The following is a 109,854-nucleotide window of genomic DNA, read 5'->3' on the forward strand; positions in this document are numbered from 1 at the left end:
GGTCAACGCCCACTGCCGCCAGGCGGAGCTCTGCGAGGTCGGCTGTGGGGAGACGCTCCTGCGGGACACCGACCGCCTCTGTGCGTTCGTCTCGGCGGCCGCAGCGGAGGGGGCGGCGGTGAGCGTGAAGGTCCGCACGGCGGTCGACGGCGTCGACCTCGCCGAGACGGCCCGCCGCGTCGACGCGGCCGGTGCGGTCCTCTTCCACGTCGACGCGATGGACTCCGAGGGCGTGATTCGAGACGTGGCCGACGCGGCACCCGACCTCTTCCTTGTCGCCAACAACGGCGTCCGCGACCGTGACACGGTGACGGAGTACCTCGCGTACGGTGCCGACGCCGTAAGCGTCGGCCGCCCGAGCACCGACCCGCGCGTCCTCCAGCGCGTGCGTCGGGCTGTCGACGACTGGTTCGCGACCCGGGAGGGACAGTCCGCCGAACCGACCGACGTCGACCTCCCGACCGCACCGGACGCCGACGCCGGGTGAACGTCACCCGTCGACCGTCCAGTCGTCGACGATGACGCCGTCGACGGCCGCCCGGCGGAGCCGCGGAACGACCGCGGGCGGCGGCGTCCACACGTTCACTGCCAGCCCGGCGTCGTGCGCATCAGCGACCCGCTCGGGCGTGTCGACGACGAGGTCGTACTGCGGGTGGACGGCGACGCAGTCGAGGTCGCGGGCGGTGGCGACGCCGGCGGTCCAGTCGTCCGCGCCGTCGCCGTCGCCGTCACCGGCGAAGAGGAAGGCGCGCGGCAGGTGCGTCTCCGCGAGCGCCGTGGCGTCGAACGACGACACCCAGACCTCGGGGTGGTCGGCGACGGCGGTCTCGACGTCCGCGGCGAGCCCTCGCTCTTTGAGTTCCACGTTCAGTCCCACGTCCGCGGGGAGGGCGTCGACCACGTCGGTGAGTCGGGGAATCGACTGGTCGGAGTCGAGGACGGCGTACGACCGAAGCGTCTCGTAGTCGACCGCCGAAACCGGGCGGTCGAGGCCGGTCAGTCGCTCGAGTGTCGCGTCGTGGACGACGACGAGTTCACCCGAACCACACCGACGAACGTCCACCTCGACGGCGTCGACGTGCGGGAGCGCCCGCTCGATGGCACAGACCGTGTTCTCGGGGCCGCGCGCCGCACAGCCGCGGTGGGCGATGAGTCGCATGGCCGGCAGTCGGCCGGGCGGGTGAAGAGTGCTCCGCTGGACGGAAGAGGAAGCGGAGAGCAGTGACAGAGCGAACCGGGCCTACGGCTCACGGACCGAGCGCGGTTCGTGTGCAGTTCGGGAGAAGCGTTACGCCGAGGCGGCCTGACTGCTGGCCTTCTTACGCGTGATGTAGCCCGCGATGCGGTTGCGGACGCCCTTCGAGTCGACGTTCGTGAGCTTCATGACGCTGTCCTTGTTCGTCTCGAAGTCCGTGTTGAACGCCTGCGGATACCGCTCCAGCAGCAGGTTCCCGAGCTGCTTGACGTACTTGGGTTTGATCGCCATGCCCGTCGATTGCTCGCTGGCGCACAAAAACGATTCGTTACGCGTCGTCGTCGCGGCGGCGCGCGCGCCAGTCGGTCGCCTCGGAGAGGCGTGCGAACGCCTCGTGTTCGCGTGCGCCGCCACACCGTTCGACCACGCGCTCGAAGTACGCGAGGCGGTCGAGGAGCTCCCCGGTGTCGTAGTCGGGGACGTCGAGCCGCGAGGCGGCGACCGTGGCGTCGACGACGGCGTAGAAGCCGCGGTTGATAGTGAACGGGCGCGTCCGCCGGACACCGTTCTCCGCGGGCGTGAGCCGCCAGCGTTCCCACCGCGTTCCACCCTCGCACCCTTCATCGACCGGTTCGGCAGCGACGCGAACCCACGCGTCGGCCGAGTCGAGCACCGGCTCTTCCTCCTCGCGAATCGTGAGCGCCGCGTCGACGAAGTCACGCGCGTCGGCGACGAACTGGACGACGCCCTCGCCCTGTCGGTGGAAGTTCCGACGCGTCCGCGTGTTACCCCACGTCACCGCCTCGAGTGGCTCGTCGTCGCCCGCGCGGACACCGCCATCGGGCGCGTGCAGACCGAGCGCTGCCACGTTCCACAAGCCGTTCGGTCCGAGTGTGGTCACGACCGACTCCGTCACGCCGTCGAGAGCGACGGGCCACGCGGACGGCTCCGCTCTGTCGCCTCCGTCATCGTCCGCCGTCGTCACACCTCCCACCCCCGCTCGAGTGCAACGAACACGGCAGCCGCGGTGAGGTCGGCCGTCGTCCCCGGGTTGATATCGTCGGCGACGAACGCCTCGGCGAGGTCCGTCGCGGCGTCGAGGTCTTCGCCCACCTCGGCCGCCTGCGCCTGCACCTCGCGGGCGATGCGGTCGCCGTGTTGTGTCCTGACCAGGGTGTCCGGTTCCTCGGCGAGGAGTCGGAGGAACGCTCGGGCGACCCGTTCGGTCGCCGTTCCCTCGTCGGTGAGGATTCCCTCGGCCGCGGCGAACGAGCGCGGGAAGCCCGCGACCCACTCGCGGGCGTTCGCGTCGACGGGTGCAGAGCGCTCCATGACGTCCCAGAGCGTCAGTCCCTGCGCGCGCACGACGTCGGTCGCGTCGGCACCGAGGCCCACGTCGGGGAGGTCGATGTCCGGGGGGGCGTCGCCGACGGCGACGTCGACGTGCTCGAACGCGCGATAGAAGTCACAGGCGTCGTCGACGGTCGTCTCCGCACAGCGGTCGCGGACCACGTCGGTCGTCAGCGGTCCGTCCGCGGCCGCTCGGACCAGCGGGACGAGGTTCAACAGACAGCCGAACTGGGTGTTTCCCCCTCGCTGGTGACGCATCCCGTCGACGCTCGCCTCGAACGCTGCACCGAGGGGGTCCCCGTCGGCCGCACGACGGAGGCCCGGTCCGGCACCGACAGCGCCCGCGAGGAAGTGCTCGAACCGGAGGTCCGCGTACTCGCGGTGGCGGTCGACGTTCCCCGGCTTCGGGGTGCCGGCGACCTCGAGGAGGAGCGCGAGCTGGGCGTTGTCTGCCGGGGGGCGCATACCCCCCCTAGTCGGGGGGACGGTAAAGACGCTACGCGTCGGCACGGTGGCTCAGAGCGCACGTCGTGTGCGAGAAATGGGGTCACCCGAGAGAGGGGGAGAGGAACTCGGGTCGACCCTCACGTGATGGAAGTGATGCGAACTACTTCAGCTCACGCACACGCCTCTCACGTTTGAAACAGTTTTTCGAGGTGTCGGGACGGTCCCGGAAACGAGCTATCGCGGTGAGTGCCTCAGAACCGGTCGGTTCGGCTCGCGGCGACCCACGCGTTCGTGGGTGAACCGTCGGGGACGCGCGTGTGGCGGCCCTGAAGCGCGTCGACGCGGCCGGCGAACGACCACTTCTTGCCCTGCCAGGTCTCCTCGGTCTCGGCCGCCGCAGCCGCCGCAGCGACCGCTTGGTCGCGCATGTGCGCCGAGACGACGGCCGCGATGGCCGCCGCCTCGTCCTCACTGGCGTCGTCGGGAATCGAGAGCTCCATGTCAGATGGGGAGGTTGCCGTGTTTCTTCTCGGGCTGGTCGCCGCGCTTCGTCTTCAACATGGTGAGGTCGTCGACCAGTCGGGCCCTGGTCTCGGCCGGTTCGATGACGTCGTCGACGAAGCCTCGGTCGGCGGCGGTGTAGGGGTTGGCGAACTCCTCACGGTACTCGTCGATGAGTTCCTGCCGCCGGGCGTCGGGGTCGTCCGCGGCCTCCAGTTCGCTGCTGTAGAGGATGTTCACCGCGCCCTGCGGTCCCATGACCGCAATCTCGGACGTGGGCCACGCGTAGTTGACGTCGCCCCCGATGTGCTTCGAGGCCATGACGCAGTACGCGCCACCGTAGGCCTTGCGCGTGATGACCGTGAGCAGTGGAACCGTCGCCTCCGAGTAGGCGTACAGTAGCTTCGCCCCGTGGCGGATGATGCCGCGGTGTTCCTGCTCGGTGCCGGGCATGTAGCCGGGGACGTCGACGAAGGTGAGGATGGGGATGTTGAACGCGTCGCAAAAGCGGATGAACCGCGACCCCTTCATCGACGCGTCGACGGTGAGGGTGCCGGCGTTCGACCGCGGCTGGTTCGCCACCACGCCCACCGAATGCCCGTCGAGGCGGCCGAACCCGACGACGATGTTGCGCGCCCACCCCTCGTGAATCTCGAAGAACGAGCCCTCGTCGACGACGCTGTCGATGACCTCGGTCATGTCGTAGGGCTTCTGGGGCTGGTCGGGGACGACGTCGGTGAGTTCGGTCGTCTCGCGCGCCGGGTCGTCCCACGGTTCGACCCGCGGGGGGTCTTCGACGTTGTTCTGCGGGAGGTACGACAGCAGCCGTCGGATGTTGTCGAGCGCCTCCTCCTCGCTCTTGAACGTCTTGTGCGCGACGCCCGTCTTCTGGGCGTGGGTCTTCGCGCCGCCGAGTTCCTCGAAACTGACCTCCTCGCCCGTGACCGTCTTGATGACGTCCGGGCCGGTGATGAACATGTGCGAGGTGTCCTGTACCATGAAGATGAAGTCGGTGATGGCGGGTGAGTACACCGCGCCGCCGGCACACGGCCCCATGATGGACGAGACCTGCGGGACCACGCCGGAGGCCTGCTGGTTGCGGTGGAAGATGTCCGCGAAGCCGGCCAACGACTTCACGCCCTCTTGGATGCGCGCACCGGCGGAGTCGTTCAGGCCGATGATGGGCGCGCCGACCTCCATCGCCTTGTCCATCACCTTACAGATCTTCTGGGCCATCACCTCGCCGAGGGAGCCGCCGAAGACGGTGAAGTCGTGGGCGAAGACGAACACCGTCCGGCCGTCGACCTCGCCGTACCCCGTGACGACGCCGTCGCCGGGGAGTTTCTTCTCTTCCATCCCGAACTTCGACGTCCGGTGGGTCCGGAACTTGTCGAACTCGTTGAACGTCCCGTCGTCGAGGAAGTAGTCGACCCGCTCGCGAGCGGTCATCTTCCCCTTGTCGTGCTGCTTGTCGATGCGGTCTTGGCCGCCGCCGAGCAGCGCACGCTCGCGTTTCTCGCGGAGTTCGTCGATCCGGTCCTCCATCGTCATGTCGGACCACCCAGTGTCATTGGGGGAACGTGAACGACGTGGAGCAAAAGGATTCCGGGATACGCAGGCCTCGTCCGAGGCGTCGACCCGGTCGGTCGCGGGTGGCGCCCGGAGCGCACCGGGAGCGAGGCGCTCGCGGGGGTCAGACGACTGACTTCGACGAGCGCAGTCCGGCGAACGCGACGGCACCGACGCCGACGGCCAGCGCGACGGTGGGCCAGAAGCCGACGCGGGCTTCGAGACCGAGCCCCGTCAGGAGCGTGAAGACGAGGAAGACGGGGAGTACGACCCCGACGGCGTAGAGCCACGGCGTCGCCAGCCGGGAGGCGACGTCGCCCGCACCCGCGCGGAACTCCTCGATGGCGTCTCGTCCCAGCACCCAGCCGACGAACAGGAGGAACGCCGCGAGGCCCGCCGTCAGGAACCGGTCGACGAGCGTCACGGCGAACAGCTGGAAGACGGTCGCGTCGAGCGCGTTGGCCGCGCCCGTGAGCGCGAACACGGCGAGCGAGGCGGCGACGGCGCGACGGCGGTCAAGGCCGAACTCGTCGACCAGGAATGAGACGGGAATCTCCAGCATCGAGATGGACGAGGAGAGGGCGGCCAGCGCGACGACGCCGAAGAAGACTGCCGCGATGAGCGTCCCGGCGGGGAGGCGGGCGAACGCGCCCGCGATGGAGACGAACAGCGCGCCGGGGCCGGGCGAGCCGGGTTCGACGCCGAGCGAGAAGAGGAGGGGGAAGACGACGAGGCCGGCGAGCACGCCGACGAGCGTGTTGAGGACGGCGATAGAGCCGGCGTCGAACGGGAGCGAGCGGTCCTCGCCCAGATAGGAGGCGTAGGTGATCATCGTCCCCGCGCCGAGCGAGAGGGTAAAGAGCGCCTGCCCTGCGGCCGGCCCGAGGATCGAGAAGAAGTTCTCCTCGACGGTGGCGAGGTCGAACGAGAGATAGAAGGCGTAGCCGGCGGTCGCGTCGGGCTGGGTCGCCGCCCAGCCCGCGAGCGCGACGAGGAGGACGAAGATGGCGGGCATCATCACTGTCGTACTGAGTTCGATTCCCTTGCGCACCCCGCCGAGGACGATGGCGGCAGTGAGCCCGAGGAAGACGAGGTGGTACGCCACCGCGTCGACGCCAGTCGAAGCGGCGCCGAAGTACGCTCCCGGCTCCGTCGCGTACGGGAGCGGCCCGCCGGCGACCGCGAGCAGGCTCTCGACGAAGTAGCGGAGAATCCACCCACCGACGACCGAGTAGAACGAGAGGAGGACGAGCGCCGTCACGACCGAGAACCCGCCGACGACCGCCCACCCCTTCGAGCCGGAGAGGTCACGGAGCGCCCCGACGGGGTTCCGCTTCGCGCGTCGGCCGATGACGAACTCGCCCACGAGTCCGGGAACGCCGACGGCGAGGATGACGAGCAGGTACACGAGCAGGAAGGCGCTGCCGCCGTTCTCCGCCGTCACCCACGGGAACCGCCAGATGTTTCCGAGGCCGACGGCACTCCCGACGGCCGCGAGGATGAACCCGATTCGGGTTGCCCACGTCTCACGTGTCATTACCTCACGGTGGCCGAAGCGCGCTCAAATGGGTTACGAACCGAGAATCCCTCACCTGCCGAAGATAACGGTTTTCGGTCGGCGAATCGGGTTTATTGCTGACGCACGGACGGCGAAAACTCGAACACGCTGATGAATCGACACCTGCCGGCAGACAGCCGACTCCCCGCTCTCTCCGCTGGGCGTCTCGGGTCCCTCGAGAGCCGAGCCGACTCGGGTGCCGACATCCGCTGTGGTCGGCAGGCGTGTTCCATCCAGCAGAGACGGCGGACGGTCCGACCGGCTGCGTGTCGAAGCGACCGGTGCGTCACTCCTCGAGGAAGCCGAGCTGCTCGGCGATCTCCCGAGGGTCGTAGTACATCCGTTCTTCCTGCACCTTGCCGTCCGCGATGACGAACTTCGACATCCCCCTGTGCTCGAACGTTCGGCCGGTTGGGGGGAGACCGTTGAACTCCCCTTCGTGCGTGCCGCTTCCCGTCCACTCGGTCATGACCATCTCTGCGTCTTCGAGTGCGGCCTCGACGGTAATCGTGAAGTCGGGGAACGCGGTCCGAAGTTCACGGACGTATGCTTCGAAGGCGTCTCGTCCGTGCACTTCACCGCCGGGGGCGCTTGGCTCGTAGGCCACGAACGAGTCGGAGACCGAGTCTATCTTCGAGTACTCACCGTGCCATAGTGCCAGGTAGTCACTCATGGGCTGTTCGTGTCTGGTCAAGGCGGTTGCTTCCATACGCGGTAACAGATGTGTCCACGTGTCATATAAACAACGTGTGAATCTCGGGAAGTGATAATCACGGTGCTCGGTGGGCGGCCACGATGCGGACGCTGTACTCGGGACGACCGCCGAGAGGTGTCGCGTACGGAGAGGCGACCACTCGTTTCACGCGACAGCGATGCCCTGGTGGTCAGATCGGCGGGACGATAGCGCCGCCGAGGAACAGCGTCTGGAGCCCGAGCGCGAGCGTGCCGAGGACGGCCACGAACACGACGACGCGGACCGTCCAGAGCCAGACCGTGCCGACGCCGACGGCGAGACGGGAGCCGCGGAGGAGTTCCGTGGTCGCCTCCCGACCGAACTGCCAGCCGACGAAGAGCAGGATGCAGAGGACCGACAGCGGGAGCAGGAGCTGGTACGCGAGCGTGTCGAACCAGCCGAGCCACGCAGTCGACAGCGCCGACGGGACGCCGAGCAGGAAGATGGAACCGCCGAGCGCGCCGGCGGCGGGAACGCGCGAGACGGCCGTGTTGTCGACGACGTACGAGACGACGACTTCGAGCAGGCTGATGGCCGACGAGAGCGCGGCGATGAGCACGACGACGAAGAAGGTGGCACCGAGGAGGCGGCCGGCCGGGAGGGTGGCGAACGCGCCGGCGACGGAGATGAACACCGCGCCGGGACCGCTCGTGTTGGGGTCGACCCCCTGGGCGAACAGCAGCGGGAAGACGACGAGGCCGGCGAGCACGCCGACGAGCGTGTTGAGCGCGACGATAGAGCCCGCGTCGGCGACGAGCGAGTCCTCGCCGTCGACGTAGGAGGCGTACGTGACCATCGCGCCCATCCCGAGCGACAGCGAGAAGAACGCCTGCCCCACCGCGAACGGGACGATCTCCGCGAGGTTCGCACGCAGCGTCCCGAAGTCGGGCGAGAGGAAGTACGCGTAGCCGGCGCTCGCGCCGTCGAGGGTGAACGCGTAGGCGGCGAGACCGACGAGGATGACGAGCACCGAGGGGACCATCACCTTCGTCGCGCGCTCGATGCCGTTCTCGACGCCGAAGGCGACGACGCCGACGACGAGCGTCATGAAGACGGCGTGGGCGACGAGCGCGTCGGTGCCGGCGGAGACCGTCGAGAAGAAGCCGGCGGCGTCGCCGAAGTAGCCGCCGGTCGGCGACGCGACGATGTAGCGGATGACCCAGCCGCCGACGACCGAGTAGTACGAGAGGATCCAGAAGCCGATGAACAGGCCGAGCGCGCCGACGAGCTTCCAGCGGCGGCCGCCGAGCGAGCCGAACGCGTCGATGGTGTTCTGTTTCGCCCGCCGGCCGACGACGAACTCGGCGAGGATGGCAGGTAGTCCGATTCCCACGGCGGCAGCGAGGTAGACGACGAGGAACGACGCCCCGCCGAACTCGCCCGTCTTGAAGGGGAACTGCCAGATGTTTCCGAGGCCGACGGCGCTCCCGACGGCCGCGAGGACGAACCCGACCCGCGACGCCCACGTCTCACGTTCTGTCATGAGTCGCGATAGGAGTAGTGGGCCTGATAAGCGCGATGGATTCGACGTGTGTTTCTCTGTAACTATCAGAATGATTTTCCGCACGAAAGTGCCGCGCGGTACCGCACGACACGAGAAGTGTGGGCGACCGTCGCGGTCGACGGCGACGACCCGACCGGGTGCTCAGGCGGTAGTGACGGCGTCGCCGTCGCGGACGACCAGCCCGTACTCCGCGAGGGTCTGGAGGATGCTGAACAGCGAGAGTTTGGGGAGGCCGAGCGCCGCGCCGAGTTCGTCGACGGTCGTCGTGCCCCGGACGAGGAGGTAGAGGTAGACGAGCTTCGCCTGCGGTGAACTGACCGTCTCGGGGAGTGCCATCGGCTCGGCTGTCGGGTAGTCGGGCTGTGGTTCGTCGCCGGGGTCGAGGTGGTGTGACGCCATCATGAGCGGATGTGACGTCCGACAGGTGAATAAAAAGCTATCGTCGTTCCCAGTTCCAGGGAAACACGTCGTTCGAATGACATTCCTCGGAGACGGGACGCGCGTCGCTACGGCGTGATGACGAGCTTGCCGAAGAACGACTCCGCCATCACGTCGACCTGTGCGTCGGCGGCCTCGTCGAGGTCGTACGTCCGTGCGACCTCGATGGCGAGGTCGCCCTCGCCCATGAGATAAGCGACACGCGCGAGCGGCTCCGCCAGTCGCGGCGTGTTGAACATACTCATGAACTGGTAGGAGACGTCTTTGCTGCGGGCGACGCCGTCGTTCGAGAAGCCGACTGCGGGGTCGTTCTCGCCGATACCGACCACCCGCGCGCCCGTCGCGGCGACGTCGGCGTCGAACTGGAGGTAGTCGTCGAGGCGGTGGTCGAGAACGACGTCGACGCCGCCCGTCTCGTCGACGACGCGGTCCGCCAGGTCCTCGCTCGCGTAGTCGAAGACGGCGTCCGCGCCCAGCGCTTCGAGGCGGTCGTGGTACGTCGGTGCGGCCGTCGTGACGACGTGGGCACCGGTCGCCGCGGCGAGCTGGACGGCGGCGTGACCGACACCGCCCGACCCGCCGTGGACGAGGACGGACTCGGCGGGTTCGAGCCCTGCGTGGTCGACGAGGGCCCGCCACGCGGTGACGGCGGCGACGCCCGCACCGCCGGCGGCGACGGGGTCGACGCTCTCGGGGAGGTGTGCGAGGCGGTCCTCGGGGACGGCGGCGTACTCGGCGTACGCGCCGAGGTGGTTCATGCTCAGCCCGGTGCCGACCACGCGGTCGCCAACGGCGTAGTCGTCGACGTACTCCGACACCGCGACCACCTCGCCGGCGACGTCGACGCCGGGAATCATGGGCAGCTGGAACGGTTCGTACGCACCCTCGCGGAAGTAGGTGTCGACGGGGTTGACGCCAGCCCCGGCGACCTCGACGACGACGTCGTGGCCGGTCGCCTTCGGTCTGTCGACCTCGTCTACCTGGAGCACCGATTCGTCGCCGTACTCGTGGAAGCGCACAGCCTGCATACTCGGACGACACGGGTGGAACGGCGATAAAACCGTGAGAAGCGGAAAGCACGTTGTCGAAGGACCTCACTCCACCGGGTGCCGGGTCACGGAAAAACGAGGAGCGCCCAGGGGGGAGAGACGGCTGGGTCAGTCCTCGCGCGATATTTATCACTGACTGACATCAATGTACCGGATGTTATCGCCGAAAATCGTCTCGAAGGAGTACGGCTCACGGCCCGTCACCGCTCACTCCTCGACGAGTTCGTCCTCCAGCGGGTGGGCGTTGGGGTTCTCCACCCGCCTGGAGATGTCGAGGAAGTAGTGTTTGAGGACGTCCCGCCCGATGAGGAGCGGGTGTGACATGTGGCTCCTGTCGACGATGTTTGCGGCGACGGTGTGTTGAGTGCCGCCGATACCGACCACGAGGTCGACGACGGGGCGGGACTGGCTCTTGTCCGCGCTGCCGCTTCGGACCGTCGAGACGGTGTGGATCGGACCGGCACCGATGTCGGCCGCGAGGCTGAGGTCGATGCTCGTCCGCGCGGCCCCGGAGTCGGCCTTGCCGACGACCGTCTGGGTCCCCGCGGTGCCGGAGACGACGACGCGCTCCGTGAGGCCGATGATAGGCGGTTCCTCGAACGTCCTCGGTTCGGGCCGCGGCATGCACGTGGGCGGGGAGTCGTCGAGCGTCGCGGCGAGGTCCTCGACACGGTCGGGGTCGACCTCGACCCCCAGTCGCCGGAGGGCGAGCGCCGCGATGTGCGGGGCTGGACTGATACCCGTCGCCCGATAGAAGCCGCGGAAGCCGGCCGTCGGGTTCACCTCGAGGACGACCCAGCCGTCGTCGCCCTCGATGAGGTCGACGCCGGCGTAGTCGAGGCCGACGACAGCGGACGCCTCGCGGGCGATTTCGACCGCTTCCGGGGGGAGGCGGTCGCTGGCGTCTTCCACCGCGCCGCCGAGGTGGACGTTGGTCCGCCAATCCTCGCCGGCGGCGTAGCGGAACATCGCGCCGACCACCTGGTCGCCGACGACGTACACCCGCGCGTCCCGCGGCCGCTCTCGGTCGCCGACGAGTTCCTGGAGGAACGCGCGGCGCTTGCCGACCTTGGCGGTGAGGACGTCGTCGGTCTCGACCTTCCACGCGCCGCCGCCGTGAGTGCCGATAGCGGTCTTGTAGACGGCCTCGGGTCCGAACTCCCGCCGGTGAGCGTTGAGCGTCGACCCGCTGAGCGCCAACAGCGTCTTCGGGACGGGCACGCCCTCACGCGCCAGCAACGACGCCGTCGCCATCTTGTGTGCGGCCACCGCCGTCGTCTCGGGGGCGTTGAGCATGGGTCGGTGTGCGGCCACCGTCCGGGCGATACCGAGTTCCTCGGTCGGCTGGTCGGTGTTCGAGAGGAGCAGGCGGTTGACGACGATGTCGACGGCGGGTTCGAGTTCGAGGGTGTCGCCGTCGATGCGGACGACGGTGTTCTCCTCGCGGAGCCACGCGGTGTCGTGGCCGAGCGCCTCGACGGCGTTGAGAATCGCCTTCGACTCCTTGCTGTCGTGGAGCGCGAGCACGCCGACGCGGGGTGGTGATGTCATGTGCAAGTCATGAACGCGGGGGGACGAAAGCGTAGCGCCGCGGCAGGGACGTGGTCGGTGAAAACGTCTTTGTCCTCGGGGGAGGTGGATGGGGACATGAGTCTACGTCGCTGGGGGATGTTGTGTTTCGGTGTCGGGGTGTTCGTCGCGAGCGTCGCGGGCGTCGCGACGGGGGTGACGCTCGGCTGTACCGACGTCGCGTGTGACGGCCCCACGACGCTGGCGCTGCGGGGCGTCTCGCTCGCTGGCGTCACGGTGTTCGACGGCTGTAACACCTGTCAACTGAACCCGGCCGTCGTCGTCGGGGCGGCGCTCTCGCTTCTGGGTGTGGTCGTCGGGGGCATCGGCGTCGTCGGCGAGATGCGGGCCGCCGAGTGACGGAACCGAGTCCGCCGAACCGCGTCGCCTCGGATACCGAGACGGTCGGGGCGACAACACAATCCGTCTTCGAGTAAACCCTCGTCCCAGAGGTCACACTCGCCCGAATCGACGGGATTTAAGCGTCGTCATCTCCCGGTCACACACGATGCGACTTCACGAGTACCAGGCGAAGGGTGTCTTCGCCGACGCCGGGATTCCCGTACCGGACTCTCGACTCGCTTCGAGTGTCGACGAGGTGGTTGCGGCGGTCGAAGACATCGGCTTCCCTGCCGCGATCAAGGCGCAGGTGCACGTCGGCGGCCGCGGGAAGGCCGGCGGCATCAAAATCGCCACAGACGTCGAAGAGGCCCGAGAGTACGCCGACGACATCCTCGGGATGGACCTCAAGGGCTATCACGTCGACCGCGTCCTCGTCGAGGCCGGGGTCGACTTCGAGGACGAACTGTACGTCGGTGTGACGATGGACCGCGGCGAGGGGCGGCCCGTCGCGATGGTCTCCGAGAAGGGGGGCGTCGACATCGAGGCCGTCGCCGAGGAGACGCCCGAGGCCATCGCCCGCGAGCACGTCGACCCCGCGTTCGGGATGCACCCGTTCCAGGCCCGGAAGGCGGTGTACGATGCCGGCATCGACCGCGACATCGCACGCCAGGTGTCGAGTATCCTGACGACGCTGTACGACCTCTGGGAGGACACGGACGCCTCCGACGCCGAAATCAATCCGCTGATGGTGACGAGCGAGCGAGAGGTCGTCGCCGCGGACGCCGTCCTCAACGTCGACGACGACGCGCTCTTCCGACACCCCGACCTCGCGGAGATGGAAGACGAGGCCGCCGGCGACGAGCTGGAGGCGAAGGCGAACAAGTACGGCTTCGACTACGTCCGCCTGTCGGGCAACGTCGGTATCATCGGCAACGGTGCGGGCCTCGTCATGACGACGCTCGACCTCGTCGACTACTACGGAGGAGAACCCGCCAACTTCCTCGACATCGGCGGCGGCGCGAAGGCCGAGCGCGTGACGAACGCGCTCGACATGGTGTTTTCGGACCCGAACGTCGACAGCGTGGTGTTCAACATCTTCGGCGGTATCACGCGCGGTGACGAGGTGGCGAAAGGCATCAACGAGGCGCTCGAAGCGTTCGACGAGATTCCGAAACCCGTCGTCGTCCGCCTCGCCGGGACCAACGCCACGGAGGGCATGGAGATTCTGAACACCGAACTCGTACAGGTCGAAGAGACGCTCGAGGACGCGGTCCAGCGGGCAGTGAAGAACGCCGAGGAGGTCAGCCAATGAGCATCCTAGTCGACGACGACACGCGCGTCGTGGTACAGGGCATCACCGGCGGTGAGGGGTCGTTCCACACCGAGCAGATGATGGAGTACGGCACGAACGTCGTGGCGGGCGCGGTGCCCGGCAAGGGCGGCCAGGAAGTGAAGGGCGTCCCCGTCTACGACACCGTCCACGACGCCGTCGCGGAAGAAGACGCCGACGCGTCGGTCGTGTTCGTCCCGCCGGCGTTCGCCGCGGACGCGATGTTCGAGGCGCTCGACACCGATCTGGACCTCGTGGTCGCCATCACCGAGGGCGTCCCGACGCAGGACATGGCGAAGGTCTACCGGCGACTGGGCGAGACCGACACCCACCTCATCGGCCCGAACTGTCCGGGCATCATCACGCCCGGCGAGGCGAAACTGGGCATCCTGCCCGGCAACATCTTCTCCGACGGCAACGTCGGACTGGTCTCGCGGTCGGGCACCCTCACCTACCAGGTCGTCGACAACCTCACCCAGCGCGGTATCGGCCAGACGACGGCCATCGGCATCGGTGGCGACCCCATCATCGGGACGTCGTTCGTCGACGCCCTCGAACTGTTCGAGGCCGACACCGAGACCGAGGCCGTCGTGATGTGCGGCGAAATCGGCGGCGAGGACGAAGAGCAGGCGGCGAAGTTCATCTCCGAGCACATGGACACGCCGGTCGCCGGCTTCATCGCGGGCCGAACCGCACCCCCGGGCAAGCGGATGGGCCACGCCGGCGCCATCGTCAGCGGAAGTGGCACGGGAACGGCCGAATCGAAGATCGACGCGCTCAACGACGCGGGCGCGCCGGTCGGCGACACCCCCGAGGAAGTGGCCGACCACATCGAACGGTTCCTCTCGTAATCGCGGCTGTCACGACTGTCGCGCCCGTCACCACCGCGGGCGCACGCGCTCAGCTGTTGGCCTTCTTGAGCGACGAGAGGCAGTTTCCACAGTAGCCGGCGAAGCCGGGGTTCGGAAGCCCACAGGACGAACAGGTGACGAGGTCCGACTCCGCGGGCCCCGAGACGGCCCCGCCAGTCAGCACGGCCGCAGGGCCCGGGGCTCCGGAGGGTTGCTCGTCGACTCGCTCCATGATGCGGTCCACCAGCGCGTCGTCGCGCATCCGGTCGAGCACGCGGACGAACCCGATGAACAGCAGTGAGGGGGCGACGATGCAGAACGCCGCCACGAGTAGTCTGAAGGCAATACTCAGTTCCATACCACGTGCAAGGAACACACGCGTATGGTCTTGTCGGGTTTTCTCACCGCTGATAGCGGGAGGTAGAGGGTTAAGTAGCGTCGTTCTGGATTTCCTGATAATGCAGGTCCGAGATGTGATGACGGCGGGTTGTGTAACGGTCCCGTCGTCGGCGACGCTGGCCGACTGTGTCACCCGGATGCTCATGGCGGGCACGGGGAGTGTCATCGTCGACGACGATGGGCCACTCGGCATCGTGACCGAGAGCGACGTTCTCAGCGCGGCGCAGGACATCGACGAACCACTGTCGGCGATTCCTGCCCACGTGGCGATGTCACACCCGGTCGAACGCATCGAACCCACGGCGACGGTCAGGAAGGCGGCCGAGCGGATGCAGACCCTCGACATCAAGAAACTGCTCGTCGCCCGCGGGTTCGACCCGGTCGGCGTGGTGACAGTGACCGACCTCGTGTGGCACTTCTCGGACTTCCAGCGCGAGGCCGGCCGACTCGCCCTCAAAGGCAACGCCTGGGAGCACGGCGAGTAGCGGCCGGTGCGAGCGCCGACGCCGGGCGGTTCTCGGACCCTTCTATCTGTCTGTTCGTCTGTCTATCTGTTCGTCTGTCGGCCCGCACCGCCGTCCGAACGCCGCTGCTCGTCGGGTGACGCCGCGCCGGTCCGCGATGGGTCGAGTCGGCAGTTTTTACTCGCCGTTCGGCAACCTCGGGTATGGACCGACTTCGCCGGTCGTTCGACGAAGCGCCGATCATCGAGAAGGAGGGCGGCTACCAGTACGTCGTCCACCCCATCAGCAACGGCGTCCCGATGCTTCGCCCCGAACTCCTCCGTGAGGTCGTCGTCGGTGTCATGCGCGTCGCCGACCTCGAACGGGTCGACAAGATCGTCACGCCGGAGGCGATGGGTATCCACATCTCCACCGCGGTCTCGCTCATGACCGACATCCCCCTCGTCGTCATCCGAAAGCGCCAGTACGGTCTCGCGGGCGAGGTGTCGCTCCACCAGCAGACCGGCTACTCGGAGTCGGAGATGTACATCAACGACGTCGAGGCGGGCGACCGCGTCCTCGTCCTCGACGACCTCCTCTCGACGGGCGGGACGCTCGCCGCGGTGACCGAGGCGCTCACCGACATCGGGGCCGACATCGTCGACACGGTCGTCGTCGTCCGGAAGGCCGACACCGACAGCGAGATGGACGACAGAGAACACGACGTCGTCTCGCTCATCGACATCGAACTCGTCGACGGCGAGGTCGTCGTCCGTGACGAGTACCGCCGTCAGTAAGGGTCGCGGTTCGGCACTCAGTTGTTCGGGACGCTCCCCTCGACGTTGTCGACGTAACTCGACATCTCGCCGAAGAGGGACGCGTCCGAATCGCCCGCGAACGCCGTGTCGGCCCACACGTCGAGGTCGCCGGCCTCGAGGGCCTCACGCTCGGACTGGACGGTGCTCTTGACCTCGTCGGGGACCGCCGGTCCCCACTCGTCGACGTCGACGATACCGTCGGTGAGTCCGCCCCAGTAGGCGTCCGACTCCCACGAACCCTCGTTGACGGCCTGCAGAGTGGGTTCGTAGAACACCTCCCAGTGCCAGATGGGGGAGGTGAGGTAGTTCTCGCCGGCGAACTCGCCCATCGGGGCGTCGTACCCCGTCGCCCAGATGCCCGCGTCGGCCGCCGCGCGGACCGCGGCGGGCGAGTCTTGGTGCTGGGCCATCACGTCGACGCCGCCGTCGATGAGCGCCTGTGCGGCCTCGCGTTCTTTCGGCGGGTCGAACCAGGAGTTGACCCACTGCACCCGGACGGACGCCGACTCGTTCACCGAGGCCGCGCCGGCGGCGTAGGCGTTGATGCCGCGGACGACCTCCGGGATGGGGAACGCCGCGACGTACCCCAGCGAGTCGGCCTCGGTGACCATCCCGGCGGCGACGCCCGCGAGATAGCGCGCCTCGTACATCCGCCCGAAGTACCGCCCCATGTTGTCGGCGGTCTTGTAGCCCGCACAGTGTTCGTACAGCGTGTCGGGGTTCTCTTCGGCGACGGCGAGCATCGGGTCCATGTACTCGAAGGTCCCGCCGAAGACGATGTCGTACCCGTTCATCGTGTACTCGCGGACGACCCGCTCGGCGTCCGCCGGCGCGACGGCTTCCGAGTAGTCGGTCTCGAGCCAGTCGAACCGCTCGGCGGCCGCCTTTCGACCCTCGTTGTGCGCCCACGACCAGCCGAGGTCACCGACCTCGGAGTTGTAGATCCACGCGGCCTTGACCGTCTCCGACCCGCCGCCGGAACCGTCAGCGCCGCTCGAACTCTCGGTGCTGTCCGAACTCCCCGACCCCTCGGAGCCACCAGTGCCTCCAGAACCGCCGGTGCATCCGGCGAGACCCGCGAGACCGGCGGTGCCGGCGACGCCGAGAGATTTCAGTACGCTCCGTCTGTCGACCGCGTGTTTCCGAGCCATGGATATGCGTGTTCGTGTACACCGCGACGGACGCCGCGGCGTTACTGTCGGGAACTCACGCACATAGCTGTATAAATCTGGCCGTTTAGGCGGGCAGTGTTGTACACGTCTGTGTAGGGACGGAACACGAACGTGCATCCTCTCCGATGGCGTCGCGGGCGGCGACGAGCGCGACGGTACGGTCAGCCGGAGCGGCCGAACGCGCCCGAGACCACGCGGAGGTTGCCGCGGAGCCCCCACGAGAACCGCCGGTCGAGGCCGACGAGCAGGACGGCGTACGACGCCCCGCCGACGGCGACCAGGAGGACCAGTTCGACGACGGCGGGGACGCCGGCGACGGACGCACGGACGAGGAGCGTGGTGGCAGCCATGCCGACGCTCGCGGTGAACGGGACGGCCACCTCCGCGGCGAGTCGTCGGGGGCCGACGCCGATGAGTCGGTGCATCAAGAACAGGTCGACCGGGAGCGCCACGAACACGTAGACGCCGGCCACCGCCGCGGCCGTCCCGGTGATACCGAAGGCGGCCGTCGCGGGGACGATGACGAGCGCGAGCGCCACGAGGCGGACGGTCCCGACGCGGGTGACGTAGTCCGGTCGGCCGAGCGCCTTCCATATCTGGTGGAACGCCGCCGTCAGCGAGACGAGCAGGCCGTAGACGGCGAGCAACTGCATCGCACCCGTCGCGGGGAGCCACTGCGGGCCGAGGACGCCCTCGATGAACGCGGGCGCGACGACGACGATGCCGACGGCCATGGGGAACGAGACGACGCTCACCAGCTGCATCGTACGGACGAACGTGCGGCGGAGCGCCGCGTCGTCGCCCTGAAGCTTCGCGTAGGTCGAAAAGAGGACGTTCGAGATGGTCTTCGTGACCTCGGTGGCGGGCGCGCTCGCGGTGCGGAACGCGACCTGGTAGAGCCCGAGCGCCGTCGCGGAGAGGTACCAGCCGACGAAGACGTCGTCACCCTTGCCGAGGAGGAACGCGAGGCCGTTGTTCGCGGTGATCCACTTGCCGTAGCCGAGCATCTCGGTGGCGAGCGCGCGGTCGGGGCGGAGGGCTGGGCGGTACGAGTGGAGGAGGTACGACGCGAGCAGCCGTGTCGCCTCACCCGCGAGGTAGCCGAAGACGAGCGCCCAGACGCTCCTGAACGCGAGTGCGAACGCGAGCGCGACGCCGAAGTCGACGAACGACCCCGAGAAGCGGTAGACGAACTGCCGGTGGAACTGGAGCTCCTTCACGAAGTACAGCGCCGCGGGGTTCCGCAGCCCCGTGATGACCGGGACGAGCGCGATGCCGCGGATGACGTCCGCTGCCCGCGGTTCGCCGAAGACGCCGGCGACGACCGGCGCGACGAGGAAGATGAACGCCCCGAGGGCACAGCCGCGGACGACGCTGAGCGTCCACGCGGTGTCGAGGTAGCGGTCGACGTCCTCGTCGGCGTTGTAGATGAGCGCCTCGTCGAGACCGAGGCGGGTGAGGCGGTTGACCCCGCCGAAGGTGAGCAGTGCGATACCGATGAGCCCGAAGTCGGCGGGGGTGAGGAGGCGTGCGAGGACGACGAGAACGACCAGTTCGAGCCCCCGGGTGCCGAGGTTGAGCCCGAGTTCCCACGCCCCGGAGCGGACGCTCCGGGTCGCGAGGTCGCCCTCGGGGAGTAGAACCGAACGGAGAGTGTGGAGGAGACGGCGCATCGGAGAGTACCGACAGATACGCGAGAACGGGCATTGTTATGAGGGTCGTACCCCCCGGTCCGGGTGGCGGTCGGATACGCACAGACGTGGATAGTGCTCCCGCGAGGGGACCGGTTCCTCCCGGTTCTGCACCTCCTAACGATGCACAGACGTGGATATTCGCGGACCGGATTCGGAAAGAGATAAACCGCCCCGACAGACACGTCCGTGCATGCCGAGGACAGACGAGGACGCACCGTTCCTCGAGATGCGAGGAATCCGGAAGACGTTCCCCGGCGTCGTCGCCAACGACGACGTCGACTTCCGGGTTCGCCGCGGGGAGATACACGGGCTGCTCGGCGAGAACGGGGCCGGGAAGAGCACGCTGATGAAGGTGCTCTACGGGCTCTACCGCCCCGACGCCGGCGAGGTTCGCCTCGACGGCGAGCGGCTCGACCTCGAGTCGCCGGCCGACGCCATCGACGCCGGCATCGGGATGGTCCACCAGCACTTCATGCTCGTTCCACGGCTCTCCGTCGTCGAGAACGTCGTCCTGGGCGAACGCGAGCCTGCGGCGTGGGCACCGGATTCGGGGCCGCTCGGTCGGCTCTCGCGGTGGCTCTCGCTCGGACTCGACGGGCCGCGCCGGGAGGTACGGGCGCTCGCCGACGAGTACGGCATCGCCGTCGACCCCGACGCGAAGGTGTGGGAACTCGACGTCGGCCAGCAACAGCGTGTCGAGATACTGAAGGCGCTCTACCGGGACGTCGACCTCCTCGTGCTCGACGAGCCCACCGCCGTCCTCACGCCGTCGGAGGCACGCGAGGTGTTCGCGACCCTCCGGCGACTCGCCGACGAGGGGCTCTCCGTCGTCTTCATCACCCACAAGCTCGAGGAGGTGATGGCGGTGACCGACCGCGTGACCGTCCTCCGCGACGGACAGCAGATCGAGACGGTCGACACCGACCGCGTGACCCGCGCGGACCTCGCCGAGTCGATGGTCGGCCGGGAGGTGCTCTTCTCGGTGGACCGCGAGTCGCGTCGGCCGGGCGAGGCGGTCCTCTCGACGTCGGACCTCCGAGCCGAGGACGAACGCGGCGTCACGACGCTCGACGGCGTCGACATCGAGGTCAGGGAGAACGAGGTCGTCGGCGTCGCCGGCGTCAGCGGGAACGGCCAGCGCGAACTCGCGGAGTGTCTGGTCGGGCTGCGCGAGCCGACCACGGGAGCGGTCGCGGTCGACGGGGACGACCTCACCGGTGCCGGGCCGAAGGCGTTCATCGACCGCGGGGTCTCGTTCGTCCCCGAGGACCGCCACCGCTACGGTTGTGCGCCCGACCTGAGCGTGATGCACAACGCCGCCGCGAAGGTCTACCGTGGCGAGGAGTTCGGCAACGCCGGGCTCCTCGACCACGGCCGCGTCCGCGCCTACGCGGAGACGCTCGTCGAGGAGTTCGACGTCCGCGGCGTCGGCCAGGTCGACGGGGTCGCCGCCGGCGACCTCTCGGGCGGGAACCTCCAGAAGCTCGTGTTGGGCCGCGAACTCCACCGTGACCCACGCGCCCTCGTCGCCCACCAGCCGACCCGCGGCGTCGACGTCGGTGCCATCGAGTCGATCCGGACGCGCCTTCTCGACCAGCGCGATGCGGGCACCGGCGTCCTCCTCCTCTCCGAAGACCTCGACGAGCTGTTCGACCTCTCCGACAGGCTCTGCGTGCTGTACGAGGGGCGGGTCGTCTTCGAGACGACGCCCGCCGAGACCACCCCCGAAGCGGTCGGCCTGTGGATGACCGGCGGCCCGGACGAGACCGACTCGACCGCGCGGCGGGCCGACGCCACACCGGCGGCCGACGGGGGTGAGCGCTGAATGCGGGTCGAACTCGAAGCGCGGACCGACCAGCCGCGGTGGCTCACCTACGGGACGCCCGTCGTGACCGTCCTCGCCGCGCTCGCCGTCGGTGCCGTGGCGCTCGTCGCCCTCGGCGTGAACCCCATCGACGCCTACGAGACGATGTTCGTCGGAACGCTCACCTCGACGTTCGGCGTGACGGAGACGCTCGTGAAAGCCGTCCCGCTCGTCCTCACCGGACTCGCGGTGTACGTCCCCCTGAAGGCGGGGCTGTGGAACATCGGGGCCGAGGGGCAACTGTACATCGGCGCTGTCGTCGGGACGTGGGTCGGGCTGAACGTCGACGCCGGCTTCCTCGTCCTCGTCCCGCTGGCGCTCTTCGGGGCGGGTCTCGCGGGGGGGCTGTACGGAGCGGTCCCCGGCTATCTCCGCGCGAGATACGGCGTCAACGAGATCATCGTCTCGCTCATGCTCACCTTCGTCGGCGTCCGCGTGGCGAGCTACCTGGTCCGCGGACCGATGCGCGGCGGCGAGGGGAACTTCCCCGTCAGCGCCGTGCTCCCCGACGCCGCGCAGTTGCCCACGCTCGGCGGGACGTCCCTGCACGCGGGCGTGCTGGTCACGCTCGTCCTCGTCGGCGTGGTCGCCGTCGTGGTCTCTCGAACGCGGACCGGCTTCGAGGTCACCTTCGTCGGCTCGAACGCCGACGCGGCCCGCGGGATGGGGATGCACACCGCCCGGCTGTACGTGTTCGTCTTCGCCGTCGGCGGCGCGCTTGCCGGGCTCGCCGGGTCGATGGAGATCATGGGCGTCCAAGAACGGCTCCGCCCCGAGTTCTCCCCGGGCTACGGCTTCACCGCCATCCCAATCGCGCTGCTCGGGCGTAACGGCGCCGTCCGCGTCCTGCTCGCGGGGCTGTTCTTCGCGCTGTTGTTCGTGGGCGGCTCGTCGATGGAGGTCGCCTTCGGCGTCCCCGCGGCGCTCGTCGACGTCGTCCAGGCGCTCGTCGTCCTCTTTCTCATCACCGCGGAGTTCTTCAAACGCTATCGGGTGTCGCTCGTGGTCGGTGAGCCCGTCGTCGGCGGGGGGCCGGAGGTATGATGGGCTTTCTCGCGGGCGTCCTCGACGCCACCGTTCGGGCGGCGACACCGCTCATCCTCGCCTCGTTAGGTGAACTCATCTCCGAGCGCGGCGGCGTCCTCAACCTCGGCGTCGAGGGGATGATGCTCGTCGGCGCGCTGGCCGGGTTCGCCACGACGGTCGTCACGGGCGACCCCTACCTCGGCTTCGCGGTCGGGACGCTCGCCGGCGCGGGTCTCGCGACGGTCCACGCCGTCCTCTGTGTCTCGTTGAAGGCCGACCAGGTCATCAGCGGCGTGATGCTCACCCTGCTGGGCACGGGCCTGACGACCTACTTCGGCCAGTCGTGGGTGTCGAACTCCATCGAGGGGATGCCGCAGGTCCTCCTGCCCGTCGTCGGCCCCCTCCTCGTCGACCTGCCGCTGGTCGGCGAGGCGCTCTTCCGCAACACGCCCACCGACTACCTCGCGGTGGCGCTCGTCCCCGTCGTCTGGTACGTCCTCACGCGGACGAACCTCGGGCTCGAACTCACCGCGGTCGGAGAGGACCCCGAGACCGCGGACACGATGGGTGTCTCGGTCTTCCGGATGCGCTATCTCGCCGTGCTTGTCGGCGGGGCGTTCGCGGGTGCCGCCGGCGCGCACCTCTCGGTCGCCTTCTCGAAGCTGTGGGTGACGGGGATGGTCGCCGGCCGGGGCTGGATCGCCATCGCGCTCGTCATCTTCGCCGGCTGGCGACCGACCCGGGCGTTCGTCGGCGCGTACCTCTTCGGGGGGCTGGAGGCGCTCGCACTCCGCTCGCAGTCGCTCGACGTCTCCGTCGGTGCCGCGTTCCCCGCGGCCGACGGCGTGAACGGTCTGCTCTCGGTGGTGACCCACCCCATCATCATGGAGACGTACCCGTACCTCGTGACGATCCTCGTCCTCGTCGTGACGAGCCGCGGCGCACTCGCGAAGCGGGTGGGTGCGCCGACGGCGCTGTTAGAGCCGTACAGTCGCGAAGCCGACTGAGCGACCGAGCGCCGTTCAGGCCTGTTTCACTTTCGTCGCGAACTTCTCGCGCACCTTCTCGACCTTCGGTGCGGCGTGGAAGGAGCAGTACGCGTCGTTCGGGTTCTTCTCGAAGTAGTCCTGGTGGTACTCCTCGGCCTCGTAGAACGTCTCCAGCGGTTCGAGTTCGGTCACGACGGCGTCGTCGTACTCCTCGTCGAGCGCCTCGATGTACGCGTCCGCCAGGCGCGCCTGCTCGTCGTCGTGCGAGAGGACGATAGAGCGGTACTGACTCCCCACGTCGGGGCCCTGTCGATTGAGCTGAGTCGGGTCGTGGATAGTGAAGAACACCTCCAGGAGTTCCTCGTAGGAGATGACGCTCGGGTCGTATGCGACCTGGACCACCTCCGCGTGGCCCGTCTGTCCCGAGCAGACCGCCTTGTACGTCGGGTTCTCGGTGTCGCCGGCGGCGTATCCCGAGGTGACCTCGCTGACGCCGTCGAGCTCTTTCAGCGCCGCCTCGACACACCAGAAACAGCCGCCGCCGAAGGTGGCGTGGTGGGTTGCCATGGAACGTAGTATGGACTCGGCGCGTAAAGCCTCCGTGGCGTGGGGTCGACGAGAGACCTATGTACGCTGTGGACCTACGTACTGGTAGATGACGACGGCACGCGATTCGAATGCAGCCGCTTCCGACCGCATCCTCGTCGACGTCGACGGCACGCTCGCGTGGCAACTCCCCCGGGCGTGTCAGTATCTCGACGAGGAGTACGGCGTCTCGCTCCAGCCCGAAGCGGTGACGGCGTGGGACTTCCGGATTCCGGGCCACGACGCCCACGACCACATCGGCGACCTCATCTTCGAGGCGTTCCGCCGCGACCCCGCGTGGTACTTCGGGGGGATGGAACCCGTGGCCGGCGCGGCCGACGCGCTCGGCCGTCTGGCCGAAGACCACCGGGTCGCCATCGCGACCCACCGCCCGCCAGAGACACACGCCCACACCCGACGGTGGCTCCGCGACCACGACATCCCGTACGACGAGTTCGTCGAGCGCGTCCCCGAGAACAAGGCCGAACTGGCGGGTCGGGCGCTCGTCGACGACTACCACGGCAACGTCGCGGACGCCCTCGACGCGGGGATGGACGGCCTGCTGTTCAGTCAGCCGTACAGCGACCACGCGGCCTGTGACGGCGCGACGGTCGTCGACTCGTGGGACGACGTGCTCGCCGCCTTCGAGGAGTAACCTCAGCCCGAGCCGTCCGTCGACAGTTCGATTCGGTCGTGAATCGTCCCCTCTCTGGTCCGCAGGTGACGCGGCTCGCGGTCGTGCTTCACCGCGAGCACCTCCGAGACGATGGAGAGGGCGATCTGGTACGGCGAGCCGCCGCCGAGGTCCAGTCCGACCGGCGTGTACAGCCTGTCGAGTTGGGCGTCGGTGAACGTCGTTCCCTCGTCTTCGAAGTCGTCGAGCATCTCTTCGAACCGCTCGTGCGGACCCATCAGGCCGACGTACGGCACCGGGGTGTCGAGGAGCGCCTCGATGGCGAGGCGGTCGTCGACGAAGTTGTGCGTCGCGACGACGACGTAGGTGTTCGCGTCGAAGTCGAACTCGTCCGTCATGCGCGCCGGCGAGGTCGACACCACCTCGCTCGCGGCAGGGAAGCGGTCGGCCTTCGCGGCCGCCCCGCGGAACCCGACGACGGAGACACGGAAATCCGTCTGCGCGCCGAGTTCGGCGATGGGGCCGACGTCGTGGCCGGTCCCGACGACAGCGAGCTTCGAGGGAGCGGTGAGGCCGTCGACGAACACCGTCACCGACTCCCCGCCGAGTTCGACCGTCACGGCGTCGGCCTTCCCGAGTGCGGTCAGTTCCGCAGCGACCTCGCGCACCCGTTCGGCCAGGTCCGCGTCGAACCCGTCTCCGAGGTCGAACGTCTCCGTCTGGGGGTCGTAGTACGCTCTCGCGCCCGCGTGTTCGCCGTCGGTGACGGTCAGGACGCCGATGTCACGCCCCGCCGCGAACGCGTCGACGGCGGGTCGGTACGTCTCGTCGAGCGGTTCGAGCAAGATGTCGATTCGGCCGTTGCAGCCGACGCCGAGTCCCCAGACGTCGTCGTCGGCCTCGGGCATGAGGTCGTAGTGTTCGACGCGCGGTTCCCCGGCGGCGAGGACCTCGCTCGCGAGCCCCTGCACCTCGTCTTCCAGACAGCCCGCGGTGATGTGGCCGACGCCCGCGCCGTCTTCGGGGAGCACCATCTTCGCCCCGGGGCGACGATACGCGCTTCCCTCCACGCGGATGACCGTCGCGAGGACGCCGCGGCGGTCGCTCACCAACAGGTCACGTGCCTGTGTCAGTACCTCCGTCTCGGGGACGCTCCAGTTCGCGTCCGTCTCACTGCTGTCGTTCGTCATAGGTCAGTATTGGGTCGCTCGGTTGGTAACTGTAGCCCCGGAAGCGTCGCGTCGGCCGCGGTGTACACCTTCTGTAACCCCGCATCGTGGAGGGCTGTCCCGCAGTCACCCGCGGCGATGCGCTCGCGAACCCGGTCGACGTCTCGCACTCGCGCCCCCGCGACGAGGTCGACACCGCGGTCGAACAGCGGCGTCGGGAGCAGCGAGGCCGTCGCGCCCACGACGACCACGAGCGGCACCGCCGCCGCAGTCGCCGCCGTCAGGTACACGTCGATGCCACCGTAGACGAGCGTCGACCCGGTGATGAAGCAGACGTCCGCGTCGGCGAACGCCGCGTCGGCCTCCGCGGGCGCGAAGAGCGTCGTCGGGACGCGCTCGGGGAGCGATTCGGGGTCGATGCGTTTGGCGTCGCGTTCGACCACGCGGACGGAGACGTCGCCGAACTTCCTGAACGCGGGGCGGAAGAGGCCGACGGTGGCGACGGTCTCGACGGTGGCGTCCAGCGCCGCCATCGGGTCGCCGACGAGCCACTCGACGTCCGGTTCCGAGAGCGCGTTGAGCGTCGCGAGTCCGACTGCCCGAGCGACGCTCCCCGGAGGCGCGTCCGTCGCCCGTTGCACGAGGTGTTCGACGGAGCCGTCGATTCCCGCCACGTCACCGTCACTGGGTGGTCGGTGAGCGACGCCCGCCAGGTCGCCCTCGTCGGGGTGGCGACACGACACGAGAACCGCGCGGCCGCCGACGGTGACGTGCGGGTCAGTCGCCGCCACAGCGCGCGCCGAGAGCGAATCGCGGACCGCCTCGACGACGGTATCCGTCGACATCTCAACTCGACCCCAGTGCACGGTCTCGGAAGTCGTGTTCGTAGCCGATCGGGCCGTGCGGCCCGTGGCGGTTCACCTGCCGCGCGACCTCCGAGAGGTCTTCGGGGCCGGCGAGCGCGAAGAGTCCGTCGACGTAGGGGAGCGACGCCGCCATCCCGCGGCACGTCGGTTCGTACTTGGCCGAGGCGGCGAGGGGGTTCAGCCAGAGGACCGCCCGGGACCGCCGCGAGAGCCACGTCATTCCCCGCTCAAGGTCGGCGACGTCGCCGACGTCGAGGCCGTCGCTCAGGACCAGCGTGACCGTCCGACGGTCGACGGCGTCGGGCCAGCGCGTGCGCAGTTCGGTCAGGGCGTGACCGATCCGGGTTCCGCCGCCCCACGCGACTTCGGCGTCTTCGAGCGCGGCGACGGGGTTCCCCCGCGACGCCGTGAACACGTCCGTCACCTCGCGGACGTCGGTGTCGAAGAAGAACACACGCACGCCGCGACCGTCGGCGACCAGCGTGTCCAGGAACTGCAGCAGGAAGCCGCGGTCGACCGTGTCGAGCACGGACCGACTCACGTCGACGAGGACGCAGGTGCGGAACGCGGTCGGCGTGCGCTCGCGGGTCGGCAGGGAGACGACGGTCCCGCCCGTGCCGACGCTCGACCGTAACGCGCGCCGCGCGTCGACCTGCCGGCCGCCACCGCCGGTCCAGCGCCGCCCCGAAAGCGTCGCGAGCGCCCGCTCGAACTGGCGGACCGCATCGGCGTCGAGCGGGCGACGCCGCGCCTCCTCGTCCTCGTCGACGTCGGTCCCCGCCCCGCCCGCACTGTACGTCGAGGCGCGACTCCGCTCCCTGTCTCCGTCGGCCTCCGCTGTGTCGGCGTCGTGGTCGACGAGGCGGCGTTCGGTGACGGTCTCGTCGTCCGCGCCGTCCCCGCCGCCACCGCCGGGCGCTTCGCCGGTGCTCGCCGCGGCCGACTCGTCGCCCGCGTCCGCCGCACCGTAGAAAGCGCCGCTGCCGGAGCGGTCACCCACGTCGTCGCTGGTGGCGGTCGCTTCGAGTCCGGTGCGAAGTCGGTACCAGAACTCGGGGAAGTGCGCCTCGAACGTCTCCGAGTCGCGAGCGTCCGTGACGAGCGTCGCGTGGGTGGCCGCGTAGACGCTGTCGCGGTCGCGGAGCCCGACCGCACACAGCGCCTCGGTGGCCGAGAGCGCGGCGTTCGCCGGAATCGAGAGGCCGTTCCGGCGGAGGGTCCGGGCGAACGAAACCACCTCGCCGAGGACGTGGTCGCGGGCGGCGACGAAGTCCGGCGTCTCGTCGAGCGGACTCATGCTCAGCGGTCGGACGTGCCGTCGGCCGACGGTTCGACGGGGCTCTCTGTGCCCGCGGTGGGCGTCTCGTCCCCGTCGGTCGCCTCACGCGCCTCCCGCGCCGCTCGCTCCAGTCGCTCCAGCAGGGTCGAATCCACCCGCTGGACGTCTTCGACCTCCTTGAGGAGGGTTCCGATGGTGCGTTCGATCTCCGCGGCGCTGATGTCGGAGTCGTCGCCGGGGGCCCGCAGCTCGGCCACCGCCCGCGCCCAGTCGAGCGTCTCGGCGACGCCGGGCCGCTTGAGAAACGCGTTCTCGCGGAGTTCGGCGACGATGGCGCACACCTCGGCGGCGACGGTCGCGTCCAGTTGCGGGACCTTCCGCCGGACGATTTCTCGCTCCGTCTCGTAGGAGGGGGCGTCGACGTGGAGGTACAGACACCGCCGCTTGAGCGCGTCCGAGAGTCCGCGCGTGCGGTTGGAGGTGATGATGACGATGGGTGGTGTCTCCGCCGTGACGGTGCCGAACTCGGGGATGGTGACCTGGAAGTCCGAGAGCACCTCCAGGAGGAACGCCTCGAACTCCTCGTCGGCGCGGTCGACCTCGTCGATGAGCAGGACCGGGGGTGCCTCTCCCTCGTGGGTGAGCGCCCGCAGGAGCGGCCGCTCGAACAGGTACTCCTCGGAGAAGACGCCGGCGTCGGCGCTGTCGCCCGACTGCACCGCCAGGAGCTGTTTGGTGTAGTTCCACTCGTAGAGGGTGTTCTCCGCGGCGAGCCCCTCGTAACACTGCAGGCGGATGAGCTCCGTCTCGAAGCTCTCGGCGAGCACCTTCCCGAGTTCGGTCTTGCCCGACCCGGGCTCTCCCTCGATGAGGAGTGGCTTGCCCAGCCGGAGCGAGAGGTAGACCGTCGTCACGAGCGTGTCGTCGGCGACGTAGTCGGCCGCCTCGAACCGCTCGCGGAGGTCGTCCTCGGTCACGGACGAGACGTCGGGCCCGGTCATGGTTCGACACGCTCCAGGAACCGCGCGGGGTCGTCGACGAACGCCTCCTGACAGCCGACGCCGCAGAAGTGGTAGGTCGTCCCCTCGTGGGTGGCGGTCGCCGCCGCCTCGCCGACGACGACGTCCATCCCGCAGACGGGGTCGGTGGCGACCGTCGCGTCCACCTCGCCGTCGTCCTCGTCGCCCGCGTCGCCCGTCTCGCCTCCGACCGCCCCGTTCGCGACGGTGGCCGAGGCGTCGGCGTCGACAGCCGAGGCAGTGCCCTGCGAGACGTCGGCAACCGCACCGTCACGCCGGACGGCGACGAGCTCCGCGAGGACGCTCACACCGACCTCTTCGGGCGTTCGTGCACCGATGTCGAGCCCCGCGGGCGAGGTGACGGCGGCGCGGACCGCGTCGACGTCGCGTCCGGTCCGGTCGGCGACGCGCTCACAGAGTTCGTCCGCGCGGCGGCGGCTGGCGACGAGACCGACGTACGGGACGGCCGAGGCCAGGGCCGCCTCGACGGCGACGTCGTCGGTCGCACCCATCGACGCGGCGACGACCCAGGTCGCCCCGCGGAGTTCCGCGGCGAGGGCGTCGACGTCGTCGGTCGCGGTGTGGGTGGTGTCGGCACCGGGGAGGTCGCTCCCCGCCGGGACGACGGCCGTCACCTCGAACGAGAGTTCGCTCGCGAGGCGAACGACGGCACGCGCGATGGGTGAGTCGCCGACGACGACGAGTCGCGCCGGCGACGTCACCGGCTCGATGAACAGTTCGAGCGTCCCCTGGCTGTGACAGGCCATCGGGAACGCCTCCAGCCCGGGCCTGTCGACCGACGCGGGGTCGGGCGCGATGCCGACGAGCTTCGGCTCGCCCGTCTCCAGCGCCGACCGAGCCTCGCGGATAGCGACCGACTGGGCGCAGGCGACGCCACCGATCCACCCCAGGAGTTCCCCGTCGGGCGTGACGACGGCGCGGTCGCCGACGTGCGCGGACACCGGCGGCTCGCGGCGGACGACGGTCACCCGCGCGAACGGGCGACCCTGTTCGGTGTACTGGCGTGCGACTCTGTCGACGGTCTCCGGGGAGGCGGCGGCGTCCCGCGCGTAGCCGCCCTCGTCCGTTTCGGTCTCTGCGTCGGTGTCGTCTGTCATCTGGTGGCTGGTGGTTGGCGGCTGGTGGTTGGTGGCGTCGATGTGTTCGTCGCGTCGCGGATGTCGGGACCCCCCGACACCCCGGACGCGTTCAGTCGTCGGCGGGCGTCTCGCCGGCGTCGAAGTCGAAGCGTTCGGCCGGGTCGAGTGTCAGTCCCGCCTCGTTCATCACGGACCAGACGCGGTCGGGCGTCATGGGCATGTCGACGTGCTTCACACCCGCGTGCTTCATCGCGTCGACCACTGCGTTGACGATGGCCGGCGGCGACCCCACCGTGGGGGATTCACCGACACCCTTCGCGCCGATGGGGTGGTGTGGCGACGGCGTCACCGTGTAGTCGGTGTCCATGTGGGGAATCTCCATCGACGTCGGGAGGAGGTAGTTCATGAAGTCACCTGCCGTGACGTTGCCGTTGTCGTCGAAGGTGACCTCCTCGAGCATCGCGGTGGCGATGCCCTGTGCGAGGCCGCCGTGAATCTGCCCCTCGATGACCATCGGGTTGATGCGGTTGCCGCAGTCGTCGAGCGCGTAGAACTGCCGGATGTCGACCTCGCCGGTCTCGCGGTCGACCTCGACCACGCAGACGTACGCCCCGAACGGGAACGTCATGTTCGGCGGGTCGTAGTAGTCGACGGCTTCGAGGCCGGGTTCTTCGGTCGCCGGGGAGTTCATGTACGAGGCGGCGGCGACCTCCTTCATCGTCACGGCGCGGTCGGGCGCGCCCTTGACCTGGAACGTTCCGGTGGAGCGGTCCCAGACGACGTCCTCTTCGGCGACCTCGAGTTCGTTCGCGGCGATGTTCTTCGCCTTCTCCCGCACCTTGCGGGCGGCGACGGCCGTCGCGGCCCCGCCGACGGGCGTCGACCGGGACGCGTACGTGCCCAACCCGTAGGGGTCGGTGTCCGTGTCGCCGTGTTCGACGGAGATGTCCGCGACGTCGAGGCCGAGTTCCTCGGCGACGATCTGAGCGAACGTCGTCTCGTGGCCCTGCCCCTGCGTCTGGACGCCGATCCGAACCGTGGCGTTCCCGGTCGGGTGGACGCGAATCTCGGCGGAGTCGAACATCTCGACACCGGCGATGTCACACTGCTTGCCGGGGCCGGCACCGACGATCTCGGTGAACGTCGAGAGGCCGATTCCCAACAACCGGTCGTCGTCCGCGTCGATGCGGCGCTGTTGTTCCTCGCGCAGCCCGTCGTAATCGACGCTCTCGAGCGCTTTGTCCAGCGCGCGCTCGTAGTCGCCCGAATCGTACGTCCACCCGGTCGTCGACTCGTACGGGAACGCCTCCTTCGGGATGAAGTTCTTCCGCCGGAGTTCCGCCGGGTCCATGTCGAGTTCGTCCGCCAGGATGTCGACGAGTCGCTCGATGAGGTAGACCGCCTCCGTGACGCGGAACGAACACCGGTACGCGACACCACCGGGTGCCGTGTTCGTGTACACGGCCTCTAAGCTGCTGTACGCCGCCGGGATGTCGTACGACCCGGTGAATATCTTGAAGAAGCCCGCCGGGAACTTCGACGGCTGTGCCACCGCGTTGTACGCGCCGTGATTAGCGAGGACGTCCACGTCGACGCCCGTGATGACTCCGTCGGACGTGGCCGCGATGCGGCCGGTCATGTCGTAGTCGCGGGCGAAGTGAGTGGTTTGAATGTTCTCCGAGCGCTCTTCCATCCACTTCACCGGCTGGCCGAGAACGTACGACGCCGCCGCGGCGATGACGTAGCCGGGGTAGATGGGCACCTTGTTGCCGAAGCCGCCGCCGACGTCGGGGCTGATGATTCGCACCTTGTGTTCGGGGATGCCCGACACCATCGAGAAGAGGGTCCGGTGGGCGTGGGGGGCCTGCGAGGTGAGGTGAACGGTCATCTTCTCGTTGGCCGTGTCCCAGTCGGCGACACACCCGCACGTCTCGATGGGCGCGGGGTGGATGCGCTGGTAGTTCATGCTCTGTTCGACGGTGACGTCCGCCTCCTCGAACGCCTGCTCCGTCGCCGCCTCGTCGCCCGCCTCCCAGTCGAAGATGTGGTTCGACTCTTGCCCCTCGAGTTCGTCCCGAACGAGGGGTGCGTCGGGTTCGAGCGCCTTCTTCGCGTCGACGACGGCGTCGAGCGTCTCGTAGTCGACCTCGACCTTCTCCGCGCCGTCCTTCGCGATGTAGCGGTCCGTGGCGATGACGGCCGCGACCTCCTGCGACTGGAACTTCACCTTGTCGCTCACGAGGACGTCTTGGGTGTCGTCCATGAGCGTCGGCATCGTCGCCAGGTCGTGCGCGGCGAGGTCCTCGGCCGTGAGGACGGCGACGACGCCGTCGACGTCCAGTGCCCGGTCCTTGTTGATGGAGTTGATACGTGCGTGGGCGTGCGGGCTCCGGACGACCTCACAGTGGAGCATCCCGTCCTTCTTGATGTCGTCGACGTAGTTGCCGTGCCCCGTGATGAAGCGGCGGTCCTCCTTGCGCTTTACCTCCTCGCCCATGCCGCCACGTCCGTGGCCGCACGTCGATTCGGGGTCTGGCCCGCCGTCCTCGTCGTGACGGTACTTCGCGTCGGGTTTCTCGGTCTCGCTGCTCATCGGTCGTCACCTCCGACGTCGACGTCACAGCCACAGCCAGCGCCACAGTCGAACTCGACACCGCCGTCCGCGGCGGCCTCCTGGTCGCCGGGGTGTTCGACGGGCGACTCTGGGGGTTCGCGGTCGTTGAGCACGTCCGCCGCGTACTGGATGGACTTGACGATGTTCTGATAGCCGGTGCAGCGACAGAGGTTGCCGCTGATGTTCTCTCTGATCTCGGCCTCCGTCGGGTCCAAGTTCTTGTCGAGCAGCGCCTTCCCCGCCATGATCATCCCGGGGGTGCAGTAGCCGCACTGGAGGCCGTGCATCTGGTGGAAGCCCTCCTGAATCGGGTGGAGGTCGTCGGAACGACCCATCCCCGCCTCGGGGAGTTTGTCCATGCCCTCGACGGTGGTCATGTCACTGCCGTCCGCCTGGACGGCGAACATGAGACACGACTTGACGGCCTCGCCGTCCTTGTAGACGGTGCAGGCGCCACAGTTGCCCGTGTCGCAGCCGATGTGTGTGCCGGTGAGGTCGAGGTCCTCGCGGATGGCGTGGACCAGGAGCCGCCGGGGCTCGACGCTCAGTTCCCGTTCGGTGCCGTTGACGGTGATGGTGATGTCCTTCTTGCTCATGTTATCTCGCACGCTCCACGGCGGACGCGAGGGCTCTCTGGGTCAGTACCCGGGTCATGTTCTCCTTGTAGTCGGCGCTCCCGTGTTCGTCTGACTCGGGGTGAGCCGTCTCCGCCGCGGCCTCGCCCGCCCGTTTGAACAGGTCACCAGAGGGCGTCTCGTCGACGAGAATCTCCTCGGCGTCCGGGACGCCGATGTTGGTGATGTCGACGGCCGTGAGCGCGACGCCGGCGTCGGTGATGACGCCGTCTTCGAGGACGACGCGGGCGGCGACCCCGACCATCGCGTAGTCGCCGACCTTGCGCTTCAGCTTGTGGTAGGCGCTCCCCTCGTTCTCGGTGGGGACGGGGACGCGAAGCTCCGTGATGAGTTCCGTCTCGTCGAGCATGTTGTCGTACGGGAGGAGGAAGAACTCGTCCGCAGGGATGGTCCGTTCGCCGTCGGGTCCGTTGGCGACGACTTCGCCGTCGTGTGCGAGGAGGACCGTGCCCCAGTCACCCTTCGGGTCGGACTGGGCAACACTGCCGACGACGGTTCCGCGGTTGCGAATCTGCGGGTCCGCGACCAGCGGGGCGGCGTCGAAGAAGCTCCCGTACGTCTCGGCGATGAGGTCGGACTCCTCGATATCGACGTGTCGACAGAGCGCGCCGATGCGGAGGTGCCCGTCCGACTCTTCTAAGAAGTCGAGGTCAGCGATGCGGTTCAGGTCGATGACGGTCTCCGGACGGGCGAGGCGGAAACGCATCATCGGAATGAGGCTCTGTCCGCCCGCGAGGATGGCCGGTTCGTCCAGGCTGCCGAGGAGGCTCACCGCCTCGTCGAGTGTCGTCGGTTCGTGGTGTTCGAATTGGGCTGCTTTCATGATCGGTGTGGTTCAGAGAAGTCCGCTGAGTCGGTCGCGGATGCCGCTCGACTTCTCGCTCTCTTCGAAGCCGGTCATCTGCTTCTGGATGTTCTTGAAGAAGTTCGAGACGATCTTGTCGGCGACGGGGTTCATCACCCGCCCGCCGAGTTGGGCGATGCGCCCGGAGACGTCCGCCTCGGTCCCCCACTTGACGACCGAACCGGTCTCTGTCTCCTGGATGTCCATCCACGACTCCATCTCGAAACTACTGTTCGAGGCGTCGCCGCCGCCCGTCGCGACCATCTTCGGGAACGTGCGCTCCTCGATGGTGACGCGCGTCTCGAATCGCGGCTTGACGCTACCGACGCCGACCTGCATCAGCGCGGCGTAGACACCACCCTCGACGAACGCGCGCTCCGCGACGACGTCCGGGTTCGCGTCCGGGAGTGTCTCGATGTCCTCCTCGGGCTCGTAATCGTCGAAGTTGAAATCGTCGTCTTCGATACGCGTGATGTAGCGACACCCCTTGAGGGCGTCGCGTACTGCGATTGGGTCCGAGAGAACGATCCACGCGTCCTCCGGCGATACACCTTCCAGCTCGAATTCACCACTGAACTCCATTTTTGTACTAGCCCCTATGCGAGTGCTAAGACTCGTGCGAGTGACTCTCACCCAATTGCATAAACGTTACTGAAGAACGGAGGGAACACACGTCGTCTCGGGACTGTGTCGGGGGTGTCTCGCCGACAGAACGTGGAACGAGGCGGGGAAGACACCGGTTCGCCGGGTCAGTCGGCGGCCGAGGGGCCGGCTTTGCGCACGATGACGTGCCCGTCCTCGACGTGCCACTCGACACGGTCACCCTCGCCCACGTCGAGGAAGTTCCGGACCGGCTTGGGGATGGTCGTGAGATTCTTCTCCGAGACCTTGGTGTCCGCTAGCATTCCCATAGAGTTCACCTAGCATTTGCATAGAGAGGGGTCGTATTCAACGTTGTCGTGGCCGCGAACGTCGCCCCCACGTGGTATTATACCACACCCCGCGTAGGGACGAGTCATGGACTGTGCTCCCTTCTTCGACCTCGTCGACGAACTGGTCGGCGACCGCCTCGTCCGTCCCCGGGAGACGCGGGCCGGCGGCCAGTGCGTCGTCGACTTCTTCCACCCGTCGACCGCGGCGCGGCTGGGTGACGACAGCCTCGTGACCGCGTTCAACCGCAGCGGCATCGTGTGGGCACCGCCCGCCCGCCGGCTCGGTATCCAACTCAGGGTCCCCGAGACCGACGAATCGCGCGTGCGAGCGGCGCTGGCGGCGGGCCCGTTCCCGGTCGACCGGACGGACCACCGCGGGGCCTCCGCACCGGACGGCGAGATGGTGATGCTCGTCCACTACGCGATTCGCGAGGCGGACGTCTCTGACGCGGACCTGCGGGCGACGCTCGAGGCTGTCGCGGCCGCAATCGAGCGTCCGACCGGCGCGGACGCGTGACTCGGCACCTCGCTCACCGTCCGCGTGAGAGGATTTAACAACCCCCATCGCCAACCCGAGGGGCGTGACACAGGACACCGACGACGCGCACGAGTCGTCCGAACCGTACGACGTGATGCTGTCCATCCCCGAGGCGGCCCGCCGGGTCCACGCGCTCCGCCGGTCGACGCTCGCGACGCGCCCGACGGAGACGGTCCCGCTCGCCGAGTGCGGCGGTCGCACGCTCGCCACCGACGTCGTCGCCGACGCCGACCAGCCGCCGCACTCGCACGCGACGATGGACGGCTTCGCGTTCGACGCGACCGAGGAGTACCCGCTCCGCCTCCGCGACTCCGCCGTCTTCCCCGAGGACGAGCCGTCCGACATCGGTGAGCGCGAGGCCGTTCGAATCGCGACGGGCGCACCGCTCCCCGCGGGCGCGAACGCGGTCCTCAAACGTGAGGAGGCGACGGTCACCGAAGAAGGGGGTGAGGAGTACCTCGACGGCCCGACGCTCTCACCGTGGACGTACGTCTATCGCCGCGGGAGCAACGTCTCTGCGGGCGAGACCCTCTTCACTGCGGGCGAGCGGCTCTCCGCGAAGGATACAATCCTGCTCCGCGACCTCGGACACGAGTCCGTCGAGGTGCACGAGCGCCTCTCGGTCGCGTTACTCGCGACTGGGACCGAGATACACGAGGGCCGACACACCGACCTCGACTCGCCGATGCTCGCCGCGCTCGTGCGCGCGTGGGGTCACGAGGCGACCTACGAGGGGTCGGTCCCCGACGACTACGAGACGGTCCGGGACCGAGTCAGCGAGTTGGCCGACGGGTACGACGTCGTCGTCACCACCGGCGGGACGAGCGTCGGCAAGAAGGATTACGCCATCCGGGCGCTCGCAGAACTCGGCGACGTGCTGTTCCACCGGGTCCGCATCCGCCCGGGCAAACCAATCGCCGTCGCCGACTTCGGTGACGCCGTCGCCTTCGCCATCCCGGGGAAACCCGTCGGTGCCCACGCCGTCACGACCCTCGTCGCCCGGCCCTTCTTCGTCGGCGAGACGCGGCGGCCGACGGTGACGGCGACGCTCTCGCGCGGGTTCGACATCGGCGTCGAGGGCTTCGACTACGTCGTCCCGGTGACGCTCTCGGGGGACGACGAGGCCCTCCCGCTCGGCCACGTCGACTCGCCCCTCACGGTGTACGACGAGACGTTCGACCCGAGCGTCCTCTCTTCCAGTACGCGGGCGACTCGTGCCGACGGGTTCGTCGTGACCGACAGCGGCATCGAGGCGGGGACGTCGGTCGAGGTCGTCCCCTACGACGTCGTCGAGCGATGAGCGACGCCGGGGAGTCCCGTTCGGAGCGACTGCCGCTCGTCCATCCGCCGGCGGCCGTGGGTGCTGACGAGTGCGCGCCACGTGTGGCCGGCGTCCTCCTCGCTGCGGGGACGAGTTCACGCTTCGGCGACGCGAACAAACTCCTCGCGACCTACGAGGGAACGCCGCTGGTCCGTCACGCGGCCGAGACGCTCGTCGAGGCCGGCCTCGCTCCGCTCGTCGCCGTCGTCGGCTACCAGCGCGACCGGGTGACCGCGGCGCTTTCGGGGCTTCCGTTCACGGTCGTGGAGAACCCCCAGTACGACGAGGGGCAGGCGACGTCGGTCCGGCGGGGAGTCGAGGCGCTCGACCCCGACGTCGACGCCGTCGTGTTCGCGCTCGGTGATATGCCCGCCGTCGCGCCCGAGAGCGTGCGAGCGCTCGTCGACGTCTACCGAACGGAGTCGTGGACCGCGCTCGCGGCCGCCTACGAGGGCGAGCGCGGGAACCCGGTCTTCTTCGACCGCCAGCACTTCGACGCGCTCGCCGGCGTCTCGGGCGACCGGGGTGGCCGGCGAATCCTCACCGCTGGCACAGGGTCGGCGCTGGTCGAGACGGGTGACGCAGGCGTCCGTCGCGACGTCGACACCCGGGCAGACCTCGACCGGTTCGGCTAGTCGTCCGCCGGTCGCACCCACTGGTGGACGCCGTGTCGAGCGAGCTGTTTGACCGCGGCCGGCGACGGCGCCGACCGCTGGAGGCTGGGTCCGACGAGGTACCGGCCCGTGGCGTCGAACTGCGGTCCCTCACGGAGGAGCCCCCGCCTGCACATGGTCTCGAGCACGTCGGCGACGGTTCGCTCGCGCCCCGAGATGAGGTTCGCTTCCTCGACGACGCTCTCGACGTCGACCCACCCCCGGAGGTACGCGAGTCTGATGGCGGCGACCCAGGCGGGTTCGCGGTTTAGTTCTCGACACATGGTTGGCTGGTCCGGTGGCGCACTCGTCCCCACTCGCACCTCGGTTAGCCATCGTTGGGACTCGAACGACATATAAACCGACTGTTCAGGTCAGTATCGCGCTCGCGCGTTCCCGTCGACGCCGCTATCGCCTCACCGAGAGACCGTCCGTCTCGACGTCGAGCCCCCGGTTCGCTGGACGCGTGCTCGGACGCGTTCGGCTGTCACGTCACGCCACCGAACGGAGCCGGAGTCGAATCCGACTTTGGGTTCGAAGGTTCGGGCGTTCTCTCACCGAACGAACGAAAGAGAAACCCCGTTGAATAAGGGGCCCGTACTAGCCAGTAATGAGCCAGCATCGAAGCCAGATCGACATCCAGGGGATGAGCTGTGCGAACTGTTCGCAGAGCATCGCCGACGCCGTCGGTGCCCTCGACGGCGTGTCGGAGGTGAACGTCAACTTCGCCACCGACGAGGGGACCGTCGAGTACGACCCGGCGGTCGTCTCGCTCGGGCGGATCTTCGAAGCCATCGAGGAGGCCGGATACCACCCCGTCACGGAGTCGGTGACGGTCGCCATCACGGATATGTCGTGTGCGAACTGCTCGGAGACGGTGCAGGAGGCACTCGCGGGGACGCCGGGGGTCGTCGACGCGGACGTCAACTACGCGACCGACGAGGCGCAGGTCCGCGTCAATCCGGCGGAGGTGAACCGTTCGACCCTCTACGACGCCATCGAGGACGCGGGCTACACACCCGTCAGGGAGGACGGAGCGGACGGCGACGGTGACGGTGACTCGGGGACCGACGCCCGCGACGCCGCCCGCCAGGCCGAGATTCGGCGTCAGCTGCGCCTGACGCTGTTCGGCGCGGCGCTCGCTACCCCCCTGCTCTTTTTCATCGTCGAGAAGCTCCTGCTGGGTGGGAGCGTCCTCCCCGACCGGGTCTTCGGCGTCGAGTTCGGCTGGGTCCAGTTCCTGCTCGCCACGCCGGTGCAGGTGGTCCTCGGCTGGCCGTTCTACAGGAACTCCTACAAGGCGCTCGTGAAGAACGGCCGCGCCAACATGGACGTCCTCATCGCGCTGGGGTCGACGACGGCGTACCTCTACTCCGTCGCCGTGCTCGGTGGGGCCATCGCCGGGAGCCTCTACTTCGACACGGCGGCGCTCATCCTCGTGTTCATCACGCTCGGCAACTACCTCGAGGCCCGCTCGAAGGGCCAGGCCGGCGAGGCGCTCCGGAAGCTGCTGGAGATGGAGGCCGAGACGGCGACCCTCGTCGATGACGAGGGCAACGAACGCGAGGTCCCACTGGAGGACGTCGCGGTCGGCGACCGGATGAAGGTGCGCCCCGGCGAGCAGATTCCGACGGACGGGGTCGTCGTCGACGGGCAGTCCGCAGTCGACGAGTCGATGGTCACCGGCGAGTCGGTCCCCGTCGAGAAGCGCGAGGGCGACGAGGTCGTCGGCTCGACCATCAACGAGAACGGCGTCCTCGTCGTCGAGGCGACGAAGGTCGGGTCGGACACCGCGCTGCAACAGATCGTCCAGACTGTCAAGGAAGCGCAGTCGCGCCAACCCGACATCCAGAACCTCGCCGACCGCATCTCGGCGTACTTCGTCCCCGCGGTCATCGCGAACGCCCTGCTGTGGGGGCTCGTCTGGTATCTGTTCCCCGCGACGCTCGCCGGCGTCGTCGAGTGGCTCCCGCTGTGGGGGCTGGTCGCGGGCGGCCCTGCCGTCGCCGGCGGGAGCGTCTCGGTCTTCGAGTTCGCCGTCATCGTCTTCGCGTCGGCCGTGCTCATCGCCTGCCCCTGCGCGTTGGGGCTGGCGACGCCGGCGGCGACGATGGTCGGTACCACCCTCGGCGCACAGCACGGCGTCCTGTTCAAAGGCGGTGACGTCCTCGAGCGCGCGAAGGACGTCGACACCGTCGTCTTCGACAAGACGGGGACGCTCACGAAGGGCGAGATGGAGTTGACCGACGTCGTCGCCTTCGACGAGAAGCGCCCGGTCACCGACGGGGGCGCGCTCGCCGAACCCGACCGACTCACCGAGGAGACGGTCCTCCGCCTCGCGGCCAGCGCCGAGCGCGGGAGCGAACACCCGCTCGCCCGGGCGATCGTCGACGGAGCGCGAGCGCGCGGCATCGACGTGCCCGAACCCGACCGCTTCGAGAACGTCCCGGGTCACGGCGTCCGGGCGACCGTCGATGGAGACGAGGTGCTCGTCGGCAACCGGAAGCTACTCCGCGACAACGGCATCGACCCCGACCCCGCGGCGGAGACGATGGAGCGACTCGAAAGGGAGGGGAAGACGGCGATGCTCGTCGGCCGCGTGCCTGCCGACGCGAGCGCGTCCGCTGACGCGAGCGCGGGCGAACTCCTGGGCGTGGTCGCCGACGCCGACACGGTCAAAGAGAGCGCGAAGGAGGCCGTGAGCGCCCTCCGCGAACGCGGCGTGGACGTGATGATGCTCACGGGCGACAACGAGCGGACCGCCCGCGCCGTCGCCGAACGGGTCGGCATCGACCCCGAGAACGTCCGCGCGGGGGTCCTCCCCGAGGACAAGTCCGACGCCGTCGAGGCCATCCAGGCCGAGGGACGCAAGGCGATGATGGTCGGTGACGGCGTCAACGACGCCCCCGCGCTCGCGGTCGCCTACGTCGGCACGGCCATCGGGAGCGGGACCGACGTCGCCATCGAGGCCGCCGACGTCACGCTGATGCGCGACGACCCGCTCGACGTGGTGAAGGCCATTCGAATCTCGGACGCGACGCTCGCGAAGATCAAACAGAACCTCGTGTGGGCGCTCGGGTACAACACGGCGATGATTCCGCTGGCCTCGCTGGGCCTGCTCCAGCCGGTGCTCGCCGCCGGGGCGATGGCCTTCTCGAGCGTGTCGGTGTTGGCGAACAGCCTGCTCTTTCGGCGGTACAGCCCCGAGGAAGACTACGAACTGTTCGGGAAGCTTCGGCGGTAGAGTGGCTCCCCACGATGTCGACTCGTGAGATTCGGGGGCGAATAGATTGAGCTGAGCTAATTACGAGTAGGTGACCAATCAGCTTGGCTTATTTTATCAAACCCAGAAATAGTATTTTAAACAGTTAACGACATTTGAGATAGTAAGTCGTGACTCAGCATCGCGTTCGGATTGTCGCAACTGATGGGGACTATACCCGAACAGTCGCGTTCATTCGTTGTGACCCTGATAACGAATACGTCTATGGAACCTGTGACACAATCAGTGGAGACCCTTCGACCAAAATCACATATCACAATGATGGGTATGTTCATCATAAGCCGTATCGGTCGGGACCTCTGGATGTAAGGCCAATTTGTTATGGGCCGCCAATCAGGGATTTCACCGGGTTCTTCTCCGGGAATATAGTACGCTCTATTCCGAGAACATTGGACGGTCTCCAAACGCCATCGTTTGAAGACGATGACCGACCTATCGACCATATCACATATATAGACACCAGAGGTAGTGATGTCTCTCTGTGCTATCAGTGGATTATGTGTGAGCCAGGATTTCCAGTTGGTGATTTAGTTTCCCGCGCAACTGGACGCGTTGATAAGAACGCACAAGTCAGCTACCATATCTATACGGCGGTCGACCCTTGGGTAGGTGTAATATATGGTCCCGGGTTTCGACCTGAGTTTTTACCTCCGTACTCCAGCGGTTTCCGACCGATGGGTGAAGCAGTTCGAATCCGTGCTGAACGCTCACCATATCCGGAGCCATGCGTAAGCGGGTCACGAGGCTGCGATGGTCCAGATGGGACTGGCCCGCTCTGTGGAGGTTGTAAAAAAAATATACGAGAGGTCGTGACACCTTGTGAGGGTGTGCCCTTCGAAAGATACCTATATATTGCTATTCAGATGTTTTATCGGTTTGAATATTATATAGATAGTGGCATGGGTGGCGGATTCGGAACCACGCCGAGACGTGCTCGCTCACGCCGTTCGCTGCGCGCGACTCGTCTGGTTCGAATCCACCGTCCACCACACAGCCTCGCACGAGTGCGAGAGACACGGAGGTCTCTCGCGGTGTGATGCTCGGCAGAAGTGGGTTGGGGCGGATTCGAACCGCCGGCCTGCTCCGTGTGAAGGAGCCGTCATAACCGGGCTAGACCACCAACCCGTACAGGAGTCGGTATCCGGCCGCGGGACTTAAGGGTTACTTACTCCGCCGGTGGGCGACCGCGATACTGGCCGATGCGCTCGCGCGCCTTTCGCACGGGTTCGGTGTCGACGCGCCGGAACTCGGTCTTCACGCGGTCGAGTCGCGTGCGGGGTTCGTCGCTCTCGTCGTCGGTCTCCTCCCACCCGAACCGTTCGCGCGCGGCCGCCTCGACGGGGGCGAGTTCCTCCGCGAGTCCGATGCGGAGGTGGTCAGTGGCTCGACCCAGGTAGTACCAGGCGTCTCGGAAGTGTTTGTTCATATCTGACCTGACGGGAGCAACAGATATGAACATTGTGGGACGTTCACCGGTGAGTGACTATCCGCACCCCGCGTATCCGGCTGATATCACGGTTCACTGTCGGTTTATGCGCTGAGAACGCGTCCTCTCCCCATGGCACAGAAGAAGGTGCTCGTCACCGGTGCGACGGGTCAACAGGGTGGTGCAGTCGTCGACGCGCTTCGCTCGGACGCAACGGCCGAGTACGAGCTGTACGGGATGACGCGCGATGCCGACAGTGACGCCGCCGCGGCGCTCGCCAAGCGGGGCGTCCAGGTGGTCGAGGCGAACATGAACGACCGCGCGTCGCTCGACGCGGCCGTCGAGGGGATGGACTACGTCTTCCTCGTCACGACGTTCTTCGAGGAGGGCCCCGAGATGGAGACCCGACAGGGCACGCGGATGGTCGACGCCTGTGTCGCCGCCGACGTCGAGTACCTCGTCTACTCGTCGGTCGCGGGGGCGGACCGCGCCCCGCTCGCACACTTCGAGTCCAAGCGAGCGGTCGAGGAGTACATCACCGCCTCGGGGCTCGAGTGGACGTTCGTCCGGCCGGTGTTCTTCATGCAGAACTTCGAGTGGCAGGCGGACGACATCGAGAGGGGAACCCTCGCCATGCCGCTGGCCGAGGACGTCTCACTCGCCGTCGTCGACGTCGCGGACATCGGACGGCTGGTCGCGACGGCGTTCGACGACCCGATCCGGTGGGCGGGCGAGACAGTCGAACTCGCGGGGGACGAACTGACCCTGGAGGGGTTCGCCGCCGCGTTCGCCGACGCACTCGGCCACGACGTCGCCGCGGTTCACCTCGACGTTGACGACTACCGCGCCGACGCCGGTGACGAACTAGCCGACATGTACCAGTGGTTCAACGACCAAGGGTACGACGTCGACGTGCCGGCGCTCTCGGCGCGGACTGGCATCGACTACACCACCTTCGCGGCGTACGTCGACGCCCACTGGGCGTCGCGGCCAGCGCCCGCCTCGGCCTGAGACTCAGGCGAGCGTCCGGTCGACGTACTGGAGTATCTTCTCGCTCTCGGCCATCGTCACGCCGTGGTCGTCGTCGACGAGGACGGGGACGCCGCGCTGTCCGCTCACGCGCTTTACCTCGTTGCGCTCGGAGTGCATCGCCTCGACCCACTCGGTCTCGTAGTCGATGCCTGCCTCGGTGAGCGCGTCGTGGACCGTCTCGCAGAACGGACAGCCGTCGAGTGCGTACAGGGTGAGCGTCATACGAGCCCGTAGCGGCGGGGTGGGCAAGTATGTTAGCCTCGCCGGCGCGTACGGCGGCGTCTCACGCCCGGTAATCGGAACCAACATGTTAAATTACGGCCGCCGATATCTCGACGTATGAGCCTGGAGATGGAACACCACTGTCCGGACTGCGGTGAGGAGCGCACCTTCTGGCGGTCGGCGAGTACCCTGGTGCACCTCGGCGAGAAGGTCAAGTGGCGCTGCTCGGAGTGCGAGTACGGCCTCGTCCGCATCGGCGACATCGACACCTCCGCCGAAGCCTGAGACCGACGCGTCTGACCGACCGAGAGCCCGCCTCCCGAGTCGTACAGGAGAGTAGAGCTCGGACCGTTCGTGAGACGCGCCTGCCGCGCGAGCGGTTCGCGCGGCTCAGTTCTCGTCTTCTTCGAGCGCGTGCCACGACAGCCGTGGGTTCCGCGCGGCACCGACCTGGTCGATACGCCGCGCGCTCGTCCGCGTCGGCGCGTTCGCGAGCGTCTCGTCGTCCTCTTCGATGGCCGCGTTGAACGCCGCGGCGAGGTCGTCCAGCGACGACCGGTTCTCCACCTCCGTGGGTTCGGTGAGCATCGCCTCGGAGACGAGTTCGGGCCACTTCGTCGTCGGCGGGTGGACCCCGTAGTCGAGCATCCGTTTGGCCACCTCGGCGGCGTCGCGGTCTCCGGCGGTCGCCGCGAACTCGTGGTGGAACGGGCCGTAGGGGATGTCGTACGCCAGTTGCGAGGCGAGGTAGTTGGCGTTCAGTACCGCCTTCGCGGAGGCGTCTCTGAGCCCACCATCGCCGAGTCGCGAGATGTACGCGTACGCCTTGACGAGGACGAGCCAGTTGCCCATCGTCCCGTGGACCTTGCCGATGGAGCGTTCGGGGTCGTACAGCTCGAAGCCGCCGTCGGACCTTCGAACGCGGGGCTTCGGGAGGAACTCGGCGAGGTCGGCGACCACGCCCACCGGCCCGGCACCGGGGCCGCCCCCGCCGTGTGGGGTCGCGAACGTCTTGTGGACGTTGTAGTGCATGATGTCGAAGCCCATGTCGCCGGGGCGGGCCCGCCCGAGCAGGGCGTTGAGGTTAGCGCCGTCGTAGTAGAGCAGGCCGCCGGCGTCGTGGACCAGCTCGGCGATGTCGACGATGTCACGTTCGAACAGCCCCAGCGTGTTGGGGTTCGTCAGCATGAGCGCCGCGGTCTCCTCGCTCACGGCCGCCTCCAGGGCGTCGAGGTCGACACGGCCGTCTTCACCCGAGGGGAGTTCGACCACCTCGTAGCCGGCCATCGCGGCCGACGCGAAGTTCGTCCCGTGGGCCGAGGCAGGGATGATGACTTCCGAGCGGTCGTCGTCGTTCGCCTCGTGGTACGCCTTCGCGACGAGGATGCCCGTGAACTCGCCGGCGGCCCCGGCGGGCGGCTGGAGCGTCACGGCGTCCATCCCGCCGATGTCAGCCAGATACTCCTGCAGCCCGTGGAGGACGGCGAGGGTCCCCTGCACCGATTCACCCGAGCGGTCCGGGTGGACCGCCCCGGCGGGCAGCGCCGCGACGTCCTCGGTGAACGAGGGGTTGTACTTCATCGTGCACGACCCGAGCGGATAGGGGCCGGTCTCGACGCCGTAGTTCATCTGCGACAGTCGGGTGTAGTGGCGGGCCAGTTCGGGTTCGGAGAGAGAGGGAAGCGACACCGAATCGCGGGTGAGGTCGTCCGGCAGCGACGACTCCACCGCAGTCTCGGTCTCGTCTTTCTCCGACAGCAAGGGCTCGTACACACCGTCCCGACTGAAGCGCGCCTGGTCGTAGTTCATGCGAGTCCTCCCGTCTCGAGCGTGAACGAGAACGCGGTCGGACGCGTCCGAACGTCGCTCATCTCAGGCGGCCTCCTCGAACGCCGCGACGAGGGCGTCCGCGTGCACGTCGTTCGTCTCCGTGATACAGACCTGAACCTGGTGTTCGCCGACGACGTGGACCGCGAACCCCTTGGCTTCGAGTGTCGAAGCGACCGCCTCGGCGGGCTGGTCGGTGTGGGCGACGAACTCGCGGAAGTGGTGTCGGTCGTAGACGGGTGCCTGGACGCCGACGACCTCGTCGAGTTTCGCGGCGAGGCCGCGGGCGTTCGTCACGCACTGCTCGGCGAGGTCGACCATCCCCTCGGCCCCGAGGGAGGCGACGTGCATCGCCGTCCTGAGCGCGACCCAGGCCTGGTTCGTGCAGATGTTCGACGTGGCGCGCTCCTTGCGGATGTGCTGTTCGCGCGTCTGGAGCGTGAGGGTGAAGGCGCGGTTGTCGGCGGCGTCCTCGCTCGCGCCGACCAGTCGCCCGGGCACCTGTCTGAGGAAGTCGTCTCGGGTGGCGAAGAGGCCGAGTCCCATGCCGTAACTCGTCGGCATCCCGAGGACGTCGGCCGCCCCGACGACGACGTCGGCACCGACCGACGCGGGTTCTTCGAGGAGCGCCAGCGCGAGCAGGTCGGAGCCGAGACAGAACAGCGCGTCGTTGTCGTCGGCGAGGTCACCGATGGTGCCGAGCGACGGCTCGACGACGCCGTGGAGCGTCGGTGACTCCGCGTACACCATGACGGTGTCGTCGTCGACGAGGCTCGCGAGGGCGTCGACGTCGGCCGCCCCGTCGTCCATCGGGTACGTTTCCACCCGGAGCCCGGCACCCTCGACGTAGTTGTCGAGGACGCCAGCCTTCCCTTCGTGGAGGTGGTCGGGGACGAGGACGGTAGACCCGCTCGTCTGCCGGACGCGGCCGGCGAGTCTGGCGGCCTCCGCGAGTGCTGTCGCGGCGTCGTACATCGAGCAGTTCGCGATGGGGAGCCCCGTCAACTCGACGATGAACGACTGGTACTCGAACAGTACCTGCAGGAAGCCCTGGGTGATCTCGGGCTGGTACTGCGTGTACGAGGTGAGAAACTCCGAGCGTCGCGAGAGGTCCGAGACGAGCGAGGGCACGTAGTGGTCGTAGTGGCCTCGCCCGAGGAACTCGACGAGGTCGTCGTTGCGCGACAGCGTGGCGTCGATTTCCGCTCGGACCTCTGCTTCGGATTTCGAACTGATACCGAAGTCACCCTCGAACGCGACGTCGTCGGGGATGTCGAACAGTTCGTCCTCGCTCGCGACGCCGACGACGTCCAGCATGGCCTCGGTCTCGGCGGTCGTGTGTGGTGCGTACGGGCTTCGGCTCATTCGATCTGCTCGCGGTACTCTTCGGGAGAGAGGAGGTCGTCGAACACCGTTTCGTCGTCGACGTCGAGTTCGAGCATCCAGCCGTCACCGAAGGGGTCCTCGTTGACGAGCTCCGGCCGGTCGAACAGCTCCTCGTTGACCGAGACGACCTCGCCCGAGACGGGGGCGTAGAGGTCGGAGACGGCTTTGATGGATTCGATGACGCCGAACGACTCGCCGGCGGTCACCGCGTCGCCCGCTTCGGGGAGCTCGACGAACACCACGTCGCCGAGTTCGTCCTGTGCGAACTCCGTGATGCCGACTCTCACCGGGGCGTCTGTCGTAATCCACTCGTGCGATTCTAGATACCGTTTGTCGTCGGGAACTTCGAACATGATTGTCTTAGCGGTCGATGAAGGGCAGCGAGACGACCCGTGCCCGCTTTCTGTCTCCGCGGACGACGACGTCGACCCGCTGGCCGGGCTCGGCGTGGTCGACGGGGACGTAGCCGAGGGCGATGGCCTTCGAGAGCGTCGGGCTCATCGTCCCGCTGGTGACGTGGCCGACGGTGTCGCCGTCCTCGTTCGTGAGGTCGTAGCCGTGCCGAGCGATGCCGCGGTCGACGAGCTCGATACCGACGAACCGCTCGTCGACGCCCTCCCGGTCGACGCGCTCGAGCGCGTCGCGACCCACGAACTCGGTGTCGAGTTTGACCGTGAAGCCGATGCCGGCCTCGTACGGATTGCGTGGCTCGTCATCAGGGTGGAAGTCCTGCCCGGAGAGCAGAAACCCCATCTCGATACGGAGCGTGTCGCGCGCGCCGAGCCCGCAGGGCGGGCAGGCGTCGTCGTCGACGAAGGCGTCCCACACCGACTCGGCCTCGTCCCAGGGACAGAGCACCTCGAAGCCGGCCTCACCGGTGTAGCCTGTGCGTGCGAGCAGACACGAGACGCCTGCGAGGTCGGCCTCGCGGGCTTCGAACCTGGCCAGCCCGGGTGCGGAACCGAGCACTTCGGTGACGAGGTCGGGCGCGTCGGGGCCCTGGACCGCGAACATGGCCCACTCGTCGGTCACGTTCGTCACCTCGGCGTCGAGGCTCCACTCGTCGCGGTGGTCGACCCAGCGGTCGGACATCTGCGCGTCGTGGCCGGCGTTCGGGATGAAGAGGTACGCGGCGTTCCCCCCTTCGTCCTCGGGAAGCCGGTAGACGACGGTGTCGTCGATGATGGTCCCTTCGGCGGTCGTGATCGTCGAGTACTGCGAGTCACCGGGTTCGAGGGCGGTCACGTCGTTCGACGTGAGTCGCTGCATCAGCGTCGTCGCGTCCGGGCCGGTGACCTCGAGCTCGCTCATGTGCGAGACGTCGAAGATGCCGGCCCGTTCGCGAACGGCGGTGTGCTCGGCTCGAATGGAGTCGAACTCCACGGGCATGTCCCACCCGCCGAACTCGGTGAACGTCGCGTCCCGCTCGGCGTGAACCTCCCGTAGCGGCGGCTTCCGAAGGGCCATACTCGCGCATAGTCGGCAGTCAAGTAATGCTTTGGTATCGCGGTGAGTCACCGACGTGACCGCGTCGGCGTCGCCGGGGAACGACGGGCGGGTGGCGGTCCAACGGGCCTCGAACGTCCCGCTTCGAACCACGGAGCGAAGGGTCGTGCGTCCGCTCGTGTGCGAGGAGATAGATTTATATCAGCACCCGGGGTAAAAACTTACTATGGATATAGTAACTATTTCTGAAAGCGCGGTGGAGGCGGAGACGTGGGCGGAGAGTCGGCGAACGGCAACGTTCGCGGATATGGCGGGCGTCATGCGTCGCGTCTGAAGTCCGGTTTCGCCGCGTGGGTCCGACGAGGGGGTGGACCGAGCAGGTCGGATACGACTGTCTCTCAGCGTCTGCGACGGGACGGAGGATACGATGGGAGGGGCGGCGACCGTTCGTGAACGCGGGGGGAGGCGAGGTCGTTCAGGCGCGGATCGCGGTGGGCTCGGCGGAGCCGGCGACGACGTTCCTTGCCGTCCAGACGTTCGCTCTGACGCCGGCACGCGAGACGGACATCCGTACCTGTGCACCTTCAGTGAGCGAGGCGAGCCGTTCACGCGCCTCGGTGTCGGCGTAGTCGACGACGTGGTACGTCGCGTGGCCGTCCGTCGACTGGACGGTGACCGCACCGTGGTCGTTCATCTGGTCTATCACAATAAACGATTGGGGACTTTCGTCCGCCTCCATCGTACTCATATCAACTTATCTTCGCTCGAACAACATAAAGCTAAAGATATATGTGTCCAAATCACTGCAAAGTGTATTAGGAATACTAGTGTCGGAGGCTCTCACAGTAAGAGGGGGTCGACACTCGGTCGACTTCGGAGGCGCACACCGCGTCGAGACGCTGGAATCAGCACGCCTTTGTTCACGACCGGGGTATCGAGCGCATGAACCTCCTCCAGCGGCTGTTCGCCGAGGACTCCTCTGCCGAGCCGCGAGTCGCGCTGTTCGTCGACGGGCCGAACGTCCTCCGCGACGAGTTCGACGTCGACCTCGACGACGTCCGAGCGGCCGCACGCGAACACGGTCGACTCACCACGACTCGGCTGTACGTCGACGAACACGCGACGCCGGGGCTGATTCAGGCGGCCGAAGCACGCGGGTTCAACGTCGTCGTCACGAGCGGGGACGTCGACGTCAAACTGGCCGTCGACCTCACACGACAGGTCGTCGAGTCGCGGGTGGACGTCGTCGCCATCGTCTCCCGTGATACGGATTTCAAACCGGCGCTCGAGGTGGCGAACGAGTACGGCCTCCGGACCGTCGCGATTGCCCCGGGGACGCACGGACGGTCCGACGCACTCCCGAACGCTGCGACCGAGAGCGTGACCCTCGACGAGTGACCCGACGCTCCCCAGTCGGGGAGAACGGTTATTCGGTTCCGCGTCGCTGAGTCGTGTATGGGACTCGTCGACTCGGTCATCGGTTTCGTGGTGAGCCTGCTCGTCGGGGGATTCGGCATCTACGTCGGCGCACGCTTCGTCGTCGACGAGGCCGACTACGGACACGCCGTCGTCACGGCGCTCATCGGCGCGGTCGTCTGGGCCGTCGTCGGACTCTTCCTCGGATGGATTCCGCTGCTCGGCGTCGTGTTCACGCTCGTCGCCTACGTCGCCGTCGTGAACTGGCGCTATCCCGGCGGGTGGGTCGAGGCTGCGGGTATCGCCCTCGTCGCGTGGGCCGCGTCGCTCGTCACCCTCGCCGTCCTCTCGTTCCTCGGCGTCGGCTCGCTGTCGGCGTTCGGCATCCCGGGCGTCTGAACCAGCCCGACGCCGCGGTCGACGCGGAAGAACGTGCCTTTTGACCCGGCCGTCGAACACCCGGTATGGACCTCGACACGCCGGTGTTGGACAACCACCTCCATCTGGACCCCGAACACGGACAGGGAATCGACGCCGTCGAAGACTTCGCCCGCGTCGGCGGGACGCACCTCCTCGTCGTCAACAAGCCCTCCTGGCACCTCGGCGTGGAGGCCGAGGTCGGTGAGGATTTCCGCGCCGTGTTCGAGACGACGTTGGCGGTCGTCGAGCGGGCGACCGAGGTACTCCCGGGGCGAGCCTGGCCCGTCCTCGGCGTGCACCCTGGGCTCGTCTCTCGGCTGGTCGACGAGCGGGGGTTCGAGCCGGCCGAGGCGCGCGACCTGATGTGCGACGGGCTCGACGTCGCGGCGGAGTACGTGCGAACGGGACGGGCACTGGCGGTGAAGTCGGGACGTCCCCACTACGACGTCTCCGACCCGGTGTGGGAGGCGTCGAACGACGTGCTCCGCCACGCGCTCTCGCTCGGTGCCGACTGCGATTGTGCGGTCCAGCTTCACACCGAATCGACCGAGGACCTGACCGACGTGGCGACGTGGGCCGACGAGTGCGGCCTGCCGCCGGGACAGGTGGTCAAACACTACGCCGGGCCCCGGTTGGTGGGTGTCACGCCGAGCGTCATGAGCGAACCCGATTGGCTCCGGGAGGCGGCCGAGTCGGGAGGGCGGTTCCTCATGGAGACCGACTTCATCGACGACCCCGACCGCCCGGGGGCCGTCCTGGGCCCGAAGACGGTCCCGCGCCGGGTGCGGACGCTCCTCGACGAAGGCTACGACGACGCCGTTCGACGCGCGCACGTGGAGACGCCACGACGGGTGTACGGCATCGACACCGAGGCGACGCTTTCGGACTGATGACAGGGGGCGAACGGACGACACGCGAGACCGCTCCGACGGGCGACGTGTCGTCACGTCGCGGCCCGCCCGCCGGCGCTGTTTTCCACGCCACGGCAGGATGGCCACGGTATCGGATTTGAACCCTCGCCTCACCGCTCGTCGGGCGGGACGAATGAGAGCGTGTCGCACCGAACCGGGGAGAGGAAAGGCCTTTGACTACAGGCAGAGACTGTCTGGTATGACCGAGGTTGAGGAGACCTACTACACCGACGAACGGTGGCAGAACTGGCTATCACGGGTCGCCGAGGAGGACCTAGACCCCGAAAGCGAGGAGTCCGCACGGCTCCTGTTCAACATGCAGGACGACGCGGCCATCGCCGTCGCGAAGGTCCTCTCCGCGTACAAGGACGAGACCATCGACCAGGAGACGGCCCTCGAAGAGCTCCGCGACATCGGCGAAATTGTCCTCTCGGAGGTCGACTTCGAGAGCGAGGAGAAGCTCATGCTCGTCGACGGCGTCCAGATGAGCCTTCGCTGCGTCTTCGCCGCGGGTGAGGAGTACGTCGCCGGCGGCCCCGCTCCCGAGGGGGCCATCCCCGAGCACATCGAAGCGGCCGTCGCCGCCGAGGCGGACGAGGACCTCGACACCGCCTTCGCTCACGTCGTCCAGGCGGGTACGCTCGTCATCGAGGACGACGAGGAACTCGACGTCTCCGTGTTAGAGGACATCGAGTACGGCCTCGTCTCCGACTGGGTCTCCGGACTGGACTCACTGCAGTCGGCGCTCGCTGACCCCGAAGTCATCGAGGAAGAAGACGACGAGTAGGCTCACCGCGGTGCGATGAAGTAGGTCGCCGTCGTGTCGCCCGCCCCGTCCCCGTCGAGGTCGATGAAGACGCTGAGAACGTAGAAGTCCCCTCGCTGTGGCTCGAACGCCGAGCCGCCACCGTTCTGGTTCTCGTAGAACGTCATGACGACGGCTCGGGTCTGTCCCGGACCGAACACGACGCTGGAGTTCTCGAAGTCGCTCCCGGTGTTGAGCGTCAACGCGGGACCCGAGCCGACCGGATCGAACGTGGCGCTTTCGGGGGCGGCGTCTCTGCTGCCGCTCTGTGCGTCGACGCTGTAGAAGCTGAGCTTGACCTTGGTGAGGTTCTTCGACGCGCTCGTGTCGAAGTTCTCGAACTCGACGCGAACCGTGTCGGCCTTCTTGTTGTTGTTGATCGGACTCCCGGCCGCGTCGGCCAGTTCGGCCGACTGTAGCGCGAGGTCGTTCCCGCCCGCGGGATTGATTCCGCCGCCGTCACCGCCCGACCCCTGCCGGACGAGGCGAACGGTCGTCGAGTTGTACGGACTGACGCCCGCGCCGTCGATTGCGGCGGTGACCGTGGCGGTGTCGGTGGCGTCCGCGATGTCGAACGCGACTGTCGCGGTGCCGTCGGCAGCCGTCGTCACCGTCGCGCTGTCGACACTCCCACCGGTGGCGGTGAACGCGACGTCGGCCCCGCCGACGGGGTTGTTGTACCGGTCACGCACCTCGACGGAGAGTTCTCTCGCCCCGACCGTCGGCACCTCGGTCCCGTTCGCGTTCAGCGGGACGAGATACTGCGGCTCGGTGTCGGTGTCGACGCCGGAGTCGCCGGCGTCGTGGACGGCGACTCGCGCGAGCCGGAGTTCGAACGTGTTCGACCCGTCGAGCGTGACGTCGACGCGCGAGCCGTTGACGGCCGTCGCCTCGACGGCGGGGGTCTCCCGGAGCGACGCCGCGGCGCTCGACCGATTCCACGCCACGGCAGCCGCTTCGGTACCGTTTCCGGGCACCGGGACAGTGACGGTCAACGCCGCACCGGCCCGTTCGCGGAGCGTCACCGACCGCGTGGCGACGCTCACCGGTGTGGCCGCGACGGAGGTCGACAGCGACGAGGTGCTGAGGTCCCCCTCGACGGTCACGATGGTGAGGCGGGTCCCGGAGATGAACGTCCCGCTGGAGAGCGCCAGGGGGCCGTTGTCGGTGAGCCGATACGTCCCGGTTCCCGTCACCTCGATGGGTGGGACGTCGACGTTGTTGTACGCGGGCGAAAAGCGGACGCCGCGCGTGCTGTAGTTGTGACCGGTCGCACTCCAGAACCCACGCGCGTTGGTCGGCGCGCCGGAGACGACCTCCGCGCCGGAGACAGTGACGTTCTGTGGCGGTGTCGTCTCGAGTCTGCCCACCGGTGGGCCGGGATTGACGAGAACGGCCCGAGATGGGTAGCGGACGCCCGTCTTGACCGCCTCGGCCTGTTCGTCGCCCCGTGTGCCGGCGGCGAGCACGTCGTTCTGGAGGGTGACGAGGTCCTCCGTGGTCTCGACGTAGCCGTTGAACTCCACGCCCTCGTTCTCCGCGGGCACCACGACCGTCTGGGCGACCGCGAGGCCGAGGACGAGGATTCCGAACAACAGAATCGCGCCGATCTGTATCGACTGTCCACGGTCGTCGCCGAGCATCGGTTGAACAAGAGAGACGCCCCATATAGATGTGCCGCCGCCGATATCAATCGCGAGAGGAGACGGAGGTCGGCTGCGTCACCGGAGGTATGGACCAGATGGGCCACTGATCGGGGGTTGTCCGTGGATTGGTCTGTGATGCGAGCGTTCCGTACCAGTCGTGATAACAGAGAGCCGGAACATAAGTACGAGTTCCGCGTACCGGAGGTGATGAGCGATACCGGAGGCCGCAGAGGGCAAATCGAGGGGGTCGGCGTGGTACTCCTGACCGCCATCGTCATCCTCGGCGTCGGGACGTTCGGCGCGTTCTACCTCGGTACCCTCGACCCGGGCGACAACGCGAGCGCGGACCTCCGCGTGGTGGCGACCAACGACACCACTGACGCGACCGGCGAGGTGACGGTAACGGTGAAACATATGGGGGGTGAACCGGTCGACGACGGGATGGTGCTCCTCCGAGACCGGGACGAGTCGTACCCGTTACCGGACCACTTCGAGGAGGGGACGGAGTGGGAGACGTCGGTCACCGTCGCGCCCGTCGGGAGTCGACTGCACGTCGTCGTCGTCGAGAACGCCACCGAGTCCGTCGTGTTCAACAGCCCTGTGACGGTGCGCGATGGGACGCCGCCAGCGACGCCCGCTTCAACGGCGACGCCCGTGTCGACAACGACGCCCGCATCGACGGCGACGCCGACTGTCGGCGACGGTGGGGACGACAGCGGGGTTCGTGACCCCGGATTCGCCTACCTCGACTACGACGGCGACCGCAGGTACGACAGCGGGACGGAAGACGCGCGAGTCGACCTCGCCGACAACGACAACGGCGACGTCGTCTACACCGCCCCGTCGGACTCCCGAGAGCCGACGCTCGTCGTGCCAGATAGCGTCAGTGGGGGCGAGCTCCGGGCCCGGAACGGGAAGGTCCGGTTGGTGGCCGACAGCGTTGACTTGGACGTGAGTCTGACGTCGACGACGGGTTCGGTCGAGGTCGTCTCTCGGAGCGGAACGACCTACCTCGGCTCGGGCGACTCGCTGTACGGGCGGAACGGTCAGGTGTTGCTCGCCTCCGCCGGCGACGTCCTCGCGGACGGTGTGACGTTCCGGTCCGACACGAGCGAGGTGTCGCTCACGGGGAGCACCGTGTCCCTCAGCGCTGGGACAGTCGACGCCCGGAACGGGCCCGTCACCATCGACGCGAGCGGGGACGTAGACGCGAGCGGCGCGAGCATCGCGTCCGCCACGAGTGCCGTCTCCGTCACCGGAGGTACCGTCGACCTCTCGGGAGCGACCGTGACAGCGGGCAACAACGCGATAACGGTCGCCGGTGACGATGACGTCAACGCCGACGGGGCGACCATCCACTCGGGGACCAGCACGGTCCGAGTCACCGGAACCACTGTACGGTTGAGCGGGGCGACAGTGACGTCGGACAACAGGGACGTGACGATAGACGCGACCGGTGTCGTCGACGCCGACGGAGACACGGTCTTCCGATCGTCCAACACCCTTTCGGTGAGTGGGTCGTCTGTCGACGTGAGCGGGGCGACGCTCGAGAGCACGAACCGGGGAATCACGCTCACGGCGGACGCCGCGGACGTCGACATCCGGAACGCAGAACTCACCACGGCGTCACGGTGGCAAGACGCGATCGCCGACGTTACCGGCGGCGGGACCGTCCTGCTCGACGGATTCAAACTCGACGGAGACAAGCGACTCGACGTCCGCCCCGACAGCGCGTACGAACCCCAGTCGAAGAGGTACAAGAACAAGGTCGAGTGAGCTGATTTCGACACACGACGTAATCGGCATCGACAAACCCATATGCCTCTCCGCAGTAACACGCAGCCATGACACCCGTGGGGATAGACGCCATCGAAATCTGGACTGGCAAACTCCGACTCGACCTGCCGAACACGTTCGCCCCGGTGAAAGGGGACGACCCCGAGAAGTACACGAAGGGCCTCGGCCTGCAGAACTCCTCGATGCCCGACGTCTACGAGGACATCGTGACGATGGGTGCCAACGCCGCGAAACGGCTGATGGAGCGGAAGGGACTCGTCCCGCAGGACATCGGCCGCATCGACGTCGCCACCGAGTCGGCGTTCGACAACTCCAAACCCGTGTCGACGTACATCGCGGGCTGTCTCGAACAGGTGTTCGAGGGCGACTTCCACCACGCCAACAAGGGCGAGCGGAAGTTCGCCTGCGTGGCTGGCACCCAGAGCATCGACGACGCCTACAACTGGATCAAGGCCGGTCGCAACCGCGGTCGGGCGGCGCTCGTCATCGCGACCGACACCGCCCTGTACGCCCGCGGCGACCCCGGTGAGGCGACCCAGGGTGCCGGCGCGGTGGCGATGCTCATCTCCGAGGACCCGAGCGTCGTCGAACTGTCGACCGAACAGGGCTACGGGAGCGCGGACGAGACGGACTTCCTCAAGCCGAACCAGCAGTTCCCCTCGGTCGACGGCAAGCGCTCGATGAAAGTGTATCTCGCGCGCATGCGCGAGGCGCTCGAGGATTACGAGTCGGTGGCCGGACGCACCTACACCGAGGACTTCGCCTACATCCCCTTCCACACGCCGTTCCCCGGGATGGTCCGGAAGGCTGCGCTTCTCGGATACCGCCACATGACGCGCGGGACCGAGATCGAAGACGAACTCGCCGGGGAACTCGGCCGCCAGCCCCGCGAGGAGGACTTCGACTCGTGGGACGACTACGAGGAGGCCATCCGGGGCTACATGGACGGTCTCAAGAGCACCGAACAGTACCGCGACTGGTACGCCCGGACCATCGAGCCGACGCTCACGCTGTCGGGCCAACTCGGCAACTGGTACACCGGCTCGGTCCACCTCGCGCGGACCTCGGCGCTGAAGACGGCCGCCGAGACCGGTCGCGGACTGACGGGCGAGAAGCTCCTCGTCGGGTCGTACGGCTCGGGTGCGCAGGCCGAGATCCACGCCGAAACCGTCCAGGAAGGCTGGAAGGAGGAGGTCGAGGCGCTCACCATCGACGAGCAGATGGCCCGCCGGTACGACCTCTCGTTCGAGGAGTACGAACAAATCCACGACGTCCACAACCACGACAAGGATATCGAAGTCGAGGAGTTCACTCCGCCCGTCGGCGAGTTCGTCTTCGCCGGCTGGGGCCGCATGAACGAGCGAAAGTACGAGTACGTCGAGTAACTCGGAGAAAGGGGAGAACACCAATCCATTCAAATAGGATTTATGTGCGGTTCATATACTCGTTCTCATATTCGATAGTCCGAGGAATGGATTTTTGGGCGGTCACGGGAGAGCACCAGCAGTGCAGCCTCTCACCGGGAGCGTCGTGTCGGCCCCGCTGAAACTCACGAGTGAGAGCCAGCCTCTCGTCTCGGAGCCGACGTGGTGGCCGGCGGCGATGCCCGCGCCGGAGGTCACAGTGGCCATCCTCCTCGGCATGCTCGTCCTCGCAACCGTCGCCGTGGTCCTTATCGTCCGGGTCGTCGTTCCCGGGGGCGTCCGGGTCGTCCGGGTCGTCCGACGGACCTGGGAGCGGGTCACCCCGAAGAGCACGTTCGGGAAGGTGATGACGCTCTTCGCCGTGCTGTTGCTCGTCGCGACCGCGCCAACGCTGGTGACACTCGTCGACGCCAAGGGCGCGCTGGGAGGCGTCGCCGCCGGGACCGGCACCATCGCCGAGATGGACGGCGACACCGTCGAGTTCACCGAAGCGACCACGATGGCGCGCCCTACCCCCGACAGGGACGGTGACCGCCTCCTCGACGGGTGGGAGCGGGCCGGCCGGACGCCCGACGGCGTGCCACTGCCGGATGCGGACCCCGACCGGAAAGACCTCTACGTGCAGGTGTTGTACGGGAGCGGCATCGAGGCGCTGAGCGAGTCCGAACGGACGACGCTTCGGACCATCTGGGCGCGGATGCCCGTCTCGAACCCCGACGGGTCGACCGGTATCACCCTCCACGTCGTCGACGAGCGCCGACTCGACCGAGAGATACGAACGTACGAACCCGACGCCGAACTGGTCCGCGAGCGGTACGACCGCGAGCACCTCAAGCGCGCGACGTGCGTCTACTATCAGACGACGTTCGTCGACCTCACCCACCCACGGCTGAAGGGCCGCGGCGCGCTCGGGGGGTACGTCTCGGTCGTCGACGGGACCGACACCGCTGTCCGCGAGGGCCGGTCGAACCGGGTCGCGTTCCTCACCCACGAACTCCTCCACAACACCGCCGGCCGTGTCGAGGGACGGCCACACACCGAGTCCGGGTGGCTCTCGCCGAACTACGACGGGACGGACGCGACTCTCTCGGCGGCGACCACCGCCGCCCTCGACGACGGCTTCGCACTCGGTGTGTACGAGGAACGTCACCTCTGTGGCGCGTGAGGCCAGGACGACACCGCGCGTGCGTCTTCAAACGACGAAGCGCTGCAGTGGTTTTAGTCGCCGTCGCCCCCAACGTGTCGATGGACGATGTCCGTTCCAACTGGTTCGGACGCGTCGACCGGCGCAGGCGAATCGGAGCACGAACCACCCACCGAGGACCGAGGAGTGGGTGACTCGTCGGGGTCGATCCACGAGCGGGTCGCCGACTGGGCCCGTCACTGGCAGGCGTGGAGCGTCGCGGGCTTCTCGCTCCTCGTCGTCGGCTGGGCGGCGTTCCTCCAGCCACAGACCTCGCCGAAGGGGTACATTCCCATCTTCCTCGGGTTCGCCGCGCTCGCCGTCGGCTACGTCTACCTCGACGAGGAGAGTCAGGTTCGGCTCGCGTCCGGCTGACGACATCCGTCGGGCAGACGGCGCCCTCCGTATCGTCGCGGCGGTCGGGGGTGACTGGGGGCGCGTCGGCAAGACGTTCGTTCCCCGCTCCCCTGTCTTTCCCCAGCGCCGACGCGCCCCCCACTTCACCCGGCCGACGATTCAGCCCTCCGGAACGTCCACGTCGTCCACCGGGTCACGCCGGAGCGTGATGTCGACGGTGAACCCGCCCTCTTCGACGTCGATGTGGGCCGCTTCGAGCCGACACTCGTAGCTCTGGTAGTGGTTCCCCTCCTCGTCGTACTCCGTGTGGACCGCCACGAGGTCGTACGCTTCGAGCGAGTCGAGCCGGCGGTAGACCGTCGGCCGGGAGGCCGAACACCGCTCGGCGAGCTCGTCCGCCGAGAGGCGTTCGACGCTCGTCAGCGCCAGGAGCTCCCGGACGAGTTCGTTTCCGAGCAGGTCGAACACCGTCTCGGCTTCCCAGGCTCTGCTCACGGTCGATACTGACGGCGAGGATACATAAGAATCCGGGCGGGACGTTCACCCGTACGGCGTGCTGTGCGTCGAAGTCCGTGTCGCCGCCTCCGCCGTCCCGCGCTCTGTCTGCGGGGAATCTTCACGGTCTGAAGCGGCCCACAGGGGTTAGGTCAGCCCAGCGCCCGCAGTTCGGCCAGCATCTCGTCGATGTCACGCGTGGAGACGGCGAGTGAGAAACCGTCGATGGTCGCCAACGTCGCCGCGTGTTCCCACAGGCTCTCCTCGCCCAGTCCGTGCAACACCACGGCGTTCGGCGTCGGGTTCACGACACGGAGGGCGACCAGCGGCGACTCCCCGCGGGTGACGTTCGTGAAGACGAGGACCCGGTTGGTGGACTCACCGTACAGTCGGTAGAACTCCTCCGAGGAGAGGCGGGTGATGGCTTCGATGCTGTCGATGACGGTGTGTCCGCTCACCCGGTCGGTCTCGCCGCGGACCACCTCGGTCGCGCCCATCGCGTCGTACACCCGCGAGAGACGGATGGCCGTGGGATACTCTCTGAGGTCCTGGACGATGTCGCTCTCGAACCCCGCGCCGACGACGCGGGCGTACTGTCGGATTCGGGAGCCGCCACGGGCCTCGTCGATGTCGAGGAGGGCGTTCACCATCCGGCTGACGACGCCGATTCCCGGACTCTCTCGCCGGCCGGACTCGTAGTCCGACACGACCGACGAGGAGACGTCGAGCTGGTCGGCGAGCGCCGTCTGGGAGACGTCGAAGTCGGTTCGCCACTTGCGGAGGGTGGCCCCGGGGTCGTCGCTGAGCGTGACCTCGCCGGCGATCCGTCGGGCGAGGTCCGCACGCGGGCCGTCCGTCACGGGCCCTCACCGCCGTCGAGGTCGTGGGCGACTGCGTTCACGTCCGTTCGTCGGCCGACTGCGCACAAAACCGTACCGAAACCTCCCTTCGACGAACGTCGATTCCGCGCCCGAACGCTCAAGCCGTCGCCTCTCTCACTCCCGGTATGCCCTCGACACTCGTCCACGTGGCACTCGGCGGGCTCGTCGGCGCCGCCTTGCTCACCAGTGAGTTCGACGTCCGCGCGGTCGTCGTCGTCGTCGCGGTGACGGCGTTCCCCGACGTCGACGCGCTGGCCGGACTGGTCCTCCCCGGGGCGCACCGTTCGCTGTTTCACAGCTTCCTCTTTCCCGCGGTCGTCTGTGGACTCCTCCTCGCCGACACGCTGCGGGCGAACTCGCTCCTCCGGACGAGATACGGGACGCGAGGGGTGCGGCTCGCCTGGGTGTCGCTCGCCGCGATGGTGTTCGGCGGCATCCTCCCCGACCTCTTCACCAACGGGGTGAACGCCTTCTACCCCGCCGTGGACGCCTTCTACACCGTCGACGGCAAGCTTCTTCTCTCGGACCAGCGCGGCCTCGTCCAGACGTTCGTCGAGGTTCAGCCGCCGGCGCAGGCGGAACCCAGGCCCACGACGCGGACGCTCCACTACAGTACTCCCGTGGACCCGAACCCGGGGAGCGAACCCGAGAACGTCGAGCGGGTCGCCCCCGTGTTCCAGGCCGGCTGGGAACTGATGCTCGTGCTCGTGAGCGGTCTCGTCGTCCCGTTCCGGCTCTGGGACGCGGGACGTCGCTGACCGGGCGAGGCGTCGGGCACTCGGACGGTACGTGACCAGTGAGCGTCGGGACGCTCACCGCAGTGATAAACCGAATACAGCGATAGCAAACCACCGTGACGGGGCGAACGGTGGCAGACAGGAGCCGTCGTCGAGCGCGTCGAACCGTCCGGCGGTCAGTCCGACCGCGCGCCCTCGCCCGTGTCGATGCTCCCGAGTTCGGGTGCCGCGTCTTCGGCCGTGGCGGCTTTGAGCTTCCCGGCGACGACGGTGACGATGTAGATGCCGACCGCGATGAGGACGATGACGCCCCCGGCGGTCGCCTCCGCGTAGTAGGAGACGCCGATGCCGAGGAGGACGGCCAGCTCCGCGAGCACCACGCTCACGAGAATCGACTCGGAGAAGCTCCGCGACACCTGTGCCGCGCCGGCGACCGGAATCACGAGCATCGCGGCGACGAGGATGACGCCCATGATCTGCATCGCGCCGACTACGACCAGGGCGGTCAGCATCACCATGACCCGGTTGTACCAGGTCACGGAGAGCCCCGACACCGCGGCCGCGGTCTCGTCGAACGTGACGTACAGCAGCTGGTTTCGCGTCAGGCCGACCGTCGCGACGATGACGGTGAACAGCACCAGCAAGATGGCGGCGTTCTCCGCCGACACCGTCGAGAGGTTACCGAAGAGGTACTGGTTGATGCCGACGGCCAGCCCGCCCGCGTTGATGCTGATGAGGACCGTCCCGAGCGCGAACCCCGTCGAGAGGACGATGGCCATCGAGACGTCGTTGTACGCGTCGGTCACCTCCGAGATGACCTCGATGAGAAGGGCGGCGAGCATCGCCACGACGACCGCAGACAGGTAGGGAGAGACGCCGAGGTCGAGGACGGCGTTGAGGAACAGGCCGACGGCGACGCCTGCGAAGGCGGTGTGTGCCAGCGCGTCGCCGATGAGCGCGAGCTGTCGGTGGACCAGGAAGGTCCCGATCAGCGGCGCCATCACTCCGATACAGAGCCCGACGAGGACGGCCCGGTGCATGAACTGGTACTGGAGCAGTTCCAGCCCGGTCGCGCCGGCGAGAAAGAACAGTAGCTCCGACCAGAGCGACAGGAGCCAGTACACCGGGGCGAGGACCGGGTCGATGACGCTCCCGCCTTGGAGCGGCACGGCGACAGTCGCGGTCATCGCCCACCCGCCGCGACCGCGGCTGCCGTCCCGAAGGCCCGGGCGAGTGCGTCACTCTCGACGAACGCCTCGGTCGGGCCGTCGAAGAGTATCTCACGGTTGAGACAGACGACTCGGTCGGCGTGGGCGGTCACGGCCCCGAGGTCGTGCTCGATGAGGAGGATGGTGATTCCCTCCGCGTTGAGCGCCGCCAGCAACTCGTAGAACGCCTCGACGGACTCGACGTCCACCCCCACCGTCGGCTCGTCGAGGACGAGCAGGTCGGCTTCACCCGCGAGCGCGCGGGCGATGAACGCCCGCTGACGCTGCCCGCCCGACAGCTGCGTCACCCGACGGTTCGCGAAGGCGCTCATGCCGACCGTCTCGAGCGCGCGGTCGACGATGGCGACGTCCTCGGCCGAGAGGCGGCCGAAGCCGACGTGGGGGAACCGGCCCATCTTCACCACCTCGCGGACGGTGATCGGCATCTCCTTCGAGGCGCTGGCGTGCTGGGCGACGTAGCCGATGCGCGCGCCGTCGTCGAACCGGTGCGACGGCTCGCCGAACAGTCGCGCCGTCCCCTCGTCGGGGGTGAGGAGGCCGAGCAGCAGTTTCATCAGCGTCGACTTCCCCGAGCCGTTCGGGCCTACGATAGCCAGATACTCGCCGGACTCGACACTGAGTGAGACGTCCCGGACGACGGGCGTCGCGGTGTAGCCGAAGCTGACGTCGGCGAGTTCGACGATGGGTCCGGTGCTCACTCGAAGTTCCTCCACTCGCTGTGCCAGCCGTCGGGCCCGACCTCCTCGGGGGACTTGTTCCCGAGGACGACCTCGAACGTCGGCATGTTGATGTTGTACGCGATCTCCTCGTACCCCCAGCCGCGTTCGACCCAGTCCTCGCGGACGCCCGCGTAGGGGGTCACCGGGAAGTACGCCTCCACGGCGGTCTCCGACAGGAGTTGCTTCGCCGGCTTCCGGGTCTCGAAGACGCCCGCACCGATGTACCTGATGTCGTTCTCGTCGATGACGCGCTTTGCCTCGGTGATGTCCGAGGGCGTGACGTCGCCGCTGGCGGCGAGGTTCACCACGAGCGGACGCATCTCGACGCCGTAGCGGACGCCGATGTACTGGAACGCGTTGTGTGCCGCCAACTGGACGACCTTCCGGTCCGCGCGGTCGAAGATGTCCCGATAGTCACTATCGATGCGGTCGAGGACGTCCGTCTTGTACGCCGTGGCGTTCTCGCGGAACGTGGCCTCGTACTCGGGGGCGAGGTCGACGAACCCCTCGGTGATGTTGTCGACCGCCTGTTTCGACCGCTGCGGGTCGAGCCAGAAGTGGGGGTCCTGCCCTCTCCCTGCCCCGACGCCCTCCTCGTCGGGGTCGAGACTGGCCGCGAGGTCGACGAGTTCGACGCCCTCGCGGACGTTGATGAGCTGGGTGTCGATACCGTCGTCCTTCAGCGTCTGGATGGCACGGTCGGCCCACGGCTGGAAGTCCTCGCCGACGTGGACGAACGCGTCCGCCTCGATGATGTCTCGCGTGATGCTGGCGTTCGGCTCCCAGCCGTGACCGTGGAGCCCGGTCGGGACGAGGTTGCGGACCCGGACGGGCGTGTCGGCCGCGACCTTCTGCGCGAAGTCGTAGAAGCTGAAGAAGGACGCGACGACTACCGGGCCGCCCGCGGAGTCACCGGAGCCACCGGAAGCGGTGCTGCCGCCAGAACCCGCGGTCGCGCTCCCACCGAGACAGCCGGCGAGCCCCGTCGTGACGAGTGCCCCGCCCGCCGCGAGGGCCGCTCTGCGTGACCACCGTCGGCTCCTGCACGGTTCCTGCGTGTCGTTCATACCTGCCTTAGACTACTGCCACCCATATAATTTTGTATCCCACACTAGAATTTTAGATAAGTCTAATTCTCTCGCGGAGAGAGGAGCGTTGACGTACCCCCGCCGCGGTACGTCGAGTATGACGGACATCACGGTGCGGCCCTACGACGAGTCGGACGCCGACGACCTCTGGTCGCTGAAGCGCGGCTTCGAACTCGGAATCGGGAGCGAGACCGGCGGCCAGGACAAGGCCGCGACGTACGCGGCGAAGCTCACCGAGGAGTACAGGAAGCGGTGGCTCGCGTGGGTCGAGCGATGTGTCGACGAGGACCCCGACTGCGTCCAACTCGCCGTCCACGAGGACGGGCCGGTCGGCTACGTCTTCGTCCTGCCCGGCTCACTGGCGTTCATCTGGGACGCCGCCGTGCTGAACGAGGTGTACCTCGACCCGCCCGCGCGCGGGACGGGCGTCGCCGACGACCTGATGGACGCAGCGCTCGACTGTGCCCGTTCGCAACCGCTCCCGCTCGACCGGCTGGTGCTCGACGTCGACCGCGAGAACGACCGTGCCCGCGCCTTCTACGACCGCTGGGGCTTCGAGCACTGGGGCGAGATGGTCGCCCGCGAGCTATGAGCTGACCTGCCGACCAGCCACGAGACCGAGGCCGCCGAAGACGAGCGGATAGCAGCCGCCCGCGAGCGCGAGCGCCGGGAGCGACGCCGGCCCGACCGTGGTCTCACCGACTGGGACCGACACAGCCACTGCCGCCGCCGCGACGAACACGAGGTAACCGACGCCGACGGCGAGTTCGCGGCTTCGTTCGAACATCGTGGGCCGCTCGCGGGGGAGACGGTACGTCTCTTGTGGGTGGGCCGGACGCGACGGCGACCGCCGAGTCGATGAGACAGGTTCAAGCGACCCCATCCCCGACGGGCGGACGATGCTGTTGCGAGACGCCCGCCTCCTGTCGAGTACCTACGACCGCACGGGCGACCTTCGAGTCGTCGACGGACGCATCGACGCGGTCGGTGACCTCACTCCACGCGCCGACGAGCGCTGTGTCGACCTCGACGGGCGGACGCTCATGCCTGGACTCGTCGACGCCCACGTCCACTTCTCCCTCTCGGCGGAGACGACGATCGAGTCCGTGCTCGGGATGTCGGAGGCCGAACTGGCGCTCGTCGAGGCGCGGAACGCGCGGAAGACGCTCGAATCGGGCGTCACCGCCGTCCGGGCGATGGGTGCGAGCGGCGTCGACCTCCACCTCAAGCGGGCGGTCGAGCGCGGCGACGTTCCCGGGCCGCGGATGGTCGCGAACAGTCGCTCGATCACCATCACGGGCGGCCACGGCCACCACCTGGGGAGAGAGATCGACGGCCCCGTCGACGCTCGAACGGCGGTGCGCGAGCAGGTCAAAGCCGGCGCGGACTTCATCAAGTTCATGACCACTGGCGGGGTGACCACACCCGGAACCGACCCCGACACGGTCGCGCTCACCGACGACGAACTCGACGCGCTCGTCGACGAGACCCATCGCCACGGCCTCCACGCCGCGACGCACGTCCACGGGGCCGAGGGAGCGAAGGCGGCCGCGCTGGCGGGCGTCGACACCATCGAACACGGGACGTTCCTCGACGAGGAGGCCATCGAACTGCTCGTCTCCCGGGAGGTCACGCTGGTCCCGACGCTCTCGGCACCGTACTACATCGTCCGCAACGTCGAGTGGGCGACACCCGACACCGCCCGGAAGACCGAACACATCTACGAGCGACACATCGAGTCGTTCGCCCGGGCCGTCGAGGCCGGCGTAACCATCGCCGGCGGGACGGACGCCGGGACCCCGTTCAACGACCACGGTGCCAACGCGGCGGAGGTGACGTTCATGCTCGAACACGGGCTGTCGCCTCGTGGGGCGATCACGGCCATGACCGAGACCGCGGCGCGAACGGTCGGCCTCGACGACTGCGGCACGCTGCGAGAAGGGGCCCACGCGGACCTGCTCGTCGTCAACGGCGACCCGCTCGAGGACTCGACCCGGCTGAACGACCCGGAGGCGGTGCTCCGCGGCGGTGAACTGGTCTCTGGGTTCCTGCCGGGTGCGGACTGACCCGTGTCACGAGGTGGGGCACCGCGGGGTCACGCTGTCCGGGTCGGTTCTGCGCAGTCTCAGACGCTCGTTGCTTCCTTGCGTCCGGACACCTCTGTCGTCACCAACCGGAAGAAGCGGAAGGTCAGTTCACGGGGGTGACGCTCGAACACGTCGACGAGCGGGATGTGGATACGCCGCATCGCCTGCACCACGTCCGAGTCGATGGCCGCCTCGGTGACCTCCTCGAGTCGACCGGCCGCGACGACGCTCTGCCACCCTGCGTCGGTCTGGTCGTAGACGACCAGCGAGACGGGGCGATTCTCGGAGACGACACCGTCTTTCTCGCTGTCCGTGTCGAACGCGAGTCGAAGGTAGAACCCGTCGTCCTCGGCGTCGTACCCGTACGACACCGGGAGCGAGTACGGCGGTTCGCCCTCGTCCGTCGCGAACGAGACGACACCGGTCCCGCCGGTACCGAGGAACTCCATCCGTTCGTCGTCGTTCATCTGCACCGACCGAGTGCTATCCATACGACAGGTAGGAGGCCGGCGGTGAAAAGCGATACGCCGACACACCGACGGCGGCGCGGCTACGTCTGTTTGTGTCCCGTGAGGTCTTCGGGCGCGAGCCGGAACAGCTCGAAGTCGAGTTCGCGGGCGGGCCGGTCGAACACGGTGAAGAACGGGATGTTGATCCGGCGGATAGCCTCGACGATGCTCGAGTCGATGGCCGCCTCGCCGGTCTCACGGAGCCGTCCCCGCGCGATGACGCTCCGCCACCCCTCGTCGGTCTCCTCGCTCACGACGAGCGAGACCGTTCGGCTCGGTCCGATATACTCGCGCTTTCGACTCTCGTCGTGGAACGCGAGCCGCAGGTAGAACGTTCCGTCCTCCCGGTCGTAGCCGTACGACACCGGAATCGCGTACGATTCGTCGTCCTTCGCGAGCGCGAGTACCCCCGTTCCCTCGTCGCCGAGGAACGTGTTCACCTCTCTCGCGTCCATTGGTTCTGCGTTGGACATACCATCCGAACGACACCACGTGGTATAAGTTCACGCCTCTCGGTGGCTCGCGTCCGCCCGACCGATTCGAAACAGACGGTGCCCCCGACGCGCCGACTCAGCGCGAGTCACCGTTTCGTATCGCGGCATGAGATATATCGGTCGCCGACCGCGGCCGGCCGAACGGACGGGTTCGCGCTCTCGACGGGCGCTGGCGTGTATAAACGTGAGTTCGTGCGCGCGAGTACGGTACGCGTTCCGACGGACGGCCAGAGACGCCGCTCGCGACTGACGGCGACGCCCGTCCGGGCAGCGTTACGTTTCGGCGAGTTCGACGCCGCGAATCTCGAACCGTGCGCCACCGTCGTGTCCTTCGGTCGCACGAACGTCCCACCGGTGTGCGTCGGCGACCTGCTCGACGATGGCGAGACCGAAGCCGGTCCCCTCGCGGCTCGTCGAGTAGCCGACGTCGAACACCGCCTCGCGGTCGTCCGCCGGAATCCCGGGACCGTCGTCCTCGACGTAGAACCCGTCGTCGAGCGCGCCGACCGTGACCGACACGGACGAGCCACCGTGTTCAACGCCGTCAGCGGCCTCTGGCCGGTTGCTCGTCGAGCCGTGGTCGACCGCGTTCCGAAAGAGGTTCTCCAGTAGCTGCTGCAGTCGACTCCGGTCGGCCCGGATCACACCGTCGGTCGCAGTCCGAACCGTCGCGTTCCCCGTCTCGACGTTCGCCCAGCCGCGCTCGCTCACCGTCGACAGCGTGACCGGTTCGAGCTCACCCACCTCGGCGCCGTCGTGTGCCAGCGTCAGCAGGTCCTCGATGAGGACGCGCATCCGGTCGTGCGCGCGAGCGACGCTCGCGAGGTGCTCGCTGTCGTCCGTCTCACGGGCGAGTTCGAGTCGTCCCTCGGCGACGTTCAGCGGGTTGCGGAGGTCGTGTGAGACCACCGAGGCGAACTCCTCCAGCCGCTCGTTGGTCCGCCTGAGGCTCTGTTCACGCGTCTTGCGCGCGGTAGCGTCGTGATACACCCACAGGTGGCCCGCGCCGTCGGAGAGTTCGATCGGTTCGTAGCTCCGTGCGAAGGTCCGTCCGTCGCGGAGTTCGAACTCGTCGTCGCGTTGCGACTCCTGTGCGCTCACCAGTCGGTTGGTCCGCTCGACGAACCCCGCCGGGTCGACGAACATCTCGCTGACCTGCTCGGCCATGCGTTCGCAGTCGGCCCCGATGACCTCCGCTGGCGTCCCGAGCAGGTCGAACAGCTCGAACATCCGGTCGTTGACGGCCAGGACGTTGCGCGCGGCGTCCTCGGCGAGCACGCCGACGGGGAGCGTCTCGAACAGCGTCGACAGCAGGACGCTCGTCTGTTCGAGTTCCCGTTTCCGCTCCTCGCGGTCGGTGATATCCGTGATGAAGCCCTCCAGGACCCGTTCCCCGTCCGCGGCTGTCACCGCACGTCCTCGCTCCCACATCCACCTGACGCTCCCGTCTCTCGCGATGGCCCGGTAGGTGACCTCGAAGGGCTCACCCGTGTCGAGGGCCTCCTGGACGGCCTCCCACATCACGTCCTCGTCGTCGGGGTGGAGGACGTCTACCCCCCAGACCACGTCGCCGTCTGCCAGTTCGGACGCGGAGTACCCGACGAGTTCCGCACACTCCCCACGGACGTACTCCATCGGCCAACCCGGTTCGTTGCGGCATCGGTAGACGATGCCCGGGAGGTTGCTGATGAGCGTCTGCAACTGCCGGCTGGATTCACGCTTCTCGGAGACGTCACGCAGGACGCCGATGAACCGACGCGCGTCGTTCCGCTCGAACTCGCTGAACGAGACCGAGAGGGGAATCTCGTGGCCGTCGCGGTGTCGGCCCGCGCGCTCGAGAGCCTTCCAGTCGGCCGTCCTCTCGTCCGTCTCCAGCGGCCGGACTGGCCTGTCGTGGCGGCTGGACGGCAGCAGCGTCGTCAGTGACTGCCCGACGAGGGCTGTGGGGGCGTAACCGAAGACGTCCTCGGCGGCGGCGTTCGCGAACCGGATAGTGCCTGCGCTGTCGACGGTGACGATGACGTCGGACGAGTTCGACGTGATCGCTTCGAGCCGAGCACGGGTGCGTTCGGCCTCCTGTTCCGCCCACCAGCGCTCGACGACGTTCCCGATTCGGTTCGCCAGCACGGTGTACTGGTCCGTGCCGGTCCCCTTCTGCAGGTAGTCGGTCACCCCGGCGGAGATGGCCTCGCTCGCGATTTCCTCGCTCCCCTTGCCGGTGAAGAGGATGAACGGGAGGTCGGGGGACTCCGCACGGACGGCGTCGAGAAACGCGAGTCCGTCCTGCTCGGGCATCTCGTAGTCGGAGACGACGCAGTCGAAATCGCTCGCGGCGAGCGAGTCCAGCCCGGCGCTGACGCTCGTGGCCGTGTCGACCGCGAACCGGTCGTCTGCACGCTCGAGGAACGCGGCAGCCATCGCGGCGAACTCCGGGTCGTCGTCGACGTGGAGGACGCGCACGGTGTCACGCGACGGCGACATGGCCGTCTTCTCCGTCGCTCGGTGTTCGACACGACCGTACGACCGAGGAACGGGGACGACGCGACGTGCTCATCCTCGTCGCCTCCGCTTCCAGGTTCGGTTACGTTCCATACGACTTCTACTGCGACCCGACGAAGCAACATCTGAAAAACATATCCATAGAGTATCACCTGTGATACCAGAGCCGTGCGCCGAGACGAGGAGGTCCGAGTCGAGCCGTGCGGCGGAACGCCGACAGCGGCGAGCAGGGATGTCTCGGTCGACGCCGAACGTCGTCTATCACCTCCGAGACTGCCGGAGCGCTGATTTCGAGATGGAGCGCGCCCCGGTCCCGAGACCGGGTAGTCCGCCCCCTCCCGGTTAATTCCCCGCCGTCGGGGGCCCGACGCACCCGGAACCTCAGTCCTGAAACTCTCCGGCCGGGTCGACCCCCGCAAGTGCGTCGCCGAGTGGGCAGGGTCGTCGACGCCGGGGTCGGAGCCGACGTGTCCTGCAGATGTACGGTCTGCGCGATGGGCAGGAGGACCCGGATTCAATGTCGGGGACATGGTAGACTGGACGGAGCAGTCAGTACCTGTATGCCCATATCGTAGGCATCTCAGGAGCCAGTAGCCCAAAGAGTGAGGCGGCTTCGGTCCGAGGAGCCAACGAGGAGAGAATGAGGCGAAGGGAGTGCCTCTCAGGAGCGACGACCGCTCTCACTCTCGGACTGGCAGGCTGCACCGAAACTGGGGAACAGTGTCACTCGGGACATCACGGCCCGCCGAAAGGGGTTGAGGTGACCAGTCACGCGACGGGGGAGCGAACGGTTTCGATAGCGTCCGACGACGTCGAGAGCGAGTCCTCGGAGCCCGTCTTCTCTCGGCGCACGACGATACGCCCGGGTGAGGAACAGAGGTTTCCGAACGTGGCAACCGACCCGGGAAGATATCGCGTCGTCGTCGAAACAGACTCACTCTCCGGCGAGTGGACCGAGACGACCGAGCGGTGTGGTATCTGGTTACTGCTTGTGGACCTCTACGACGAGCGAATAGAGGTGAGACAGCCGGGTTCGATGTGAGTGTGGACGAGTGACGGCTACAGGTACTCGATAGAGTCGTCGTCGGAGAACCGCTCCTGCAGGTGCGCATCGACGGCTTTCACCACATCGCCGATTTGACGTCCCTGCTGCCGAACGAAGACGATTCCGGCGTGGTCGAGTCCTTCCCCTTCGACGAGTGAGAGGAAGTCGTCGTCGAACGTCAGGCGAACCCAGTCGCGTTCGACGGCGTACGTCAGTTGGTCCCGGTCGGGGTCGCCCAGCGTCCCCTCCTCTCTGGCCGTGTGAACCGTCCACCCGCGGCGACGGAGTCCATCCGCGACTGGAATTCAGATACTCTCGTCACAGTAGACCGGTCTCGTCATGCGGATGCGGGTTCAGAAGAACTGGACCGGAAGTCGTCGATGTGGTCGTAGTAGTACGCGAGTGCTCTGTGGACGTCCGCGAGCGTGAGGTCCGGATAGAGCTGTGTGATTTCGTCCGGTTCGTAGCCGCTGTGCTCGTACGCGACGGCGATGTCTTTCACACGGATACCCGTTCCCTCGACAGTCGGCGCACCGTTACTGTGTGCGCTGTCCCGGACGATTCCCATACGAGAGGGATAGTATCGATGGCGACTTGAAACGTGAGGGTGAGAGAGCCCAGACTCGTGAAACCGACGGCCTACTGTCCCTCGACGGCGGTCACGTCAGCACCGTTAATACCGTCGCCCGACAACGCCGGAACAGACGCAGATGCACGGTCTGAGCGATGGGCAGGAGGACCCGGATTCAATGGCAGGAACATGGTAGACTGGACGGAGAAGTATCGCCCGACGACGCTGTCGGAGGTGCGCGGCAACGACAGCGCTCGCGACGAGTTCGAGAAGTGGGCCGACACGTGGGACGACCATCGGGAGGCGGTCGTGTTACACGGGAGTCCGGGCGTCGGAAAGACGAGCGCCGCGCACGCGCTGGCCGCCGACAAGGGCTGGGAGACGATGGAGTTGAACGCGTCGGACCAGCGGACGGCGGACGTCATCGAACGGTTCGCCGGCCGCGCGGCGATGAACACGACCCTCGCGGGCGCGGTCGACGCCGAGTCACGCGGACAGCGTGACCGCGGCCGCCAACTCGTCATCCTCGACGAGGCGGACAACATCCACTATCAGAAGGATTACGGCGGGAAGCAGGCGGTCACGAAGCTCCTGAAGGAGGCGAACCAGCCTATCGTCCTCATCGCCAACGAGTACTACGATATGTCCCGCGGGATGCGGAACGCCTGCCAGGAGGTCGAGTTCCGCGACGTCTCCGCGCGGTCCATCGTGCCGGTCCTCCGCGACATCTGCCGGCGTGAGGGTGTCGAGTTCGAAGCCGAGGCGCTCAAGCGCATCGCCGAGGCGAACGACGGCGACCTCCGCTCGGCCGTGAGAGACCTCCAGAGCTCCGTCGGCGGGAAATCGTCGCTCTCGGTCGACGACGTGACCTCCGGGGGGAGAGACCGCACCGTCGGAATCTTCGGCTTTCTCGACAGCGTCCTCAAAGAGGAGGCGTCGGCGGAGGCGGCGCTGCGAACGGCGTACGACACCGACGAGACACCCGACGACCTCACAGCGTGGGTCGAGGACAAGGTGTCGCTGGTGTACGAGGACGGAGAACTCGCCCGCGCGTACGAGCATCTCGCGAACGCCGACCGGTGGCTGGGACGCACCTACGCGACGCAGAACTACCGCTACTGGCGGTACGTGACCGACAACGTCGCCGCGGGGGTGGCCGCCTCGCGCGACAGGACTCGCGGCGGCTGGACCCGGTACGGCGGGGCACCGTGGCGGTCGACGAAGAACGCGACCCGCGACGCGGTCACGTCGCGCATCGCCGAGTCGTCCGGCGCGAGCATCGCCACGGCGCGCCGGGAGATTCTCCCCTTCTTGCAGGCGATGACCCACCACTGCAAGCCCCGTGAGCTGACGGTCGCGATGACGGCGTGGTACGACTTCGACACCGAACACGTCGCGTACGTGACGGGGAGCGGCGAGTCGACGAACAAGGTCCAGTCCATCGTCGAGGACGCGAGAGAACGCCGCGAGGAACTGGTCGAGGCGCACGCGGACGAGGCGTTCGCGCCCGAGACGCTCGACGGAGACGACGCGGCCCAGGCCGACGCGGACGAGGGCGACGAGCGCGCCGCCGAATCGACGACCGCTCTCGACGACCTCGACGACGAGGGCGAAGACGACACCGGCGACGACGGTGAGCGTGATGACGGCCAGTCGGGCCTCTTCGACTTCACGTAGGCCGAGACAGCCAGGACCGCGTGAGCGGCACGCTTGAGGCGTTTCCCGCGTTCTCGCTCTCCGGACGTGGCCGTTCAGCGAACCGGACGGACCATTTATTTACGCTGGTCGTTTACAACGAACAAGATTCATGAACGAGGGGGGCTTCCTCTGGGGGACCGCGACGGAGCGGGCGGAGCCGCAGGTCAACGTACTCGTCGCCGACGACGACGACGCGATGCGACAGACGACGGTCAAACTGCTCGAGGCCACGCTCACGAACGCCGCGGTCCGCGGCTTCCCCTCCGCGCAGGGCGTGCTCGACGCCCTGACCGACGAGACGCCCGTCGACTGTATCGTCTCGGACTACGAGATGCCCGAGATGAGTGGGCTGGAGCTGCTCGAAGCGGTCCGCGAGTCCGAACCCGACGTGCCGTTCATCATCTACACGGGCCACGGGAACGAGGACGTCGCGAGCGACGCGATTTCGGCGGGCGTCACCGACTACGTCCGCAAGTCGGTGACCGGCGGCCATCAGATACTCGCCAACCGCATCGAGTCGGCCGTCGCACGACGCCGCGCGGAGGTCGAGCGGGAACTCCAGGCGCTGGCGATGTCGACGGTCGAAGAGGGCATCGCCGTCATCGACAGCGAGGGACGGTTCGTCGAGGTGAACCGCGCGTACGCGGAGACGTACGGCTACGACAGGGACGAACTCGTCGGGGAGTCCTGGGAGCGGGTCAACCCGCCCGAGGAGAACGAACGGATGCACCTCCAGATCCTCCCTGCGCTCGAAGAGGAAGGGACCTGGCACGGCGAGTCCGTCGGCCTCCGAAAGGACGGGTCGACGTTCGTGAAGTCGAAGTCGCTGACGAAGCTCCAGACCGACGGATTCGTCTGTGCGGTGCGGGACGTGACCGAACAGCGCAACGCCGAGAACGCGCTCCGCGAGCAGAACGAACGCCTCAGAGAGTTCGCTCGACTCGTCTCACACGACCTCCGCAACCCGCTGAACGTCGCGGAGGGATATCTCTCCATCGTCGAGGAGTCCGTCGGCGAGGGACTCGAAGACGACGTCGAGCGGATTCGGAACGCCCACGACCGGATGCGTCGGCTCATCGACGACATGCTCCGACTCGCCCGCGAGGGACGGCTCGTCGACAACCCACAGCCGGTGGCGCTCACGGCGGTGGTCGAGACTGCGGCGCTCACCGTCGGCCTCGGGAACGAAGGGTCGTACGTCGTCGAAGCGGACCTCCCGGCGGTGTTAGCCGACGAAGAACGGCTGAACGCGCTGTTCGAGAACCTCTTCGGCAACGCAATCGAACACGCCGGGCCCGACCCGACGGTCCGTATCGGCTCGCTGACCGACGACTACGGCGACTGTGGGTTCTACGTCGAGGACGACGGTCCGGGCGTCCCACAGAGCCGGCACGTCAAGGTGTTCGAGTCGGGGTTCACCACGAACCGCTCGGGGACCGGCTTCGGCCTCGCCATCGTCAAGCGCATCGCGAACGCGCACGGCTGGACCGTCTCCATCCGGGACGGCCACGACGGAGGCGCACGGTTCGAGTTCCGCGGGGTCGACGTCGTCGACGACGCGTGTGAGACGGACGAGACCGAGACGGACGAGACCGAGACGGAAGAGACCGAGGCGGACACGGACGCCGTCGCCGACGGCGGCGACGGCACGGACGAGAGCGCGTGAGCGGCCTGCGGCCTCGCCCCCGGTGATTTTACCCCCGGCCGCGAACGGCCGGTATGCGCGCCGCTGTCCTCACCGAGTACGGAGAGCCGTTGTCGATTCGCTCCCTCGACGCCCCGAGTCCGACGCCGGAGGGCGTCGTCGTCAGGGTCGAGGCGTGCGGCATCTGTCGGAGCGACTGGCACGCCTGGCAGGGCCACGGTGAGTGGGCCGACGACCGGGTCCCGCGGGGGCAGGTCCTCGGACACGAACCCGCAGGGACGGTCGTCGAGGTGGGCGACCAAGTCCGCCGTTACGAGGTGGGTGACCGGGTCGCGGTCCCGTTCAACCTCGGCGACGGTTCCTGCTCGCGCTGTCTCTCCGGCCACGGGAATCGCTGTGCCGACGGGCACGCACTCGGGTTCGAGTCGGCGGCCCCCGGCGCGTTCGCCGAGCGAGTCCACGTTCCCCGCGCCGACTACAACCTGCTCGCGCTCCCCGACGGAGTCGACCCGGTCGACGTCGCGGCGCTCGGCTGTCGGTTCATGACTGCGTATCACGCGCTGGCTCACCGGGTGTCGCTCCCGCCGGGGTCGTGGGTCGCGGTCCACGGCTGTGGGGGCGTCGGCCTCTCCGCGCTCTCGGTCGCCAGCGCGGCCGGCCACCGGACGGTCGCCGTCGACGTCCGAGACGAGGCGCTCGCGCTCGCGGCCGAAGTGGGTGCCACCGTCACCGTCGACGCCTCCAGGGCCGACGCTGTCGACGAGATACGGGCGGTGACAGACGGCGGAGCGGACGTCTCACTCGACGCGCTCGGTCGCGCAGAGACCTGTCGGAACTCCGTCCGTTCGGTTCGGCCCGGCGGCACACACGTCCAGGTCGGCCTCACCACGGACGCGGAACGAGGCGAGGTGTCGCTACCGACGGACTGGATGACCCGCTGGGAGGTGTCGTTCGTCGGGTCGCGCGGGATGCCGCCGACGCGGTACGACGAACTGTTCGGCCTCGTCGAGAGCGGTGCCGTCACCCCCGAGGCGCTCGTCACCCGCGAAGTCTCGCTCGGCGAGGTCTCTGAGCGGTTGGCAGCCATGACCGACTACGGGACAGTCGGCGTCGAGGTCGTCACCGAGTTCTAAGCTGTGCGACGGATGATGTCGAACGCAGCAGAGTCAGTGGAAAAACCGAGTCGGCGGGTCGCCGAGTGAGCGACCACGTCTCGCGCTCTATCCGGCGCCGGCACCGTGTGCGAGGGCGGCCGCGGTCCACCAGTTCATGAAGCCGTTGCGGCGGGTGGTCGTCGAGTCGGTACGGGTCTGGGTCTGGGACTTGATCTGGTTCATCGTAATCCTCGTCTGAACGGATGCCGCTGGAGGAGATAAAACTTATCAATTTTCTTAACAATAGCTGTTGTAACAGACGTCTCATCCAGTCATAGTGTTTGTTGTGACTGTTTGCCGCTGGTTCGTCGTCCCGTTCCGGCGAACCAGCGGCATTGACTCACAACAAACACTATCAGCACGTCAATCCCGTTCGATGCGTTCGACGACGACCCAGTCCGCGCTCACGTCCTCGGCGAGTGCGTTCTCGCCACCGACGGTCACCGTGCCGTGTTCGGTGTCGAGGATGAGCGTCGCCTGTGCGGCCAGTTGGACGAGAGAAGGGGCGTCGGTTCCGTCGCCATCGCCGTCGTGACCGACGTAATCGACGTCGACGACGGTGCCGGAGACGCTTCGGTGTCGTCCGGTCTGGACGCTGTACCCCTCGACGCGGACGTGGACCGTAGCGCCGTCGTGGACGAGTGTTTCGAGGTAGCGGACGGCGTCGGTTATCGTGACGAACGGAATCGGCGGGGTATCCTGTGGGTCGGCGTGGACCGGTTCGTACACCTCCCAGCAACTGGTGAGGAAGAACCAGTGGAAGACGAACGCCGTCGCGCGGTCGTCGACGAGGACGCCGTACTCGTCTATCGACCGGCCCTTCGGGGAGAAACTCACGCGCTGGCGGTCGGTGAGGACGAGAAACGGTTTCGGGAAACTGAGCCGACGCACCTCGGTACAGACGCCCTCGAACGCCTCGGCGGCGGGGACGGTTTCGTCAGCGGGAGCGTACAACGACACCTGGACGTAGACGCCGCGGTCGTACGCCGATTCGAGCACGTCACGCATCTCTCGGTACTGGTCGACCGAGACCACGGCCTGGACGTGTCGCTCGGCCCGCTCGATGTCGCGCACTGCCTGTCCGAAGACCGTGTCGAACTGCGTGACGAGCGTGACGTCGCTCTCGCGGGCCGCGGGCGTTCGATACCGGTCTTCGATTTCGTCGAGCGCGGATTCGAGTCGGGTGAGTCGCTCGCGGAGCGGTCGGAGTTCGCTTGGCTCGACCGCCTCCGCGTAGAGGCGGTCCTGTTCGTACGTCGTGACGTAGCCTGCCGCTTCGAGGTCGCGGAGGACGTCGTAGATGCGTGGACGAGGGACGCCACTCGTCTCGGCGAGGTCGCCGGCCGACACTGACCCGGCCGAGAGCAGCGTGACGTACGCCTCCGCCTGGTACGGTGAGAGCCCCGCCTCTTCGAGTATCGCGGTGAGTTCGTCGCGCTCCATACGGAGTGGTCACTGCAAGAGCACGTATGCGTACCGCCGGTCGAACGTGTCGAAAACGGAGACTCAGCGGACGGTGAGCGTCTCGCCGCAGTCGGGACAGACGAGTCGACGGTGGCCGTCGCCGTGCTCGACGTGCCACTCGTCGGTGGATGCCTCACGGCCACAGGGACAGAACAGGACCGTCTTCGGTCGGTCGGCTGCGGACGCGGAGGTGGAGGGCGAACGGCGACAGTGACTGGTCCGAGTGGGGGGACGTTCGAGGGTCGGTGCTGATGTCATCATCGGAGGGGAGCGGAGCCGCCGGTATAAGCCTTCTTGCTCGGCTCTCAAACCTGAATACAAGTTCGGGACAGACTACAGCATCCGCGAGAGGAACTGCTTCGCCCGCTCGGTCTCGGGGTCCTCGAAGAACTTCTCGGGCGGCGCGGTCTCGACGATTTTCCCGTCGGCCATCAGGACGATACGGTCGCCCACTTCGCGGGCGAAGCCCATCTCGTGGGTGACGACCATCATCGTCATCCCCTCCGCTGCGAGGTCGCGCATGACACCGAGCACCTCGCCGACGAGTTCGGGGTCGAGCGCGCTCGTCACCTCGTCGAACAGCATCACCCGCGGGTCCATCGCGAGCGCACGGGCGATGGCGACGCGCTGTTGCTGGCCGCCGGAGAGCTGGTTCGGGTACGACGCCTTCTGGTTGCCGAGGCCGACCCGGTCGAGAAGTCGGTCGGCCCGCTCACGGGCGGTGGTTTTGTCGACCCCGCGGACCTTCCTTGGCGCGAGCGTGACGTTCTCGAGCGCCGTCTTGTGCGGGAAGAGGTTGAACGACTGGAACACCATGCCGATGCGCTGCCGGAGGCGGTCGATGTCGGCGTCGGGTGCGGAGATGGACTGTCCCTCCAGCCGAATCTCTCCGCCCTGTATCTCCTCTAATCGGTTCGCACACCGGAGCAAGGTGGACTTGCCCGACCCCGAAGGGCCGATGACGACGGTGACGTCGCCCTCGTCGATGTCGAGCGAGACGTCTTTGAGGACGTGCGTCTCGCCGAAGTACTTGTCCACCGAGTCGAACTCCAAGAGCACGCCGGGAGAGCTCATCGGCCGTCACCTCCCCAGTCAGAGCGGTCTTCGAGGGAGCTGACGACGTACCCCAGCGGGAGGGTGATGCCGAGATACGCGACCGCCGTCAGCACGATGGGCGTCCACGGGTCGAACGTGGCGCTGTTGACACTCCGAAAGACGCTGATTATCTCCGGGACGGCGATGACCGTGAGGAGTGAGGTGTCCTTCACCAGGATGACCTGGTCGTTGCCGATGGCGGCCAGCGCGTTGCGCCACGCCTGCGGCAGGACGACCTCACGCATCCCCTGGGTGTACGACATCCCGAGCGAGCGGGCCGCCTCCAGTTGGCCGTCGGGGACGGCACCGATGCCGCCCCGGATGGCCTCACCGGTGTACGCGGCGTGGTTGAGTGTCAACGCGATGATCGCCGCCGGGAGCTCCCAGTTCTGGATGGGGAACGTCCCCGTCCACAGCGCCGGGATGCCGAAGTAGACGATGATGATCTGGAAGAGCAGCGGCGTCCCCCGGAAGAACTGGACGTACCCCTTCGCGACTGTGCCGGTCGGGAAGGTGTCCGAAACGCGCATGAAGCCGACGAACACGCCCGCGAACACCGACAGGACGCTCCCCGCGACGAATATCTGGAGCACGAGGAGGTACGCGTCGACGAACCGGGGGAAGATGGTCACCAGCAGGTCGAAGCTCACCTTCGCGTAGACGATGTACCCGATGAGCCCGACCACGACGAGCGTGAAGACGCTCGACACCGCGATTCCGGCGTACTTCAGCGTGCGGTCGTTGATCGCCGACTCGTCGACCCGGTCTTCGGCCGGGCGCGAGTCGGTCGGGTATGATTCAGCCATTGATACTGTGTGATAGTATGACGTGAAAAAGTGCAGTGCTTCCGATGTCAGCCGGCGAAGTAGCTGGAGTAGATCTCCTCGTACGTGCCGTTCTCGCGGATGGCTGCGAGCGCCTCGTTGACCCGCTCGCGGAAGGCTTCGTCGTCCTCACGGAAGGCGATGCCGTAGTTCTCCACGGTGAGGGTGAGGTACGGCGGCGCGTTTTCGCCCTGGTCGGCCGCGGCACCCTCGCCCTCGACGAAGCGGACGCCGTCTTGGTTCTGGACGAACTCGCCGTTGACGGTGTTGTCGTTGATGACGGCGTCGACCTGTCCGTTCATGAGCGCGTCGAACGCGCCCGTGATCTGGTCGTACTCCTTCAGCTGGAGGTCGCCGTCGAACTCCGTCTGCAGTTGCTCGGCCGCGCCGAGGCCGGTCGTCCCCTTCTGGACGCCGACGGCGATTCCGCGCAGGTCCTCTCGCGACGTGATGTCGGAGTCCTCGCGGACGATGATGGTCTGGTACGCCGTGAAGTACGGGTCCGAGAAGTCGACCTCCTGGTCGCGCTCCTCGTTGATGGTCATCGCCGACATGATGACGCGGAAGTTCCCGTTGTTCAGCGAGGGGATGATGGTGTCGAAGGAGGTCTTCTTGAACTCGTAGCTGACGCCGAGTTGCTCCTCGAAGATGGCCTGGGCGATCTCGACGTCGAACCCCTTCAGCTCGCCCGCAGCCGTCTCGTACTCGAACGGCCGGTAGGGGATGTCCGAGCCGATGACGACGTTCGAGGGGACGACCGACTCCGCCGTCTCCGCGGCGGTCTCCTCGCCGCCGTCACTTCCACCGGACTCGGTCCCGCTGGCTGCGGCGTCGCCGCTCTCGCCGCTGCTGTCTCCACCGCTACTCTCGGAGCCACTGCCGTTGCCACTGCCACTGCCGCCGGTACAGCCGGCGAGGCCGACGCCGGCGACCGCAGCGGAACTGATTTTCAGATACTCACGTCGATCCATGTTCAACCGCAAGCGACGGCACACATTTAACACTTATTAGACGCGGTTGGATGCCTCTCACGGGAGTAATCCGCGGTCGGACTGTACAATCGACTAGTTATCCGGCGAAAAGCGGGGCCTTCAGTCGCCCGAGACGCCCCGGGACTCCTGTCGGACGGGGGTGTCCTGACGGCGGAGTGCCCAGACGACGGCACCGACGAGGAGGCTGACGAGGACGAACAACACGGTGTTGGTCGCCCGCCACGCGGGCGTGTAGAAGACGAGGTCACGTCCGAGCAAGAGCGCGCCGAACGTCGCCCCGAGCGCGGCGACGATGGGAACTCGAAGCCGAGACGCGGGTGTCTCGCCGAGCCACACGGTCGCCGCGACCAGCGCCGCGAAGAGCGCGAGCGACACGCCGTAGAACCCGGCCTGTGCGGCGGGCGAGTACGACACCGCGGTGAAGACCCGCGAGAGGACGACGGAGACCGGGACGAGTCCCAGGGCGACGATGCTCGCGAGGCGGGCCCGGTCGAGCGCCGGTCGGGTCCACGTCGTCGAGTAGGCCCGGAGCGTCGTCAGCACCAGCGCCGTGAAGATGGTGAGCGCGACGACCAGGTGTGCACCCTGCGTCGACGGCGCGTAGCCGCCGGGGATGAGGCCGTTCAGCGTGACGGTGACAGCGCCGATCGACACCTGCAGGGGGAGGAGGACGACGGCCAGGATGGCGGTCGTCTTCGTCTTCAGGTCGTCACCCGAGAACGCCCAGAGGGCGGTCCCGAGGATGAAGAAGCCGGCGACCATCGCGACGAGGCGGTGGAACCACTCGATGAACGAGGGAATCGTCTGTGGGAGGAGGCCGTTGTCACACAGCGGCCACTGCGCGGAACAGGCCAGTCCCGAACCTGTCGCGGCGGTGTAGACGCCGAGCATCATGAGCGACAACACGAGGCCCGTGGTGAACGCCGCAAACCGCCGGAACGACAGCCACGAGGGGCGATACTGGCTCATCATACGAGGGTCGGGACCGTTCGTACTTATGCCTGACTCTGTGTCTCGCCGGGGGAGAACGCACCCTGACCTGCAGCGGACCGCCCGATTCATTACACGCGGGTCACGACCCGTGGCCATGACGACCGAGGCCGACCGCGACACCAAACTCCGACGACTCGACGAGTACCTGCGGGCGAACGACTGCGAAGCCGTCTGGTTCGCACAGCCGGCCTCGTTCGCCTGGCTCACCGGTGGCGGCGACAACGTCGTCGACCGGGCGGCCTCCCAGGGCGTCGGGGCCGTCGGCTACGACGGCGGCGACCTGCGCGTCGTGACCGACGACATCGAGGCGGCTCGGCTCGCCGAGGAGGAACTCCCCGACGACGTCGAGGTGGAGTCGTACGAGTGGTTCTCGGGGTCGCTCGCGGACGCCCTGGCGGCGCGGTCGCCGACGCCCGCGGCCGCCGACGTCCCGGTCGCCGGCTTCGAGACGGTCGACCCCACGCCGCTGCGACAGCCACTGACCGACGCCGATATCGACACCTATCGAGCGCTCGGTCACGAGGCCGCCACGGCGGTCGAGCGCGTCTGCCGCGAACTCGAACCCGACGACACCGAGCGGGAGGTCGCGACGGCGCTCCGCGTCGCCCTCGGTGCGAGGGGAATCGAATCGCCCGTCGCCCTCGTCGGCGGGGCCGAGCGCGCGACGCAGTACCGCCACTACACCCCGACCGAGGCGCGGCTGGGCGACTACGCGCTTGTCTCGGTCACCGCCGAGCGCGACGGCCTCCACGCGAGTTTTACCCGGACCGTCGCGTTCGACCCGCCCGAGTGGATGATGGACCGTCACACCGCCGCGGCTCGCGTGGAGACGTCCGCGCTCAAGGCGACGCAGGTCGCCGCCACGAGCAACGGCCGCGCCGGGAACGTCTTCGCCGACGTCCAGGACGCCTACGCCGAGGTCGGCTGGGACGGCGAGTGGCGCAACCACCACCAGGGCGGCGCGGCGGGCTTCGCGGGTCGTGAGTGGATTGCCGCGCCCAACCACGAGGCACGAGTGTACGCACCGATGGCGTACGCGTGGAACCCGACGGTGCAGGGCGCAAAGAGCGAGGACACGGTCCTCGTCACCGAGGACGGGTTCGAGACGCTGACGGAGACGGGCGAGTGGCCGACGCTTGAAGTCGACTCGGCCTGGGGCACCACGAGTCTCGAACGACACGACGTCCTCTGGGAGTGAGCGTTCGACGGTCGTCGAAGTGCAAAATCGACAGACAGGAGTATCTATTTACGTATCGGGGTTAACGTCCGCGTCATGGGATTAGACGACGATTCACGGGAGTATCACCGGCAAGAACCACCGGGGAAAATCGAGATTGCGACGACCAAACCGACCAACACGCAGCGTGACCTCTCGCTCGCGTACTCGCCGGGTGTCGCGGCTCCGTGTCTCGACATCGACGCCGACGCGAACCGAGCGTACGAGTACACGGCGAAGGGGAACCTCGTCGGCGTCATCTCGAACGGCTCGGCCGTGCTCGGGCTGGGCGACATCGGTGCACAGGCGTCGAAACCCGTCATGGAGGGGAAGGGCGTCCTGTTCAAGCGCTTCGCCGACATCGACGTGTTCGACGTCGAACTGGACCTGTCGGACCCCGAGGATATGGTCAACGCGGTGTCGGCGATGGAGCCGACGTTCGGCGGCATCAACCTCGAGGACATCAAGGCCCCCGAGTGTTTCGAGATCGAGCGCCGCCTCAGAGAGGAGATGTCCATTCCCGTGTTCCACGACGACCAGCACGGCACCGCAATCATCTCGGGTGCCGCGCTGGTGAACGCGGCGGAACTCGTCGACAAGGAGCTCTCGGACCTCGACATCGTCTTCTCCGGTGCGGGAGCGTCGGCCATCGCGACCGCCCGGTTCTACGAGTCGCTCGGGGCGAGCCACGAGAACATCCTGATGTGCGACTCGACGGGTATCATCACCACCGCGCGGGCGGACGACGTCAACGAGTTCAAGCGCGAGTACGCACAGGACGTCCCCGACGGTGACCTCGCGGACGCCCTGGAGGGTGCGGACGTCTTCGTCGGGCTCTCCGTGGGCGGCATCGTCTCCCAGGAGATGGTCCAGTCGATGGCGGACAACCCCGTCGTGTTCGCGATGGCGAACCCCGACCCCGAGATCACCTACGAGGACGCCAAGGACGCGAGGGACGACACCGTCATCATGGCGACCGGTCGCTCGGACTACCCCAACCAGGTGAACAACGTGCTCGGGTTCCCGTTCATCTTCCGTGGCGCACTCGACGTGAGAGCGACGGAGATCAACGAGGAGATGAAGCTCGCGGCCGCCCGCGCGCTGGCAGAGCTTGCTCGCCAAGACGTGCCCGACGCGGTCGTCAAGGCGTACGGCGACGAGCCGCTGCAGTTCGGCCCCGAGTACGTCATCCCCAAGCCGCTGGACCCGCGGGTGCTGTTCGAGGTCGCACCGGCGGTCGCCGAGGCGGCCATCGAATCCGGCGCGGCGCGGACCGAACTGGACAAACAGCAGTACGTCGAACGGCTGGAGGCGCGCCTCGGCAAGTCCCGCGAGATGATGCGCGTCGTCCTCAACAAGGCGAAGTCCGACCCGAAGGTCGTCGCCCTCGCGGAGGGGACCGACGAGAAGATGATCCGGGCGGCTTACCAGCTGGAAGAGCAGGGCATCGCCCGGCCGGTTCTCATCGGCCGCGAGGAGCGTATCCAGCGGACGGCACAGCGGCTCGGTCTGGAGTTCGAGCCGGCCGTCGCCGACCCGCGGAGCGGTGACTGGGAGCACTACGCGGACCGGCTGTACGACCTCCGCCAGCGCAAGGGACTCACGCGGTCGGAGGCGGGCGAGCTCATCCGCCGTGACAGCAACTACTTCGCGAGCGTGATGGTCGAAGAAGGCGACGCCGACGCGATGCTGACCGGTCTGACCCACCACTACCCCTCGGCGCTCCGCCCACCGCTGCAGGTCATCGGGACCGCCGAGGACGCCGACTACGCCGCCGGGGTGTACATGCTCACCTTCCGCAACCGGGTCATCTTCGCCGCCGACACGACGGTGAACCTCGACCCGACGGCGGAGGTCCTCGCGGAGATCACGAAGCACACCGCCGAGTTGGCCCGACGGTTCAACGTCGAACCGAGCGCCGCGTTGCTGTCGTACTCGAACTTCGGCTCCGTCGACAACGAGGGGACCCGCAAGCCGCGTGACGCCGTGCAGATGCTCCACGACGACCCCGAGGTCGACTTCCCGGTCGACGGGGAGATGCAGGCCGACACCGCCGTCGTCGAAGACATCCTGGAGGCGACGTACGACTTCGCCGAACTCGACGACCCGGCGAACGTCCTCGTCTTCCCCAACCTGGAGGCGGGCAACATCGGCTACAAGCTCCTCCAGCGCCTCGGCGGCGCGGAGGCCATCGGCCCGATGCTCGTCGGCATGGCGAAGCCGGTCCACGTCCTCCAGCGCGGCGACGAGGTGAAAGACATCGTCAACCTCGCGGGTGTGGCCGTCGTCGACGCACAGGGCGAGTAGTCGCGCGTCGGTCCCGGTTCTGCCGGGCGAAACCGAGCGCTGCGCGGAGAGGGCGCGACGACCCAGTCGCCTGCCCCGCCGCGTAAATATCGTTGTTTTGAAACGTTTTTGGAGAGAACAGCCGCGCATGACCGACGGGCTTCTCGAGCGGTTCGACCGGACTCGTGTGGCGTGGTGGGGCGTCGTCGCCGTCCTCGGCGTCGTGTTGGCGGTGTTCGTCCTCTCGTTCGTCGGTACGGTCGTCCTCGGCGTGTTCGTCTACTACGGCGTCCGCCCGCTTCACCGCCGCGTTCACGCCCGTATCGGGCATCGTGGCGGGGCGGCCACGCTAACGATGCTGTTCGTAGTCCTCCCCGCGGTTGCGCTGGTCGGCTACACGGGCGTCGTCGCCGTCCGCGAGTTCGTCCTCGTCGCGGGGCCGGGGGTGACCGACGCCGTGCTCACCCGGCTCCCCGGCGACCCACAGCGCATCGGTGTCGTGCTCCGGTCGCCGGCCGGGGTGCTGGCGGAACTCGAGCAACCCGCACGGCTCCGCGCCCAGGTACGACCCGTCGTCTCGGCGCTGGAGGCCGCGGGCACCGGCCTGCTCCACCTGACACTCGCGCTCGCGCTGGCGTTCTTCCTCCTGCGCGACGGACCGCAGTTGACCGCCTGGTTCCGCAGCGAACTGGTCACGGCCGGCGGCGTCGCCGACGCCTACGCCACGGCCGTCGACGCCGACCTGGAGACGGTCTACGTCGGGAACGTCATCACGGTGCTCGCGGTGACCGTCGCGGCCGTCGTCGTCTACAACGGGTTCGGACTGGTCGCACCCGCACCGCTCCGACTGCCGGTCCCGACGCTGCTTGCGTTGTTGACCGGGCTGGCGACGTTCGTGCCGCTCGTCGTCGGGAAACTCGTCTACGTCCCCGTAACCGGGTATCTGCTCTGGCTCGCAACGCGGGCGACGGGTGGGGTGGAACTGCTCCCGTGGGTCGGCGGCTTCCTCGGCTGTTGTTTCGTCGTCCTCGACGTCGTCCCGCAGACGTTCGTCCGTCCGTACGTCTCGGGACAGACGCTCCACTCGGGGCTCGTGCTCTTCGCGTACGTCTTCGGCGCGGCGCTGTTCGGCTGGTACGGGCTGTTCCTCGGGCCGCTCGTCGCCGTGTTCGTCGTCCAGGCGGCGGCCATCGTGCTCCCCGAACTCGTCCGCGGGAACGCCCTGACGACGGCGGCGACGACCTCGGTCGGTACCGACCCGGAGGCCGCCCAGCCCGACGACGTGGCGTGTCAGACGTGTGAAGACGAGTGAACCGGAGAGCCGGGGTGAACCGAAGAGACGACGACACGGTCCGCGGAGGGCGGCGAGGGGCCGCCGAGTGTCACCGCGACACGTCGACCACCTGCAGGTCGTCGCCGACCGTGAGCGAGAGCGTGTCGTCGCCGGCCGAGAAGGTAAAACACGCCTCGAACGGTGCTGTCGAGCGGACCTCCTCCTCGTAGGTCATGTGGACGCGGTCGACGGCCGCGATGGACGCGCGAGCGGGCGCAACCGGGTCGAGGCCGCGTTCGGTGAGGAACGCCAGAAGGGCCGTATTCGCGACGAGTTTCAGGACGAACGGCCCGTGGAGGTCGTTGATACAGTTCGGACAGTCCGCGTGGAACTGGACGGCGTGGCGGTTCCCACACGCCGCACAGACGTCCGCTGCGGCGTGGTCCTCGCAGACGGTCACCGACTCGTCGAGCGCGGCCGAACACCGCGAACAGACCCCGCTGGCCTCCGAGAGGAACTCGAGGTTGGCCCAGGTCCACGCGGCCTCGTACACCTCCGCGGCCGTCCGCCCGTGGACGCCTGCGGGGGGCAGCGGCAGGCTTCCGAGGTACCCTTCGGCGGGCGCGTCGGAGACACTGGTCGGCGGGTGGTCTCGACCGGGACAGTCGGTACAGTACTTCAGGACCCGGTCCTGACGGTAGCTCACCTCGATAGGCGCGCCGCAGTAGTGACACCGCTGGTCGATTCGCGTGCGTTCGACCACAGGTGCGTCGGTCACGGCTCCTGAGAGGACGGCCTCCACCACCCGCCGGCCCGCCTGCCGGAGCTCGTAGCCGGCGTCCGTCTTGCCGACGAAGTGGCCCACCAGTTCCCCGAGATGGTAGTTGAACCGCCCCGAGTCGTCGACGTCGACCCGGTCGAACAGCGCCGAGAACGCGAGTGGGCCGTCGGCCGCGCCGAGCGCCTGGAGGATGTTCAGCCGCGTCTCGTTCCCGAGCGTGGCGAACGCCTCGTCGGGTGAGGGTGTCGACCGCTCCCGGTCCGCTGCCGTCATGGGGCGACAGTGTCGGCCCCAACGGTTTCAAGATTCCCCCCGCGCCGAGGACGCGCCGAACCCTGCCGACGTCGACGGGCCGGACTCGGCCGGCCACGTTACGCGCCCCCGGGGTCGACTCCGCAGGGTGGCGAGTGGGAGCCGTCGTCAGCGCGCTCCCGACGGCAGGGCGCGACCGACACACTGCAGGGATGTCTTGATGTCTCTCATCGCCGTCGGCGTAGCTGATGCTCGCGCTCTCGCTCTCGCTGACGGTCGTCTTCGTCGTCTTCGGTATCGTCGTCCTCGGTGGGTTCGTCACCGGGGTCAACGGCTTCGGCTACTCCGTCATCGGGACGGGACTGCTCGCACTCGTCGTCGAACCGCGGGTGGCCGTCGTCGTGATGATTCTCCCGATTCTCGCAGCGAACGTCTCGCTCGTCCGCGAACTCGACCGGGCGGGGCTGAAGCGCTGTGCGAAGCGCTTCTGGCCGTTCGTCGCGGCGGCGCTCGTCGGAACCATCGTCGGCATGAGCGTCCTGTCGCGCGTGCCGAGAGGGCCGCTGACGCTCGCACTCGGCCTCTTCGTCTTCGGATATCTCGCGTTGACCCAAGACCGCGTCCCACTGCCCGGCGAGGGGTGGGTCCGAACCCGCGTCTCCGACACCGTCGGGGTGAAACTCCTCCTCGGCCTCGTCTCGGGGCTGGTCTTCGGCGCGTCGAACGTCGGCGTGCAGGTCGTCGCCTATCTGAAGAGCCTCGACCTCGACCACGCGACGTTCGTGGGCGTCGTCGCGATGGTCTTCCTCGGCATCTCGTCCGTCAGGGTCGTCGCCGCCGGCGTGCTGGGGCTGTACGAAGGTGGCGGACTGCTGGCGCTCTCGGCCGTCGCTGCCGTGCCGGGGCTCGCCGGCGTCTCACTGGGCAAGCGTGTCCGCCCGCGACTCGCCCGGCGGACGCGGCGGACCGGGATGTTCCTCCTGCTCGCGGTCATCGGCGTCCGCCTCGTGACGAACGGTCTCGGACTCTGAGGGGTCAGTCGCTCCCGACACCACCAGTCCGGTCGAACCGCGACGGCGGGGGATACTGTGGGTCGGCCGCGTCTGCCGTCCGACCCGGTGCGTTCGGGAGCACACACCGGTCGGGCTGGCGGTTGACGTGTGCGTACTCCGCAGGCGCGTTCGCGAGCGGGTGTGCGGGGTTGTCGCGGGAGTCGATGCGGGCGGCGCGGAGTTCGCCGAAGCCGGCGATGCGCGCTTGAATCCCGCGCCAGTGGTGTTCGCTCCCGACGGGAATCGACGGCTTCCGACCGGGCTGCCAGCCGGGCTGTCGCGTCTCGAGCACGGTGTTGTTGACGTTGCCCGCGAGGTCGTCGTGGTCGACGAGGACGCCGACGAGGGCGTCCGGCGGGGCGCGAGCGGCGAGGACGTCGAGTCCCAGGTGGAGTGCACGGTACTCGGCGACGTTGTTGTCGGGAGGCGTATCGGGGAGCGCGATTCGAGCGACGCGTGTCCCGTCACGGGTCTCGATGACGGCGCCGAGACCGCCGCCGTCCGGTCGATAAGAGCCGTCGGTGGCGACGTAGAAGTGGCGGTGGTGTGTGCGCGGCGGATGCGCGATGTGCGGCGTCGGGGAGTCGTCGAACAGGTCCCGGAGCGTTTGACGGCCGTGAACGGCCATACCACGACTTGGCAAGCGGACTACTTAAACGTACGCCAGCGAACGGGCGTCCACAGCGCACCGCCGTCTCGCCGTTCGGACGTGCGTACAGGGGAACGGCACGCCTACCCATAGCATATATACCGGGCCTGCGCAAAAGGACGGGCATGACTGGAGACGACCGAGTGGACAGGCGAGCGTTTCTGAAACTCACCGGGGGCGCGGCGGCGACGGCGGCGCTCGCCGGGTGCAGCGGGACCGGTGGCTCCGAGGGCGACGGTGAGTCCACCGAGGAACCGACCGAGAGCGGTGGTGAATCCACCGAGATGTCGACCGAGGCTCCCGAAGAGGGTGGGAGCGAGTCGATGGGTGACTTCCCGGTCACCATCGTCCAGGGGACCATGCCGTCCGGGCTGGACCCCCACGACCACCGCGAGACCCCGACGGACGTCGTGATGCTCCACGCGTACGAGGGCGTCCTCACCCGCACCGCCGACGGGACCATCACCGAGTCGCTCGCGACGGGGTACGAACGGGTCGACGGTGAGAACACGGTCACGTTCGAGATTCGCGAGGACGTGTCGTTCCACAACGGCGACGCACTCACGCCCGAGGACGTCGCGTACAGTATCAACCGAATCGTGCAGGAGGACGTCGGGTTCGCCAGCCCCCAGCGCGACCAACTCGCGGGAGTCACGGGCGCAGAGGCCACCGGCGAGACGACTGTCACCGTCTCGAACGACGGGCTCAACCCGATCGTCTTCTCCGAGTTCGCCACCTACTGCGACGTCGTACAGCAGCGCTGGGTCGAAGAGCGCTCGAAGGCCGAGGTCGGCCAAGACATGAACGGCACCGGCCCGTTCCAGCTCGCCTCGTACACCGAAGACGAGGAGGTCGTCTTCGAACCGTTCGACGGCTACTGGGGCGACGCGGTCGAGGTGACTGAGCTGACCTTCCGCGCCGCGAGCGAGGCCGGGACCCGCGTGAACCAGCTCCTCCAGGGCGAAGCCGACGTCGTCGTGAACGTCCCGCCCCAGGAGGTCCAGCGGGTCAACGACAACGCCGACACGCGAATCGCCGCGGCACCGAGCACGCGCATCATCTACAACGCGATGCGTTACGACGTCGAGCCGTTCTCATCGCAGGCGTTCCGCCAGGCGATGAACTACGCCGTTGACCTGGACAGCATCGTCGAGAACGTCCTCGGCGGGTTCGGCTCGCCCACCGGACAGCCCACCCTCGAAGGGTTCGTCGGACACAACCCCGACGTCGACCCCTACGCGTACGACCCCGACGAGGCCGAGCGCCTCGTCGAAGAGAGCGGCTTCGCCGGCGCGGAGATCGAACTCAACACGCCCGTCGGCCGCTACCTGAAGGACCTCGAAATCGCCCAGGCCGTCGCGGGCTTCATCGACGAGCTCCCGAACGTCTCGGCCACCGTGCGCCAGCGCGACTTCGGGTCGCTCGTCGACGAACTGCTCACGGGGAACATCGAGGACAAGCCGCCGTGGTACCTCATCGGCTGGGGCGAGGCAACCTTCGACGGCGGCCTCGTCATGACGGCGCTCCTCACGAGCGACGGCGCGCTCAGTTCGTGGAGCAACGAGGAGTTCGACACCCTGCTTTCGGACGCCGGCAACCAGGCCGGAGACACCCGCGAGGCCACACTCCAGGAGGCGAACGCCCTCGCACACGACCAGGCACCGTGGATCTTCTTGAACCGCCAGTTCAGCGTCTACGGCGTCTCCGAACGCGTCGCGTGGGAGCCCCGCAGCGACGAGCGTATCGACGCGTCGGCGATGAGCCCGAACTGAGCTAGGGGAAGCGATGTCGCTGGCCAGATTCCTCGTCAAGCGTGCTCTCCAGGGCGTCCTCGTCGTCTGGGGCGTGGTGACCGTCGTGTTCGGCCTCCGGTTCATCTCGCCGGGCGACCCCGCGAACGTCCTCCTCCCGCCGGACGTCGACCCCGAGGTGCGGAGACAGGTCGTCGCCGAACTCGGGCTCAACAAGCCCCTGTACGTGCAGTATTTCGACTTCGTCGCCGGCGTCCCCGTGGGAGACCTGGGGCTCTCGCTCGTGACGCGGACGCCCGTGACCGGGCGGGTCCTCTCGAAGGTGCCGGCGACGCTCGAACTGGCCGTCGCCGCGACGGTCGTCGCCATCGTCATCGCCATCCCCCTCGGCGTGGTGAGCGCGACGCGACGGCACGAACCCGCCGACTACGGCGCGACGCTCTTCTCGCTGCTCGGCATCTCGACGCCGAACTTCTGGCTCGGCGTGATGCTCATCATCGTCCTCGCCGTACAGTTCGACCTCTTCCCGACGAGTCAACGACCCATCGGACTCGACGGGGTCGTCGGCCTCCTCGTCGCCGGACAGGTCGCGGCGGCCGTCGACGGCCTGCTGACGTGGCTCTGGCACATCACGCTCCCAGCCATCACCCTCGGCACGTACTTCACGGCGCTCATCACGCGCCTGACGAGGAGCGGTATGCTCGACGAACTCGGGAAGACGTACGTCCGGGCCGCCCGGGCGAAGGGGCTGCCCGAGACGCTCACGCGCTACCGACACGCGCTCCGGAACACGCTCATCCCCGTCGTCACCGTCGTCGGCCTCCAGTTGGGGACGCTCATCGGCGGGGCGGTCATCACCGAGGCCGTCTTCGCGTGGCCCGGGTTGGGGACGCTCATCATCAACGCCATCAACGCCCGCGACTGGCCCGTCCTGCAGGGCTCGCTCATCATCGTCGCCGTCGGGTTCGTCCTCGTGAACATCCTCGTCGACACGCTCTACGCGTACGTCAACCCACAGGTGGCGTTCGACTGATGCTCGCTGATATCCTCTCGCGACTCCGCGGAGCGCTCTCGGCCGCGCTGTCGCCTCGCACGGTCAGAAGCCTCAAGCGGGGACTCCGGCGGAACACGCTGGCGAAGGTCGGTATCGTCGTCGTCGTCGTCGTCCTCGCGGTGGCGACGCTGGCACCGCTCATCGCCCCCTACAACCCCGGGTCGCAGAACCTCGAGGAGGCGCGCAACCCGCCGCTCGGCTTCTCGACGACGACGACCCAGGAGGTGACCGTCACCGAGAACGGCAGCGTCGTCATCGAGAACGGTCAGGTCGTCACCGAGACGCGGACCGTGTCGAACAACGCGACGCTCGCCCACCCGCTCGGGACTGATGGGAACGGCCGCGACATCCTCTCGCGGCTCGTCTACGGCGCGCGGACGTCGATGCTCGTCGGCGTCTTCGGGACCACCCTCGCCGCCCTCGTCGGGGTCACCGTCGGCCTGACGGCCGGCTACGCGCGTGGCCGGGTCGACGACGCGCTGATGCGCGCGGCGGACGTCATGCTCGCGTTCCCCTCGCTGGTGCTGGCCATCGCCCTCGTCGGCGTCTGGGGGCAGGCACAGGTGCGGTTCCCCGACCCACTGGTGGTGTCCGGCGTCGAGGAGGCGTGGCGGAGCGCCGTCGGTCTCCCCTCGGCGGGGTCGATGCCGACGACGGTCGTCCTCCCCGGAACCGTCGTCGTCGTCGTCGCCCTCGTCAACTGGGTCTGGTTCGCCCGGGTCGCCCGCGGGGAGGCGCTCGCGCTCAGAGAAGAGGCGTACGTCAAGGCCGCCCGGGCGGTCGGTGCGTCCGACGCCAGAATCGTGTTCAAGCACGTGCTGCCGAACGCCATCACGCCCATCCTCGTCCTCGCGACCATCCAGGTGGCGGCCATCATCCTCTTAGAGAGCGCGCTCTCCTTCCTGGGCTTCTCGGGCGCGAACGTCTCGTGGGGCTTCGACATCGCGCTCGGTCGGCAGTACCAGTCGACGGCGTGGTGGATCTCGACGATGCCCGGTCTCGCCATCGTCGTCACCGTCATCGGCCTCAACCTCGTGGGTGACTGGCTCCGCGACGCACTCGACCCCGGTATCGAAGGGGAGGGTGGCGTATGAGCCGACGAGATATCCTCCGGGTCCGCGACCTCCGGACCCGATTCTTCACCGAGGAGGGGCAGGTCAACGCCGTCGAAGGCGTGAGCTTCGACGTCCGCGACGGCGAGGTGTTCGGCATCGTCGGCGAGTCCGGGTCGGGGAAGTCGGTCACGGCGCTCTCCGTCCTGGACCTCATCGAGTCGCCCGGTCGAATCACGGGGGGCGAGGTGTGGTATCGAAACGAGGAACTGGCCGAGGAGTTCCGCGACTCGACGCCCGACGCCGTCGACGGCGACTTCGTCGACCTGCGTCGGCTCCCGGAGGGCGTCCGCCGGTCGCTCCGCGGCCCCGCGTTCTCGATGGTGTTCCAGGACCCGATGTCGTCGTTCAACCCCTCCATCACGGTGGGGACACAGATCGCCGAGGCGGTCGAGGTCCAGCGCCGCGCCCGCGCCAACCCCCGACGGACCCGGTCGCGCACGCAGGGGTATGGGCTCGGGAGCTACATCCGCGACACGCTCTTGCCCTCTCGGGACTACGTCTCCGAGGCGAGTCGGGCGCGGGCGGCCGAGTTGCTCGAACAGGTCGGCATCCCCGACCCCGAAGAGCGCGCCGAGGAGTACCCACACCAGTTCTCGGGCGGGATGCTCCAGCGAGCGATGGTCGCTCAGGCGCTCGCCGGCGAACCGGACGTCCTCGTCGCGGACGAACCGACGACGGCGCTCGACGTGACCATCCAGGCGCAGATTCTGAACCTGCTCAGAGACCTCCAAGAAGAGCGCGGGATGAGCGTCGTGATGATCACCCACGACCTCGGCGTCATCGCGCGGATGTGCGACCGGGTCGGCGTGATGTACGCCGGGGAAATCGTCGAGCGGGGCACCCTCGAGGACGTCTTCGAACGACCGGTCCACCCGTACACGCAGGGCCTGTTGGGGTCGATTCCGGACCTCCAGAACCCGTCGTCTCGCCTCCAGCCCATCGAGGGGAACGTTCCCTCCCTGCTCGACGCCGAGATGGGAGACCGCTGTTACTTCGCCGACCGGTGTCCGAAGGCGATGGACGCGTGTCTCCACCGCGTCGAGGAGCGCCCGGTCGACGGCGAACACGCGGTCCGCTGTGTGCTCGCCGACCGGGAGTTCGACCGGACGACGGCGCTCGCCGACGACCACTTCGACGAGACGGAGCGCGAACCGGAGGAGGGGGTGCGCGCAGATGACTGACGAAGGCGATGGCGGCGACGCACGACCGCTCGTCGAGGTGCGGGAGCTGAAGAAGTACTACTTCGAGGGTGACACGCTCCTCGACCGCCTGCTGGGGAACGAGACACGGAGCGTCAAGGCCGTCGACGGGGTGAGCTTCGACATCCGCGAGGGGGAGACGCTCGGCCTCGTCGGCGAGTCGGGCTGTGGGAAGTCCACGACCGGCGAGACGGTGCTCAGGCTCAGAGACGCCACCGACGGCGACGTCCGCTTCGACGGCGAGTCGGTGTACGGGCTCGCGGGGGACGCGCTCGCGGCGTTCCGTCGCCGGGCACAGATCGTCTTCCAGGACCCCTTCTCGAGCCTCGACCCGCGGATGACTGTCGGCGAAATCATCGCCGAACCCCTCGTCGTCCACGACCTGCCCGAAGACCCCGGTGAGCAGAGCAGACGGGCGTGGCGGCGCGAGCGCGCCAGCGACCTGCTCGAACGCGTGGGGCTCTCCGCCGCGCAACTCGACCGATATCCACACGAGTTCTCCGGCGGACAGCGTCAGCGGATCGGTATCGCCCGTGCGCTGGCGCTCGACCCCGACTTCATCGTCCTCGACGAACCCGTCTCGGCGCTCGACGTGAGCGTGCAGGCACAGGTGTTGAACCTCCTCTCGGACCTGCAGGACGAGTTCGGCCTCACGTATCTGTTCATCGCCCACGACCTGAGCGTGGTCCGGCACCTGTGTGACCGCGTGGCCGTCATGTACCTCGGGAACGTGGTCGAACTCGGTCCCACGGACGAGATATTCGAGTCACCGGCCCACCCGTACACGCAGGCGCTGCTCGAGAGCGTCCCGCGCGCGAGCGTCGAAGAGCAGGGACGATACGTCGACGCGCTCCCCGGCGACGTCCCCTCCCCCCGGAACCCGCCGTCCGGCTGTCGGTTCCGAACGCGGTGTCCGGCGGTGATTCCCCCCTCAGACGTCGACATCGATCAAGAGGCGTACCGCGCCGTGATGGACCTCCGCGACGCACTCGAACGGGGCGACCTCGTCGCCGAGTCGGTGTGGGAGCGCATCGACGCCGACCGCGACGACGAAGGCGCGTTCGTCGACGCGGTCTGGGAGACGTTCCTCAACGGACAGCGCCTCTCGGGAGCGAACAGACGCGTCGTCGAGGACGCGCTGACGGCACTCGCCGGCGCGGAGCGGGCGGCAGCGACAGAGACCCTCCGCGAGCGGTTCGGGAGTGTCTGTGAGGTGGACCAGCCCGAACGGGGGCCCGGCGAACACGCCACTGCGTGCCATCTCGTCGTCGATGCGGGGGTGCCAGGCTCCGAGGGGGAACGGGACGCGAACTGAAAGACACTTCTACCGCCGACGAGTGCAGTCTGTGTGACCCGCTATCGGAACCTCGCGCTGTTCTTGTTCCTCGCTGCCGTCTGGGGGTCCGCGTTCATGGCCATCAAGGCCGGTCTCGCGTACTTTCCGCCCGTGTTGTTCGCCGCCGTCCGGTACGACATCGCTGGCGTCATCATGCTGGCGTACGCGTTCTACGCGGTCGACGACCCGTTCCCACGAGGGCGGACGCAGTGGGCCGTCGTCGCCGTCGGCTCGCTGTTGCTCATCGCGGGCTACCACGCGCTCCTGTTCGTCGGTGAGACCGACCCGGCCGTCACGTCGGCGGCCGCGGCCGTCATCGTCTCGCTGAGCCCCGTCTTGACGACCGGGTTCGCCCGCCTCTTTCTCCCCGGGGAGCGGCTGACGACGGTCGGCGTCGCCGGACTCGTGCTCGGCCTCGTCGGCGTCGTCGTCCTCACGCAACCCGACCCGAGCGACCTCCTCGGTGACGGCGCGGTGGCGAAACTGCTCGTGTTCGCGGCAGCGGCGGCGTTCGCGCTCGGGTCGGTCCTCACCCGCCGGCTGGACAGTGACATCAGTATCGAGACGATGGAGGCGTGGTCGATGGTCGGCGGCGCGCTCGTCCTCCACCTCGTCAGCGTCGGCCTCGGCGAATCGTTCGCCTCGGTCGTCTGGACGACGGAGTCGATTGCGGCGCTCGTGTATCTCTCCGTCGCGGCCTCCGCGGTCGGCTTCCTCGTGTACTTCGACCTGCTCGACCGGCTCGGCCCCATCGAAATCAACCTCGTCTCCTACGTCGCCCCGGTGTTCGCGGCGCTCTCCGGGTGGGTGTTCCTCGCGGAGCTCCCGACAGTCTACACCGTCGTCGGATTCGCGCTCATCTTCGCCGGGTTCGTCCTGGTCAAACACCGCACCATCCGCGACGAACTGCCCCGGCTGCGACGGCGCGGACGCACCCTCCTGAGTGACGACTGAGGCCCGTCTCGTCGCCGTTCAGTCGGTGTCGTCACCGACCGTGGCCCGCCTCGGCCTCGGCGACCCGCCCAACGAGCGTCCAGCCGTCGTCGGTCAGCCGTCCCGCGAGGACGGCCGTGTTGTCCTCGTTCGTCGTGAACCGGTACTGTCCGTCGTCGTCGACGCGTCGCCCTTCTGCCTGGAACTCCTGTTGAAAGAATTCGGCGCTCGAGAGCTCGAACACGCCCGCCGTGTCGTCGTCGAACACGAGTCGGAGTGGGTCCGGCGTGACGTTGTACATCCGCTTTGCGACCCGGCTGAGCTCGGCCATGCTCTGCGCTCACGCGGCCGGGGCACAAAAGCGACACGAGTTGGCCGACTGCACCGGTACCAGAACATGTTGCCGACACCTTTCGATATAATAAATCCTGTACTTCTGGTACGAATAAAAAAGTTAGAAGTATCGATAAAACGTTAAACCGGTGTAGCATAGACGCTGAACAGTCTGTCATCCAGCGACGGACGCGCTGAAACGAACTGAAGCCTCGGGCGGTTATATGTGGGCGTCCCTCCAGTGGGTAAACGAGGTCGCACCCCAATGTCTAACTCGTCGCCCTCGGTCCCCCACGAACGTGCCTCCCGCATCCGGGAGGTGGTACAGTCAGAGTCCCTCCAACACGGCGCCCGACTGGTCGCTGCTCCCCTCCGGTTCGTCGGCTTCTGGGCTGCCGTCGCCCTGCCGTTCCTCTACGTCCCGCTGCTCTTCGGTGGACTCGAAGGGTCGGAGACGCTCGCGTTCGGGGTCTTACTGGCCGCGAACGCGCTCGCGCTCGTCGTCGGTCACGGCCACGCGCAGTAACCGCAGCCGATCGAAAGCGGAACTTCCATTACGACCCCTTCCCGAGAGTGGATATGGCACTGAATCTCAGCAAGCAGGGACTCGTCGGCGTCGTCCTCATGCTGGTCGGTGCGCTCGCGTTCTTACCTGGCCTGGCACCGAGCTCGGGGCAGGTCGCGACGATCGCACTGCTGCCGGCGGCGCTCCTCTTGACATACGGCACCTACCTCGTCGGCACCGACGGCGGCGGCCGCCCGGTCTGAGCTGTCGACACCGCGCGTCGGCTCGTTCTCCGACATCATCCACCCGGCGAGCGATACGCTCGGCCCGTTCCGTCCTGACCGACGACGCGAGTCGAAGGCCCGAGGCTGTGTGAGACGATGCCGATGCGAGAAAGGGCGCCGACCGAAGACGGGTCGGCGCATCGGGGCGTCGGTGGGCCCCGTGAACTGGGTTGCGTGCCTGTTGGATTCAATCGAGACACCAGTAATAAGTACTACTCCTCGTGTCTCGATTCCGATAATGCGAGCGGGGGTGTGATGGCCGTCACCGGCGGTGAAGCTCGCCGTCGCGTTCTTCGAGCACCCCACGGTCGACCGTGCGCTGGATGACCTGCGACGCCTCCGCCGTGCTGAGGTCGTACGCGCTCTGTGCGATCGCCTCGGCCTCGCCGCGCGGGATGGGGAACTCACGGTTGCGGAGAAACCGGAGCAGCTTGTGGTACACCCTGTCGAGGTTCGCCGCCGCCGGCTCGTTCTCGTCGTCTCCGTTCGAGTCTGCGGCCGTGTGATCGGTGCCAGACGCGGCCGTCTGCTCGTGAGCCGGGGTCGTCTCGTCGACCGACATCTCTCCTTCGTCCGCCGCCGTCTGCCCGTCCGATTCCGTTCCGTCGGCCGGCACTGTCCCGTCACCGGGTGCGTCGGCGTCAGCGTCGCCGTCCGTCGTGTCGGCAACGGCAGTCGGGGTGGAGCGGTCGTCCGACCCGTCGTCGGCCGCCGGCGTCGCGGGCTGGGAGAACGTGACCTCGGGCTGGTTCGTCGGTTCCTCGTGCGCGGGCGACTGCTCGTCCGGCGCGTCGACCGCTCGCCCCCGCTCGCGCTCGTGAGCCGTCCCGGGGTCGCGGACGGCCGCAGGCTCGGCACCGTCGACGAGCGGCGCGAGCACGGTCTCGAGTTTGGTGTGACACCGGTCGCAGAGAATCACCTGTCGGGGCGCGTCCCCGTCGCCGCGCAGGGCCGAGGGGAGCGCGTCGTACGCCGAGAGCGCACCCGTCGTCCCGCAGAAGTAACACGACCGCAGTTGGACCATACGCCGGCAACGGCCACCAGCGTGCTAAACGTTTCGCCCGACGGTATCGTTTCTGATATTCTCACACCAATAGCTTTACTCCGGGACTCCGAGGTCAGACACAGTACTGTCCGGCAGCCACTGTGGCCTCCGAAGAAGCCCCGAGCCACCCACACAGATGAGCGAGACACCCGCGGCCGGCGACGACACGGACGGGGAGCAGCCCCAGTCAGCGGACGCGTCGCTCCGCCAGCTGTTGTCGACGGCGGACACGACGCTCCTCGCGGCCGTCGTCGAGCGTTTCTGGGATGACCGTGGCTACCGGACGACACGGACAACGCGTGGCAGCCACCGGTTCGTGCTGGTGCGCGACCCCGCAGGGGAGCCGGTCCACGTCGTGTGGCTCGACCCGACGGCGGCAGCGACGCCAGCGCACGTCGCCCGACTCGACAGCATGGCCGCCTCGTTCGGCGACGCCGAGGCGACGCTCGCGACTGGACGGGGCTACGACGAGGCGGTCTACGCGGCCGCCGACGAACACGGCATCGAGTGTCTCGCCGACGAACAGCTGGTGACGCTCGTCACCCGGGCGGAGCTCCGTGAGGTGGTCCAGGCTCATACGGCGTCGATGCGGCAGAACGCCGTCGCCGACGGCGGTGCCACGGGCTCGTCCGCGTTCGAGCTCGAACCGCCGGCGGACCACCCGCTGGCGGTCAGAGCGGGTCTCGTCCTCGGGGGGACGGTGCTGAGCCTCATGGCGGTGTGGGGCGGCGCCGCGGAGATAACGGCCCGCTTACAGGCGTGTACCGGGGGTTGTACGCTCCTCTGGGGAGCGAGTTTCCTGCCGCTCCTCGTGATGCTGGCAGGGAGCTTCGCCGTCGCCGTCGGCGTGTTCGACTGAGACCACGCCGACGCGTCCCGGTTCAGGGTTTGTGCGTGAACAGGAGGACCTGGTCGTCGTGGGCCGTCGTACAGAGGTCGAGCGGCATGCTGAGTTCGAGACTGTTGAACTCGTCCTCGCAGACGACGAGGTCGTCGAAGGGCTCCCCACAGGCGGGACAGGTGATACTGACTGTGTTCCGGTAGCGCCGGATGCCGCCGGCGGTCTCTTGGACCGTCAGCGACGAGAGCATCTCGTCGAAGTCTTCCATACTCGGGGACAGACCCGGGATGACATAAACCTCCGGGGCGAGACGCGCCGCCTCGGACGCAACCTCGGCTCAGGGCTCGCCAGTCACCCACGACTCGTCGCCGAACGCCGGCGGGAGCGGCTTGCGGTTCGTCGTCGAGAACTGCATGGGAGCGCCGGCGCTGGCGCGGGAGGTGCTGTCGTCGGTGCGGTGGGCGAGGTCGGTGCGGTCTGTCGTCGAGGTGGCGTCGGTCGCGTAGGGTGTCGTGCTCATTCGTTGGGGGGGTCGAAACGGGACGGTCGGATGACGATGCTCTGACGGGGGAAGAATCAGGCGCGTACGCGTACTTCGAGCATCGTCGTTCGCTCAGACAACTTTCACGAACTATCATAAAAGTTGTGTGGGCTGTGGTGTCACGGGACTAGTCGTTGACGATGGGGCACGTCCCCGGGAGACGACACAGACACGAGTGCAACAACGTAGCACAACCGCCGACACGTTTTTATCCGCGACTCGTCCACCTTGGAACTGCCTCCCCACACACTGTGTCTTGATGGGTCGCGTATCGCGTGGGAGGTCACGAGAACCGCCGGTGGGCCGTCGAGAGGCGGCCATCGGTGCGTCACGTGTCGACTGCGACGACGGAGCCGACAGTCGCCGAGGCTCACCGCCACGTCGAGTCCGCTTCGTTCGGGAGGTAACAGATAAGTCGGTCCCGGGAGTGCTCCAAATGACCCCTGATGTCCCCGAGAACCAGTTCCAGCGCGGTAGCGGCGGCCCTGACGGCGCTCGTGTTGCTGTCCGGCCTCGCTGTGGTCGCCCCGACGACCGCCGCCCAGTCTACCTCCGTCGTCGTGACGAACGCGACGCACACGCCCACCACACCGGCCGTCGGCGACACCTTCGAGGTCCGTGCGACCATCCGGAACCAGGCGGGGGCCGCGGGGCCGTTCACCGTCAACGAGGTCGCCGTGGAGGTCCCCGGCCGCGGTCCGTCGGGATGGACGAGAGCGACTGACCTCGGCGTCTTGTCGCCCGACACGTCGATGGAAGTCGGCCTGCCCGCGACCGTCGACGAGCCCGGCTGGCACCAGCTCCGCGTGTACGTCTACGGCCAGACTGCGACCGGCCGTGCCGTCCGCGTGACCTACCCCGTCACCGTGCAGGTCGTCGAACAGCAGCGACCGCAGCTCGACGCCGACTTCGACGACGGCGTCGTCGGTACCGATTCGACGGTCGCGCTCACGGTGGCGAACGGCCTCGCGACCTCCATCCGCAACGTCCAGGTGGAGCTGTTGGGCGAACACGTACGAATCGACCGCCAGCGGCGCGTCCAGTCGGCGCTCGAGAGCGAGGCGGAGGCGAACTACACGTTCGAGGTGACACCCACGCGAGCCGGTACCCAGACGCTCACCGCGCGGCTCACGTACACCGACGGGAGCGGGGAGCGCCGAACCACGGCGCAGACGTTCCGCTACACCGTCGAGCGCATGGACCGGAACGTCCGACTCGACGTGGCGTCGGTCAGGGGCGAGGAGCCCGGCGTCGAGGTCACCGTCGTCAACCTCGGCAACGCCCGCGTGGAGGACGTCGCGGTCACCGGCGAGAGCGGGGACGCGGCGCTCTCGACGGCGCTCGTCGACGAGGTGCCACCGCGCGCCACCGAGACCGTCCGGCTGAACGTGACAAACCTCGCCGGAGTGGCCCCCGAACTCACCGTCCGCGCGGAGTACGAGGTTGCCGGCGAGCAGTACGAAGCGATGCGGACCGTCAGCGGCGTGTTCGTCCCTGGGCAGGTCGACCTCACCGGCATCGAGGTCACGGAGACGGACGGCGGGACGGTGCGAATCGCCGGGACGGCGAGCAACGTCGGGACGACCCGCGTCCAGGCCGTCACTGTGCGCGTCCGCGCGGGGGACGCGGTGAGCCCGGCCAGCCCCGGCGCGGAGTACTTCGTCGGTGCCATCGACGCCAGCGACTTCGCGTCGTTCACGGTGAACGCTCAGGTCGACGGGGAGAACGAGACGACGATTCCGCTCGAAGTGACGTACCTCGTCGACGGCGAGGAGCGGACGCGGACCGTCGAGGCGGCGTACGACCCGCCAGAGACGCCCGACCGACGCGGTACCGGGTTCCCGTTGGTCGGCGTGGGTGTCGTTCTCGCCGTCGCCGTCGCGGGTGTGTTCCTGTGGAGGCGTCGCCGTGCTGCTTGAAGCCCGTGACGTCACCCGGCGGTACGACGTCGGAGCCGAGGTCGTGACCGCGCTCGCTCACGTGGACTTCGTCGTCGAGTCCGGTGAGTTCGTCGCGGTCGTCGGACCGTCGGGGTCCGGCAAGTCCACGCTGTTGAACGTCCTCGGCCTCCTCGACACGCCCAGCGAGGGCACCGTCCTCGTCGACGCGGTCGACACCAGCACGCTCACCGACACCGAGCGCACCGGCCTCAGACGTGAGACGATCGGCTTCATCTTCCAGAGCTTCTACCTCATCCCGACGCTGACCGCCCGCGAGAACGTCGCCCTGCCGCGGCTGTTCGTCGGCTCGGCTGCCGAACGCAACCGTCGTGCGGTCGACCTGCTCTCCCGCTTCGGCCTCGGCGAGCGGACGGAGCACCGACCGCCACAGCTGAGCGGCGGACAGCAACAGCGCGTCGCCATCGCCCGCGCGCTCATCAACGACCCCGGTGTCCTCCTGGCCGACGAACCGACGGGCAACCTCGACCAGGCGACGGGGAGACAGATTCTTCGAGAGTTCCAGGCGATCACCGACGAGGGCGTCAGCGTCGTCGCCGTCACCCACGACAGGCTCGTGACCGACCACGCCGACCGCGTCGTCGAACTCGTCGACGGACGGCTCGGGGAGTCCTCGCGGGAGACCCAGCATGTCTCGTGAGGCGTCCAGCGAGGACGCGCCGCCGGGGGCGACGTTCGCCGACCGCTTCCCCGTCCTCTCGCTGGCGGGGCGCAACCTCACGCGGACGAAAACCCGTTCGCTGCTCGCCGCGCTCGGCATCGCCATCGGCGTCATCGCCATCGCCTCGCTCGGGATGTTCGGCTCGGCGTTCCAGCGGTCACAGATGGAGAACATCGGGACCATCGGGAACGACCTCGCGGTCGTCCCGGGTGAGGACCTCGACCGGCTCAACTTCACCGAGACGCAGTTGCGCGAGATACAGCGGGCGGCGCAACCGGCCGAGACCATCGCCGTCAAACGCGACAGCAGGGAGGTGGTCTATCGTGGGGAAGCCCAGAACCGAACGGTGTACGGCTTCGCCGACCCGGCGTCGCTGTACGACGTCCGGCAGGGGTACATCCCCCGCGAATGGCGAAGCGGCGCAGTCGTCGGGAACCAGCTCGCGGCCGACGAGGGCATCCGTGCCGGCGAGGCGCTGACCGTCGACGGCCAGACGTACCGCGTGGTCGCCGTCCTCGACGAGACAGGGCAGGCGGCCATCATCGACGCGGACAACGCCGTCCTCCTCCCGCCCGAACGCTTCGACGAGGACACGTACTCGCAGGTGGTGGTGCTGGCGGCGTCCACGGCCGAGGCGAACCAGACCGCGATGAACATCCGTGCCAGCATGAACGACCGGCAAGAGCGGGTTCGGATCTTCGAGTTCGGCCAGCTCGCCGAGCAGATCGACCAGCTGTTCGTCCAGTTGAACCTCTTTCTCGTCGGCATCGGCGCGGTGTCGCTCGTGGTCGCCGGGACGAGCATCCTCAACGTGATGCTCATGTCGACCGTCGAGCGCCGCGAGGAGATTGGCGTCCTCCGGGCGGTGGGCTTCGAGAAGCGCGCGGTGTTACGCATCCTCCTGACCGAGGCGGGCATGCTCGGTCTCATCGGCGGCACCATCGGAGTCGTCGTGAGCCTCCTCGTGGGGATGGGCGTCAACAACCTGTTCCTCGGCGACCCGTTGGCGTTCGACGCGCTCGGCCTGTTCTACCTCACGGCCGCCTTCGCCTTCGGCGTCGGGTCGAGCCTGGTCAGCGGCGCGTATCCGGCGTGGAAAGCGGCGACGCTCGACCCCGTGCAGGCGCTTCGCGGGAACTGACGTCTCGGGTCCGTCGCCCGCTCACGGCAATTCCGTGTAGACTCGTCACTCACGACCGTTCGGTCTCGTCTGAGAAGTGGCCGGGGCGGGCTCCGAACCCGCGATCTCCGCATGGCCCAGGTCCGAGGCTCGGCAGGCCCCGTAGGCTGACGGAGGCTTCCAAGGCGGTACCGCACCGAATCTCAGAACCCTATGAGTGCGGCGCTATGTCCAGCTAAGCCACCCGGCCTCACTCTGCCGTAATGCGGTCCTGCCCTTCAACCTTCCTATCCGTCACGGGTGAGACGTTCGACACCACGGCCCGTGGCCGCCCGTTCGGGCGGCCGCACGCGGGTGAACGGTGAACGAGGATCGACGAAGAGACGTATCTTCCCGGTCGCCGAAGCGTCCGCCGACCGAGCGATGGTGAGCACCGAACGACGCACGACCCCCAGCGGGGGATGTGACCTCTGAGGCTCCGTCGGCGTCTCTCTCGGCCGGGCCTGGCTCTGGTGGTCCCCGTCGTCCTCTCGGGAGAGAGCGTCGGGACGGTTCCGAACGTCGTCGGCTTCTCCGTCGGCGCGGTGAGTCCCGCGCTCGGAGACGTGGTCATGATACGACAGACGCGTGGGAGGCGCGGACTCGTGGAACTGTGGGACCGTCTCGGGAACCCCGTCGTGTCGCCCACCGTGGTACGCAGTGGTCCGCTTACTGTCCCATACACACTCACAAACGTATCACATCTGAGACGTTCATCCGCGGATTTATGCTGGACGCCCGGGACGTGAGAGCCATGACCTACCCGGACGTCGTCCAGTCGGCGCTCGGCGACGAGTCGGTCGCCGCGCGCGTCCCGCTCGGCGACGATGCCCTGTTCGTCACGCCGACGCGGACGCTCGTCTACCGCGCCGACTCGCTCCTCTCGGACGAGTCGGTCGAGGAGTTCCCCCACGGTGCCGAACGCATCGGCGTCTCCACGAAGCGTCGAAAGACGACCGTCTCGCTCGACTACGGACTCGACGGCGAGCGCTCGTTCACCGTTCCGGCGAAGCTACTCGACCGGGCCTTACACCCGGTGCTGGCGGGCACGCTCAACGCCTCCGGCGTCACCGACCCCGGCGAGACCGTCACGGAGACGTTCCGCTTCTCCGAACTCACGCTGGTCGTCACGAGCGACCGAATCGTGAAACACGTCGGCAGCGCGGTGTGGGACGAGGACTTCGAGGAGTTCCACTTCGCGGACGTCACCGACCTCGTCGTCGAAGCGGGCAACGTCGCGACGACGCTCGTCCTCACCCACGACGGGCGACAGCAGCGGCTCAAAGCGCCGAACGAGCGGGCGCGAGAGGTCCGTGAGCGACTCACCGACGCCCTGCTCGACTACCACGGCGTCGACAGTCTCGACACCCTCCGCGAGCGGTTCGCCGCCGAGGAGGAGGAGTCGCCTTCGGCCACGATGTCGTTCGGCGAGGGGCCGACACCGCTCTCGGCGAACCCGAGCGAACTCACCGACCGCTCGAAGGACGCGGCCCGGAGCGACGAGGACGCGAGCGACGCCGACCGTGGCACCGAGGCCACCGGAAACGCGGAGAGAACCGCCGTGGCGGCCGAGACGGAGGACGCGGCCTCGGCGTCGGCGGGCGAGTCGACGGAGCCACATTCGGCCCCGGGCGGTTCCGACGACGCCACCGGCATCGACACCATCGGTGCGGGCGGCCTCCTCGGCCCGGTCGACACCGACACCGACACCGACAGTGACAGTGACACTGACACCGCTCACTCCGAGTCGGCGGCCGTCACGCCCGACGAGGGCGCACGCGACGACGACGTCGCGGCACTCGTCGCCGAGGTGGAGGCGCTGCGAGAGACCGTCGAGGCCCAGAACGAGCGACTCGCTCGGCAGGAGGAACTCCTCGAACGGCTCATCGCCGAACTCCGCGAGCGGCTCTGAGTCACTCGCGTCCGAGCACCTTCCGAACGCACGAGGAGCCGAACGGCCCGAGTTCGCCGGACTCGAACTGGACGAAGTGGCCCGTCGAGAGCCCCGCTCCACAGCGGCGACACTCGAACTCACCCTCTCGGACCGTGACCTGACTCTCGAAGCGGACGAACGTCCCGCCCCGTCTCGTCTGCACCCGCGCACCGTCGCGCTCGATGACCCCGCGTATCTCGGCCGTGTCGAGGATCTCTCGGGTGAGCGAGGGGTCCGTCGTCACCGTCTCGATGCGGTCGACAACGTCCGCAAGCGCCAGTTCGTCGGTCTCGAGGTGCGCGAGCAGGTCGAGGGCGAGTTCCACGCGCGCTGTACGCTCGGTCACGTCCGGAGGTTTCTCCGTCGGCCGAATAAGCGTTCCGCGCTCGGAGGAGCGAGCACAAGACGTATGCCCTGCCGTCCGAGACACCACGTGTATGCGCCGGTCACGGCTCCTCCTCGGGTTCGCGCTCCTCTGCGTGCTCGCCGCGGCCCTCCTCGTCGCCCCCGACCGCGCGCTGTGGTGGCTCGAGTGGGTCGCGGCCGACCCGCTCCGCTTCGGACTCGTCCTCTTCGTCCTCTCCCTCGTCAGACCCGTCGTCGCCTGGCCGACGACGCTCCTCGCCGTCGGGGCCGGCTACGGCTACGGCCTCGTCGGCATCCCCTACGCGCTCGCGCTCATCACCCTCACGAGCGTCCCGCCGTTCCTCGTCGCCCGGTGGTTCGGTCGGGAGTCACGGGTCGCCGTCGCGGGCGAACGCGTCGTCCGCGAGGCCGGCGACCTCCGGAGCGTGGTCGCCTCGCGGCTCCTCCCGGCCCCCTCCGACGTCGTCTCCGTCGCCGCGGGCGTCTCCGGCGTCTCGCTGTCGACGTTCGCGGTGGGGACGGCCATCGGCGAACTCCCGTGGGCCGTCGTCGGCGTCCTCGCGGGGTCGTCGCTCGACTCGCTCTCGCACGCCTCGCTCGGGGCAGTGGACTGGCGACTCGTCGCGGCGTGTGGCCTCGCGGCGGTGTTGCTCCTCGCCGGGCCGGTGTATCGCGTGGTCGCCGGGCGCGACCCCGCGCCGGTGGGCCTCGACGCCGAGTGACGCCGCACGGCCCCGAGAGGTGGTCCGGCAGACGGGCCGCCGAGGACGTCACCGCCGGAGGGACCAGAGAACCACCGCGAGGAGCGAGAGCGCGACGACGTCGCCAGTCAGGTCCGCGACGCCCACGAGCAAGAGCAGCGAGGCGTGCACGACACCAGCACGTTCGAGTCGTGACCATCCACCCCTCCCGACCATACCACCGGTACCCGCTCGAACCGCCGAACCGTTCTGCCCGGTGGCCGACGACGTCGACGGTTACTCTAACAGCGACTCGCCCGTCATCGCCGCCGGCTGGTCGACGCCGACGAGTTCGAGGAGGGTGGGCGCGAGGTCACAGAGCGACCCGTCTTCGTGCAGCGAGCGCCCGCCAGCGGTGCCGTCCGGGGCGAGGTAGACGAGCGGAACCGGGTTGGTCGTGTGCGCCGTGTGGGGCGCGTCGGGCGTGCCCATGTCGTCGGCGTTGCCGTGGTCGGCCGTGACGAGGACGTGCCCGCCCGCGCGCTCGACGGCCGCGACGAGCCGTCCGAGCTGTTCGTCGACGGCTTCGACGGCCGCGACGGCGGCTTCGAAGTCGCCCGTGTGGCCCACCATGTCTGGGTTCGCGTAGTTCAACACGAGTACGTCGGGGTCGTCGGATTCGATGAGGTCGATGGCCGTGTCGGTCACCTCCTCGGCGCTCATCTCCGGTCGCTGGTCGTAGGTCGGGACGTCCGGCGACTGGATGATCCGTCGGACCTCGCCTTCGAACTCCACCTCGCGGCCGCCGTTGAGGAAGTAGGTGACGTGGGCGTACTTCTCGGACTCGGCGAGGCGGAGTTGCGTCTTGCCCGCCTCCGAGAGCACCTCACCCAGGGTGTCCGCGGGTTCGTTCGGCGGGAACGCCACGGGGAAGTCGAACGTCTGGTCGTACTCGGTCATCGTGACGAGTTCGATTTGAGGAGGATGCGTGTCGAACTCCCAGACGGGGTCGACGTCGGCGAGCATCCGCACCAACTGGCGTGCGCGGTCCGGACGGAAGTTGAAGAAGACCACCGCGTCGCCGTCTTCGAGTGCGGGGCCACCCTCGACGAGCGTCGGTTCGACGAACTCGTCGGTGTCGCCGCGGTCGTACGACGCCTCGACGGCCTCGACCGCCGTCGTCGCCGTGTGGTCGGCCTCGCGCTCGACGATGGCGTCGTACGCGCGCTTCGTCCGCTCCCAGTTCTGGTCGCGGTCCATCGCGTAGTACCGCCCCGAGACGGTGGCGACGTCGCCCGTCCCGCGGTCTGCGACGTGCGCTTCGAGGTCGGCGAGGTAGCTCCGTCCGCCGTGGGGGTCGGTGTCACGGCCGTCCATGAACGCGTGGGTGACGGCTTCGATTCCTCTCTCGGCAGCGATGTCGATGAGCGCGTGGAGGTGTCCCTGCTCTGAGTGGACGCCCCCGTCGGAGACGAGCCCCATGAAGTGGACGCTGCCGCCCGTCTCCGCGGCGTGGTCGAACGCCGACGTGAGCGCGTCGTTCTCCGCGAACGACCCCGCGGCGATGGCGTCCTCGATGCGGGTGTACGCCTGCTTCACCACGCGACCGGCCCCGATGTTGAGGTGACCGACCTCGCTGTTGCCCATCTGTCCCTCGGGGAGGCCGACCCGCCGTCCGGAGACGTCGAGCGTCGTGTACGCGCCGGCGTCGGCGAAGCGGTCGAAGTTGGGTGTCGACGCCGCCTTCACCGCGTCGCGTCTGTCGTGGTCGCCGAGCCCCCAGCCGTCGAGGATAACGAGCGCTGCCTGCATGTCCGAGTGCTCACGACCGAGGCGTAATTACGTGTCGTTTGTCCGAGCCGAGCGCCAGAACGGCCGCTCGGCGAAAGCCAACAGAGACTTGAGGCCGGCCGCCAAGTCCGGGGCAACCGATGTCCTCCAACCCCGACGACTCCGCAGCCGACGACGACCCGGGCGGTGACGACGTCGACACCACGGCGGGCCTTCCCGTGAGCCGCCGCGCGCTCCTCGCCGGTACCGCTGTCGCCGGTGCGGGCGTCGCCGGCGCGATTACGCTCGGTGGTGACGGCCGGGCCACGGACGACGACCCGGCGACGGATTCGACCGCGACGACGACCCCGCGAGCGACCCCCATCGCCGACGCCGACGAGGCTCGCCGACTGGCCGAAAGGTTCGCCCCGACGCTGTACTTCGGGCGACGCGAACGGTGGTTCCCGACGGACCCGCGCCCCTACGCCTCCGAGCGGGACGGCCAGACGGTCGTCGACGGCTTCGACGCGCTCGACGGTTACACGGCCGCGAAAAGCGAGGACACGCCGGCGCCCGACCCGACGGTGTTCTATCACGTGCTGGAGTACACCGACCGCCTCGCCGTCGTGCAGTACTGGATCTACTCGGCGTTCGACCAGTTCTCCGTCAACTTCCACTGGCACGACTGGGAACTCCTCCAGACGTTCGTCGACCGCACGTCCGGCGACCCCGTCCTCTACGCGGCGAGCGCACACTCTCGGCAGGTCCCGAACAACGAGTTCCTCGACCCCGAGGCGGTTCCAGCCATCATCAGCGAGGTCGGCTCGCACTCCTCGGCGCTGGGGATGAACGCGCGCCGCGACACGTTCCAGCGCCTCCCGGTCGACGGCCTCGTCGCCGACGTGACCAACGGCGTCGTCGCCATCGCCTCGGGCGAGGAGGGCCTCCCGCTCGCGTACGGACTCCCGCGCGACGAGGGGTTCCGCCTCCCGTACGTCGTCCCCGAACTCGACGGCGCGCCGCTCACCGACCACCCCGACCTGCCGAACGTCTCTGCCGAGGACCTCGTCCCCGAAGACGTCACGGTCGGTTCGTTCGCCGACCTCGCGACGCCGCCGACGGGCCTCCCTCCGCGAGAACTCGGGGCGACGTTCGAACCGGAGTCGCGACGGGAGACACCGGCCGACGAACACTACGCGCTCGTCCCGACCGCCGAGGTCGAGGACATCGCCGCATTCACCGGGCCGCAGTTGAGCTTCGAGTTCGCCGTCCCGGGGTTCGTCGAGGACGCCCTCGCGTCGCACATCACGTCGACATCGACGCCGTGGACGCAGCCGCGGTATCGTGACCCGCTCGCGGACGTGACCGACGCGGCCCACCGCGAGGCCATCCAGGAGCGATACGGTGTCGACGGCGGCGATCGAGGGGAGACCATCGTCGGTCGCCTCGCCGAACTCCGGCCGAGCGACGACGTCGACGTCGGCGTGACACTCACCGCGCCGCCGGTCGAGGCCGTGGCGCGACTGGCGTCGGACCCGACCGCCGTCCCGACGTTCGGCGGCGTCGCCGCCTTCGTCGACGTCGAACCGGGCGACCACACGCTCACGGTCAACGGACCGGGGTACGCGCCGTACGCCCAGCGGGTGGCGGTCGGCGGCGAGGCGGCTACGGGTGAGGGGACGACGACAGAAACGAGGACGGTCACGCCGACCGAGACTGCGACGGATGCACCCACCGAGACGACGAGCGACGGCACCGTCCGGGTCGGTGCCGACGGGCGAATCGGGCTGGTTCCGGCCGCGGACGCGGTGAAACTCAAGGTCGACGCGACCGACCGCGGCGGTGCCCGTCGTGTTCGCGTCGACGACGACGTCGCCGGCCGCGTGTTCGACGCGCCGCCGGTCGAGGCCGACGGGCGCGGGGCCGTCTACGTCCACCGCGCGGGTGGGTACACCGTGGAAGTGACCGACGAGCGGGGGGAGACGAGCGTCGAGCGCGTCAACCCCGGGCCGAACCAGAACGCCGCGGCGGTCGCGAAGGCGCGGACGGGCGTCTCCGGCATCACCCGGTTCCTCGTGGACTTCCTGACGGAGACCCGCGAGACCGTCGAACGACTGCTCGAACGTGGTGCCGACGGCAGTGCGAGTGGAAGCGACGACGAGCGGGGAACCGACGACTCGGCGGCGAGTGGTGGGGCCACGGCGACGCCGGACCCGACGTCGGCGACCATCGAACTCGACGTCGTCTCCGACGAGGAGAGAGACGACGGCGAAGGCGACGAGGAGCAGTCGACGGAGACGCCGACGGCTACTCCAACACCGACGCCCGCGTCCGAACCAACCGAGACATCGACGGCCACACCGACCCCGGCACCGGAAGCGACGCCCGACCGCGTCTATCAGCCGGTGACGACCCGCGAGAACCTCCGCCAGTTGCTCACGAAGGCCGTCTCGCGCGCCGAGGCGGCGAACGAGGCGGCGCTCGCGGGCGACGAGACGAGGACCGCCGAGGAACTCCGTGCCCTCAGGAGCGTGCTCGCACGGCTGTCGTCGCTCGCCGAGGGCGGTGGTGCCCCACAGCCGGCCGCGCGCATCGCTGCCCGGCGCGCGGGGACGGCCGACAGACGGGCCGAGCGCGCGCTGGACACGCTGACATAACGCGGGACGGAGAGCGGCACGGTTTTTTCCGCCCGGTCCGAGGGTCGACCCGATGGACGGCCTCTCCGACCTCGTCCCCGAACGCTACGTCCAGGAGTACCTGGGAAACGGTCCCAGTCTCGTCACCTTCCTCGCGCTCAACGCCAGCGCCTTCCTCGTGGGCGTGAGCTTCTACGTCCACTCCGAGCCCTCCCTCGTCGACCTGCCGACCTTCCTCTACCCGCTCTTCGGTGACTCGCCGACGGCGCTCGCGCTGGCGACGCTCTCGTTCGTCACGCTGCTTTCGAACCTGGGCCGGCCGGTCCGGGAGGCCCCGGTCAACCGCCCGCTCGCGTACCTCCACACCCTCGCGTTCGTCTGGCTCGTCAAGTACGGCCTGTGGACCGCCGTCGCG

The 109,854-nt window shown here is 68.0% G+C and carries 112 protein-coding genes and 2 tRNA genes (2 of these 114 running past the window's edge); 51 read left to right on the forward strand and 63 right to left on the reverse strand.

Annotated elements, in window-relative coordinates; translation table 11 throughout:
• Positions 1–487: the 3' portion of a tRNA-dihydrouridine synthase gene (locus E6N53_RS10310; protein WP_142859029.1), read on the forward strand. Its footprint begins 323 nt before the window's first position; 487 of the gene's 810 nt are visible here — the last part of the coding sequence; its start codon lies beyond the left edge, outside the window; the stop codon is at positions 485–487.
• Between the two features lie 3 nt (positions 488–490).
• Here E6N53_RS10310 and E6N53_RS10315 read toward each other — a convergent pair whose 3' ends face one another.
• The 12 genes from E6N53_RS10315 to E6N53_RS10370 all read right to left on the reverse strand — a co-directional run bounded on the left by E6N53_RS10315 (position 491) and on the right by E6N53_RS10370 (position 11,895).
• Positions 491–1,159: a glycerophosphodiester phosphodiesterase gene (locus tag E6N53_RS10315; RefSeq protein ID WP_142859031.1), complete on the reverse strand. Its 669-nt coding sequence runs from the start codon at positions 1,157–1,159 to the stop codon at positions 491–493.
• Positions 1,160–1,288: 129 nt separating this feature from the next.
• The gene (locus E6N53_RS10320) at positions 1,289–1,486 is read right to left on the reverse strand and encodes a 30S ribosomal protein S17e (protein ID WP_136590266.1); all 198 of its coding nucleotides are present in this window, start codon (positions 1,484–1,486) and stop codon (positions 1,289–1,291) included.
• Between the two features lie 37 nt (positions 1,487–1,523).
• On the reverse strand, positions 1,524–2,180 hold the full coding sequence (locus E6N53_RS10325) for a DUF447 domain-containing protein (protein ID WP_142859033.1): 657 nt from the start codon (positions 2,178–2,180) through the stop codon (positions 1,524–1,526).
• Positions 2,177–3,010, reverse strand: coding sequence for a triphosphoribosyl-dephospho-CoA synthase (locus E6N53_RS10330; protein WP_142859035.1), 834 nt, complete (start codon positions 3,008–3,010; stop codon positions 2,177–2,179). Before E6N53_RS10330 ends, E6N53_RS10325 begins: the two co-directional genes overlap by 4 nt.
• Before the next feature lie 233 nt (positions 3,011–3,243).
• The gene (locus tag E6N53_RS10335) at positions 3,244–3,492 is read right to left on the reverse strand and encodes a DUF8022 family protein (RefSeq protein ID WP_142859037.1); all 249 of its coding nucleotides are present in this window, start codon (positions 3,490–3,492) and stop codon (positions 3,244–3,246) included.
• A gap of 1 nt (position 3,493) precedes the next feature.
• The gene (locus E6N53_RS10340; protein ID WP_136590471.1) at positions 3,494–5,038 is read right to left on the reverse strand and encodes an acyl-CoA carboxylase subunit beta; all 1,545 of its coding nucleotides are present in this window, start codon (positions 5,036–5,038) and stop codon (positions 3,494–3,496) included.
• Positions 5,039–5,186: 148 nt separating this feature from the next.
• Complete coding sequence (locus tag E6N53_RS10345) at positions 5,187–6,599, reverse strand: sodium-dependent transporter (protein ID WP_142859039.1); 1,413 nt, start codon at positions 6,597–6,599, stop codon at positions 5,187–5,189.
• A 307-nt stretch (positions 6,600–6,906) separates the two neighbouring features.
• On the reverse strand, positions 6,907–7,329 hold the full coding sequence (locus E6N53_RS10350) for an ester cyclase (protein ID WP_142859041.1): 423 nt from the start codon (positions 7,327–7,329) through the stop codon (positions 6,907–6,909).
• Positions 7,330–7,504: 175 nt separating this feature from the next.
• The gene (locus E6N53_RS10355) at positions 7,505–8,836 is read right to left on the reverse strand and encodes a sodium-dependent transporter (RefSeq protein WP_136601749.1); all 1,332 of its coding nucleotides are present in this window, start codon (positions 8,834–8,836) and stop codon (positions 7,505–7,507) included.
• A 162-nt stretch (positions 8,837–8,998) separates the two neighbouring features.
• Positions 8,999–9,259, reverse strand: coding sequence for a helix-turn-helix domain-containing protein (locus tag E6N53_RS10360; protein WP_394344749.1), 261 nt, complete (start codon positions 9,257–9,259; stop codon positions 8,999–9,001).
• A 104-nt stretch (positions 9,260–9,363) separates the two neighbouring features.
• Positions 9,364–10,323 carry an NADPH:quinone reductase gene (locus E6N53_RS10365; RefSeq protein ID WP_142859043.1) on the reverse strand — a complete coding sequence of 320 codons (960 nt, stop codon included), beginning with the start codon at positions 10,321–10,323 and terminating at the stop codon, positions 9,364–9,366.
• A 228-nt stretch (positions 10,324–10,551) separates the two neighbouring features.
• Positions 10,552–11,895: a RimK family alpha-L-glutamate ligase gene (locus E6N53_RS10370; protein ID WP_201741117.1), complete on the reverse strand. Its 1,344-nt coding sequence runs from the start codon at positions 11,893–11,895 to the stop codon at positions 10,552–10,554.
• 96 nt (positions 11,896–11,991) lie between these two features.
• Between E6N53_RS10370 and E6N53_RS10375 the strand changes: the two genes are divergently transcribed.
• The 3 genes from E6N53_RS10375 to sucD all read left to right on the forward strand — a co-directional run bounded on the left by E6N53_RS10375 (position 11,992) and on the right by sucD (position 14,436).
• Positions 11,992–12,273: a hypothetical protein gene (locus E6N53_RS10375; protein WP_142859048.1), complete on the forward strand. Its 282-nt coding sequence runs from the start codon at positions 11,992–11,994 to the stop codon at positions 12,271–12,273.
• 148 nt (positions 12,274–12,421) lie between these two features.
• Positions 12,422–13,567 (forward strand): ADP-forming succinate--CoA ligase subunit beta, encoded by a 1,146-nt coding sequence (gene sucC, locus E6N53_RS10380; RefSeq protein ID WP_142859051.1) that lies wholly within the window; start codon positions 12,422–12,424, stop codon positions 13,565–13,567.
• A complete protein-coding gene (gene sucD, locus E6N53_RS10385; RefSeq protein WP_142859053.1) occupies positions 13,564–14,436 on the forward strand; it encodes a succinate--CoA ligase subunit alpha in 873 nt (290 codons plus the stop codon). Before sucC ends, sucD begins: the two co-directional genes overlap by 4 nt.
• Before the next feature lie 49 nt (positions 14,437–14,485).
• Here the strand turns inward: sucD and E6N53_RS10390 are convergent, their stop codons facing one another.
• A complete protein-coding gene (locus E6N53_RS10390) occupies positions 14,486–14,794 on the reverse strand; it encodes a zinc ribbon domain-containing protein (protein ID WP_136590278.1) in 309 nt (102 codons plus the stop codon).
• Positions 14,795–14,894: 100 nt separating this feature from the next.
• Between E6N53_RS10390 and E6N53_RS10395 the strand changes: the two genes are divergently transcribed.
• Both E6N53_RS10395 and hpt read left to right on the forward strand, forming a co-directional pair.
• The gene (locus tag E6N53_RS10395) at positions 14,895–15,320 is read left to right on the forward strand and encodes a CBS domain-containing protein (RefSeq protein WP_236639648.1); all 426 of its coding nucleotides are present in this window, start codon (positions 14,895–14,897) and stop codon (positions 15,318–15,320) included.
• Between the two features lie 182 nt (positions 15,321–15,502).
• A complete protein-coding gene (hpt, locus tag E6N53_RS10400) occupies positions 15,503–16,075 on the forward strand; it encodes a hypoxanthine/guanine phosphoribosyltransferase (RefSeq protein ID WP_136590279.1) in 573 nt (190 codons plus the stop codon).
• A gap of 17 nt (positions 16,076–16,092) precedes the next feature.
• Here hpt and E6N53_RS10405 read toward each other — a convergent pair whose 3' ends face one another.
• Both E6N53_RS10405 and E6N53_RS10410 read right to left on the reverse strand, forming a co-directional pair.
• On the reverse strand, positions 16,093–17,247 hold the full coding sequence (locus E6N53_RS10405) for a BMP family ABC transporter substrate-binding protein (RefSeq protein WP_142859056.1): 1,155 nt from the start codon (positions 17,245–17,247) through the stop codon (positions 16,093–16,095).
• 182 nt (positions 17,248–17,429) lie between these two features.
• Entirely contained in the window at positions 17,430–18,941 is a 1,512-nt protein-coding gene (locus E6N53_RS10410; protein ID WP_136590281.1) for a lipopolysaccharide biosynthesis protein, read from the reverse strand.
• Between the two features lie 211 nt (positions 18,942–19,152).
• Between E6N53_RS10410 and E6N53_RS10415 the strand changes: the two genes are divergently transcribed.
• From E6N53_RS10415 to E6N53_RS10425, 3 genes are read left to right on the forward strand one after another with little or no spacing between them, the layout of a single operon-like run.
• Positions 19,153–20,787, forward strand: a complete 1,635-nt coding sequence (locus E6N53_RS10415; protein WP_236642333.1) for an ABC transporter ATP-binding protein — start codon at positions 19,153–19,155, stop codon at positions 20,785–20,787.
• Entirely contained in the window at positions 20,788–21,870 is a 1,083-nt protein-coding gene (locus E6N53_RS10420; protein ID WP_142859059.1) for an ABC transporter permease, read from the forward strand.
• Positions 21,867–22,859 carry an ABC transporter permease gene (locus tag E6N53_RS10425; protein WP_136590283.1) on the forward strand — a complete coding sequence of 331 codons (993 nt, stop codon included), beginning with the start codon at positions 21,867–21,869 and terminating at the stop codon, positions 22,857–22,859. Before E6N53_RS10420 ends, E6N53_RS10425 begins: the two co-directional genes overlap by 4 nt.
• Positions 22,860–22,874: 15 nt before the next feature.
• Here the strand turns inward: E6N53_RS10425 and msrA are convergent, their stop codons facing one another.
• Positions 22,875–23,408, reverse strand: coding sequence for a peptide-methionine (S)-S-oxide reductase MsrA (msrA, locus tag E6N53_RS10430; RefSeq protein WP_142859061.1), 534 nt, complete (start codon positions 23,406–23,408; stop codon positions 22,875–22,877).
• 88 nt (positions 23,409–23,496) lie between these two features.
• Here msrA and E6N53_RS10435 point away from each other — a divergent pair, with 88 nt between their 5' ends.
• A complete protein-coding gene (locus tag E6N53_RS10435; RefSeq protein ID WP_136590285.1) occupies positions 23,497–24,081 on the forward strand; it encodes a 5' nucleotidase, NT5C type in 585 nt (194 codons plus the stop codon).
• 2 nt (positions 24,082–24,083) lie between these two features.
• On the opposite strand, the gene E6N53_RS10440 is transcribed toward E6N53_RS10435, so the two are convergent.
• The 10 genes from E6N53_RS10440 to E6N53_RS10485 all read right to left on the reverse strand — a co-directional run bounded on the left by E6N53_RS10440 (position 24,084) and on the right by E6N53_RS10485 (position 34,497).
• Positions 24,084–25,250: an XdhC family protein gene (locus E6N53_RS10440; protein ID WP_142859063.1), complete on the reverse strand. Its 1,167-nt coding sequence runs from the start codon at positions 25,248–25,250 to the stop codon at positions 24,084–24,086.
• On the reverse strand, positions 25,247–26,074 hold the full coding sequence (locus E6N53_RS10445) for a Rossmann-like domain-containing protein (RefSeq protein WP_142859065.1): 828 nt from the start codon (positions 26,072–26,074) through the stop codon (positions 25,247–25,249). Before E6N53_RS10445 ends, E6N53_RS10440 begins: the two co-directional genes overlap by 4 nt.
• A gap of 1 nt (position 26,075) precedes the next feature.
• Positions 26,076–27,392, reverse strand: a complete 1,317-nt coding sequence (locus E6N53_RS10450) for a VWA domain-containing protein (RefSeq protein ID WP_142859067.1) — start codon at positions 27,390–27,392, stop codon at positions 26,076–26,078.
• A gap of 2 nt (positions 27,393–27,394) precedes the next feature.
• Positions 27,395–28,375, reverse strand: coding sequence for an AAA family ATPase (locus E6N53_RS10455; RefSeq protein ID WP_142859069.1), 981 nt, complete (start codon positions 28,373–28,375; stop codon positions 27,395–27,397).
• Positions 28,372–29,511, reverse strand: a complete 1,140-nt coding sequence (locus tag E6N53_RS10460) for an XdhC family protein (protein ID WP_142859071.1) — start codon at positions 29,509–29,511, stop codon at positions 28,372–28,374. The genes E6N53_RS10455 and E6N53_RS10460 overlap by 4 nt, the downstream gene beginning before the upstream one ends.
• Before the next feature lie 91 nt (positions 29,512–29,602).
• Complete coding sequence (locus E6N53_RS10465) at positions 29,603–32,086, reverse strand: aerobic carbon-monoxide dehydrogenase large subunit (protein WP_142859073.1); 2,484 nt, start codon at positions 32,084–32,086, stop codon at positions 29,603–29,605.
• The gene (locus tag E6N53_RS10470; protein WP_142859075.1) at positions 32,083–32,703 is read right to left on the reverse strand and encodes a (2Fe-2S)-binding protein; all 621 of its coding nucleotides are present in this window, start codon (positions 32,701–32,703) and stop codon (positions 32,083–32,085) included. Before E6N53_RS10470 ends, E6N53_RS10465 begins: the two co-directional genes overlap by 4 nt.
• A gap of 1 nt (position 32,704) precedes the next feature.
• Positions 32,705–33,565 carry an FAD binding domain-containing protein gene (locus E6N53_RS10475; protein ID WP_142859077.1) on the reverse strand — a complete coding sequence of 287 codons (861 nt, stop codon included), beginning with the start codon at positions 33,563–33,565 and terminating at the stop codon, positions 32,705–32,707.
• A gap of 12 nt (positions 33,566–33,577) precedes the next feature.
• Positions 33,578–34,168 (reverse strand): SRPBCC family protein, encoded by a 591-nt coding sequence (locus E6N53_RS10480; RefSeq protein ID WP_142859079.1) that lies wholly within the window; start codon positions 34,166–34,168, stop codon positions 33,578–33,580.
• A 167-nt stretch (positions 34,169–34,335) separates the two neighbouring features.
• On the reverse strand, positions 34,336–34,497 hold the full coding sequence (locus tag E6N53_RS10485) for an AbrB/MazE/SpoVT family DNA-binding domain-containing protein (RefSeq protein ID WP_136601732.1): 162 nt from the start codon (positions 34,495–34,497) through the stop codon (positions 34,336–34,338).
• A gap of 106 nt (positions 34,498–34,603) precedes the next feature.
• Between E6N53_RS10485 and E6N53_RS10490 the strand changes: the two genes are divergently transcribed.
• The 3 genes from E6N53_RS10490 (at position 34,604) to E6N53_RS10500 (ending at position 37,012) form a co-directional block, all read left to right on the forward strand.
• Positions 34,604–35,035, forward strand: coding sequence for a hypothetical protein (locus tag E6N53_RS10490; RefSeq protein ID WP_142859081.1), 432 nt, complete (start codon positions 34,604–34,606; stop codon positions 35,033–35,035).
• A 115-nt stretch (positions 35,036–35,150) separates the two neighbouring features.
• Positions 35,151–36,356, forward strand: a complete 1,206-nt coding sequence (locus E6N53_RS10495; RefSeq protein ID WP_142859640.1) for a molybdopterin molybdotransferase MoeA — start codon at positions 35,151–35,153, stop codon at positions 36,354–36,356.
• On the forward strand, positions 36,353–37,012 hold the full coding sequence (locus E6N53_RS10500; RefSeq protein WP_142859083.1) for a nucleotidyltransferase family protein: 660 nt from the start codon (positions 36,353–36,355) through the stop codon (positions 37,010–37,012). The genes E6N53_RS10495 and E6N53_RS10500 overlap by 4 nt, the downstream gene beginning before the upstream one ends.
• Here E6N53_RS10500 and E6N53_RS10505 read toward each other — a convergent pair.
• Positions 37,009–37,314 carry a hypothetical protein gene (locus E6N53_RS10505; protein WP_136590298.1) on the reverse strand — a complete coding sequence of 102 codons (306 nt, stop codon included), beginning with the start codon at positions 37,312–37,314 and terminating at the stop codon, positions 37,009–37,011. The two genes, E6N53_RS10500 and E6N53_RS10505, sit on opposite strands and share 4 nt — an antisense overlap.
• Positions 37,315–37,640: 326 nt before the next feature.
• Here E6N53_RS10505 and E6N53_RS10510 point away from each other — a divergent pair, with 326 nt between their 5' ends.
• Entirely contained in the window at positions 37,641–40,274 is a 2,634-nt protein-coding gene (locus tag E6N53_RS10510) for a heavy metal translocating P-type ATPase (protein ID WP_142859085.1), read from the forward strand.
• A 1,089-nt stretch (positions 40,275–41,363) separates the two neighbouring features.
• Here E6N53_RS10510 and E6N53_RS10515 read toward each other — a convergent pair.
• Positions 41,364–41,438, reverse strand: a tRNA-Val gene (locus tag E6N53_RS10515).
• A 40-nt stretch (positions 41,439–41,478) separates the two neighbouring features.
• Positions 41,479–41,739: a DUF7553 family protein gene (locus E6N53_RS10520; protein WP_136590302.1), complete on the reverse strand. Its 261-nt coding sequence runs from the start codon at positions 41,737–41,739 to the stop codon at positions 41,479–41,481.
• 132 nt (positions 41,740–41,871) lie between these two features.
• Between E6N53_RS10520 and E6N53_RS10525 the strand changes: the two genes are divergently transcribed.
• Positions 41,872–42,750: an NmrA/HSCARG family protein gene (locus tag E6N53_RS10525; RefSeq protein WP_142859087.1), complete on the forward strand. Its 879-nt coding sequence runs from the start codon at positions 41,872–41,874 to the stop codon at positions 42,748–42,750.
• A 3-nt stretch (positions 42,751–42,753) separates the two neighbouring features.
• On the opposite strand, the gene E6N53_RS10530 is transcribed toward E6N53_RS10525, so the two are convergent.
• Positions 42,754–42,993 carry a glutaredoxin family protein gene (locus tag E6N53_RS10530; RefSeq protein ID WP_142859089.1) on the reverse strand — a complete coding sequence of 80 codons (240 nt, stop codon included), beginning with the start codon at positions 42,991–42,993 and terminating at the stop codon, positions 42,754–42,756.
• Positions 42,994–43,110: 117 nt separating this feature from the next.
• Here E6N53_RS10530 and E6N53_RS21030 point away from each other — a divergent pair, with 117 nt between their 5' ends.
• Complete coding sequence (locus E6N53_RS21030; RefSeq protein ID WP_201740173.1) at positions 43,111–43,278, forward strand: DUF7838 family putative zinc beta-ribbon protein; 168 nt, start codon at positions 43,111–43,113, stop codon at positions 43,276–43,278.
• A gap of 105 nt (positions 43,279–43,383) precedes the next feature.
• On the opposite strand, the gene gcvPB is transcribed toward E6N53_RS21030, so the two are convergent.
• The 5 genes from gcvPB to E6N53_RS10555 all read right to left on the reverse strand — a co-directional run bounded on the left by gcvPB (position 43,384) and on the right by E6N53_RS10555 (position 48,400).
• Entirely contained in the window at positions 43,384–44,802 is a 1,419-nt protein-coding gene (gene gcvPB / locus E6N53_RS10535) for an aminomethyl-transferring glycine dehydrogenase subunit GcvPB (RefSeq protein ID WP_136590305.1), read from the reverse strand.
• Positions 44,803–44,865: 63 nt separating this feature from the next.
• Positions 44,866–46,185: an aminomethyl-transferring glycine dehydrogenase subunit GcvPA gene (gene gcvPA / locus E6N53_RS10540; protein ID WP_142859091.1), complete on the reverse strand. Its 1,320-nt coding sequence runs from the start codon at positions 46,183–46,185 to the stop codon at positions 44,866–44,868.
• Positions 46,182–46,559 (reverse strand): glycine cleavage system protein GcvH, encoded by a 378-nt coding sequence (gcvH, locus tag E6N53_RS10545; RefSeq protein ID WP_136590307.1) that lies wholly within the window; start codon positions 46,557–46,559, stop codon positions 46,182–46,184. Before gcvH ends, gcvPA begins: the two co-directional genes overlap by 4 nt.
• A gap of 7 nt (positions 46,560–46,566) precedes the next feature.
• Positions 46,567–47,673 carry a glycine cleavage system aminomethyltransferase GcvT gene (gene gcvT / locus E6N53_RS10550; protein ID WP_142859094.1) on the reverse strand — a complete coding sequence of 369 codons (1,107 nt, stop codon included), beginning with the start codon at positions 47,671–47,673 and terminating at the stop codon, positions 46,567–46,569.
• A gap of 454 nt (positions 47,674–48,127) precedes the next feature.
• Positions 48,128–48,400, reverse strand: coding sequence for a DUF7999 family protein (locus E6N53_RS10555; RefSeq protein WP_236639645.1), 273 nt, complete (start codon positions 48,398–48,400; stop codon positions 48,128–48,130).
• Between the two features lie 194 nt (positions 48,401–48,594).
• Here E6N53_RS10555 and E6N53_RS10560 point away from each other — a divergent pair, with 194 nt between their 5' ends.
• The 4 genes from E6N53_RS10560 (at position 48,595) to E6N53_RS10575 (ending at position 51,186) form a co-directional block, all read left to right on the forward strand.
• Positions 48,595–49,050 carry an NYN domain-containing protein gene (locus tag E6N53_RS10560; protein WP_136590309.1) on the forward strand — a complete coding sequence of 152 codons (456 nt, stop codon included), beginning with the start codon at positions 48,595–48,597 and terminating at the stop codon, positions 49,048–49,050.
• Between the two features lie 57 nt (positions 49,051–49,107).
• Positions 49,108–49,467: a hypothetical protein gene (locus E6N53_RS10565; protein ID WP_136590310.1), complete on the forward strand. Its 360-nt coding sequence runs from the start codon at positions 49,108–49,110 to the stop codon at positions 49,465–49,467.
• A gap of 65 nt (positions 49,468–49,532) precedes the next feature.
• The gene (locus E6N53_RS10570) at positions 49,533–50,378 is read left to right on the forward strand and encodes a TatD family hydrolase (RefSeq protein WP_142859096.1); all 846 of its coding nucleotides are present in this window, start codon (positions 49,533–49,535) and stop codon (positions 50,376–50,378) included.
• A 220-nt stretch (positions 50,379–50,598) separates the two neighbouring features.
• Positions 50,599–51,186, forward strand: coding sequence for a DUF2150 family protein (locus E6N53_RS10575; protein WP_136590312.1), 588 nt, complete (start codon positions 50,599–50,601; stop codon positions 51,184–51,186).
• A gap of 2 nt (positions 51,187–51,188) precedes the next feature.
• Here the strand turns inward: E6N53_RS10575 and E6N53_RS10580 are convergent, their stop codons facing one another.
• Positions 51,189–52,847: an Ig-like domain-containing protein gene (locus E6N53_RS10580; protein WP_142859097.1), complete on the reverse strand. Its 1,659-nt coding sequence runs from the start codon at positions 52,845–52,847 to the stop codon at positions 51,189–51,191.
• A gap of 210 nt (positions 52,848–53,057) precedes the next feature.
• On the opposite strand from E6N53_RS10580, the gene E6N53_RS10585 reads away from it, so the two are divergent.
• The 4 genes from E6N53_RS10585 (at position 53,058) to E6N53_RS10600 (ending at position 57,629) form a co-directional block, all read left to right on the forward strand.
• Complete coding sequence (locus E6N53_RS10585) at positions 53,058–54,626, forward strand: type IV pilin N-terminal domain-containing protein (RefSeq protein ID WP_161596543.1); 1,569 nt, start codon at positions 53,058–53,060, stop codon at positions 54,624–54,626.
• A 68-nt stretch (positions 54,627–54,694) separates the two neighbouring features.
• Positions 54,695–56,032 (forward strand): hydroxymethylglutaryl-CoA synthase, encoded by a 1,338-nt coding sequence (gene hmgB / locus E6N53_RS10590; protein ID WP_142859100.1) that lies wholly within the window; start codon positions 54,695–54,697, stop codon positions 56,030–56,032.
• Positions 56,033–56,153: 121 nt separating this feature from the next.
• On the forward strand, positions 56,154–57,236 hold the full coding sequence (locus tag E6N53_RS10595) for a hypothetical protein (protein WP_142859103.1): 1,083 nt from the start codon (positions 56,154–56,156) through the stop codon (positions 57,234–57,236).
• An 87-nt stretch (positions 57,237–57,323) separates the two neighbouring features.
• Entirely contained in the window at positions 57,324–57,629 is a 306-nt protein-coding gene (locus E6N53_RS10600; protein ID WP_142859105.1) for a hypothetical protein, read from the forward strand.
• 141 nt (positions 57,630–57,770) lie between these two features.
• Here the strand turns inward: E6N53_RS10600 and E6N53_RS10605 are convergent, their stop codons facing one another.
• Both E6N53_RS10605 and E6N53_RS10610 read right to left on the reverse strand, forming a co-directional pair.
• Positions 57,771–58,106, reverse strand: a complete 336-nt coding sequence (locus tag E6N53_RS10605) for an ArsR/SmtB family transcription factor (protein WP_142859108.1) — start codon at positions 58,104–58,106, stop codon at positions 57,771–57,773.
• 152 nt (positions 58,107–58,258) lie between these two features.
• Entirely contained in the window at positions 58,259–58,966 is a 708-nt protein-coding gene (locus tag E6N53_RS10610; RefSeq protein ID WP_142859110.1) for a helix-turn-helix domain-containing protein, read from the reverse strand.
• 146 nt (positions 58,967–59,112) lie between these two features.
• Here E6N53_RS10610 and E6N53_RS10615 point away from each other — a divergent pair, with 146 nt between their 5' ends.
• Complete coding sequence (locus tag E6N53_RS10615; RefSeq protein ID WP_142859112.1) at positions 59,113–59,745, forward strand: metal-dependent hydrolase; 633 nt, start codon at positions 59,113–59,115, stop codon at positions 59,743–59,745.
• A 155-nt stretch (positions 59,746–59,900) separates the two neighbouring features.
• Here the strand turns inward: E6N53_RS10615 and E6N53_RS10620 are convergent, their stop codons facing one another.
• Genes E6N53_RS10620 through E6N53_RS10630 form a run of 3 tightly spaced genes read right to left on the reverse strand, consistent with a single transcriptional unit; the run spans position 59,901 to position 62,739 of the window.
• The gene (locus tag E6N53_RS10620; RefSeq protein WP_136590321.1) at positions 59,901–60,911 is read right to left on the reverse strand and encodes a metal ABC transporter permease; all 1,011 of its coding nucleotides are present in this window, start codon (positions 60,909–60,911) and stop codon (positions 59,901–59,903) included.
• On the reverse strand, positions 60,908–61,678 hold the full coding sequence (locus E6N53_RS10625; protein ID WP_142859114.1) for a metal ABC transporter ATP-binding protein: 771 nt from the start codon (positions 61,676–61,678) through the stop codon (positions 60,908–60,910). Before E6N53_RS10625 ends, E6N53_RS10620 begins: the two co-directional genes overlap by 4 nt.
• Positions 61,648–62,739: a metal ABC transporter substrate-binding protein gene (locus tag E6N53_RS10630; RefSeq protein ID WP_136601713.1), complete on the reverse strand. Its 1,092-nt coding sequence runs from the start codon at positions 62,737–62,739 to the stop codon at positions 61,648–61,650. The genes E6N53_RS10625 and E6N53_RS10630 overlap by 31 nt, the downstream gene beginning before the upstream one ends.
• Before the next feature lie 127 nt (positions 62,740–62,866).
• On the opposite strand from E6N53_RS10630, the gene E6N53_RS10635 reads away from it, so the two are divergent.
• Positions 62,867–63,352, forward strand: a complete 486-nt coding sequence (locus E6N53_RS10635) for a GNAT family N-acetyltransferase (protein WP_136590477.1) — start codon at positions 62,867–62,869, stop codon at positions 63,350–63,352.
• Here the strand turns inward: E6N53_RS10635 and E6N53_RS10640 are convergent.
• On the reverse strand, positions 63,347–63,547 hold the full coding sequence (locus E6N53_RS10640) for a DUF7978 family protein (RefSeq protein WP_142859116.1): 201 nt from the start codon (positions 63,545–63,547) through the stop codon (positions 63,347–63,349). The two genes, E6N53_RS10635 and E6N53_RS10640, sit on opposite strands and share 6 nt — an antisense overlap.
• Positions 63,548–63,659: 112 nt before the next feature.
• On the opposite strand from E6N53_RS10640, the gene E6N53_RS10645 reads away from it, so the two are divergent.
• Positions 63,660–64,826, forward strand: coding sequence for a metal-dependent hydrolase family protein (locus E6N53_RS10645; protein ID WP_142859118.1), 1,167 nt, complete (start codon positions 63,660–63,662; stop codon positions 64,824–64,826).
• A gap of 59 nt (positions 64,827–64,885) precedes the next feature.
• On the opposite strand, the gene E6N53_RS10650 is transcribed toward E6N53_RS10645, so the two are convergent.
• The 3 genes from E6N53_RS10650 to E6N53_RS10660 all read right to left on the reverse strand — a co-directional run bounded on the left by E6N53_RS10650 (position 64,886) and on the right by E6N53_RS10660 (position 68,331).
• Positions 64,886–65,338: a pyridoxamine 5'-phosphate oxidase family protein gene (locus E6N53_RS10650; protein WP_142859120.1), complete on the reverse strand. Its 453-nt coding sequence runs from the start codon at positions 65,336–65,338 to the stop codon at positions 64,886–64,888.
• A 59-nt stretch (positions 65,339–65,397) separates the two neighbouring features.
• Positions 65,398–65,829, reverse strand: coding sequence for a pyridoxamine 5'-phosphate oxidase family protein (locus tag E6N53_RS10655; RefSeq protein ID WP_136601711.1), 432 nt, complete (start codon positions 65,827–65,829; stop codon positions 65,398–65,400).
• 294 nt (positions 65,830–66,123) lie between these two features.
• On the reverse strand, positions 66,124–68,331 hold the full coding sequence (locus E6N53_RS10660; protein WP_142859122.1) for a PAS domain S-box protein: 2,208 nt from the start codon (positions 68,329–68,331) through the stop codon (positions 66,124–66,126).
• Between the two features lie 778 nt (positions 68,332–69,109).
• Between E6N53_RS10660 and E6N53_RS10665 the strand changes: the two genes are divergently transcribed.
• A complete protein-coding gene (locus tag E6N53_RS10665) occupies positions 69,110–69,391 on the forward strand; it encodes an Ig-like domain-containing protein (protein WP_142859124.1) in 282 nt (93 codons plus the stop codon).
• Positions 69,392–69,408: 17 nt separating this feature from the next.
• Here the strand turns inward: E6N53_RS10665 and E6N53_RS21625 are convergent, their stop codons facing one another.
• Together E6N53_RS21625 and E6N53_RS10670 are read right to left on the reverse strand one after the other, a co-directional pair.
• Positions 69,409–69,699, reverse strand: a complete 291-nt coding sequence (locus tag E6N53_RS21625) for a DUF5615 family PIN-like protein (RefSeq protein WP_161596556.1) — start codon at positions 69,697–69,699, stop codon at positions 69,409–69,411.
• Between the two features lie 32 nt (positions 69,700–69,731).
• The gene (locus E6N53_RS10670) at positions 69,732–69,962 is read right to left on the reverse strand and encodes a DUF433 domain-containing protein (RefSeq protein WP_142859126.1); all 231 of its coding nucleotides are present in this window, start codon (positions 69,960–69,962) and stop codon (positions 69,732–69,734) included.
• 192 nt (positions 69,963–70,154) lie between these two features.
• On the opposite strand from E6N53_RS10670, the gene E6N53_RS10675 reads away from it, so the two are divergent.
• The 3 genes from E6N53_RS10675 (at position 70,155) to E6N53_RS10685 (ending at position 74,441) form a co-directional block, all read left to right on the forward strand.
• Entirely contained in the window at positions 70,155–71,642 is a 1,488-nt protein-coding gene (locus E6N53_RS10675) for a replication factor C large subunit (protein ID WP_142859128.1), read from the forward strand.
• 130 nt (positions 71,643–71,772) lie between these two features.
• The gene (locus E6N53_RS10680) at positions 71,773–73,329 is read left to right on the forward strand and encodes a sensor histidine kinase (RefSeq protein WP_142859131.1); all 1,557 of its coding nucleotides are present in this window, start codon (positions 71,773–71,775) and stop codon (positions 73,327–73,329) included.
• 53 nt (positions 73,330–73,382) lie between these two features.
• On the forward strand, positions 73,383–74,441 hold the full coding sequence (locus E6N53_RS10685) for a zinc-dependent alcohol dehydrogenase family protein (protein ID WP_142859134.1): 1,059 nt from the start codon (positions 73,383–73,385) through the stop codon (positions 74,439–74,441).
• A 384-nt stretch (positions 74,442–74,825) separates the two neighbouring features.
• Here the strand turns inward: E6N53_RS10685 and E6N53_RS10690 are convergent, their stop codons facing one another.
• From E6N53_RS10690 to E6N53_RS10715, 6 genes are all read right to left on the reverse strand, one after another.
• Positions 74,826–75,905: a TrmB family transcriptional regulator gene (locus E6N53_RS10690; RefSeq protein WP_142859136.1), complete on the reverse strand. Its 1,080-nt coding sequence runs from the start codon at positions 75,903–75,905 to the stop codon at positions 74,826–74,828.
• Between the two features lie 63 nt (positions 75,906–75,968).
• A complete protein-coding gene (locus E6N53_RS10695; RefSeq protein ID WP_142859139.1) occupies positions 75,969–76,184 on the reverse strand; it encodes a DUF8106 domain-containing protein in 216 nt (71 codons plus the stop codon).
• Between the two features lie 75 nt (positions 76,185–76,259).
• Positions 76,260–77,000: an amino acid ABC transporter ATP-binding protein gene (locus E6N53_RS10700; protein ID WP_142859141.1), complete on the reverse strand. Its 741-nt coding sequence runs from the start codon at positions 76,998–77,000 to the stop codon at positions 76,260–76,262.
• Positions 76,997–77,827 (reverse strand): amino acid ABC transporter permease, encoded by an 831-nt coding sequence (locus E6N53_RS10705; protein WP_142859143.1) that lies wholly within the window; start codon positions 77,825–77,827, stop codon positions 76,997–76,999. The genes E6N53_RS10700 and E6N53_RS10705 overlap by 4 nt, the downstream gene beginning before the upstream one ends.
• A 47-nt stretch (positions 77,828–77,874) precedes the next feature.
• On the reverse strand, positions 77,875–78,816 hold the full coding sequence (locus tag E6N53_RS10710) for a basic amino acid ABC transporter substrate-binding protein (protein WP_142859145.1): 942 nt from the start codon (positions 78,814–78,816) through the stop codon (positions 77,875–77,877).
• 120 nt (positions 78,817–78,936) lie between these two features.
• Positions 78,937–79,806: a COX15/CtaA family protein gene (locus E6N53_RS10715; RefSeq protein ID WP_236639644.1), complete on the reverse strand. Its 870-nt coding sequence runs from the start codon at positions 79,804–79,806 to the stop codon at positions 78,937–78,939.
• A gap of 118 nt (positions 79,807–79,924) precedes the next feature.
• Between E6N53_RS10715 and E6N53_RS10720 the strand changes: the two genes are divergently transcribed.
• From E6N53_RS10720 to E6N53_RS10730, 3 genes are all read left to right on the forward strand, one after another.
• Positions 79,925–81,028: a M24 family metallopeptidase gene (locus tag E6N53_RS10720; protein ID WP_142859147.1), complete on the forward strand. Its 1,104-nt coding sequence runs from the start codon at positions 79,925–79,927 to the stop codon at positions 81,026–81,028.
• 75 nt (positions 81,029–81,103) lie between these two features.
• On the forward strand, positions 81,104–83,353 hold the full coding sequence (locus tag E6N53_RS10725; protein WP_142859150.1) for an NADP-dependent malic enzyme: 2,250 nt from the start codon (positions 81,104–81,106) through the stop codon (positions 83,351–83,353).
• A 127-nt stretch (positions 83,354–83,480) separates the two neighbouring features.
• Positions 83,481–84,644: an AI-2E family transporter gene (locus E6N53_RS10730; RefSeq protein WP_142859152.1), complete on the forward strand. Its 1,164-nt coding sequence runs from the start codon at positions 83,481–83,483 to the stop codon at positions 84,642–84,644.
• A 70-nt stretch (positions 84,645–84,714) separates the two neighbouring features.
• Here the strand turns inward: E6N53_RS10730 and E6N53_RS10735 are convergent, their stop codons facing one another.
• Positions 84,715–85,659 carry a winged helix-turn-helix domain-containing protein gene (locus tag E6N53_RS10735; protein ID WP_142859154.1) on the reverse strand — a complete coding sequence of 315 codons (945 nt, stop codon included), beginning with the start codon at positions 85,657–85,659 and terminating at the stop codon, positions 84,715–84,717.
• A 227-nt stretch (positions 85,660–85,886) separates the two neighbouring features.
• Here E6N53_RS10735 and E6N53_RS10740 point away from each other — a divergent pair, with 227 nt between their 5' ends.
• Positions 85,887–86,669 (forward strand): TSUP family transporter, encoded by a 783-nt coding sequence (locus E6N53_RS10740; RefSeq protein ID WP_142859157.1) that lies wholly within the window; start codon positions 85,887–85,889, stop codon positions 86,667–86,669.
• Between the two features lie 4 nt (positions 86,670–86,673).
• On the opposite strand, the gene E6N53_RS10745 is transcribed toward E6N53_RS10740, so the two are convergent.
• The gene (locus tag E6N53_RS10745; protein ID WP_142859159.1) at positions 86,674–87,318 is read right to left on the reverse strand and encodes a ribonuclease H family protein; all 645 of its coding nucleotides are present in this window, start codon (positions 87,316–87,318) and stop codon (positions 86,674–86,676) included.
• Positions 87,319–87,464: 146 nt separating this feature from the next.
• On the opposite strand from E6N53_RS10745, the gene E6N53_RS10750 reads away from it, so the two are divergent.
• From E6N53_RS10750 to E6N53_RS10775, 6 genes are read left to right on the forward strand one after another with little or no spacing between them, the layout of a single operon-like run.
• Entirely contained in the window at positions 87,465–89,111 is a 1,647-nt protein-coding gene (locus E6N53_RS10750) for an ABC transporter substrate-binding protein (RefSeq protein ID WP_142859161.1), read from the forward strand.
• A 13-nt stretch (positions 89,112–89,124) separates the two neighbouring features.
• The gene (locus tag E6N53_RS10755) at positions 89,125–90,123 is read left to right on the forward strand and encodes an ABC transporter permease (protein WP_136590344.1); all 999 of its coding nucleotides are present in this window, start codon (positions 89,125–89,127) and stop codon (positions 90,121–90,123) included.
• Entirely contained in the window at positions 90,123–91,238 is a 1,116-nt protein-coding gene (locus tag E6N53_RS10760) for an ABC transporter permease (protein ID WP_136590345.1), read from the forward strand. The genes E6N53_RS10755 and E6N53_RS10760 overlap by 1 nt, the downstream gene beginning before the upstream one ends.
• On the forward strand, positions 91,235–92,440 hold the full coding sequence (locus tag E6N53_RS10765; protein ID WP_142859163.1) for an ABC transporter ATP-binding protein: 1,206 nt from the start codon (positions 91,235–91,237) through the stop codon (positions 92,438–92,440). Before E6N53_RS10760 ends, E6N53_RS10765 begins: the two co-directional genes overlap by 4 nt.
• Complete coding sequence (locus tag E6N53_RS10770; RefSeq protein ID WP_142859165.1) at positions 92,433–93,773, forward strand: ABC transporter ATP-binding protein; 1,341 nt, start codon at positions 92,433–92,435, stop codon at positions 93,771–93,773. Before E6N53_RS10765 ends, E6N53_RS10770 begins: the two co-directional genes overlap by 8 nt.
• Before the next feature lie 33 nt (positions 93,774–93,806).
• On the forward strand, positions 93,807–94,748 hold the full coding sequence (locus E6N53_RS10775) for a DMT family transporter (protein WP_142859168.1): 942 nt from the start codon (positions 93,807–93,809) through the stop codon (positions 94,746–94,748).
• A gap of 31 nt (positions 94,749–94,779) precedes the next feature.
• On the opposite strand, the gene E6N53_RS10780 is transcribed toward E6N53_RS10775, so the two are convergent.
• Positions 94,780–95,058, reverse strand: coding sequence for a DUF8072 family protein (locus E6N53_RS10780; RefSeq protein WP_142859171.1), 279 nt, complete (start codon positions 95,056–95,058; stop codon positions 94,780–94,782).
• 267 nt (positions 95,059–95,325) lie between these two features.
• Between E6N53_RS10780 and E6N53_RS10785 the strand changes: the two genes are divergently transcribed.
• Entirely contained in the window at positions 95,326–95,586 is a 261-nt protein-coding gene (locus tag E6N53_RS10785; protein WP_142859173.1) for a DUF8028 family protein, read from the forward strand.
• A gap of 53 nt (positions 95,587–95,639) precedes the next feature.
• Positions 95,640–95,828, forward strand: a complete 189-nt coding sequence (locus tag E6N53_RS10790) for a DUF8178 family membrane protein (RefSeq protein ID WP_142859175.1) — start codon at positions 95,640–95,642, stop codon at positions 95,826–95,828.
• A gap of 283 nt (positions 95,829–96,111) precedes the next feature.
• On the opposite strand, the gene E6N53_RS10795 is transcribed toward E6N53_RS10790, so the two are convergent.
• Complete coding sequence (locus E6N53_RS10795; RefSeq protein ID WP_142859178.1) at positions 96,112–96,873, reverse strand: hypothetical protein; 762 nt, start codon at positions 96,871–96,873, stop codon at positions 96,112–96,114.
• Positions 96,874–97,030: 157 nt separating this feature from the next.
• Here E6N53_RS10795 and E6N53_RS10800 point away from each other — a divergent pair, with 157 nt between their 5' ends.
• Positions 97,031–97,753, forward strand: a complete 723-nt coding sequence (locus E6N53_RS10800; RefSeq protein ID WP_142859181.1) for a hypothetical protein — start codon at positions 97,031–97,033, stop codon at positions 97,751–97,753.
• Between the two features lie 22 nt (positions 97,754–97,775).
• On the opposite strand, the gene E6N53_RS10805 is transcribed toward E6N53_RS10800, so the two are convergent.
• Positions 97,776–98,003: a DUF7385 family protein gene (locus E6N53_RS10805; protein WP_136590354.1), complete on the reverse strand. Its 228-nt coding sequence runs from the start codon at positions 98,001–98,003 to the stop codon at positions 97,776–97,778.
• A gap of 69 nt (positions 98,004–98,072) precedes the next feature.
• Entirely contained in the window at positions 98,073–98,255 is a 183-nt protein-coding gene (locus tag E6N53_RS10810) for a hypothetical protein (RefSeq protein WP_136590355.1), read from the reverse strand.
• A gap of 467 nt (positions 98,256–98,722) precedes the next feature.
• Between E6N53_RS10810 and E6N53_RS10815 the strand changes: the two genes are divergently transcribed.
• From E6N53_RS10815 to E6N53_RS10825, 3 genes are read left to right on the forward strand one after another with little or no spacing between them, the layout of a single operon-like run.
• On the forward strand, positions 98,723–100,195 hold the full coding sequence (locus tag E6N53_RS10815; protein WP_142859183.1) for a COG1361 family protein: 1,473 nt from the start codon (positions 98,723–98,725) through the stop codon (positions 100,193–100,195).
• Complete coding sequence (locus E6N53_RS10820) at positions 100,185–100,874, forward strand: ABC transporter ATP-binding protein (protein ID WP_136601692.1); 690 nt, start codon at positions 100,185–100,187, stop codon at positions 100,872–100,874. The genes E6N53_RS10815 and E6N53_RS10820 overlap by 11 nt, the downstream gene beginning before the upstream one ends.
• A complete protein-coding gene (locus E6N53_RS10825) occupies positions 100,864–102,036 on the forward strand; it encodes an ABC transporter permease (protein WP_136590358.1) in 1,173 nt (390 codons plus the stop codon). Before E6N53_RS10820 ends, E6N53_RS10825 begins: the two co-directional genes overlap by 11 nt.
• Before the next feature lie 77 nt (positions 102,037–102,113).
• On the opposite strand, the gene E6N53_RS10830 is transcribed toward E6N53_RS10825, so the two are convergent.
• Positions 102,114–102,265: transfer RNA gene (locus E6N53_RS10830), tRNA-Met, on the reverse strand.
• A 543-nt stretch (positions 102,266–102,808) separates the two neighbouring features.
• On the opposite strand from E6N53_RS10830, the gene E6N53_RS10835 reads away from it, so the two are divergent.
• Positions 102,809–103,966: a DUF7115 domain-containing protein gene (locus E6N53_RS10835; RefSeq protein ID WP_142859185.1), complete on the forward strand. Its 1,158-nt coding sequence runs from the start codon at positions 102,809–102,811 to the stop codon at positions 103,964–103,966.
• Between the two features lies 1 nt (position 103,967).
• On the opposite strand, the gene E6N53_RS10840 is transcribed toward E6N53_RS10835, so the two are convergent.
• A complete protein-coding gene (locus E6N53_RS10840; RefSeq protein WP_142859187.1) occupies positions 103,968–104,333 on the reverse strand; it encodes a DUF5830 family protein in 366 nt (121 codons plus the stop codon).
• A gap of 91 nt (positions 104,334–104,424) precedes the next feature.
• Between E6N53_RS10840 and E6N53_RS10845 the strand changes: the two genes are divergently transcribed.
• Complete coding sequence (locus E6N53_RS10845; protein ID WP_136590361.1) at positions 104,425–105,075, forward strand: TVP38/TMEM64 family protein; 651 nt, start codon at positions 104,425–104,427, stop codon at positions 105,073–105,075.
• Between the two features lie 48 nt (positions 105,076–105,123).
• Here the strand turns inward: E6N53_RS10845 and E6N53_RS20725 are convergent, their stop codons facing one another.
• Together E6N53_RS20725 and gpmI are read right to left on the reverse strand one after the other, a co-directional pair.
• Positions 105,124–105,270 carry a hypothetical protein gene (locus tag E6N53_RS20725; protein WP_161596544.1) on the reverse strand — a complete coding sequence of 49 codons (147 nt, stop codon included), beginning with the start codon at positions 105,268–105,270 and terminating at the stop codon, positions 105,124–105,126.
• A gap of 60 nt (positions 105,271–105,330) precedes the next feature.
• On the reverse strand, positions 105,331–106,845 hold the full coding sequence (gpmI, locus tag E6N53_RS10850; RefSeq protein WP_142859189.1) for a 2,3-bisphosphoglycerate-independent phosphoglycerate mutase: 1,515 nt from the start codon (positions 106,843–106,845) through the stop codon (positions 105,331–105,333).
• Positions 106,846–106,964: 119 nt separating this feature from the next.
• Here gpmI and E6N53_RS10855 point away from each other — a divergent pair, with 119 nt between their 5' ends.
• Positions 106,965–109,460: a hypothetical protein gene (locus tag E6N53_RS10855; protein ID WP_142859191.1), complete on the forward strand. Its 2,496-nt coding sequence runs from the start codon at positions 106,965–106,967 to the stop codon at positions 109,458–109,460.
• A gap of 52 nt (positions 109,461–109,512) precedes the next feature.
• Positions 109,513–109,854: the 5' portion of a DUF1405 domain-containing protein gene (locus E6N53_RS10860; protein ID WP_142859193.1), read on the forward strand. The gene runs 312 nt beyond the window's last position; 342 of the gene's 654 nt are visible here — the first part of the coding sequence; it begins with the start codon at positions 109,513–109,515; the stop codon falls past the right edge of the window.

Source organism: Salinigranum halophilum, assembly GCF_007004735.1.
In the GTDB taxonomy this organism is placed as follows: domain Archaea; phylum Halobacteriota; class Halobacteria; order Halobacteriales; family Haloferacaceae; genus Salinigranum; species Salinigranum halophilum.

What these genes read in the sequence shown, in the direction of transcription:
- E6N53_RS10320 (WP_136590266.1), bottom strand. Translation starts at nt 1,486, where the DNA reads ATGGCGATCAAACCCAAGTACGTCAAGCAGCTCGGGAACCTGCTGCTG.
- E6N53_RS10600 (WP_142859105.1), top strand. Translation starts at nt 57,324, where the DNA reads ATGTCCGTTCCAACTGGTTCGGACGCGTCGACCGGCGCAGGCGAATCG.
- E6N53_RS10670 (WP_142859126.1), bottom strand. Translation starts at nt 69,962, where the DNA reads ATGGGAATCGTCCGGGACAGCGCACACAGTAACGGTGCGCCGACTGTC.
- E6N53_RS10345 (WP_142859039.1), bottom strand. Translation starts at nt 6,599, where the DNA reads ATGACACGTGAGACGTGGGCAACCCGAATCGGGTTCATCCTCGCGGCC.
- E6N53_RS10800 (WP_142859181.1), top strand. Translation starts at nt 97,031, where the DNA reads ATGAGCGAGACACCCGCGGCCGGCGACGACACGGACGGGGAGCAGCCC.
- E6N53_RS10615 (WP_142859112.1), top strand. Translation starts at nt 59,113, where the DNA reads ATGCCCTCGACACTCGTCCACGTGGCACTCGGCGGGCTCGTCGGCGCC.
- gcvT (WP_142859094.1), bottom strand. Translation starts at nt 47,673, where the DNA reads ATGGCCCTTCGGAAGCCGCCGCTACGGGAGGTTCACGCCGAGCGGGAC.
- E6N53_RS10835 (WP_142859185.1), top strand. Translation starts at nt 102,809, where the DNA reads ATGACCTACCCGGACGTCGTCCAGTCGGCGCTCGGCGACGAGTCGGTC.
- E6N53_RS21030 (WP_201740173.1), top strand. Translation starts at nt 43,111, where the DNA reads ATGAGCCTGGAGATGGAACACCACTGTCCGGACTGCGGTGAGGAGCGC.
- E6N53_RS10315 (WP_142859031.1), bottom strand. Translation starts at nt 1,159, where the DNA reads ATGCGACTCATCGCCCACCGCGGCTGTGCGGCGCGCGGCCCCGAGAAC.
- E6N53_RS10410 (WP_136590281.1), bottom strand. Translation starts at nt 18,941, where the DNA reads ATGCGCCGTCTCCTCCACACTCTCCGTTCGGTTCTACTCCCCGAGGGC.
- E6N53_RS10415 (WP_236642333.1), top strand. Translation starts at nt 19,153, where the DNA reads ATGCCGAGGACAGACGAGGACGCACCGTTCCTCGAGATGCGAGGAATC.
- E6N53_RS10495 (WP_142859640.1), top strand. Translation starts at nt 35,151, where the DNA reads ATGCTGTCCATCCCCGAGGCGGCCCGCCGGGTCCACGCGCTCCGCCGG.
- E6N53_RS10420 (WP_142859059.1), top strand. Translation starts at nt 20,788, where the DNA reads ATGCGGGTCGAACTCGAAGCGCGGACCGACCAGCCGCGGTGGCTCACC.
- E6N53_RS10585 (WP_161596543.1), top strand. Translation starts at nt 53,058, where the DNA reads ATGAGCGATACCGGAGGCCGCAGAGGGCAAATCGAGGGGGTCGGCGTG.
- E6N53_RS10360 (WP_394344749.1), bottom strand. Translation starts at nt 9,259, where the DNA reads ATGATGGCGTCACACCACCTCGACCCCGGCGACGAACCACAGCCCGAC.
- E6N53_RS10510 (WP_142859085.1), top strand. Translation starts at nt 37,641, where the DNA reads ATGAGCCAGCATCGAAGCCAGATCGACATCCAGGGGATGAGCTGTGCG.
- E6N53_RS10575 (WP_136590312.1), top strand. Translation starts at nt 50,599, where the DNA reads ATGACCGAGGTTGAGGAGACCTACTACACCGACGAACGGTGGCAGAAC.
- E6N53_RS10450 (WP_142859067.1), bottom strand. Translation starts at nt 27,392, where the DNA reads ATGAGTCCGCTCGACGAGACGCCGGACTTCGTCGCCGCCCGCGACCAC.
- E6N53_RS10810 (WP_136590355.1), bottom strand. Translation starts at nt 98,255, where the DNA reads ATGAGCACGACACCCTACGCGACCGACGCCACCTCGACGACAGACCGC.
- gcvPA (WP_142859091.1), bottom strand. Translation starts at nt 46,185, where the DNA reads ATGAGCCGAAGCCCGTACGCACCACACACGACCGCCGAGACCGAGGCC.
- E6N53_RS10570 (WP_142859096.1), top strand. Translation starts at nt 49,533, where the DNA reads ATGGACCTCGACACGCCGGTGTTGGACAACCACCTCCATCTGGACCCC.
- E6N53_RS10395 (WP_236639648.1), top strand. Translation starts at nt 14,895, where the DNA reads ATGCAGGTCCGAGATGTGATGACGGCGGGTTGTGTAACGGTCCCGTCG.
- E6N53_RS10770 (WP_142859165.1), top strand. Translation starts at nt 92,433, where the DNA reads ATGACTGACGAAGGCGATGGCGGCGACGCACGACCGCTCGTCGAGGTG.
- E6N53_RS10335 (WP_142859037.1), bottom strand. Translation starts at nt 3,492, where the DNA reads ATGGAGCTCTCGATTCCCGACGACGCCAGTGAGGACGAGGCGGCGGCC.
- E6N53_RS10645 (WP_142859118.1), top strand. Translation starts at nt 63,660, where the DNA reads ATGCTGTTGCGAGACGCCCGCCTCCTGTCGAGTACCTACGACCGCACG.
- E6N53_RS10355 (WP_136601749.1), bottom strand. Translation starts at nt 8,836, where the DNA reads ATGACAGAACGTGAGACGTGGGCGTCGCGGGTCGGGTTCGTCCTCGCG.
- E6N53_RS10480 (WP_142859079.1), bottom strand. Translation starts at nt 34,168, where the DNA reads ATGGAGTTCAGTGGTGAATTCGAGCTGGAAGGTGTATCGCCGGAGGAC.
- gcvPB (WP_136590305.1), bottom strand. Translation starts at nt 44,802, where the DNA reads ATGAACTACGACCAGGCGCGCTTCAGTCGGGACGGTGTGTACGAGCCC.
- E6N53_RS10580 (WP_142859097.1), bottom strand. Translation starts at nt 52,847, where the DNA reads ATGCTCGGCGACGACCGTGGACAGTCGATACAGATCGGCGCGATTCTG.
- sucD (WP_142859053.1), top strand. Translation starts at nt 13,564, where the DNA reads ATGAGCATCCTAGTCGACGACGACACGCGCGTCGTGGTACAGGGCATC.
- E6N53_RS10390 (WP_136590278.1), bottom strand. Translation starts at nt 14,794, where the DNA reads ATGGAACTGAGTATTGCCTTCAGACTACTCGTGGCGGCGTTCTGCATC.
- E6N53_RS10795 (WP_142859178.1), bottom strand. Translation starts at nt 96,873, where the DNA reads ATGGTCCAACTGCGGTCGTGTTACTTCTGCGGGACGACGGGTGCGCTC.
- E6N53_RS10530 (WP_142859089.1), bottom strand. Translation starts at nt 42,993, where the DNA reads ATGACGCTCACCCTGTACGCACTCGACGGCTGTCCGTTCTGCGAGACG.
- E6N53_RS10765 (WP_142859163.1), top strand. Translation starts at nt 91,235, where the DNA reads ATGAGCCGACGAGATATCCTCCGGGTCCGCGACCTCCGGACCCGATTC.
- E6N53_RS10700 (WP_142859141.1), bottom strand. Translation starts at nt 77,000, where the DNA reads ATGAGCTCTCCCGGCGTGCTCTTGGAGTTCGACTCGGTGGACAAGTAC.
- hmgB (WP_142859100.1), top strand. Translation starts at nt 54,695, where the DNA reads ATGACACCCGTGGGGATAGACGCCATCGAAATCTGGACTGGCAAACTC.
- E6N53_RS10845 (WP_136590361.1), top strand. Translation starts at nt 104,425, where the DNA reads ATGCGCCGGTCACGGCTCCTCCTCGGGTTCGCGCTCCTCTGCGTGCTC.
- E6N53_RS10760 (WP_136590345.1), top strand. Translation starts at nt 90,123, where the DNA reads ATGCTCGCTGATATCCTCTCGCGACTCCGCGGAGCGCTCTCGGCCGCG.
- E6N53_RS10455 (WP_142859069.1), bottom strand. Translation starts at nt 28,375, where the DNA reads ATGACCGGGCCCGACGTCTCGTCCGTGACCGAGGACGACCTCCGCGAG.
- E6N53_RS10690 (WP_142859136.1), bottom strand. Translation starts at nt 75,905, where the DNA reads ATGGAGCGCGACGAACTCACCGCGATACTCGAAGAGGCGGGGCTCTCA.
- E6N53_RS10755 (WP_136590344.1), top strand. Translation starts at nt 89,125, where the DNA reads ATGTCGCTGGCCAGATTCCTCGTCAAGCGTGCTCTCCAGGGCGTCCTC.
- E6N53_RS10350 (WP_142859041.1), bottom strand. Translation starts at nt 7,329, where the DNA reads ATGGAAGCAACCGCCTTGACCAGACACGAACAGCCCATGAGTGACTAC.
- E6N53_RS10520 (WP_136590302.1), bottom strand. Translation starts at nt 41,739, where the DNA reads ATGAACAAACACTTCCGAGACGCCTGGTACTACCTGGGTCGAGCCACT.
- E6N53_RS10735 (WP_142859154.1), bottom strand. Translation starts at nt 85,659, where the DNA reads ATGACGGCAGCGGACCGGGAGCGGTCGACACCCTCACCCGACGAGGCG.
- E6N53_RS10370 (WP_201741117.1), bottom strand. Translation starts at nt 11,895, where the DNA reads ATGACATCACCACCCCGCGTCGGCGTGCTCGCGCTCCACGACAGCAAG.
- E6N53_RS10715 (WP_236639644.1), bottom strand. Translation starts at nt 79,806, where the DNA reads ATGAGCCAGTATCGCCCCTCGTGGCTGTCGTTCCGGCGGTTTGCGGCG.
- E6N53_RS10815 (WP_142859183.1), top strand. Translation starts at nt 98,723, where the DNA reads ATGTCCCCGAGAACCAGTTCCAGCGCGGTAGCGGCGGCCCTGACGGCG.
- gcvH (WP_136590307.1), bottom strand. Translation starts at nt 46,559, where the DNA reads ATGTTCGAAGTTCCCGACGACAAACGGTATCTAGAATCGCACGAGTGG.
- E6N53_RS10375 (WP_142859048.1), top strand. Translation starts at nt 11,992, where the DNA reads ATGAGTCTACGTCGCTGGGGGATGTTGTGTTTCGGTGTCGGGGTGTTC.
- E6N53_RS10785 (WP_142859173.1), top strand. Translation starts at nt 95,326, where the DNA reads ATGTCTAACTCGTCGCCCTCGGTCCCCCACGAACGTGCCTCCCGCATC.
- E6N53_RS10475 (WP_142859077.1), bottom strand. Translation starts at nt 33,565, where the DNA reads ATGAAAGCAGCCCAATTCGAACACCACGAACCGACGACACTCGACGAG.
- E6N53_RS10620 (WP_136590321.1), bottom strand. Translation starts at nt 60,911, where the DNA reads ATGACCGCGACTGTCGCCGTGCCGCTCCAAGGCGGGAGCGTCATCGAC.
- sucC (WP_142859051.1), top strand. Translation starts at nt 12,422, where the DNA reads ATGCGACTTCACGAGTACCAGGCGAAGGGTGTCTTCGCCGACGCCGGG.
- E6N53_RS10780 (WP_142859171.1), bottom strand. Translation starts at nt 95,058, where the DNA reads ATGGCCGAGCTCAGCCGGGTCGCAAAGCGGATGTACAACGTCACGCCG.
- E6N53_RS10650 (WP_142859120.1), bottom strand. Translation starts at nt 65,338, where the DNA reads ATGGATAGCACTCGGTCGGTGCAGATGAACGACGACGAACGGATGGAG.
- E6N53_RS10485 (WP_136601732.1), bottom strand. Translation starts at nt 34,497, where the DNA reads ATGGGAATGCTAGCGGACACCAAGGTCTCGGAGAAGAATCTCACGACC.
- E6N53_RS10405 (WP_142859056.1), bottom strand. Translation starts at nt 17,247, where the DNA reads ATGGCTCGGAAACACGCGGTCGACAGACGGAGCGTACTGAAATCTCTC.
- E6N53_RS10445 (WP_142859065.1), bottom strand. Translation starts at nt 26,074, where the DNA reads ATGTCGACGGATACCGTCGTCGAGGCGGTCCGCGATTCGCTCTCGGCG.
- E6N53_RS20725 (WP_161596544.1), bottom strand. Translation starts at nt 105,270, where the DNA reads ATGGTCGGGAGGGGTGGATGGTCACGACTCGAACGTGCTGGTGTCGTG.
- E6N53_RS10555 (WP_236639645.1), bottom strand. Translation starts at nt 48,400, where the DNA reads ATGAGTACGATGGAGGCGGACGAAAGTCCCCAATCGTTTATTGTGATA.
- E6N53_RS10740 (WP_142859157.1), top strand. Translation starts at nt 85,887, where the DNA reads ATGCTCGCGCTCTCGCTCTCGCTGACGGTCGTCTTCGTCGTCTTCGGT.
- E6N53_RS10855 (WP_142859191.1), top strand. Translation starts at nt 106,965, where the DNA reads ATGTCCTCCAACCCCGACGACTCCGCAGCCGACGACGACCCGGGCGGT.
- E6N53_RS10365 (WP_142859043.1), bottom strand. Translation starts at nt 10,323, where the DNA reads ATGCAGGCTGTGCGCTTCCACGAGTACGGCGACGAATCGGTGCTCCAG.
- E6N53_RS10440 (WP_142859063.1), bottom strand. Translation starts at nt 25,250, where the DNA reads ATGACGAACGACAGCAGTGAGACGGACGCGAACTGGAGCGTCCCCGAG.
- E6N53_RS10565 (WP_136590310.1), top strand. Translation starts at nt 49,108, where the DNA reads ATGGGACTCGTCGACTCGGTCATCGGTTTCGTGGTGAGCCTGCTCGTC.
- E6N53_RS10720 (WP_142859147.1), top strand. Translation starts at nt 79,925, where the DNA reads ATGACGACCGAGGCCGACCGCGACACCAAACTCCGACGACTCGACGAG.
- E6N53_RS10330 (WP_142859035.1), bottom strand. Translation starts at nt 3,010, where the DNA reads ATGCGCCCCCCGGCAGACAACGCCCAGCTCGCGCTCCTCCTCGAGGTC.
- E6N53_RS10695 (WP_142859139.1), bottom strand. Translation starts at nt 76,184, where the DNA reads ATGACATCAGCACCGACCCTCGAACGTCCCCCCACTCGGACCAGTCAC.
- E6N53_RS10825 (WP_136590358.1), top strand. Translation starts at nt 100,864, where the DNA reads ATGTCTCGTGAGGCGTCCAGCGAGGACGCGCCGCCGGGGGCGACGTTC.
- E6N53_RS10435 (WP_136590285.1), top strand. Translation starts at nt 23,497, where the DNA reads ATGACGACGGCACGCGATTCGAATGCAGCCGCTTCCGACCGCATCCTC.
- E6N53_RS10805 (WP_136590354.1), bottom strand. Translation starts at nt 98,003, where the DNA reads ATGGAAGACTTCGACGAGATGCTCTCGTCGCTGACGGTCCAAGAGACC.
- E6N53_RS10705 (WP_142859143.1), bottom strand. Translation starts at nt 77,827, where the DNA reads ATGGCTGAATCATACCCGACCGACTCGCGCCCGGCCGAAGACCGGGTC.
- E6N53_RS10500 (WP_142859083.1), top strand. Translation starts at nt 36,353, where the DNA reads ATGAGCGACGCCGGGGAGTCCCGTTCGGAGCGACTGCCGCTCGTCCAT.
- E6N53_RS10490 (WP_142859081.1), top strand. Translation starts at nt 34,604, where the DNA reads ATGGACTGTGCTCCCTTCTTCGACCTCGTCGACGAACTGGTCGGCGAC.
- hpt (WP_136590279.1), top strand. Translation starts at nt 15,503, where the DNA reads ATGGACCGACTTCGCCGGTCGTTCGACGAAGCGCCGATCATCGAGAAG.
- E6N53_RS10460 (WP_142859071.1), bottom strand. Translation starts at nt 29,511, where the DNA reads ATGACAGACGACACCGACGCAGAGACCGAAACGGACGAGGGCGGCTAC.
- E6N53_RS10790 (WP_142859175.1), top strand. Translation starts at nt 95,640, where the DNA reads ATGGCACTGAATCTCAGCAAGCAGGGACTCGTCGGCGTCGTCCTCATG.
- E6N53_RS10525 (WP_142859087.1), top strand. Translation starts at nt 41,872, where the DNA reads ATGGCACAGAAGAAGGTGCTCGTCACCGGTGCGACGGGTCAACAGGGT.
- gpmI (WP_142859189.1), bottom strand. Translation starts at nt 106,845, where the DNA reads ATGCAGGCAGCGCTCGTTATCCTCGACGGCTGGGGGCTCGGCGACCAC.
- E6N53_RS10630 (WP_136601713.1), bottom strand. Translation starts at nt 62,739, where the DNA reads ATGAACGACACGCAGGAACCGTGCAGGAGCCGACGGTGGTCACGCAGA.
- E6N53_RS10750 (WP_142859161.1), top strand. Translation starts at nt 87,465, where the DNA reads ATGACTGGAGACGACCGAGTGGACAGGCGAGCGTTTCTGAAACTCACC.
- E6N53_RS10505 (WP_136590298.1), bottom strand. Translation starts at nt 37,314, where the DNA reads ATGTGTCGAGAACTAAACCGCGAACCCGCCTGGGTCGCCGCCATCAGA.
- E6N53_RS10725 (WP_142859150.1), top strand. Translation starts at nt 81,104, where the DNA reads ATGGGATTAGACGACGATTCACGGGAGTATCACCGGCAAGAACCACCG.
- E6N53_RS10745 (WP_142859159.1), bottom strand. Translation starts at nt 87,318, where the DNA reads ATGGCCGTTCACGGCCGTCAAACGCTCCGGGACCTGTTCGACGACTCC.
- E6N53_RS10655 (WP_136601711.1), bottom strand. Translation starts at nt 65,829, where the DNA reads ATGTCCAACGCAGAACCAATGGACGCGAGAGAGGTGAACACGTTCCTC.
- E6N53_RS10680 (WP_142859131.1), top strand. Translation starts at nt 71,773, where the DNA reads ATGAACGAGGGGGGCTTCCTCTGGGGGACCGCGACGGAGCGGGCGGAG.
- E6N53_RS10465 (WP_142859073.1), bottom strand. Translation starts at nt 32,086, where the DNA reads ATGAGCAGCGAGACCGAGAAACCCGACGCGAAGTACCGTCACGACGAG.
- E6N53_RS10730 (WP_142859152.1), top strand. Translation starts at nt 83,481, where the DNA reads ATGACCGACGGGCTTCTCGAGCGGTTCGACCGGACTCGTGTGGCGTGG.
- E6N53_RS10640 (WP_142859116.1), bottom strand. Translation starts at nt 63,547, where the DNA reads ATGTTCGAACGAAGCCGCGAACTCGCCGTCGGCGTCGGTTACCTCGTG.
- E6N53_RS10470 (WP_142859075.1), bottom strand. Translation starts at nt 32,703, where the DNA reads ATGAGCAAGAAGGACATCACCATCACCGTCAACGGCACCGAACGGGAA.
- E6N53_RS10660 (WP_142859122.1), bottom strand. Translation starts at nt 68,331, where the DNA reads ATGTCGCCGTCGCGTGACACCGTGCGCGTCCTCCACGTCGACGACGAC.
- E6N53_RS10710 (WP_142859145.1), bottom strand. Translation starts at nt 78,816, where the DNA reads ATGGATCGACGTGAGTATCTGAAAATCAGTTCCGCTGCGGTCGCCGGC.
- E6N53_RS10675 (WP_142859128.1), top strand. Translation starts at nt 70,155, where the DNA reads ATGGTAGACTGGACGGAGAAGTATCGCCCGACGACGCTGTCGGAGGTG.
- E6N53_RS10425 (WP_136590283.1), top strand. Translation starts at nt 21,867, where the DNA reads ATGATGGGCTTTCTCGCGGGCGTCCTCGACGCCACCGTTCGGGCGGCG.
- E6N53_RS10560 (WP_136590309.1), top strand. Translation starts at nt 48,595, where the DNA reads ATGAACCTCCTCCAGCGGCTGTTCGCCGAGGACTCCTCTGCCGAGCCG.
- E6N53_RS10340 (WP_136590471.1), bottom strand. Translation starts at nt 5,038, where the DNA reads ATGGAGGACCGGATCGACGAACTCCGCGAGAAACGCGAGCGTGCGCTG.
- msrA (WP_142859061.1), bottom strand. Translation starts at nt 23,408, where the DNA reads ATGGCAACCCACCACGCCACCTTCGGCGGCGGCTGTTTCTGGTGTGTC.
- E6N53_RS10685 (WP_142859134.1), top strand. Translation starts at nt 73,383, where the DNA reads ATGCGCGCCGCTGTCCTCACCGAGTACGGAGAGCCGTTGTCGATTCGC.